The sequence below is a fragment of the Sporosarcina sp. G11-34 genome (genome assembly GCF_026931025.1).
The window spans coordinates 115344-230686 of sequence record NZ_JAHNZW010000004.1; the positions used below are offsets into that span (position 1 = coordinate 115344).

Genomic DNA, 115343 nt, shown 5'->3' on the forward strand with positions numbered 1-115343 from the left:
AACATATGAAATCCCCCACCTCACCAAAAGTTCGTTACATTACGCACTTTATTTTATAAGTACCGCTAGCTCTTGGCCCGCATCAACCATGTCTTCATTAGCTATCAAAAAGCTTTCAAGCACACCATCTGTTTCTGCTTTTACTTCAAAGAAGGTTTTCATTACTTCGATTATGCCGATTGTATCCCCGCTTTTCACCTCGTCACCCTCATTCACATAGACATCCTCATCCGGTGAAGGTTTACGATAAAAAATTCCAGGTAAAGCAGATAATACTTTGGTATTTTCACTCATGTATAATTCCTCCTAGTTAATCAAGTTGTTTTTTAATTTCTTCTATTTGACCCTTTAGCTCTTTTCGCGCTGACAGGGCTTCTTCTATACTGACGGAAATAAATCGAACAGATTCATTTGTTTTAACCTGACCCATTTTATTTAAATCGGTACTAATAATTGTGGCAATTGTAGCGTATCCTCCGCCCGTTACAGCATCATTTAATAATGCAATCGGCTCAACCCCGTCTGGTACTTGAATTGAACCAATCGGATAACCTAAATCGACAACATTTGACGGGTTACTACCAGCGCCAAATGGCTGTTCTCTTTCGACAAAATTCAAACGTTCCCCTTTAAACCGATAACCAACACGGTTCGCTTCAGGTGTAACAGTCCAATCCATCGAGAAAAAACGTTCTTTACTTTCTTCTGTTAAGCGATAACTACATAATCCCAATACGACACGAATTTCATGTTTTTTTGAAAATGTCGGAATAAATTCACCTGTGACCCGAGCTCCAACCTTTGCTGGCCGTGCACTATCCGTACCTATTACAAGTTTATCATTTGTTTGAAGCGATCTTCCTTCAAATCCACCTATCCCACATAATGTATACGTAGAACGTGAGCCCATTATTTGCGGTACATCTATACCTCCAGCTACGGCAAGATAGACTCTCGCACCTTGTTTTACAAAATCAAATGCAAGTTGATCGCCTGCTTTTACTGCTAAAGCTTCCCACATCGGAACCAACTCTCCATTTATCTTAGGGGGGATTTCTCCTCCAGTGAGCGCAATTACTGCATCTACTTGAAATTCAAGAACAGGCCCTAAATAAGTAATTTCCAATGTGGCAGCGCTTTCATTGTTTCCAACGAGTAAATTGGCTACCGTGTATGAGTACTTGTCCATTGCACCTGAAGGCGGCATGCCCACTTCGTAATAACCAATACGTCCACCATCTTGCACGGTTGTTTGTAATCCAGGATTAATGACGTTTATCACGAATACAACCTCCTTAACACATCTTCAGAAAACCCTTTTGGATTATTAAGGACTGTTTTCGGTGAAAATGTAATATCTTTTGTTAAATAGCGGAAAGTTCCTTCTTCAACTGTTTTACGTATTTCCTCATATTCTTTCATTTCTATACTTCTATATCTAAAGATGTCCCCTTGTCTAGGAAATGTTAAAGACTCTTTAAAATCATAAGAGCGTTGATCTTTATCAAAAATTGGCGTAGCCGATATTCCAAATAATTGATAGCCACCAGCACCTTGTACCGGATAAATAACGGCAAATGCCCCCCCAAAACCGAATGCCCTTTCTGGGGTAAATGTACGTGGACGAACATATTTCGGTACTTCTATTTGCTGCTCCCTTGGCACCATCTGATAACACCATGGCAATCCTGGAACAAAACCAATCATTGAAACAAGATAAGGTGAATCCGTTATTGCTTTTATTAATTCTTCTTTAGATTCGAATCCATTTATGCGTGCCGCATACTCTAAATCAGTCGCTGTTGGATCCTGATGCCGGTCCCTAAAGCGCATTAACGCTTCATGCGTCCATGGATCGTCAAATAAAATCGGAATGTCTACAATCCGTGAAGAAATTTCAAAGTCGTCTAAAGAAACGGTATTCTCTAGTTCTTTCAGTTTTTCTATTAATGAATTTGGGTGAACCGTATCCGGATCAAAACGAACCATATAAGAGGCGTTAGAAGGACAAATATCTACAATTCCCGCTAGACTTTCCTCTCTTAATCTTTTAGTAATAGCCATAGCTTGAAAATTTACTTCTAAACTCATTTCCTCTGACAATTCGACAAATATAAACTCATCTCCACCATATTCATATCGGGCCATATTCCAGTCACCTCTCGCTTCCCAGGTTTTCAAGCGTTTCAGATTGTTCAATAACTTCAGTTTACTAGTAACAACCAAAGTAGTCAAAGAAACTTAAAAATTAAGATAATTAATAGCGTAATCTACTAGATTACTTTTGTACAACTTCATATATATATGTTGAACTAGTGATTACAACTATAATCTAGCTAAGCGTGCGTAGTAGGATTCTTTATTTCAACATATATAGCGGTTTTCTCTCACAAATGATAATCACACTTAATTATCCCAATAGTATGTCTCCTTTTGAAGTACCAGAATTCATTTTTTCAAGGTACCAGATTGGAGCTGATATGAATGTAAATAACCCCCAAAAAAGTGGTCGTTTGCTTAACTTTTTTGGGGGTTACTATGACTTTTTTATGAATAAACAACTTCCTTTTTAGAGGTATTACTTTCAAGTAACTCGCTCTAGTGATTACCAAAAGACGGTCTATACGTAATAATGAATCAGATGGTGCTAGGTTTAAACTATTTTTCATTATTAAAGAAGATAAAACCCAATCCCCATAATGATATACGCTGCAAAAAGCGTCAATCCTTCGAACCAGTTTGACTCCCCATCATTGGAAAGATTGATGACAAGCAGTGTAGCGGTAATCATTGCAACCAATTCGGGCAATGTGAAAATGAGTGCCATCGGTTCCGGCATAAACAGTGAAATAAGAACAAGTACGGGTGCCACAAACATAGCGACCTGCAATGTTGAGCCGACTGCAATCTCCACAGATACATCCATCTTATTTTTAACAGCCATCGTAACAGCGGAGACATGCTCAGCGGCATTCCCTACAATCGCTACGATAATGACACCGATGAACAACTCAGTCCAACCAAATTTCTCTCCAAGCATTTCAAATGTATGAACGAGTTGCTCCGATACAAATGCAACCGCTAAAGTTGCTAGTAGAAGAGTCAAAATCGACTTGCGTTTTGTCCACTCTGGCTCCTCCTCTTCTACATCCGATTGATCAGAAGAAGTTAAAATGCCCCGATGCGTAACAAATTTAAAGAAAAGCCCAGCCAAATAAAGAATTATCAAAATGACCGAAATGCCGATGCTTAAGTTCAATGTCTTTTGACTGTCCATCGACATCGAAAAAACTTCTGGTATAACAAATGCAACAATAACGGCGAAAATCAATAAGCCTGAATTGTACCTGGCATCGTGTACATTGAATTTCTGGCGCTTGAATTTGATGCCACCTGCAAAAAAGGAAAGCCCAAGTACAAGTAGTAAATTTCCAAGGACCGACCCCGTAAGCGAAGCTAGTACAATTCCTAACATTCCAGCTTTCAATGTGTAGATGGAAATAATCAGTTCTACGGCATTTCCAAACGTAGCGTTCAACAAACCGCCAATTCTTGGTCCACTCACGATGGCCAGGCTTTCTGTCGCCCGTCCAATATATCCCGAAAGCCCGATAATACTCACACAGCAAAGAATGAACATCGCCAAATCTGACCAATCAAAAAATGCACCGGCAAGTACGAGTGGAACACCTGCAAAAACAAGTACGGCAAATACTCGATTCAATTAAAGCACCTCATTCTATAAATAAGATTCCCTTCTATCTTCCCCTTAATAAAGGATTGAAAACCAAAATCACTTTTCATAATAGACGGTAGCCATAACGGCCTTCATGTTCCTCATAAATCGCTTTAATTTCTGCGTTTAAATCGGCATCCAGATCTGGTAAATCCATTTTTTCAATGTTGTAAAATGTACTCCGTGGAATCCCCGCAAATGCCACCAGCGCCTTCACCGAATATTTATGCCTTAACTCACAGATGACTCTTACTTTGTCTTCTTTGGTGATTTTTCCTTGTTTTGAACTAAGGCATTCAACTTTTTTAAGTACTCATTTTCCATTTCAAGTTGTTTGATACGCGCTTCTAGTGATTCTACAGAGTAATTAGCCGTATTGGATTTTATCTTGAATAAGGCAGCCGTGTCCATTAATGATGCACCTGATTGAACCATATAATTTAGTACATCTAGTTTAAAGGCTGAGGGATAATTTGTATAGGTTGTATTAAATCCTTCTTCTTCGTGCAACTTATATAATTTTAGCCAATGTTGGAATTGGGCCTTTGTAACACAGACCTTTTTGGCATATTCAGTTTGCGAGATTTTTTCAGTGTTATATTCTTGAACAATTGCTAATTTCATTTCCTCGGTAAATTTAGTCATAAAAAACTGCACCTCCAATTGTTAGATGTATCTAACAATTGGAGGTGCAGTTCAATACCGGCTTTTTCCTTTTCCCTTTTATAGCGCAAAGCTTTATAAATAAATCTCCCGCCATTTTTTTCGTTCTTTTTCATTTAATTGCGTTTCAAGTGTTTCATCCCAGTGGTCTGTCAGCGTATTCCAAACTCGCGCATAAAATAAATCTTCGGCCACGTTATATAGATGAAATTCAATGCAAGGAACCAAATCTGTTTGAATGTCAGCTCTAGAAACAATTTAAAAGCATTGTGTACAACCGTTTAGGAAAGAAGGTTAGACTTCCTAAGCCGAGAACATAGATTTATCTAGACTTTAAGGGTTGTAGAAATTAATAGTGGTTACACAGAATAGTTTACGAACAAAAATATTCAGCCATGTAAATGAATGGCTGAATAAAAGTTGTCTATTGTTTTAAGTTGTGGGAATTCCCACTATTACTTAAGTTAGTAGTGCTATTTCATCGAGTCATTCCATATTTTACGGCATGACTATCTAAAGGTCTATTTAACTTTTCTTGAATAAATTGTGCTGCAGAATTTAGTTTGTAGGAGTCTATATTTGTTTGTATACCCATGCTTGTTAGCATATAGTTTAAGTCATCAGTCGCTAAGTTTCCTGAAGCACCTGGGGCATAGGGACAACCTCCAAGACCGCCTAAAGAGCTATCAAATTTCGTAATACCCATATCTAAAGAAGCTAGGACATTTGCCATAGCAGTTCCGCGTGTATTGTGAAAATGCATGGCTAGATTAGAAGTCGGATAGCGTTTAAGAAGTGTTTCCAAAAGTAGAGTCACTTGTAACGGATTGGCAATGCCGATGGTATCCCCTAATGACAACTCTTCAATACCCATCTCGAAAAGAGAATCAGACAATCGGATCACTTTGTCAATTTCGATATTCCCTTCATAAGGACAGCCGAATACGGTCGATATATAGCCTCTAACAGTTTTTTTATTTGTAATACTCTCACGTACAACTTCTGACAAGACTGCTTTTGTTTCAGTAATTGTTTTGTTAATATTTTTTTTATTATGCGTTTCGCTTGCTGAAATAAAAACGGAAACCTCGTCAATTTGACCTTCCAAAAAACGGCTTAATCCTCTCATGTTTGGTACAAGCGCCGCATAAGTCACTTCAGGTGATATTTTAATATGCTTGGCGATAATATCCGCATCAGACAATGCAGGAATCCACTCCGAATTGACAAAGGAGGTCACTTCTATATAATTCAGTCCAGACAATGAAAGCTGATCTATCCACTCTATTTTATCTTTTGTTGGGATAAATGTACTTTCATTCTGTAATCCGTCTCTCGGCCCAACTTCTCTAATATACACTCTTTCAGGAAATTTATGCTTTTGCATTTAGTCATTCTCCTTCTTCTTATATACCGAATAGGGTCATCATTATCCATGTAGAAGCATAAAACACCATAAATTGTACGCCTGCTCCAATACCTAGAATCCGATTTAAAAGACCTCCAACAGCCGCAACCGTAAATGTCAGAACAACGCCTACTAATTGTGCCTCGTGAAAAGCAAGTAGACAAGCCAACCCAATGAACATTGCAACAATAGCTTCTTGGCTAATTAGTTTCATGACAAGAACAGAGGCTTTTCTTGCGTAGTTCATTGAGAAAGGGTAAGCAATCAGAGAAGCTACAATCAGACCAATTGCACCGTAAAGAAAAAATTCCCATGACGTTAAATAAGTGTGTAGATTATTAATAGGATCTACAGTGAAAACTGGTGGTGCATTAAACAGTGGAGAAGCAGGCCCCAATGCAACAGGACTTAAGGGAATTCCAAATGCAATCAGTGGTATTATAGCTTCGGCAATATATGTTGACTCTGTAACACCATTCATCACAGTTAAACTTGTTGTTGATTTTTTATAAGCTCCTTTAGTACGTGATCCAACAATCTCCCCCATAAGAGATGTCATTCCAACCGGACTAAATACAAAAGTTAGTGAAGAAATAAAAGTGGTAATAGCAGTCCATAACGATTGTCTACTGGTGAGTATTTTGAATGGATTTGGAAAATATCCTTTCCAAGATTTAGTTTCGGGAGCCAAATGATATTCCTTGGGCTTTTCTCTCTCAATCGTTCGTTTAGCACTTGCAGAAGTGGCAAATAAAACATCGGAAAACATAGGACCAACTGCAATACCTAAGAAGAAGGCAATTGATAAATGCTTGTCCAATATACTAAAGCTCATTAAGTCTAGACTTTTAATAAAAAACGCAAAAGGAATTATCATCAAAACACTTACCCATTTACCTTTTGAAAAATAAGCTATTAATATAGCGGCAAGTGTGAAGATTATTCCTGTAGATGCTTTAAAGAAATCTGCGAATTGCCCAAGAAACTGTCCTAACAACACTGCAGTTGGTAAAGCGATAAAAGCTCCAATAATTCCTCCGGATATCATCTTTCTAAGTGCAATGTGGGGCATACCCATTCTTCTTAATGTTGTTGCATGATCTAGTAATGGAACGGCAGTCGTATCGCCTGGAATACCCATTAGTGCAGTTGGAACAGCATGTGTAAGATGTTTTGCTAGGACGGCAGCTATAAAAAATGAAAAAACTGCCGCTGGTGGAGCACCTAGTAAGATTACCAATAAGGTAAGTGGAACCATTATCGCTGTTTCATCTGTCCCAGAAATTAATCCAATTAAAGAGAAGACCACCGCGGCGAGTAAAGCAAATAAGATGGATGTAATGATTAAACTCATTTCTTTTGCTCACCTCCAAGTGCCCTAAAACTATTTAACATCCCCAGTTCTTCCAACTCTTTTTTTGTAACGGGATCATTTTCAATTAGCGCTAATTCTTCGAGAGGATCTAACTGTAAATCCTCAAAAACTTGCCTCATATTTTCTGCAGAAGTTTCTTCTTCTATCAATATTCTATGTGGTTTAAAAAGAATAGAACAAATTATGAGAGATAATACACTTCCTGTAATACCAAGAAGTAATGAATAAGAAGCAACCATATTTTCACTTGCGATAGATGGGAAAAGCCATAGGCCAATATTATAACAACCTAGACTGGTACCAGCACTTAAAAGTATTGCTAGGAGTAATGAATTTGGTTTAATTGTATCTCCTAAAATTTCTAAATATGGTTTATTTCCTTTGTTATTTTCTACTGTCAGTTTTTCAGAAGTTTCATCCACCTTCATTTGATTTTGCGTCACCTTAGCCACCTCTTTGAACAGCTTTGGTAATTTCCAAAATACGATCATATCGAAGATCTTTTTCTCCTACGGCTTGCGCTACTATTTTATCAATCTCCGATGTTTTCGCACCTGCCATCAAAGCTAAATTTCTCGCATGAAGAGACATATGACCACTTTGGATACCTTCCGCAGACAGAGCACGTAAGCCAGCAGCATTTTGTGCAAGTCCTGTTGCAGCAATACAACCCGCTAATTCCTCAGCAGAATTGATCCCCATAATTTTTAATGAAGCCTGTGCAACTGGATGGGTTTTCGTTGCCCCTCCCACGATTCCAACCGCCATGGGAAGCTCAATAGAACCAGATAAATTACCATCTGCATTTATTTCCCACTTCGTTAGGGATTTATAATGACCTGAAACAGATGCATATGCATGTGCACCGGCTTCTACCGCCCGTGTATCATTCCCAGTCGCCAAAACGACTGCCGAAATTCCATTCATAATCCCTTTATTATGTGTAGCTGCACGGTACGGATCAAAGTCAGCAAATTCGAAAGCGCTTACAATGTTTTCTACCACTTCTTTACCACCAAAGGCTTCAGTAGAGAATACTGCCCTTGCACGAACGAGTCTACGATCCGCTAAATTGGAAATAATTTTTAGAACTACTCTTCCACCGGTAATTGATTCAATAATAGGCGCAACAGATTCAGCCATTGTATTCACAGCATTTGCACCCATTGCATCTTTAGTGTCAACGATTAAATGGAGGATCAGCATGGTATGATTAGTTGTTTGGATAATATTTACTTCTAATTCTATTGCTCCACCGCCTAAAGAAACCAGTGTGGGATCTTTTTCATTACAATGATGTAAAATTTCATCTTTATGCTCAAAAATCTTTGCCCTTGCTGCATAGGGATCTGCAACATCAAGAACTTGAATTTGCCCACGCATAATTGTTCCACTTATTGATGTGAAAAATCCACCATGATCGTATGTAGCTTTTGCTGCATTACTTGCTGCCGCAATAACAGAAGGCTCTTCAGTCGCCATTGGAATAAAAGTATCTTTTCCATTTACTTTAAAGTTGGCTGCAATACCTATCGGAATACCTATCTGTCCAATAACGTTTTCAATCATAGAATCTGCTAAATCCATTGACAAAGCATGTTCGCCAGAAAGATATTTTACTTCGTCTTCTGATAAACCGCGACCTTCAGTAACAATATTAAACCTCTCTTTACTTGATAAACGATAAAAACCTGGAATTCTACTCGACATTATAGACACCCCTTAAATTTGTGTAATAGCATTCAACTTAGTTGAATGCTATTACACAAAGGATACATTATATATAACTAAATGTAAACACAGAATACTTTTCTTTTTCGAAAAACACTTTCTTTCAGAATTTCTGTTTTAAAATTTAGTTATTACAATATAGAGGTGGCTTCTTTATTTAATTAGATTTTTAAGGAGTATGTTTGTAAGACTTTTTGCATATGCAATCAGGGTGCATTCGTCTGTATGAACATAGATAATACTTTAGATTCGAGCTTATCAGTTGCTAGAAAAATATGAGGGATTCTCCCTTCAAAGTAGGCACTGTCACCTTCTTCTAAAAAGTACAATTCACCATTATAATATAGATTGATGGACCCGGAAATAATATAGATGAACTCATCTTCCAAATGCGTAAAGGGCTCTACTAGACCGGCTTCGGGTAAAACAGTAACGATTACTGGTTCCACTTTGCTGAAATGCGGGCGATTTGCCAGTACTTCGTACATATAACCGAGTTCTTTATTTCCGACTTTTACTGTTCGTTCTTTAGTCCTTACAATTGATAGTTTATTTTGTACATTTGATTCTAAAAACCACGATAAGGGTGCGTTTAATGCTTGAGCTATTTTTGATAAAGTTGCTACTGCAGGCGCGGCTTGTCCATTTTCGATTTTTGAAATATGGCTCTTTGTTAAATTACATTTTTCGGCCAATTCCTGTTGAGTATAAGACTTGTTTAGTCTAGCTTCTTTTATTCTATTACTCATTTGCTGTAGATAAATTGTACTCTCCTCCTATTTTCGAATCTTCACATCTAAAATTAGATTATATTTTTACTTACCACCACTAGTGTTACATAAACAGATACATAAAACCAACAGATAATAACCAGGCATAATAAATAGTGTCTTTTCTTTTCCATAGAATTGTATACACATAGCTAATTAGACGATTTTCCTGATTAATGATGACTGCATTTATGAGTTCTTGAAAAGTATTCACGAGTAGACCTTCCGGAAATTATATGAAAAAAAGAGACGTTATAACCAATAACTAGGTCATATCGTCTCTAAAAAAAAATAAATCACAGCAAATAATTGATAAGGTCTCGAATACAACAATTATTGCTAATAATCCCGAAGATTGGAATCCCGTGTTGATGGCTTTACTTTACTGAATAGCTACTCTCCTTACGGAAGTTGAATATTTATTTTGCAGGATAATTATAAGCACTATAGGATTGAGTGCTCATAAGCATGCAACTTAACAACCAAAACTGGTTTACAAATAAAGTTTCCGCCACTTTTTTCGTTCTTTTTCATTTAATTGCGTTTCAAGTGTTTCATCCCAGTGGTCTGTCAGCGTATTCCAAACTCGCGCATAAAATAAATCTTCGGCCACATTATATAGATGAAATTCAATGCAAGGGACTAAGTCTGTTTGAATGTCAGCTACCGACACAATTTCTGAGACAACAATTTGCACGTTTCCTTCATCTGATTCTACACCTATCTTTTTAAGCGCATTGAGTAAAGCCGTTTCTTCAAGAGACGCTTCTGACTTAGCGTCAAATGCACTTTTAAAGCGATACAATTCGTTCTCTTGATGGGTAATGTTCTTTACTTCACCCTTTAAAAAAGACTGATGGCTCGGACTATATATCGCCAGTTTAGAGCCACTTTCCGGTTCATGTACAAAGATTCCAGTTTCCAACTGCTTGAATCCTGCATCCGTCAAAGTGAAAGAACTTCCCTTTTTTTCGATTAAGCCCGTTCTCGTCATTTTGTTGATCAAATCATTAATGAAAAGTTGTTCAACTAGAAGAATCTCACTTAGCTCTTCTGCCGTCTCAATTTCTGCCTTCCCGAAAGCGATTAACATCATTTTCATGAGAATATCCATTTTTGTTCGCTTAACTGTTTGATATTCAATCTGGATGGAATGGACGGGTAAACTCCAAGACATAGATTCCATAATTTTGACATTGAAATCCTGTTGAAGTTCCTTTGTTAACCGTTTCTTTAACTCATTCATTAACAGAGGCCCCCCTAGTCAATTACAATTTAATCTTTCCTTCGTGATCCCTAAATCCATTTTTCAATTTGATATTTTCCAATAGACGACCATACATCTCTTTCGTGCTCGGATGTTTCGTCCGCATTGTGAACATTTCCGAACTTCCCACAATAATAAGTAGCTCGCGTGCTCGCGACAAAGCGACATTTAAACGTCTGTAGTCTCTCGCAAAACCAATGTCGCCGCCTTTATCTTTGTGATTTCGCACGAAACTCAAAATAATAACGTCCATTTCCATTCCTTGAAACTTATCGACTGAACCTGTTCGGCAATTCAAATGTTCAGGAACTAATTCATGTTGAATCAATCGGTCGATTCGCTTCACCTGTTCCCCGTAAAAACTAATGACACCAACACTTTTCTTGTCTTCTTGTTTCATTCTTCCATCTTTTTTTGCTTTTTCAGTAGCTGCATCTAAATCTAAAAGTATTTTTTTCGTCATGTCAAGTTCAGCTTGATTGAATCGACTTGTTCCGCCTTTCACTTTATCCTCAAAATAGTTCGGTTCATTTGGCATATCAAACCAGAGCAGATGATCTTTTCTTTGCACATAACGGGATTCTATTAAGTGGTCCCGTACGGAATCGGAATCGGTTAAACCGCATTGAAGACTGTAATTCCCTTCTTCATAAAACGGCGTAATTGTTTCCATAATACTTTCATGCATGCGGTACTGAATGCCAAGCATCGTCTTATTTTGTTTGGGTAGCGTTCTGAAAAGACGTTCGAATAACGATTCTTCCAACAGTTTTTTAAGTTCGTTTTTAACTTCACGATTATCACTTTCTTCCAGTAGTTCCTCAAGTGTTTCTTGGCCCATAAGTGGTGGTAACTGATGATGATCTCCAACTAAAATGATCTTTTTCCCTTTTAGCATCGGAAGTAGCAGTTCAGGTGGTGTCGCTTTTGAGACTTCATCGATAATAACTACATCGAATGTTGGATACTCTTCCATGAAATCACGTCTTGCTGACGCGACGCAAGTTGTCCCGATGACATTCGCATGCTTTACATAAAGCTTTCGAATCTCATCAAGGTCATAGTCACTGGCCTCGGTTAGATGTGAGAACCACTCTTTTTGAAGTGCATGCGTTATAGGTAATCTCTCTTTATCGATTTGAAGTTGCTCAAGTTCTTTTGATAGCTCATAAAATGAAGCGAGCTTTTGTTCTCTTTGCTCTTCGGGATTTTCTTTTAAAAGTTCCGCCAAAGAAGCTATTGTGCTTTCTATTTCTAAATACTCTATATTTAAAGGCTCACATTCCTCATTTAAAAGCTGAAGTGTTTTTGCGTTTTCTTCCAATCGTTTAGCAGAAACTTCTGCCGCTCTTTTTTTACGGTCCAACTCGTTCGCAATGTTTTCAAGTACGATCCTTTTTTCAACATAATTAGAACGGACTTTCTCGAGCTTTTGCACTTCTTCTTTTACTAGGTCAATGGATGCTTTTTCCTCAATCGTTTCAAACAGTTCACGTAATGCAGAACTTGTTTCTAGGAGGCGAGTAAGCTCGTTTTTCCGTTCTTCTGTATCCTCAGTCAAAGCATTTTTTTCTTTTTCAATTGCTAAGATGGATTCGGTTACATATTCAATTATCTCAGTTTTGATAATTACAAACATTTTCTTCGATTCCAGAATCATTAAGCTTTGTTTTTGCGCATTTGCACCTTGGGTCTGTGCATATTTTTTCCGTTCAACTAGCAGTTCTAACGCAATGCCTATTTTTTCAAGATTATCATATTTTTCTGGGGAATAGCTTCTTGTTTCCATGCTTTTTTTAGTAGCTGGGTCAATTAGAAATCGCCCTACACGGTCAATAAGCTCGTTAATGCCCTTTATAGAGTTATGATTTGGATTTACATTTATATTGACGGGTCGTTTAATAAATCCATTCTCCTTTAATAGAAGTTCGATTTTTTCAATAGCGATTAAAAGTCGCTCATTTAGTTTTCTCCACTCCTCATAATCTTCTACAGATATGTTGGATTTAATCGTATCGATCAACTTACTCAATTCCGTCATTTTCCAATCCGTAGCGAAGGGCGAAACAATCCCGGTAGTAGCCATATGATTTTTCAATGCTTCCAATTTCGTTATCGATTGGATGTTCTCTAAAAATTGTTGGAGGCTACCAATCATGCCTTTTTTGATGTCGATTTCATTTTGATTGAGCGTTAAGTATTTTTTCGTCTCCTCAATCTGTTTCAAACATTCAAGATAATGAATGTTTTTACGTAATAGTTCAACTTGCTCCTCTAACTTCTCCATTTGCTCAATAGTTTCTAGGCTTATGCTTTCGGATTCAAAAAGTTGTTCCATACGAATGATTTCCACTTTTAATTCATCTGCAGATTGTTTTAACGCTGCCTGATTTTGTATCAATTCGTCACGTTCTTCTTTTATATCACTTATTTTTTTCCGCAATTTCGCACTTTTTTTAGATTGTAAAAGATGTTCTGCCTGAGCTTCATTTCGCAATTGTATTTTTCCATCTAATACAACCAACTCATTTTGAAATTCTTGTAATAGATTTTCGCAATGTACAATTTCTTCTTTCAGCTCAATTTCTCTTTTCGAATGGGATTCAAGTTGTTCATTAATAGCGTGTACTGTTTGTTCTTTCCAATTTAGTGCTACGTTTTCTTCAATGAACTTTTTACCTTCTTCTTCAATACTTTCTGTTCGCCCATATCTTAAAATTCGAATGTCTTGATGCGAAAGCAATCTGCCAAGTGCATTATCCACTGCTAAATTTGCCTGTGAAGCAACGAGCGTACGCAGACCGGCTTTTACGTTTTGATGGCAAATTTCAGAGATTACCGTTGTTTTCCCTGTTCCTGGAGGCCCTTGAATGACATAAAGATCATTCGAGGTCATTGCCCCTGTTACTGCTTCTTTTTGGAATTTGTTTAATTTATTATGAAAAACAAATTTTTCTTGTTTTTTTGAAATACGTACAACAGGACGTTCTTCAAATAGAACTTTCTCCAAATTCGCATTGGCCGCAAGACCATCTTGAAGATCCTTGAATCCTTTTCGAAGTCTTCTTACTTGGCTAAGCGCAGCGAAATTACTGAATACAACTTCTTTGAACGACTTAGGTTGCCATTCGTTTCGTCTGGCCATTCCTTTATATTTTTGATTAAGTTCGATTTCGACTAAGCTTTTGGAACGATTCACATTGACGACGTTGCCGATATCGTTTTGAGAATCTTTTATTTTTGCACTAAAGCCTTTAATCGCATTCCAATCTTTGCCGTTCAAACTACTGCAAATAAGGCTTAACTTGCTAAAATCTTCATTTAAACTAGCCATCGAATAAACGGACGTCACGTCTGCGACATCCGCATTTCGTTCTTCTATTTGTAAATAGCCTTCCCAACTAGCAATTCGTTTTTCGACGTACTCGGATCGTTCCTCTGCAATCGGAAGTTCACGAATACTCGTGTACAGCTCAATGGGCATTGCCGCGCCAGTACTTCGACCGACGTTAAATTTCAAACGGACGGGGAGACGTCGATTCGTGCGAACAAGTTCCCTTCTTCCTCTAACTTGAAAACCAGTTACTAGAAAACCATCATTTTTATACACACAGTCCATAACAGCTACTCTGTCATCTAGCTGTTTCGATAAGACATGATTTGTTTCATTGTCAAAGAAAATTGAATACGGCATGTTGCCATGTCGATTCGTTGGACGTTTTTCAATATGCACGTTAAAGGCATCTTGCATCGAGAAAAAAGCCCGCTCATCCTTTGACCATTTCATAATTCCTTTGCGTGCACTTGTCGTAATTTCAAGGCTGCACGCAAGCGTTTCCTGTACGGTTGATTGATAACTCACTAGCATGCCTACCTTCTTTAAAATCGTACAATTTTACATAGTTAAGAAAGTTCCAAGTTTGCGGAACCATTATATTTTCAACGGAATCCGGGATGTTTTTCATTCCTTCATTGTACCACATTTGGAATGCACGTTCTTGATTTATGAAGTACTAAGTGCCTAAATAACAAACAACAAAAAACTGATTGCTCCAAATTCGGAATCAATCAGTTTTTTCAATGCTTATTTAGTTCGCAAAAATAATTCCCCTTCTGGTCCAAGTGGAATCCCAAGTAAATACCAACCTGCAAACAAAACAATCCACATAATCGCAAAGCCTATGGAATATGGCAACAACGAAGTCATAAGTGTACCAATTCCCATTTTCGGATCATACTTTTTCGCAAAAGTTAAGACGATAGCAAAGTAGGCAAGCATTGGCGTAATCGGGTTTGTAATGGAATCTCCAATCCGATAGGCCATTTGTGTCAATGCCGGACTATAGCCCATAATCATAAACATTGGTACAAACACTGGCGCTAGAATAGCCCATTTGGCCGAAGAACTTGCAATTAGGAAGTTAATAAGTGCCGCCACAATAATAAAGCCAATTAATAGTGGCAGTCCCGTCAATCCAATTGCCTCTAACGTTTCCGCTCCTTTGATAGCAACAACTGGACCTAGGTTACTCCAGTTAAAGTAGGCAATCATCTGTGCTGCGACGAATGCGATGACAATGTACATACCCATACCAGACATCGATTTGGCTAAATGATCCGCAAAATCTTTCGAGTCTTTAATGACATTAACAATTTTCCCGTAAATAATTGACGGAACGAGAAACAAAATCATCATTAATGGTACAAGACTGTCCATTAATGGAGAAACCGTTAATGAGCCTGTTTCTGGATGCCTAAACAGTCCGTTTTCTGGAATTGATAAAGCAAGGACGATAATTGCTATTATCGCAACAGATATTCCCGCCCACAGTACCCCTTTCTTTTCTTCACTCGTTACCTCATCTAGCGTCTCTACTTTTCCTTCATATTTTCCAAGACGTGGTTCTACGATTTTAGTTGTGATGAAAACTGCGGTCGGAACTAACACGAACGTAGAAGCAATTAAGAAATAATAGTTCATCGCTGGATTCGCGATGAAATCCGGATCAATCATTTGAGCACCCGTTTGAGTAAAGCCCGCAACTAACGGATCCAAAACACTCAATATTAAGTTTGCACTAAATGCGCCTGCAACGGAGGCATATGCAGCAGCCAAACCAGCAATAGGATGACGCCCTAACGCGATAAAAATCATTGCAACAATTGGAGGTAAAACAACCATTGCCGCGTCTGCAGCTGCGTTCCCAACAATGGCTACTAAAACAACCGTTGGAAGAATTAGTTTTTTAGGTGCGTTTAAAATGGTCATTTTCATAACAGTCCCGATTAGGCCCGTTGATTCCGCAATTCCAACCCCTAGCATAACTACAAGTACGAGTCCGAGCGGGGGAAAACTTGTAAAGTTCGTTACAAGATTTGTTAGTATCTTAATAACCCCTTCACCATTAAGCAAATTAACAACTGTAATTACTTCGCCATTCCCCGGGTTTACTGCTGTTGTTCCAAGCATTGAAAAAATTGTAGAACAAATTAGAATAAGGCCCGCGATATAGACAAACAACATAACCGGATCGGGTAATTTATTTCCATACCTTTCAATAAAGTCCAAAAATTTATTGAAAAATCCACGCTTCTTCCCATTTTGTTCTTCTTTAACTTTAGGTGAACCCATTTACATCCCCCTTTAATCTTTATTTTTCGAATATAAAATAGACTATGTCTATTTTAGTAGACTACTATAAATTCAATAATTGTCAAACTATTTCAAGTAATTAGTTACTTTGTTTCCAACGTAAATTAGCTAACTATCCCCTATATCTTAAGCTTTACAGAAGTTGAACAGTTTGATACTTTAATAACAGACAGTTCTGGTTACTCTAAAAGTGGAGGTGTTTAAATGGCGACTTACCCAATTAATCAAATACGCAATCAATTTCCAGCACTTAATAGAACTTATAACGGATTACCTGCTGTCTATTTCGATGGACCAGGTGGTTCACAAGTTGTTCAAGAGTCTATCGATGCCATCGTAACGTATATGTCCAATGGTGGTGCAAACCTTCAAGGTCAATTTCCAACTAGTCGAGAAACCGAAAACTATATTCTCGAAGCAAGAGAAATCGTTGCGGATCTATTAGGAACCCGACCTGAAGAGGTCGCTTTTGGACAAAATGCAACTTCTTTAGCTTTCTCGATTGCCCGTGCAGTTAGTAATACTTGGAACCGTGGCGATGAAATTGTCTTAACTGAAATGGATCACCCAGCTAATATTGATTCTTGGTTAACTGTGGCTAAAGAAAAAGGAGTTAACGTCCGCTGGATTAAAGTAGATTCAAAAACATGCACATTAGATTTATCAAATTTAAATTCCATAATTAACGAAAAAACCCGCTTAGTCGCAGTTACTTTGGCTTCTAATGCAATCGGAACCATTTCAAATATTGAAAGTATTTCACCACATGTAAAAAAAGTAAATGCACTCTTAGCCCTTGATGCAGTTCATGCTGTTCCACATTTTGCTATTGATCGTAAAAAACTAGGAGCAGACATTATTCTATGTTCAGCTTATAAGTTTTTCGGACCGCATGTCGGTATAGCCGTCATCCGTAAAGAGTTGTTTGAAGGCCTTAACACATATAAGGTCGGGCCATCCCCTGCTAAAATACCAGACAAACTCGAAACAGGAACTCAAAACTTTTCTGGAATCTCAGCAATTAAACCCGCTATTGAATTTATTGAAAAACTGGGAACTGGTTCGTCACGAAGAGAAAGAATTATAAGCGGCTACGAAAGAATAGAAAAACATGAAAACCAATTGGCCCATTTGATGCGGAATGGATTGACTAGCATAGAGGGAGTAAAAATGTTTCAATCAACAAATCTTATTGCTTCAACACCTACCATTGCCTTTTGTATCGAAGGAATATCGCCGACCGATTTTTGTAGGAAATTAGCCGAAGAATACGCTATTTTTGCCGCCGATGGCCATTTTTATGCGACTAGGTTAGCTGATCGATTAGGTGTACTCGATAAAGGTGGATGGATCCGAGCAGGAATCGCCCCGTATAATACAGTTGAAGAGGTTGAAAGGTTTGTTTCAGCTGTTCGACAAATCACTTTCAATGCAGTAATGGAACCCCAGAACAACTAAACCTTATTCTAGAAGCAATCTAAGTATTTACTGAACACAATAGTTTTCTGGAGGTAGTTGCAATGCATACAATACAAAAAGAAAGTTTGCCACAAATGATAAATGAAATTCAAGATGAGGTTATTCAATGGAGAAGATACTTACACGCAAGACCAGAATTGTCATTTCAAGAAGTTCAAACTTCTCAATATATATATGACACTTTAAAGAGCTTCGGTGGCTTGAAACTATCCCGACCTACTGAAACGAGTGTAATGGCTCGATTAATTGGTTCGGAACCTGGAAAAGTTCTAGCAATTCGTGCGGATATAGATGCCTTACCAATCGAAGAAGAAAATGATTTTGACTATGTTTCGACTAATATAGGAGTGATGCATGCATGCGGACACGATGGCCATACAGCGATTCTTTTGGGCACTGCAAAAATCCTATCGCGCTTTAAAGATCAAATTGAAGGCGAAGTTCGCTTTTTGTTCCAACACGGAGAGGAACAACTACCGGGTGGCGCCCAGGAAATGATTGATGCTGGCGTAATGGAAAATGTAGATTTCGTAATTGGAGCACATTTGTGGTCACCAATCGAAGTAGGTAAAGTTTTCACAACTAGCGGGCCTTTAATGGCAGCTGCGGATATTTTCAACATTAAAGCATTCGGTAAAGGTGGCCATTCGGCACTACCTCATCACACAATCGATTCCCTTGCAGTTGGAATGCAAGTAGTAAACAATTTGCAACATATTGTTTCTCGTAATACGGATCCATTTGAGAATTTAGTTTTATCGGTAACTAAATTCACCGCTGGTACTTCCCACAGCATCATACCAGAAACGGCGACTATCGTTGGCTCAGTTCGTTCGTTTAATAAAGAAGTCCGTGAATCTGTACCCGAATATATGGAACAAATCGTAAAAGGAGTTACAGAGGCTCACGGAGCTACTTATACACTCGACTATCAATGGGGTTATGGACCTGTTATCAATGATGAAAAAGCTACTCGTGTAATTCAAGAAACAATTACCGATATTTTTGGGGAAAAGGCACTTTTAATACAGAATCCTATGATGATCAGCGAGGACTTTTCTGCCTATCAACAAAAAGCCCCAGGTTGCTTCTTTTTTATTGGTGCGGGAAATCAAGAAAAAGGAATAACGTACCCGCATCATCATCCAAAATTCTCGTTGGATGAAAAGTCTTTGGATATAGGTGTTAAAATTTTCGTTCATGCGGCATTCCGTTTTTTAAATATTCAATAAAGACATGATGCAAAGAGAAGCATCTGCCCAGCTGTTTTTATCCTGGACGGATGCTTCCCTTTTTTTTTGCTACATACCGCTTTTAATTTCTTGGCTCGAATGTGCTACAATCTGTTTCTTTACTATCCGAGGCCGTCATTCCCTTTTGACTGACAACAAAAATTGTTTTCGCACTACATTTGTTTCCGGAACTCCAAAACTTACAGTTATTCACATCACACAAAATGACTTGAGACATTTGATCAAACCTCCTTTTGATTAGAATGAACAGAAAAAAGAAATTCATACTTTTTCCTTTAAATAATCATCCCTCACCAAAGTGAATCTTCCGAATCTCCGAGAGGTTAAAAAAACCGAGATTTCCTTTGAGTTGTATACCAATATAGTATAAACTATTCAAGTTGGTATGTATTTACTAGCTAAAATTCCACACCAAATTGACGGAGGGCAAAAAATGAAAAAACTATTGGCAGCTTTACTTGTGGTTACACTTTTAGTATCGCCGATTGGAAACTACGTTTTCAACGATCATACGACAGCTGAGGCAAAAAGGTACAAATCGGGGAAGAAAAATTTTAATACGAATAATGATAGCAAAATTAACAACTCTAATATCCAAAAGAAAAAAGAAGATTCTACTCCAAACAAATCGAATGTAGCGCCAAATAAAAAAGGCGGTTTTACTTCTGGTGGACTTATGAAAGGACTTTTCATTGGTGGTCTAGCCGGACTTTTATTCGGTAGTCTTTTTGCCAATATGGGGATTTTAGGATCTATTTTAGGTTTTGCAATCAACGCCTTGGCAATCATCTTTTTAGTAGTCATCATCCGTAAAATCTTTGAACTATTGAAAAAGAGAAAAGAAAAAGAAGAGATAAACCCATGGAGAAGTTAATTATTTCAGAGCAAGATATCGTTAATGCTATTTGTATCTATCTTTCACGCAAATATCAAGCAAGACCTGAAGAGATTGAGGTTGAACTCATATTTGACGACGAAGAAGAAGACGGATTTTCTGCCGAAGCATTTGTCGGCGGTCAAAAACAAAAACTCCTTACGATACACATCATTGAAGCATTACGTCTGTGGATTGATGAAGTTTTGAACAAAGATCCTCTTGCCGCAGGTATCAAACTTTTGTTTGACGAAGACGAAGGAATTATCGCAGCTATTCATTAAGCGTAAATTTCAATACAAAAAATAGAGCAGGTGCATGGGTTCAATTATGCGCCTGCTCTATTTTTTTCACCTATAAATGAATGATTGCTCGTTTGTCTAACCCATTTTCCATTTCAATAAATACTACTTTTCGCAATATACATTAGTTCATCTAACGCTTGGACTAAATGATCCGCTAGTCTCTTCGCATATTCTTTGTCTTGAGCGTTGCACGAGACGTTAATGGAAATCGACTGATCCAATAAAATATAAGCTAATCCATAACCGCCTTCAACTACAGGTCCGAAAATCCGGTATTTCACATTGTCATATGCCATTCCACTCGTCGAAATAAAATCATGACGCATTGTCAAATAACCTTCGTCAGTAAAAATTTCTGGTAAGTCTTTTATTCCAAGACTTGCCCCATTTAAATAGTACATTTGTTCAAGGCCATACATATGCCTTTCAACGCCAAATCCTTTGCGGCAACTGATTATTCGGTTTGTATGGGCAGCACCTGCCTTTTGCATTAAGGAATAAAGAATTTCATTATTTTCTTCCCCCGCTTCAAGTGCAGTTACCAATTTTAATTTTTCCATACTTGTGGCTCTCGCACACTCTGTCCTTCCTTCATGAAAGACTCGGACGGATACAGGTTCGTAAACACTTCTCAACATACCAAACGTTCTGTACTGCGCAATTTGTAAAGCCATATGTAAAAATGCATCGGGGCTAATATTTACTTTCTTTATTTCATCAGAACCGAAATTGGTAAAAGTTCTAGATTTCACATCATAAGTTTTTTTAGTTTGCACATAATCACTTTTAAATTTAGTTAAGGATTCACTGATTTCTTCTGAAATTTCCCATTCTAGTTTTTCAATTACAGGTTTCTCCGTTGTATAAATAATTTCAGAAGCTTCCTTACAAAGTCCTTCATTCACATAACTAATAACTGTAAATATTGTCGTTCCATCTACAGCTGAATGTTCAATGCTATATCCTAATTCCCCACTTTTAGTAATGACAACTTGGATTGTCTTATCGAAATATTTATTTGTCCCATTTAACATAAGATTTTCAATCGCTTCTTCAGAACTATTGCTTTCTTCGTCCACTGAAATAACAATAAGGGAATCGGCAATCACTTGAAGATTATTGGCGTTGATCTTTGAAACAATCAGTTCATTGTACACTTTTGCAGCGCTGTCTCTTTTCGCTGTCGTAAATATACCTACATCCAGCCCTTCACTATCCTCTGCTTGGAAAGCTTTTTCAACGGCTCTTGCAATCTTTTTACTTTGATAAATAGCCCCTTCGCTATTCGTTACCTTCACTTTATACATATTACTTTTATATATAATTACGATATGATTGTTCTTTTTATCAAATTCTGCAACATAATGATCATCTCTTTCCAGCATTGGAATTCGAACAGATCGGAAGAATTTTTTATATTGACTCATATCAAGTGGTATTTCATTAATTGTTACAGGCTCAAATTTCCCATCAATAATTGAATGGTATAATTCCGTTACAAAATAGCTTACTTTACCCGCTAATTCAGGCATTGAATACTGTTTTTTATATTTTTGGTTGTCCAATAAAATATTGAAATGCATACCTGTTGGCAATGGTTTTCTATACTTTAAATATTGGTCATCCCAAAATGGCTTGAGCCAACTTCCTTCAATACTGTCCTTCCATTCGTGTAACTTTTTTTGTAGTTTCTGTGCTTCGCCATTTTCACCGAAAAAACGATGGGCTACTTCCGACGTTTCTTGAAATTGCTCTACACTTAACAGAGGCTCGACCCATTCAAGGAGTTTAGATTCCGTACTTGTTAGTGGTGGAATGGGTAACGATGGCAATACGTTTTCATAAGCAAATGTGTTTTTTATAATAATTCTTCCCTTCTTACGTCTTTTCCCGTTTCCCGGATTTATTTTCACGATAAAAAGGAGACTGGATTCACCAATCTCTTTTTTTAAAGTTATTTTTTGGTCACAGTGAGTCGAACAAAAAACAAACGACTGTCTTCCCTTCATAAGGTATGACAATCATTTGTTGACACGACAAGACCAATCGCACTTTCAGCGATTTATTATTGTAAGATTGCAATCATAGTGCATCGGACATTTTACTTTGTATATCTATAGCTTAATTATATACAATTGGCCGATTAAACTCAAACTTCATGTACGTTCAATAACCTTTCTCCCCTGAAAAAATACTTTCTTCACTTTTTCAATTTGGGTAATTTCCAGGCCTGGAATTCCTTCTGACACCAAAAAGTTAGCTTCTAGCCCTTTTTCCAATCGACCATACCGGTTTCCTTTTCCTAATATAGTCGCGGGATTAGCCGTAAGCAATGCAAGTATTTCGTTTTCATCGTAATTATAACGTTTTAAAAGTTGCATAGCGGGCTGGGCAATTAGCATTAAGACGTCAGGTCCTCTTAACTCTTGATTTTGAAATGGTAACCAAGAAGTACCTTTATAGGGCGGCAGATAGGCGTCTGTAGAAATTGAAACGGGTATATTCAATTGAATCATTTTAAGAATTTCTTCCGGAGAATTGGGTTTTAAATGTGTTCCACCCATAGGGGTAGCGACGATTTCCACCCCTTTTTGGACTGCTTTTACTAACAGCTCATCAGTGATTCCATGTGCGTGGTGCAAAACATCTACACCTGCTTCCAACGCTCGATCGATTCCAACTTCACCAGCTACATGAGCACCGATTTTCTTATCCAATTTATGATAGGTTTTTACAATCTGTTTTAATACTTCCAGCGTATAGATCATTTCTCCTGCTTTTGGAACATCGTTTTCTTTAAAATTTGCGGGTGTCGCGTTGATGAAGATATTCTCACCCGGATAGTCACTTTCCTCGGCAATCATTCGCACTAATTCTAGGTCATTCAAACTAGTTTTATCGACGCTACTTGATTGTGTAATCGAAGTAAAATGAGCCATTTTTTCGAAACCTATCGATATGCTTGCTGTTGCAAAAGAAATATCGATAGGTAAATCCAACACAGCTTTCCGATATGCTTCAATCGGAATGTCACAAACCGGATGTCCACAAATTTGTTCTCCTAGCGCAGTAATTCCTGAAGATAATGCGTGAAAAAGAATTGCCTTTGCCGCCCAAAAGTGGGTTTCAATGGTTACAGGATAAAGGCTAGTTGGAGCATATTCCAGTAAGTGCGTATGGCAATCTACTAAAGACGGCGTTATAACGTAATTGGAATAATCCATCACATGTACATCAGAAGACTCTTTTCGGAGTCTTTCCCATGTTCCAATGTCAGCAACTTTTCCATTTTCAATCCGCATCGCACCATTTTCAATCGTTCCCCTACTACTTACAGTTACAATCTTTTTTCCCCGAACTATATAAGGACTCGTCATCATTTAGCCCACCAAAAATGGCGTTAAATAGTACGCCAAAACACAGGCTGTCATGAACCGAATAATCATTCCAATAATTGCAGCCTCTAGAACTTCTTTTTCGTTAAGACTAGATATTCCTGACCAAGTTAATGGAACTTGACCAAAAATAACCGACAAAGGGAGTCCGGAATTGGCGAGAATAAACGAACCAACGACTAATCGCGGATCAACCGTACTCGCTAGTTCAGCAAGTTGAGCAACCGCCAACGTAGGAGCCGCAAGAATTGAGATAATTCCTGTAGATGGTTCAATCCCCATTAACGTCAAGACGGTTGACAGGCTCGTTTCAATCCCTCCCCAAACACCAAAAAACTTTAAGGCACCGATAAAAAAGAATACAGCTGCAACAGCCGGAATGATTGTCAAAAAAAGAAGTTCCGCACCTTCTTTTGCCGAATAAAATATCGTATGAAGAAGTTTTGTGTTCGGTGTAAAACGGGGTAACTCCTCTAATTCAACCCTCTTTGTATCTCTATAAAGTGTGATTGATAAAATAAATGGTACGACGACAATAGGAAGAAAAATTGAAAGAACAATTAACGGAAATGCATGGATATTGAAAACCGATAGCGCGATTAAACCCAACACTAAAGTTGCAAAAGATTGTGGAGATTGAACCATTGTCGCAACAGCTATTTTCTGTTCCGATTTAGTCGCTTTTGCTTTGACTAGTATTGGTGCCGAAATTTTACCCGCCGCATTAATATCACCGAGAATATTATAAGCACTTGGAATGATGACTGAAGGATTAATCTTAAACCATTTCATAATAGGTACAAAAATTCGAATCAAGCCGTCCGTAAATCCTAATCGTTCCAAAAGACGACCAAAAATTACACTTACAATAATCGCAATCCCTACTTCACCTGTTAAAAATATATCGACAACGATTGGTTTTACTTCTTGGATTATCGTGTTAAAGAATCTTGAAAGTGAATTGGGATAGAAAAAAAGAATCAAAAGCGATATGAAAACCAACAACATACCTAGTACTTCAAAAAAGGACCATTTGGACCTAGACGACTTAGTCTTTAAGACAGGTACTTGTTTTTTCTTCAATAAACGACTTCCTTCCGCTTTTTAATACCTTATGTTTGCGGGACGAAATATGTGTTTGCCTAGCGGACAGTAATACTCTACATCTATTCACTACATATGCTATTATTAACTCTGTCCCAAAAAGAGGTTCGCAAACTTCCCTCTCTAAAAAACTAAGGAGATGTTTATTTTGAAAGACGAAAAAGCAGTAGTTGTTTTTAGTGGTGGCCAAGACAGTACGACATGCCTATTTTGGGCATTGAAAAATTTCCGTGAAGTGGCAACAGTCACATTTGACTATGGTCAGCGACACTCAGAAGAAATCGAGTGTGCTCGACAAATTGCGAAGGAGCTCGGGGTATCATTCAAAGTACTCGATATGAATTTAATAAATCAGCTGTCGGCGAATGCCTTAACGAGAGATGATATCGAAGTGAAAGAAGTTGAAGGCGAATTACCTTCGACTTTTGTTCCTGGTAGAAATCATCTGTTCTTTTCATTTGCTGCGGTCTATGCCGATGCAATCGGAGCTCGGCACTTAATCACAGGTGTGAGTGAAACCGATTTTAGCGGGTATCCCGATTGCCGTGATAATTTTATAAAATCATTGAATGTGACACTGAATTTAGCAATGGACGGACGATTTGTTATCCATACGCCTTTAATGTGGCTCGACAAGTCTGAAGTGTGGGCATTAGCTGATGAACTAAATGTGCTCGACTTTGTTCAGAAGAAAACACTTACTTGTTATAACGGAGTTCCAAGTTCTGGTTGTGGCGAGTGCCCTGCTTGTATATTACGGAACGAAGGACTTACAACTTATTTAGCTACAAAATCGGTAGGTGTTTCCAAATGATACAGCAATTTTATCCGCAAGTTCAACATGCGTACCGTTTTGAATTAAACAAAGATATGCATTTTTCCGCAGCACATTTCATTCCGAACGAAAATGCTGGAAAATGCCAAGTCATGCATGGTCATACGTATCATATAAATATAACTATCGGAGGTAATGAGCTTGACACACTCGGTTTTCTAATCGACTTCAAGCAACTTAAAAACCTCATACACGATAAATACGACCATTCTGTGTTGAATGATCATCCTGAATTCAAAGAATACTTTCCAACAACCGAACGATTGGCCGAACAAATTGGAAAATCAATTCAAAATGAGCTTCGCACAAGAAGCAACAAACCAATCTGCCTTCAAGTCATTGTCCGAGAAACACCAACAAGCTACGTCATCTATCGTCCTGAACAGGAGGAAGTCCTATGAAAGTTCCTGTAATGGAGGTATTCGGTCCAACGATTCAAGGCGAAGGAATGGTTATGGGGCAGAAAACGATGTTTGTCCGAACGGCTGGTTGTGATTATTCTTGCTCGTGGTGTGATTCGAAATTTACATGGGATGGCACGGGACGTAGTACGTTGAAATACCCTAGTGAAATCATAGAAGAACTTCAAGAAATCGGGGGACAGTCTTTTTCACATGTAACGATTTCAGGTGGAAACCCTGCGCTTCACAAAAGTATCGATGGTCTTGTCGATCAATGCCATGAAAAAGGATGGCAAGTCGCGGTTGAAACGCAAGCTTCATTCTGGCAAGACTGGTTGTTGAAAATCGACGACATCACATTATCCCCGAAACCACCAAGTTCGGGAATGACTACCGATTTCAACAAACTAGATTTATTTATAGAAAAACTGGTTCATTCGAATACGAGCTTAAAAATCGTCATTTTCGATGAAGAGGACTTCAAATTTGCTGAAACAGTTCATCTTCGTTATCCTCGCGTTCCCTTCTTTCTTCAAACAGGAAACAGCGATACGACAACAACTGATGACGCAGAACTTGTGTCTACATTACTACATCGATATGAATGGCTCATCGAACAAACTGTTCAATCGCCAATTATGAACGATGCCAAAGTTTTACCGCAATTGCATACGCTTATTTGGGGAAACAAACGTGGCGTCTGATTAGATTGAAATAAAAAAGCCAGTATCTCTTTTGAGATTGCTGGCTTTTCGTTTTGGCTCATATAATCGAATTACTAATAGCGGATGTGATTATTTTTTCTTGTTTTCTTTGTTTTTCACAGCATTGTCTGCTTTTTTAAATTCTTCATTATACAGTACTTCTTGTGCGGAGGTCAGACCATTATTTTTGTCGGTCATTCTTTCATGTGGGGGTCTTTCTTTCGCCATACATAACTGCTCCTTTCCGAACTTCTGTGTTGATTTGTTAGTATTTCCAATTCCTTTGACAGTATACATCCAAATCTAAAATGGTGATGTTGGCTCTTCGTCCTATTAACTAACTTTTGTATTTCAAGTAGTACCGCTGATTCGATTTGATAATTGATGAGAATGCTTTAGTAAAATAATCATAGTTATAGTAACCGTTATCAATATGAAAATTGCCAGAACTCCGTATTGAAATCGAATAGATGGGTTGGAACTTATCCCTCCAATGCCATCAAGTACAATTGGCGATAAAAACTGTCCAATAAATATACAGCTACTTGTTATAGCGACTGCACGATCACCTTGATAAGGTCCCGCACGGTCCAATGCTTTTAATATTAGTAAAGGAAAAAGAACTCCTTGACCAAATCCAATTAAACAAGCGCTCACTATTATTAAAGAAAGAGCACTTGTAAACAAACGTCGAGACCCAATCTTTTTTTATTATTCGGGTGTGTCGCAAAAACTAAATAAAGGCGTTAATATACATGGAACTAAGTATTGTGATTCAATCAATCGCAATTATTTACTTAATGATACTAATCGGTGCAGCCCTTTCAAAAACATTCAGTTTTAATGAAGATACACGGGGGGTTTTCATCAGTTTAATTGTCAATATAGCGATGCCAAGCATTATTTTATCTAGTATTTTCAATGTAAAAATGGATGACGATACATTTAGTACGATTATTCTTGTATTTCTCTTATCCATCTTAATTAATGTTGTCGGGATTGGCGTAGGCTGGTTACTTTCATTTACTTTTTATAATAAATCGAATAAACATGTAGAATTAGCTTTACTGGCCGGTCTTGGTAATACAGGATTTATTGGCATTCCATTATGTGCGGTCCTAATTGGACCAGAAGGTGCATTGTACGCAGCAATTTTCGATGCTGGTGTGGATTTTACAATCTGGACTGTAGGTGTCCTAATGTTACAAAAGGGTAAATCTATTGGGCTTCAAACATTTAAATCAATGATTAATATTCCACTTGTTTCGATTTTCGTTGGACTTATTATCTCTTACTTTCATTATAGACCTCCAGCTTTAATCATAAATCTAGTCGATCAATTATCTGCATTAGCTGCGCCATTAGCAATGTTTTACATAGGTATTCTTGTAATGACATTAAAGTTTTCAAAAGTAAAAGAGAGTGGGTTAAAGGTATGGATACCTATCTCTGTTAAACTTATGATGCTGCCAGCATTGGTGGCATTATTGATCGGTTATTTTCACTTAAATATGACAATCGTTCAGACAGTGCTTATACAATCGATGATGCCCACACTCACATTGGCATCCATACTATTCGCAAAATACTCTGCCGACAAGGATATGGGTGCAATTACAACTGTATTAGCTACCGTCCTTGCATTATTAACAATTCCTGTCATCATTTATATTTTAACTTACTTTAGCTTATTTACTTAATCGAAAACCATTCAAACGACAAAAAACAACGCCTCTTGCCGAAGCGTTGTTTTTTTGCGTATTTAGCTATGCCAATCAATTTATTCTTGCATTTTGCAAACAATAATAAAGGCGGTTGCATTTTACAACTAATCATTCTCGCAGTCACTTGCAACATGCAATCATCAATCGAAACAACTTGCATAGTACAAGCATCAACACATATGCTTAGTTGAGTTATGCAACTATCTCGACAAAGCGGTCTAAAGCTCTTTTAAGCGCCTTGTTAACATTTGCATTGACCTTATTACCGTTTCTTGTTCAAAGTCGCTCATGGACGTAAAGGCTTTTTTTACTTCCAAAGAAATTTCGTTATTAATTAATTCCACTATACTTTTTCCTTGTTCTGTTAAGGAAAGGATGAATATTCTACGATCATCAGCGAATGGAGTTTTCAGAAGAAGCTCTTTCTTTTCTAGCGTTCTGATTTGCCTAGAGAAAGTAGTTATATCCATATCCACAGCTTCTGCAACTGTTTGCATAGACGGACTTTTCATTAATGAAAGTTCATATAAAATCGAACTTTGCACAATTGAAATTTCCCCACTACTTTTCCTTTGTATAGTACGCAGGCTCTTTGATAACGAATGAAAAACAGGTATGATTCTTTCCATTGTATTCCTCCTCGAATTCTTTCCTTAATTGTACACTAAGGCCTTAGTGTACAATTAAAAAACGCACCCGTCGAACAGGGTACGCTAAACCTTACTTATAAGTGATTGAATCTTGCCCTTGTACATTGACTCCATTTTTAAGATACATAGTCGTTCGTAAACTAAGTGACTCGTTATCTGCTTCCATTTCCCATCGTTCATCAGGAACCAATTCAAATGAAATCATCCATGTTTCTTTTGACTTTTCTGCACTCACTATTTCAAACGCGAGTTTTGCAATGACTTGATCCTTTGTTTCGGAATGCTTCAGCAACTCCATTACAACCTCATCAATTAGTTCTTCACTTTCTTCGCCTTCGATATAAACCTTTCCCGAAAGTGTTTCTCCGAAAGCGATATTTGGTCCATCAACAATTGTGTCCAAAGTTATTTTTCCATATACGATGGATGAAGAAAAGTCTTTCAACATAGTATCCCCCTACCCTTTCACTTTTTGAATATCTGTATTTTCATAATAGTATTCGGGATTTGATTCATATTTATTATAGCGTAGTTTTAACAATTTGAATAAATGCGTAACGACAACTTTTAATAAAGCGTAACCTGGAATTCCTAAAACGACACCCGGTACACCAAAAAGAGACCCAGCAGTTAGTAATACAAAAATAATTGTAATGGGATGTATTTGTAGTGATTTTCCCATAATTTGCGGTGAAATCAACTTTCCATCAATCAACTGCACAATTGTCCAAACAGCCGCCAGTTTAAGAAGCATCCAAGGAGATGAAACAATCGCAATAATTACCGCCGGCGTAATTGCAATTAGCGGACCCAAATATGGAACTACGCTCGTAAACATCGCAAGCACTCCGAGTAAAAGCGCATAATCCATCCCGATTATAAAAAATCCAATCGAAACCATTATGCCAATGCATATCGCAACTAGAATTTGTCCCAGTATATAGGAACTAATCTGGTTGTCCGCATCGCGTAAAATAATTTTAGCATCCATACGTATACGTGGTGGCAAAATCCTCACAAAAAATCGAGGAAGCTTCTCCCCATCTTTCAACAAATAAAACAAAATAAATGGAACTGTAACAATCGCTAATACAAACCCCGTCAACGCGGAAACAAATGAAGTTACGCCAACTGCAATTCCACCAATCATATCCGTGAAAAACTTCCCGATATTCGCGGGGGCCGTATCCACTAATGTTTTCGCGTTAATATCAAGTCCTTCATAATAAGGAGCGAAAAAAGAGGTTCGGAAAAATGTATCCATTGTTAACATTAATTCTTTAAAGTAGGTTGGAAACTCTTCAACGAGATTATGAAATTGAAATTTTAAAAATGGTAGCACGAGAAAAACAAGTAAAGTAATTAGGCCAATCGCTCCAACGAAAATGATTAAAATTCCCCATATACGCGGAATTCGAATTCTTTCCAATCCACGTAAAATAGGTCTTAGTAAATAATAAGCGATTGTTGCAAGTATAACCGGTAAAACAACTGTTGAAAAAAATACTGTTAAAGGGTAAAATACGAACGAAATTTTGTTGAATATCAAAATGATTAATCCGATTAATAAAATTGAGGTTAAAACAAATAATGTATTTCGTCCTCCGAGAAAACGTATCACATTAGTCGCAACTTTATCTTTTCTTAGTTGTTGCTGATTGCCTTCAATGTCCAAATGCCTCCCCTTCTTTCATAAGTGTTTACTATATATGTTGAACTTGTAAATACAAACATGAACTTAGTGAAGGCATCCCCTAGCGAATCGAGTAGAATTCTTTTTTTAAACGTATATAGTTATTCGAGCGGGATTTCAAGAAAGTTCGAGATTTCTTCTTTGTTTTTTTCAATGTCTACTTCAATAACAGAACCCGCATGAGAGTAAGAGTTAAAAGAATACGTCCCTTCAACCGGCACCGTCATTGTTTCTACTTTCGCACCTCTTTTTAAAACTAAAGAAATCGCACGGGAAATTTCATCCTTTGAAGATAGATCTGTTTGAACAAAACTAGATACCGCACCTGCAAGTTTCGGGGCTGCCATAATCATTCCCGGTTGTAAAGCTTCATCTTTCATTGCAGAAATTACTTCTTGTTGACGTGTAACACGTCCGAAGTCCCCTTCACGGTCAGCGCGAAAACGAGCATAACCAAGTAGCTCTTTCCCGTTTAGTTTCTTTTTCCCAGGTGTCAGTGTCACTCCGATTTTTTCCGACATTTCTTTTTTGACATCAATTTCTACGCCTTTTGGAAAAGCAATATCCACGATGGATTCGAAGTTTTCAAAATCGACAATTGCGTAATGATGAATCGGAATGCCAAACATTCCAGTGATCGTATCTTTAACGGTTTGCACTCCCGCAAGATAGTACGCCGTATTTAGTTTGTACGATTTGTATCCAGGAATTTCCGCGTAAATATCTCTCATAAATGAAATAACATTCATTGTGCCAGTACTTTTATTCCAAGAAAGTACCATCATTGTATCCGTTCGCGATTTCCCACTTCCATCATCATCGACGCCCAGAAGCAAATAATTTTCAATCGTTGCGTATTTCGGGTGAATCGCATCCCCTTTAAACGAACCGGGATCGATGGCATTTCCTTTGCCAATCGCTTTTCCCGCATTGTATTGAACGAAAGAATAAAGTCCAGCAGCAATAAAGACAAGCATTGAACATGTTAAAATAACCCTACCTAGACGAAGTTTTCTTTTTTTCTTTCTTTTCAGTATCGGTTCTTCATAATTTTCATCCATTACTATTCCTCCAAAAAACAATCTTACAATTAGGACGAACGACAATCGTCTTGGTTGCTACCTTTGTACTTATTATATCAGATAGACCGCTACGAATAGCATATACTCTACCTAGAACTTTTTTATCACTTTTTCAAATTAAGTTTGTGTCTATTTCAATAACTTATGTACGAAGATATCCAAACACGAAACTTGTTGACGTATTCAAATAGATTGCGATATAATAAATGAGTAAACCTGGCAAGTTTAATGGTTAACCTAAAACAGGAGGAATTATACGTAATGACGGAATCTAGCTTTAAACTAAGAATGATGATCATTTCTGCACTATTTGCCGCCATTATTGGCATCTTGGCACAAATTACTGTGCCGTTACCACTTGTTCCGATTACTGGACAAACACTGGCAATAGGACTTGCCGCAACGATATTAGGTTCTAGGTATGGGACACTTTCGGTTTTACTTTATTTATGTATGGGTGCAATCGGCATGCCAGTCTTCGCACAAATGTCTGGTGGTTTAGGAATCTTGGTCGGCCCTACCGGAGGATATTTAGTCGGATTTATCCCAACTGCATTTATTATAGGGTATTTTCTTGAAAAGACGAGCTTTACAATTAGAAATGCAGTACTTGCGAACATTCTTGGCACCTTTATCGCATTGATATTCGGAACTGTTTGGTTAATGTTCAGTGCCAACCTTTCATGGACAGCTGCATTTGCTAGTGGCTTTGTACCTTTCATCATTGTTGGATTCATGAAAGCGGGACTAGCGGCCTGGGCTGGCATTCTCGTTAGAGACAGATTAAAATCAACCAATCTACTAACTTCATTGAATGCACAGGCACGATAAATTATGGCGTCATAAACGAAGTGTTTCGTTTATGACGCTTTTTTATTCAGGCATTTCCCCATCTCCTTTCTATAAAGATACATATGCTAGATATAGATCCTCTAAGAAAGGCGGTGTTAATTATGGGCTACGAACAACAAGGTGGCACGGGTTCTTTTGCATTGATTGTGGTGCTTTTCATACTACTAATTATCATTGGTGCGAGCTTCATTTACTAATATCCACAGATCCATCCATTAGCCGCTCACGGGCACCTCTTATATGGAAAGAGCACTTAATAGGTGCTCTTTTTCATTTTGTAATCATCTGTTATGATATGATGTTTCTATGAATATATAATGGAAGGAAGTTGTTACTAATGATTGGAAAAACCTTTGAAAAAGCCTCGTTTGCCGGCGGATGTTTTTGGTGTATGGTGAAACCATTTAAAGATTGGGACGGTATACACGATATTGTGTCTGGTTATATGGGTGGACATGTCACAGATCCTACATATGAAGATGTAAAAAAAGGTGACTCGGGCCATTTAGAAGTCGTTGAAATTACATATGATCCTACAAAGTTTCCATATGACAAACTGTTGGAGCTATTTTGGCAACAGATTGATCCAACCGATGCGGAAGGCCAATTCCAAGATCGCGGACACTCCTATACAACAGCGATATTCTATTACACGGATAAACAACGTGAACTTGCAGAAATTTCTAAAGAAAAGCTCGGTGCAAGTGGGATTTTCAATAAACCAATCGTGACGCCAATTCGCCCCGCCGAAACATTTTACCGTGCGGAAGAATATCATCAAGATTACTACAAAAAAGAAAAAGTACATTACGAAGAAGACCGCGCCCGCTCCGGAAGGGATACATTTATCGAAAATCACTGGACTTGAACTGAAACCGGTTTAGAGGGGACAATCTATGTGGAAAATAATTATAGTGTTCAAACAGTTGCTTGAAATTCTCGCACTTGTTTCCACTCTTTTCTTTTTGGCAATCGACTACTAAAGCACGTATTCGATTGCTTCAATAATTGGATTGTTTTCTTTAGCAATTCTTGGATTGGTTCGCAGTAGAACACCCATACAAAACGTCGAAATATTTTTGGATGATGGTCGTATGCAAGTTCTTATCTACTTTTTAATGTTCTTCCTAGCTAGTGTCTTATATATAACCTTCCAAGAAGATCTAAGTAGTTCTTATTTATTCGGATTTGGATTCGTCTTTTCACAAAATATTCGACTAGGCTACCAAAGACACAAAGCTAGTAAAATGGCACAAATTCAAACTGACTAAAAACGATAAATGACCACCTACCCATTAAGCGGGTAAGGTGGTCATTTATCGTTGTAGGCTATTCAAATTAAACATCCATCGAATTCGCGTTAATGTCATTTATTCGGCCTATTTAGAAGTAAAATTTTATCATTATATGTTCAAATTATGTCGCCTTATTCGAAACTTCTTCTATATATGACGACTATCACTAGTACTTTATTACCCTGTAGTGTAAATTAGCGATAATAGATAGCTGATTCTAAAGCATAAAATATGCATCACAGAGGAGAATTTTGGATGACTAAGAAAATTGCTTGGATTACGGATACAGCTGCACAGCTAGATGAATCTTTCATCCATAAATATAACGTACATATTTTACCCTTAAGTGTCGTATTTGGAGATAGTACCTTTAGGGAAACTGTAGATTTGACACAGGAAGAGTTTTACGACAAATTGCGCGTGACAAAGGTTCCCCCAAAAACCTCCCAACCCGCGATTGGCGAGATGGTTGCTCTTTATGAAAAATTGCAAAAAGAAGGTTATGATTCTGCCATTGCTTTGCATGTTTCTAGTGGCTTATCCGGTACATTTGAAAGCTCGCAGACAGCTGCAAAAATGACGGACTTCAAGGTCTATCCGATTGACTCGAAAATCGGCTCTTATCCAATGATCAAAATGATTGAAATCGGCAACGAACTACTTGAAAAGGGGCAAGACGTTGCAGATGTTTTTACAGCTATCAAGAAAATAACAGAAAACTCCAAGCTATCCTTCATACCTGCTAATTTAAATCAGCTACATAAAAGCGGTCGTGTTTCTGGAACGCAAGCATTTTTAAGTAATTTGCTAAATATTAAAGTTGTAATTACATTCGAGAACGGAAAGCCCGTAATGAAAGAAAAAGTGCGTGCGAATAAACGCGCAAAGAAACATGTGACGGCTTTACTTCAGAGCGACATGGAGACAGGCTTTGTTCCAGAAGTCGCAGTGATCAACTGCAACAATACGAAAGATGCCGAAAGCTGGAAAAATGAACTATTGCAAGAATTCCCAAAGTTAAAAGTTCAAGTTGTCTCCCTCAGCGTCTGCGTTGGCGTACACGCCGGTGAAGGTACAACTGGTTTGAGTTGGGTTAAATACTAACCCTCTCCTTTCTATAAACGCGCCGAGAACACCATTGTCTTCGATTTTGGGTGGTCTTAGCCTTATCTTCCATAGTAAGCACAACTCCCTGTTTCTTTTTAACAAAGGTGTTAATTGAAGACAAGGTACAACTTATTTTCCTTAGCTATGAGGAAATAAGCCAGTCACTGCATCGGGCTGGATTTACTAAAGTTCAGGCATATAAAGATGATTTTAAGGGTTTATGGCCACTCATTTAAAGAATTAGAAATAAAGTCGATAAAAGGATTCAATGACGCGATAAATTATTAAGTTTGAGAGATGTTCCGGTGAGAACCCTGAATTTTATCCCTTCTAAACCCTGACACTAAAAGCTTTGTTGCTATTAAGTTTTGTTACGTGGTATACTAGGAGCATTGTGAATTTAGGAGGATTTTTTTATGATAGCAGTAAGTAATGTAAGCCTTCAGTTTGGCGATCGCAAGCTATTTGAAGATGTGAATATACAGTTCAACCCGGGTCATTGTTATGGACTTATCGGTGCGAACGGTGCGGGAAAATCAACATTCCTAAAAATATTATCAGGCGAACTTGATCCACAGTCTGGAAATGTTATTATGGCCCAAGACGAACGCCTTGCAGTTTTGAAACAAAACCATTTTGAATATGAAGAAAACCCTGTCCTGGACACGGTCATTATGGGCCATAAACGCTTGTATGACATCATGACAGAAAAAAATGCGATTTATATGAAAGAAGATTTTTCCGACGAAGACGGCATGCGCGCAGCTGAACTTGAAGGAGAATTCGGTGATTTAAACGGTTGGGAAGCAGAATCTGAAGCTGCGATTCTTCTTCAAGGATTAGGTCTTCCGGAAGAACTACACCAAGTAAGAATGGCTGAACTATCGGGTTCTGATAAAGTTAAAGTGCTACTTGCACAGGCATTGTTTGGCAAACCGGATGTTCTACTTTTGGATGAGCCGACAAACCACCTTGACTTGAAAGCAATTCAATGGCTTGAAGAGTTTCTTATTAACTTTAACAATACAGTCATCGTTGTTTCCCATGACCGCCACTTTATTAATAAAGTATGTACGCAAATTGCGGATCTTGACTTTAGCAAAATTCAAATCTATCCTGGGAACTATGATTTCTGGTATGAGTCAAGTCAACTTGCATTGAAAATGTCACTTGATCAAAACAAGAAAAAAGAAGAGAAAATTAAAGAACTTGAAGCATTTGTTGCACGCTTCAGTGCTAACGCTTCAAAATCCAAACAAGCAACATCACGTAAAAAGACACTTGAAAAAATCGAATTGGATGATATTAAACCATCATCACGCCGTTACCCGTTCATTAACTTCCAAATTGGTCGTGAAATCGGAAACGACGTTCTTAGTGTTAAAGATGTAAACAAAACTCAAGATGGTAAAGTAATGCTCAAAGACGCGTCATTTACAATTGGAAGAGAAGACAAAGTAATTCTTCTTGGTAATCCACTTGCAAAAACAGCGCTTCTTCAAATGCTTGCTGAAGAAAATGAACCCGAATCTGGAACGATCAAATGGGGTGTTACAACGTCACGTGCATACCTACCTCTTGACAACAGTAAGTTCTTCGAAGGTTCTGAGCAATCGCTTGTTGAATGGTTGCGTCAATATTCACCGGACGATCAAACTGAAACATTCCTACGTGGTTTCCTTGGACGTATGCTATTCTCAGGTGAAGAAGTAAACAAAAAACCATCTGTTCTATCTGGTGGAGAAAAAGTTCGCTGTATGTTATCGAAAATGATGTTAAACAGTGCAAACGTTCTTCTTCTTGATGAGCCGATGAACCACTTGGACCTAGAATCGATCCAAGCATTGAACGATGGACTTATCGCTTTCAAAGGCGCAATGATTTTCACGTCGCATGACCAACAGTTTATACAAACAGTTGCAAATCGTGTAATTGAAATCCGTGATGATGGCACAGTTGTCGATAAACTTGCATCATATGATGAATATCTTGAGTGGAAAGAGAAAAACTAAAAACGAACCGCCTATCCAATTTGGATGGCGGTTTTTTATTTTCCAACACCTGAAACATTATACTTTTTATAACGTCTAATAGAGTAAAACTGAGTAAAGGAGTGGTTTAAATTGAGAAAGTCTACCTTCCTCACTTTCATACTAATAACAATAGTAGTGCTTGCTGCTTGCATGAGCACCCAAACCCCTACAGAAAAACCAGTTGAGAAGGAGAATAACGGGACAGTAAACGGTCATATTCCCGAAATACCAGAAGTAATCCCCGATGAACAGCCCTCGGAAAAACCTGCTAAAACCGGAGTTCAACTATCCGATTTCTTTTTTACTGATGGAACAAAAGCACATTATAAAGGCGAAGGAAATGAATTTGCGGAACTCGATATTGAAGTTGTACAAGTAAATAAGCACTATTTTGTAGTCTACGAAAATAATGGCGGATCTTATCTACGCAAAATTTACAAAGTCGAAGAGCATAAGATAATAACACTTGAAGAACAACCTGTAGATTTTGAACAACCTCTCCCCACTTTAAATGAAATCGTAGCTATGCAACCGATTGGCGTATATCTAGAAGAACCTTTCACCGAAGGAGCTAAATTTGGCGATTGGACAATCGTACAAACTGAAGATGCCGTGGAAACGCCGTACAAAACATTTGAAAAAGCAATTGTCGTCGAAATGAAAGAGGAAAACTTTGTGAACCGAAAATACTTTGTGCAAGGATACGGTGAAGTTAAACGTGAATCCATTATGAATATGGGTGAAGGAGAATTCGTCGTCACTTCATCATTAGAATCCATTGCAAAATAATTAGAAAAAATGTCCGAAATTTGGACATTTTTTTGTTCATTCAATTGTCAATGTATGATTACCTCCAAATTGGGCAAAACCAATAAAGAGGAGTGGGTTTTGATGAAGTTATGGAAAATTTTTACTTTACTACTTGTGACAATACTACTTGTTTCTGCCTGTGGAAAAGACCGAACACCTACTGACAATCCCGCGGGTGCTGCTGGTGGTAAGGACGCTAAGAAAGAAGTAGAGTCCGTCATTTCAATGCATGATTATTTTCCGCCGGATGGATCAAAAGGACATTTTAAAGGTGAGGAAAATGAGTTAGCCGATTTTGAATATGAAGTTTCGCAAGTAGGTGAAAATTACTTTATCGTCTTCGAAAACAGTAATGGCACCCTTCTTCGACGCATTTTTGAAATTCAAGGAGATCGAATCGATATGTTGGATTCAAAAACAGTTGATATTAGAAAAGATTTTCCATCACTCGAAGAATTAGAAAAAATGGACCCAATTAGTGTCTATTTGCAACAACCTTTTTCTGAGGGTACTGTATTTGGAGATTGGACAATTGTTCAAACAGGTGTTAAAGTCGATACCCCCTATCAGGCATTTGACAATGCAATTGTGATTGAAAGCAAAGAAAAAGATGTGATCATTCGAAAATATTTTGTCTCGGGTTTTGGTGAAGTTAAGCGTGAATCGGCAATGGAAACTGGTAACGGTAATATCATCGCTGCGACTTCCGCCTTAAGTTCTCTCGGTAAATAATTGTTATGGAAAAAGAGGCGCCCCACTTTTCGGGGCGCCTCTTTCGGTTTGTTATCAGATTAAAGTTTAATTACGTTTGCTGCTTGTGGTCCACGGTTGCCTTCTACAACTTCGAACTCAACAGATTGGCCTTCATCCAATGACTTGAATCCATCTCCCTCAATTGCTGAGAAATGTACAAATACATCATCTTCGCCTTCAATTTCGATAAAACCGAAACCTTTTTCAGCGTTAAACCATTTTACTGTGCCTTGTTTCATGTTAAAACCTCCAAATCATTAATAATAATAATATGGAACTTTTCAAGAAAATAAAAATTCACATATTACAAAAAGCATTGACAGGGCCAATTACTTTTTGTAATGTGTGAATCCGTCAATTTCTCATTTTATCTATCTAAAACTATATCATATATTAAAAGATTGTCAATAGTACTATTAGACAGTTTAAGTTGTTTAATAGTTCTATAATTTCAACGGCTCCCCTTCTTTCATCAAAATAACCCCGTGATAAATTTGCAAATTCTCGTCGCACGCCTCGCAAAACTCTTTTTCATTTGTAGACCAAAATGCAAAAAAACAATCTTTTTTCATTGCCTCATTTGGATGAACTTTTCGTAGATTATCGAGTAATTCTTTAAGATACATATTACTTTCAACGATATTTGCAAACGACTGTCGTGATATAATAGATTCTTCCCAATCGTCAAACATCCACCACGGCTCAAATTCCGCTTTCATATAAATTACTTCAAACAATTTATGTTACCTCCAGTGTGAATCAACGCTGATTATTTATATAATCTTAACAAACAAAAAACAATTGTCCACTCAAATGCTTTGCATACAGTTCAAAAGGAATGTGTCTTCAACGATTATCGGGTATAATTAATCTAATGGAATGAAACTTTATATACTTTCAAACGTATTACTAGTATAGGGTTTAAGGAGGTCTAACCATGCATGGAATACAACAGTTTTTTATACGACATTTGATAACTGCCCCCGTTACTTTTGGTTCGATGATTTATTTTATCGTCGGTACGGGTATGAATATATTCGCAATAGCAGGTTTATCAGCATTGATTTATTTTGGAGGAACATTTGCGATAAAACAAGTACAAATTTCATCTAACTTAAAAACACTCAGTATGACTCGTTCTGAATATAATCACATTCAGGGTCAGCTTTCTAGTGCTCGCACAAAAGTCAAACAGCTAAATGGTTATTACGGGAAAGTAAGATCTGTCCAAGCGTTTCGACAACTTCATGAGATGAATACCCTTTCGCGAAAGATTTTAAGCATCGTTAAAACAAATCCAAAAAAATTTTACCATGTAGAAAAGTTCTTTTATGCGCATCTTGATTCCGCCGTTGAACTTACTTCGAAGTACGCTTTGCTTGTAAATCAACCACTTAAAGATAAAGATGTAAGGATTGCCTTACAAAATACACGGGAAACACTTAGTGATGTAAATATGCAATTAGAGCAAGATATGCGCAACGTACTTTCCTCAGATTTAGAAAAGCTTCAAATGGAAATCGATTTTGTTGATGTGACAATGAATCGAAAAAAACCGCTATTAGAAATGAAAGGGGATCACCCTGATGACAGAAAATAAAGGTGCTACAAACGAAATAATAACAGTTGATAATCTACTTGATAACCCATTTGAAATAAAAGAACCACTTCTTTCAAATGAGATGCAAACAAAAGGTGCAGAAGTCGGAAAGGCCGTCCAATTAGTTGATCGGTTAACCCCTGAAGAGCGGGAAAAAGCCGTTCAACTTGCGAGCCAGATCCCTGTAGGAAACTATGAAGCAATCATTACGTACGGTGCAAATGCACAGGGAGAATTATCCCGATTCTCACACAAAATGCTCGATCACGTGCAAAGCCAAGATATTGGACCCGTTGGCGATGTTTTAAAAGATCTGATGGACAAACTATCAGAAATTGACCCTGACGACTTATCCTCTAAAAAGAAAACTGGTTTGAGCAGGCTATTTGGTAAAGTTTCAAAATCACTTCAAGAAATGATGACAAAGTATCAGAAATTAAGCACTCAAATCGATCGGATTGGTATTCAACTAGAACATTCTAAAAAAGGTCTAATTGATGATGTGAAGATGCTTGATAAATTGTATGACCAAAACAAAACGTATTTCCAAGCACTTAATGTTTACATAGCCGCTGCAGAAATAAAGCGCGATGAAATTTCAAATGTACTTATCCCTGAAATGCGTCGAGCAGCTGAGTTATCAAACGACCAAATGGCATTCCAAGAAGTAAATGATATGGCGCAGTTTCTTGATCGTCTTGAAAAGCGTCTATATGACTTACAGTTATCCCGTCAAATTACAATTCAAAGTGCACCGCAAATTCGAATGATTCAACAGACCAACCAAACGCTTGCGGAGAAGATCCAGTCATCGATTATGACTTCTATTCCCCTTTGGAAAAACCAAATTGCAATCGCACTTACATTAAATAGGCAAATGAAAGCAGTTGAATCACAAAAGCTTGTTACAAAAACAACAAACGATTTACTGTTGAAAAACTCGGAAATGCTAAAAATAAATTCAATTGAAACAGCCAAAGAAAATGAACGCGGTATTATCGAAATTGAAACACTGAAAACAACACAAGAAAACCTGATTCAAACAATTGAAGAAACATTGCTTATTCAAGCAGATGGACGCGCAAAACGAAAAGCAGCTGAAATCGAAATCGGACAAATGGAAGAAGAACTTAAACAACGACTTCTTGCCGTTCACGACAGAACACAAAACCGCCCTCAATAAGGCGGTTTTTTCACTTATGGATAAGGCTATTAAAAAGGTCCACTACTATAGGCTAGATAAAGAATTATCCAAAGCCTGCGCTTATCTTGGCATCTAGACTACAGGCACTTTTCTTACTATGTGTTACGGATAACAATTGAGAGCAATTTCCTTAAAATCCGGAGTGTTTGGTCCGCAAAACTTTCAACTGAATTGGAAGATGCTGTTTTATTGCCAAACATCATTGTGAATAATGCTTTTTGGTCTTCAGATGGTTCTTCGGCAGAAAGAAATAAATGAAGAACCGATATCCCCTTCTTTTCCGACTCCATTACCGCTTCGGCTGTATCTAGAATTCCATTGCGATCATATCCGAATGCGGACGGTTCCCCATCCGAAAAAACAAGCAAAAACTTATGCTTTTCTTGTCTAGCCGCAAGCCGCTCTGCCATCCACCGAATCGCAAAGCCATCACGATTATCTTCATTAGCATCAAACGACAAAATAGACATGCCATTATCTTGGTCACGATCTGTAAATGTGTGCATACGCTCGAAAACGTTCGGTTGCATTTCCGCCGAAGCGTTATAAGCATCTTCATAATAGGATGATATTTCATGACTAACACGTAATTGACGCAGTACATCATGAAACAGTAAAACCGCATGTTTCGTTTCATCTAATTTATCGAGCATCGATGCAGATCCGTCGACAAGAAGACCGAAAACAGCATCAAGATTTACAGAAGGTGCATTTTTTCGATAAAATGGTTTTGGTCGTTCATCCAAAACAAGTGTCGTTAATTTATTTGAAAGTCTTCCTTTCATAAGCCCTTCTCGCTTCGAATCCACTTTCAAATCAATTCTCTTTTTCATTTCCTCTACAAAAGAACGGACATATGGTTTTTGTTCCTCACGCCAAATCGCCAGTTTTTGTCGATTCGCATACTCATCAACGATTTCGATACGTTGTTCTTCATAGACTACATTCAGGTGCTCTTTACCGAACACCTTTCCCGCTTTCTTTTTCCTGTCTTGTTTTTCATGCTTTTCATTTTCTTCATCGGATGACTGTTTACTGTCATCGCCCTCGGAACTGCCAAATCCTACTTCCTCAACTTCGGCTTCATCATTACCCGGAGTCGCGTCATTGCCATCTGTTTGACCCGAGCGACCATGTTCGAGTTCAAATTCCAAATGGACGCCTGATTCGTTTTCATTCTCCTCGTGCCAAGAACGAAAAACTTCCTCTATTGTTTCTTTCGAATCCTCTTCACCCTTTTCGGCATTTTCCATGCCGTCATGGTAATTAAACGTTGTGTTTTCCGTTATTAATGACTCCCCTACCGAATAGTATTGATTGACTAAATCGTTGTTGACTAAGTCGTCTATAATATCCATAATGCGGGTAGCAATATACGTATTGTCTTTTGTACTTTTTGCGTCGTATGCATTTTGAAGGACTGACTTGATGAGTTCGAAATTGATTGGGCCCCATTCAATCGACGAATCGCTGTACATTCCTTCATGAAGTGCAATGAAAATTTCATTCATTAGGGCATCAGCAAGAAAACCTTTTTTCATATTTGCGGAAACTGCGTTCCGATGAAAAGCAACATACGCTGTTTTTCTACTAGCAAACGCCGTCTCGGTCCCAGGTCGTTGCTTTACGACTGTATCGATTAGACGAAACTCCTCAAGCAGAAGAAAAAGTTCCGTTGCAAACTTTCGAAAAGGGTGCAGCTTATACTCTTCTTGAAATCGTCTCCAGGAACCCAAACTAAACTGTTTCCAATAACCCGCTGTTAACAAGTATATATCAGATAATCGACCGTTATGCATAATTTCCTCTGATCGATGGCGCCAAAAGACACTCATTGAAACAATGCCCTCTGATGGTTGAAATTCAAGAAGTTTGCGCTCCGTTAACTCAAGGAATGGCGTATCCGCTAGTGCCCGACCAAGTCGTTCATATAATAAAAGTGTTGTTGTATCAACGGTTTCATCATTAAATTGAATGAATCGATTCATCTTCACCACTACATTCGCCTCACTTCACCCACGTACTGACAAGTTCCATAACGAGTCTTCGCTCAATTTTATCGTCTAACTTCTCCGCAATCGCATATTGAATTGCCCGCTTTACAGGGATATGTTCCGCAAGCCCCGTAGCATCTAAAAGGCTCCTGACCGAGGCTGCATCATCTGATAAGAGCCCGCTCATTACTTGTTTCTTTAAATCATCCCCAATATTAAGTATTGTTTCAACGAGCTGTGAAGAAATAGCGGGAAATTCATTCATTACTACTTTTTTTAATTCTTCTCCCGATAAATATGGTACCGAAAAAGAAACAAATCGATTTTTTAGGGCCTCATTCATTGGAGATGTACCAACGTACCCTTCATTGATTGCTGAAATGACCGTGAAGTCTTCGTGTGCAAAAATGACCTCACCCGTAAATGGGTTAGTTAAAACTCTTCTGTGATCAAGTACACTATGAAGAATTGGCAAAGTTTCGGGTCTTGCCATATTGATTTCATCGATATAAAGAATATGCCCTTTTTTCATCGCTTGTACGACGGGCCCCTCAACAAATTCGATAACGGTTTCACCATTTTTTAGAATGATTGTTTTAAATCCAAGAAGCGACTCCGCATCAAGATCTACTGAACAATTCACACTTTGCATCGGTTGTTTAAAGTATTCTGAAACAGATTGTGCCAATTTTGTTTTACCTGAACCGGTTGGCCCTTTGAGTAAGACTGGTTTTTTCAATACAACGCTCAGTAGGACATCTTCCCATAAATAAGCATCCGGTGAAATATACCCACCTTGTTGAATAAGCATTTGTTCAGTTTGGTTATAGCTTCGTTCGGATCGCAGCAATTGTTCTCGCTCGACAAATGATTTCATCATTAAACTATTCCCCTCCCAATCAATCGCTCCTCAGTATGACATCTACCGAGGGCTGAATAAAGTTAAAAAAACCTGATGCACCGCTGTGCGGGAATCAGGCAATCAATTATTCGAAATATGTTTTGTAATAGCCACCAATTTTACCCGTATTATCGACAATGAAAATGAATTCTTCCGTTTCATTTTTCACGTCATATTCTTTACCTGGTGTCAAAACATTATTTACAACATATTTTTGTGCATCTGAATGCTTACAAATAACAGTACGCTTAGAGGGCGATGTAGCCCATTCTTTGAAATTCAATAGATGTCACACCTTCCAAGTAGAAAATCGGCCCGGATATATAGCGGGCCGATTTATTAGTTTACTTATGATCCAAGAAGTAGGTCCTCTGGATTTTCGATTAATTCTTTTACCATTTTCAAGAAACCAACAGAATCTTTTCCGTCAATCACACGGTGGTCATAAGAAAGAGCGACATACATCATTGGACGAATTTCAACGTTGTCTCCAACTGCAATTGGACGTTTTTGAATTGTGTGCATTCCAAGAATACCAACTTGTGTACCATTCATAATCGGTGTTGACATCAATGAACCGAATACGCCACCGTTTGTAATTGTGAATGATCCACCTGTCATATCCGCGATTGTAAGTTTGTTATCACGTGCTTTTTTCGCAAGTTCCACGATAGATCCTTCAATTTCAGCGAAGTTTTTACGGTCAGCGTCAATAACGTTTGGTACAACAAGGCCACCATCTGTAGAAATAGCTACACCAATATCATAGAAATTCTTCAGTAAGATTTCATCTCCACTGATTTCAGAATTGACATATGGGTATTTCTTAAGTGCAGCTACAACTGCTTTCGTGAAGAATGACATGAATCCAAGACGTACGTCGTTTTTATCGAAAAACTCGTCTTTTTTACGTGAACGAAGTGCCATAACGTTTGTCATGTCAATTTCGTTAAATGTAGTTAGCATTGCTGTAGACTGTCTAACTTCTAGTAAACGTTTTGCAATTGTTTGACGACGACGCGTCATTTTTTCACGTGTGATTCGGCCATCATCTTGTGCTGCTTCTACTGGAGCTGCTGCTTTCGCTGCTGGTTGTGCTTTAGGAGCTGAAGCGTGTGCCTCAACATCTTGAACACGAACGCGGCCCATTGGATCAACCGGTGAAATTGCTGCAAGGTCAATTCCTTTTTCACGAGCAAGTTTACGAGCTGCCGGACTTGCAATTGTACGTTCTGAATCCGTTGACTCTTCTACTACTGGAGCCTCAGTTACAGCAGGTGCCGCTTCAGTTGCTACTGGTGCAGCAGGTGCCGCCGCTGGTGAGCCAGATCCTTCGCCTACAATAGCAATTACTTGACCAACTTCAACTGTATCTCCTTCAGCTGCAAGATGTTCTTGAATAATTCCTGCTTCTTCAGAAATAATTTCTACGTTTACTTTGTCTGTTTCAAGTTCTACGATAAACTCTCCACGCTCGACGCTTTCACCTGGTTGTTTAAGCCATTGTGAAATCGTCCCTTCTGTAATTGATTCTGCTAGTTCTGGTACTATGATTTCTGCCACAATAAATTCCTCCTCTTAGTCATACCGTTTAACGGTTTAAAGCTTCAGCAATGATACGTTTTTGTTCGATTGTATGTGACTCTCCATCGCCTTCTGACGGGCTTGAGCGGTGAATTCTTCCTGCGTAAGATACTTTCTTATCGCCTGCAATTTCACGGATATATGGATCCGCAAATGACCATGACCCCATGTTTTTCGGCTCTTCTTGTACCCATACAAGTTCTTTTGCGTTCGGGTAACGTGAAACGATTTTACTGATTTTTTCGGATGGGAACGGGTACAGCTGCTCGACACGAATAATATGCAAGTGCTCGAAGCCTTCACCATCTTTTACTTGCTCAGCAAGGTCAATTGCCATCTTACCACTTGCAAACAAAATTCGCTCAACTTTTCCAGTTTCTTTACCTGTTCCTGGTTGCTCAAGAACTGTTTGGAATGAACCTTCCGTTAAATCACTTAAGTCCGCTCCTACAAGTGGATGACGTAGAAGTGATTTTGGAGATACGATTACAAGTGGACGCATTGAATCTTCCCCAAGCATTTTAGCTTGCCTACGTAAAATGTGGAAGTAGTTCGCTGCGCTTGATAGATTGGCAACAGTCCAGTTGTTTTCCCCACAAAGTTGTAAATAACGTTCTAGTCTAGCGCTTGAGTGTTCAGGTCCCTGTCCTTCATATGCGTGTGGTAACAGCATAACAAGACCGGATTTCTGACCCCATTTTGCTCTACTTGAAGAAACGAACTGGTCAAACATTACTTGTGCCATGTTTGAAAAGTCACCGTACTGCGCTTCCCAAATCGATAGCGCTTCCTGGTCTTCAAGATTATAACCGAATTCATACCCGACGATTGCCGCCTCAGTTAATGGGCTATTATGTGCGGAGAATGATGCTTTTGATCCGCTAATATGATGCAATGGTACAAGCGTGTCACCTGATTTTTCATCATGAAGTACAAGGTGGCGGTGTGCAAACGTTCCACGTTGAACATCTTGACCAGTCAGTCTAATTGGATTACCGTCTTGTAAAATTGTACCGAATGCAAGCGTTTCAGCATGCGCCCAGTCGATTTTACCTTTTCCGTTGAAAGGTTCTTCACGTCTTTTCAAAATACGGACAAGTCGGCCAAACACATTGAAGTCTTCAGGGAAGTCAAGTAGTTCCGCATTCATTTGTTGAAGAATTTCTTCGTCCACACCTGTTTGTACTTCAGGATAACCTGCTAAAACAACAGCCGGAACACTATTATCTAGTGGTTGTTTGTCTTTTGAAGACGGATGCTCCCTAACTACGTCGTGCGCAGCTTGCATCATTTTGAAGACATCAGAATCTAGTTGAACTACTTCTTCGTCGTTCATAATTTTTTCAGAAACAAGTGCTGAACCATAAAGTTCACGTACTGTTTGATGTTCATGAACATTATGATACATCATTGGGTTTGTCACTAACGGCTCATCCATTTCGTTATGTCCGTATCTACGGTAGCCGAGTAAGTCAATGACAATGTCTTTACCAAACTTTTTACGATATTCAAATGCGAATGCCGCCGTCGCAATTACCGATTCTGGGCAATCTGCATTCACGTGAATAATTGGAACTTCGTATCCTTTTGCAGGATCTGATGAATAGTGAGTTGACCTTGAATCATAATGCTCGGTTGTGAAACCAATCATATTATTGGCAATCAGGTGAATGGAACCGCCTGTTTTAAATCCAGGTACTCGACTATAGTTAAATGTTTCCGGGACAATTCCTTGTCCAGGAAATGCAGCATCTCCGTGAATAAGTACTGCGTAAGCTGCATCCATATCCTGAACCGGTAGTCCGGCCTCATTTGTCAATTCTTGAGCTGCTCTCGTCTGTCCAGTAACAACTGCATTGACAACTTCTAAGTGAGAAGGGTTGTATGCTAAGAAACGCTTCGTTCCAGATTCAGCATTATAAGTAGCTCCCATATGATATTTCACATCACCAAACCAGCCACGTGATGTCTCAATTGAACCGTCAGCCGGTAGGAATGGATCATCATCAACGTTTGCAAATTGAGCAAACATCATTTCATACGGTTTATTTAAAATATGAGTGAGTACGTTCAATCGGCCACGGTGTGCCATACCGATAAGAACCTTTTTCGTTTTTTCCTCTTCAGAACGTCGAACAAGTTCATCTAGGAATACTACGAGTGTATCGAGACCCTCAATAGAGAATCGTTTAGCACCGACAAATGTACGGTGTATATATTTTTCAAATCCTTCAATTTTCGTTAGTCTTTCAAGAAGCGCTTTTTTATCGTCCACTGAAAGAGTTACTTTGATGTCATCATTTTCAATTTTAGATTGAATCCAGTTTCGTTCTTCTTCGTCGATTACATGAGAAAATTCATAAGCCATTTTCCCTGTATATAGCGTTTTCAAGTAATTAACAGCGCTTAGACCATCAGTTACTCCCGCTGGTACATTTGTGAAGAAGAGTTTAGCAGGCATACTTTTCAAATCGTTGTCTGTCAACCCATAATATCCAAGTTCTAGGCGAGTTGATTCTTTCGGACGATCGTTCAACGGATAAATATCAGCCGCCAAATGTCCATATGTACGTATAGCATCTAGTAACCGATAAGCAGATAATACTTTACCAAACTCGACCGGTGTGGCACCCGTAGTTACAGTTGCCGTTGCTTGTTCTTCGTTGTCCATTTCAGGCGCACCAAATTCCCCGAACATTGCAGCTAATTCAGGTTCTACCAATTCTGGTGACGTTCTAAACAGTTCATACATTTCTATTACATACCCAAGGTTAGGTCCAGAAAATGAAGCATAAGGGGACCGGTGAGTATCTAAACTTTTCGACATGTCCAATGACCTCCACATTTGCCTTTCAGCATATTGTGTTTATATTTTTTATCCTTGTTAATTTTACCACGCAAACACTAGAACTTAAAGGGTTTAGCCCGAACAATCGAATATTTATGCATTAAGAATGTTTTAACACTTTAAATTTGGTGAATGTTGCCTCTTTAGTACAAGGTTATTCTACTATCTATATAGCATGATTAGTTCAACCATTTGCTCGGGTGTTTTTGGCAATGCCGTGTTTGACATACTTGTAATCAATTGTTCTTTATGTTTTTGAAACAAAGCAAGTTCCTTGGATAAAGGATTTAACGGGACATCTTCCTCTTTCAGTACATCCGCCAAACCGAGTGATTTAAAATGAGAGGCGTTCAAAATCTGATCCCCCCTACTTTTCGCTGCCGATAACGGAATGAGTAACATCGGTTTCCTAAGTGCCAGTAATTCAAATATAGCATTGGAGCCTGCACGAGATATTGCAAAATCAGAAGCCGCAAGTAAGTGCGGAAGACCTTCTGTTACATATTCAAATTGCGTATAGCCTGGAATGCTCTCCAAAGCTTCGTCAATATTGCCTATACCGCAAAGGTGAATTACATCGAATGTCGACATAATGGCTTCCATGTCTTCCCTTATCGCATCATTTAAAACAGCGGACCCTTGACTTCCCCCCATTACAATAAGTACTGGTTTGCCACCTGATAACCCAGAGATACGCAATCCATCCTCGGCTACGCCTTCAAACAATTCGGGACGAATAATTGGTCCGGAACAAGTTGCCTTCCCCTCCGGAACATAAGATAACGTTTGTTCGAACACTGTAAAAATATGATTCGAAAAAGGAAGGGCTAGCTTATTCGCTAAACCCGGAGTTACATCCGATTCATGAATGACGACGGGGACTTTCGTCATTTTCGCCGCTAATACAACAGGGACTGACACAAAGCCCCCTTTTGAAAATATAATTTCAGGTTTAACTTTTCGAATAATCGAAAGAGCTTGTAGAACACCCGCCCCTACCCGAAAAGGGTCTGTAAAGTTTTTCATAGAAAAATAACGTCTAAACTTTCCACTTTGAATGGCATGATATTTCACTTCCGGATGACCTTCACCGATAAGTTTTTTCTCTATTCCATTATGAGATCCTATATAATGGATTTCATATCCACGTTCTTCGAAAACGGGTATAAGCGCCTCATTGACAGACACGTGTCCAGCAGTCCCGCCTCCTGTTAATAATATAACTGGCCGTTTCATATGGCCATCACCTCTTCTATTTTTAAAAAATGGTTTGCTAGATTCTATTATAGCAAACGAACCATGTTACAATAGTATTTAATTGTGAAACAAAGGATGATTTATTTGGATACTACACTTCCGCTTAAGAAAAAACCGTTCAGATTAGCAACAATCGTTATGCCAATACTCATTACGCAAGTCGCCCTGTACATGATGACGTTCTTTGATATTTTGATGACAGGACGATACGATACACACCATTTGGCGGGTGTGACAATTGGTTCTTCATTTTGGATGCCCGTTTATACGGGGCTGGCTGGAATTCTAATGGGTCTTACCCCTATTATTGCTCAGTACGTAGGAGCACGTAGGAGCGAGGAAGTCCGCCCCTCAGTACAACAAGGATTATATATCGCAGTCGTCCTTGCTGCAATTGTTTATACTCTTATTCTTTTTGCAGTCTCACCTATACTGGAAGCGATGCCGCTTGAAAACGAAGTTCGTATTGTTGCTGCGGCTTATTTAAAAGGAATGAGCCTCGGTCTTCTCCCGCTCTTTGCTTATACGGTGCTTCGTTCGTTTTTTGATGCACTAGGTGCAACACGGGTGTCGATGTTTATCATACTACTTTCCGCGCCTATTAATATCTTTATTAACTATTTACTCATTTTTGGTAAATGGGGGTTCCCTGAACTCGGGGGTGCCGGGGCTGGATATGCTTCCGGAATAACGTATTGGATTGTATTCATCATCGCTTGTGCTATGGCTTGGGTAGGTAAACCGTTCAACAAATTCAAAGTGTTTACGGGCTGGCAAAAGGTTTCATTCAAAAAGTGGAAAATGATTCTTTTAATCGGCGTACCAATTGGAATTTCAATTTTTGTGGAGACAAGTATTTTCTCCGCGGTGACACTAATGATGAGTAACTATTCAACTGCAGTTATATCTGCACACCAGATTGCACTTAACTTCACATCACTTCTATATATGTTACCACTCAGTATCTCAATGGGTGCAACGATACTAGTCGGACAAGCTGTCGGCGCGGGTCAAATGCGCGATGCTAAACATTATAGTTTTCTCGGTGTCGGGTTAGCTGTTGGGTTTAGCTTCGTTTCGATTGCGATTCTTCTTGTGTTTAGGGAACCGATTGCTTCTCTTTATACGACAGATGGACAGATTATTGGACTTGCAACGCAGTTTTTCATCTATGCTGCGCTGTTCCAATTGTCGGACGCGATACAAGCCCCTGTCCAAGGTGCATTACGGGGCTATAAGGACGTGAACATGACCTTCATCATGGCGATTGTCTCCTATTGGGTGCTCGGTTTACCGATCGGGTATGTGATGGCAACGTACACCAATCTCGGTCCGTATGGTTACTGGGTCGGACTCATTGCCGGGTTGACCGTGGGTGCTATCACGTTGACAATAAGACTTATCTATATACAAAAAAAGAAATTCAGTTAAACATGAAAACCCGCGTTGCGTATAAGCTTCGCGGGTTTTTTGATGTTCAATTCAATATACCGGTACGGGTAATTTCCGCCTCCACTTTTACATTTATGTCGAGCTCTGAGAACGTATCATTCCATTTCCCCTTATTCCATAATTGAGGATGGAATGCGCGGACATTTCTTCCGAAACCAACGACGTCACTTTTAGCTTCTTGCAATTTCTTGATCACCTTGTTGAAATCCTTTGTCAGTTCTTTCGAGAGGAATTTCTCTAATTCTTTCCTTGTTTTATCTTCATCCAGGTGATCGGAAGGAAATTCTTCAACACCGAATTTCATTTTATAAGTTGCATCAATCTTGCTGTCCCGAATGTCCCATTTCTTTTTATAGGTGGCCAGTTCAACAGTGATTGGATAGGATTTATCTTCTTTTTCCCACGTATAGGTGAACAACGTATGCTTTCCAGGCTTCTTCCGAAGAACCTGAACGATTGTGGATTCCTGCTTGTCCAATGTGTGATCCGTAAAAACTTTGCCACTGAACAAAGCCACCCCCCACACTTCGGGTGTACCGGTCATTTCGGACATTTTAACGAAAGGCAATGCAAGGTCAATTGCGTCGTCAAATAGGAGTCCAGCAGTTTGCTGAATGTCGATGTCCGGAATAATAGAGAACGATATGGCAGCTTCCAACATGTCAATATAGTAATTAGGTAGCTCTACCGACACCTTTTCTGGCTTCTTCATATATGGAGCCATTTTCCCTTCTACAACGACAAATTTACTACTCAACGGGTTAGTTGGCGCTCTGAAGAGGACATCGAAAGTCTTTATTACATCCGACTTCACAGTCTCCCCGGCAAGGAGCATTACTTGCAATTGTGTAACACTAAGCGTTTCACCTGTCTTTCGATTTGCATCGAGCCGGGTTTCCCTTGGGGAGACACCACTTCCTTCAACAGTCGAATAACTGGCGGTGCCATTAGTTACTTCGAGCTTTGTGTAGTATCCCTTCAATTCTCCGGGTTCCCCCTCATAACCAATAAGCGGGACGATGGTAAGATCCTTGTACAATTGTTCATCCCAACATCCTCCCAATAGGAAAGAACATGCGATGGAAATAAGTGCGATTTTTTTCATTTCCCTTTCCTCCTATTCGTAATGATGACGATGGCCGGAATAAGGATGGTAAATAGTAGGTGGACATAAATGATAAGATCAGCCAGTTTGTCTACATACTGTTTTGACACAAAGAGTAAAGGCAACAAAACGAGCAGTACATGCCAAATAATCGTATCCCTTTTGTGATGCTCTTTTACATGAAGCCGGTGAACATACATTGCGGAAAAGGAGAGAATTGTAACGGTAATGATGCTCCAAATCATCCAAATGTAAAGGAAAAACAAGTCGAGCCGCTGGACAAAAGTAACTTCCTGGGATTTCAAAATAAAAAGAAGCGGTTCCGGGACGTGTTGCAACCCAGTGAGCGTGAAATATAAAATTGTAACAATGACGGAGAAAAAAAAGAACAAAAACCACACCATTTGATAGACGAATAACGGAAAGCCTTTTATTTTCTGCTTTACATCGACGTACCTTCTGAAAAATAAATATAATTCAATGCCTACGAAAGCAATTTGTGCCTTTAAGAGACCTTTAAACCATTCCGTTCCAGTCGATTCCCCTATTGGGAAAATGTTCGTCCATATGAGATCATCCCAAGCGAACTGTAATATTATAAGAAAAAAAAAGATGAGGGGGATAAGAATGACAGTTAAATTGATGACCGTTTCCGCTCTACTTAAATTTGCATATAGCGATACACTAACTAGCGCCGCGAGGACGATAATTTGAGGAGTTTCCGGGAACCCCCATACCGCTAATGTATAGTCGATGTATGCAAGAAAGGACACTGTAACAAAAAGCCAGTACCCTTTATACAACCACCCGACGAAAGGACCAAAAGTAAATCGCATATAATACCGTTCATAAAAGAGTAGCAGCATGTAGTGTAGGACGCCAGCAACGAGAAATACAAGCCATGCATCCCTGCCAACTGCACCGATGAACGGTGTTGGAAAGGAGAAGAATGCCGACCCTGTCTGTGTAATGAAAAGAAGTAGGAAAAACTGGGTTCTTGATAATTTGAAATTCAAGTTTCTCCCCCGTCCTTCTGCTTGTCCCCTCCGTGTGTAAATGTTTGTTGTTGCTTATGATTTTTATAATAAGGGACCCTGAAGAAAATATTTTTAAAACGGGAAGGATCAAATGGCACGACCGGTGACAAATAGGGTTGTTTCAGTGAAGACTGATTCATCAAATGGATAAATAGGATGAGTGTCGCGATAGCGATGCCGAAAAAACCAAAAAGTGACGCTGCAAGCATGAACGGAAATCTGATGATTCGTATTGTCATGTTCATTTCGAAAGATGGCACGACAAAACTTGCAATTGCGGTCATCGCCACGACGATGACCATCAAATTCGACACCAGTCCTGCATTGACAATCGCATCTCCGATAACAAGACCGCCCACAATGCCGATTGTCGGACCAATTGGTGCCGGTAACCGGATTGCTGCTTCCCGGATAATTTCAATAAAAACTTCAACAATAAGCGCTTCAACAAGCGGACGGTACGGGATATCTTGCACTGCAACTTTCACTTTTTGACTTATTTCAAACGGCAAAATCTCCGAGTGGAAACCGACCACCGCAATATAAAATGCAGGCAGGAAAATTGCAATCATGAAACTAAACAGCCTAAGAATACGATAGAATGTTCCGACCAAGACTCGTCCGTTAAAATCGTCGGTTGACTCATAAAACGAAAAAAATGTAATCGGTGCAATGAGCGCTGTGGGGGATTGGTCAGTGAATATAACGATTTTCCCTTCCAGTAAATTCGCGACGACACGGTCCGGCCTTTCCGTGTTAAGGAACTGCGGGAAAGGGGAAAAAACCGAATCCTCCAAATAATCTTCAATTTGTCCAGCGCTGTATATTTTAGGTGCATCGATATTTTCAAGTCGATTATTAACGTCCTCAACAACTTCTTTATTAGCGATTGACTCAATATAGATATACGTAACTTTCGTATTCGTGTCTTTCCCGAGCCGTATATCCTTTACGACTAAATCCGGGATTGTAAGATGCTTTCGAATGAGCGAAATATTTTTGTCGATGCTTTCCACGAAGCCTTCATGGGCACCGCGAATGACGATTTCACTGTTTGGCTCAGCAGTTGAACGCACTTCATAAGATGGGATCGTAATTGTCATTATTAGATTCGGTACAGGGAAATAGACTACGACAAAACCGCTTGAGACACTTTCGACCAATTTCGGTACCGAAAATGCTTCCACGGTCGATGCGGCGGTCCCACCCCAATCTGGGAGTTCAATCGCGCGTTTCCGTATAATATCGATTTGTTTGTTCACTTCTCCACTTTCCGTCATCGTATTAAAAAAGCAAACGATGCCGACTCCATCTTTCCAACTGACTTCCCGTACGATAAGATCCGCCGAATCATGGAATAAATTTTTGATATATAAAATCAAACTGTCATTCGACTTCACTTGATCCATTACATTCACCTCTTTGAAGAGTATGCGCAATGGAAAAACGTTTTAAACTTTATATGGAAGTGCGTGTTGGTTGCAAAACTATTTATAGTTTACATAATAGTATTATTAACACCATGGTATTAAAAGGTTATCTATAACTGAAAAAATATAAAAAAAGAGTCATCCCCTGTACCGGAACGATTCCGGTGCAAAGAACAACTCGTCAATCATATTATTTTTGAATGAACTGCTGTGTCCAGTAGTTGCCATTTTTGTCATAGCCGATGCCGATGTGAGTGAATCCAGGCGTTAAGATATTTTGTCTATGCCCTGGTGATTCCATCCATCCTTTAACGACTTCCGCTGCTGTACGTTGACCCATTGCAATATTTTCAGCGGCTGATTTATACGTTACACCATTTGCTTTCATTTGATCAAACGGTGATCCGTATGTCGGGCTCGTATGTGAAAAGTATCCTTTTGAAGCCATATCCGTAGATTTTTGGCGCGCTGAGTTCATCAATTTGCTATCTGTCTGTAACGGTTTAAGTCCTGCTTTTTGTCTTTCTGCATTCGTTAAATCAAGGACAGCTTTTTCAATTGCTGAAATTGAAGCGTCTTGTGGTGTTTCAACAGGTTTTTCTGCTGGCACTGTTGGTGTCGGGTTTTCCACCGGCACTGTTGGTGCGGGTTGTGTTATTGGCTCCGTTGGTGTCGGCTTTTCCGCCGGCTTGGATGGTTCTGGTTTTGTCACTGGTTCAGTCGGTGTCGGTTTTTCTACCGGCTCAGATGGTACAGGTTTCGTCACCGGTTTAGCCGGATTTTCTAACTTCTGTTGTTGATAACGATCCTTGTTCCATTTGTAATGATACCCTTTAAAATCATTCTTTTCTGGGTGTAACTTGTAGAAGTTAAATTGCTCACTTTCCCATCCTATGTATTGAATACACTGTGCCTTTGACACCTGTACCTCATTATTTGCATAAGAAGCTTCTACATTATTGCCATTCGGCAGTAAAAGTGCCGAACCGAGTAAGATTACTGCGATTGATTTTTTCATATCTTATCTCTCCCTTCGCAAACTATCATAACGCGCGAGAGAGTTCAAATTATGGACGTTCTTTCCAACTAGTCCAGTATATTCACAAATACGAGTCTAGCGTACATTCTATTAAGCAAAAATGGATACTTCTGGACGAATATGTTTAACTTTCATTTAAATAGGGGTTGACGCCATATTGATTTGATGAGCTTTCATACGTTATAAAGTCTATTCCTTCCCCTATAACGACGAGTCGGGGATCCATTTTCACGTATTCAGGTAGCCAACTTACCATGCCATATGCATATTGGAAAAGATAAGGATTTTTTGCCCCAATGAGAGGAACGTATCCCTTCATGCGATACACAGTGTCGGGAAGCGATTTCACCCAGTCCTCGAATTCCTCGCGATTGACACTTTCTTTAAATGTAATCAATTTGGATGAAAGCGGTAACCCTTTCCCTGAAATAATCGGTTCATTTGTCTTTTGTTTTGGTTGATTAAGTATTTTTTCAATGAATGAAAACGCAATTTTCGCCCCCGTTGTTTGGATAATTGGTGCCACACTGTTGAAATTAGCCATTTCCAACGTAACCGTTGCCATTTCGCCTTCTGTTAGAAGATCCGATTTGTTTGCAAGAAGAAGATGCGCATGGCGGATTTGTTCCATATATAGTGCTCTAATTTGTGGCGACAATTTGTCACGGTCTAACCAAAGTTTACTATCTGCAACTGTAACGATTCCTTTCACATTCAAACGGTCCGCAAAAAGTGGTGAGTACACAGCATCCAAAGCTTCAACGGGATGTGCGGCACCTGTCGTTTCAATTAAAATAACATCTATGTCCTCATTCTCTTCAAGTAGGCCTTGCAGCTGTGCTTCCGTCTGTTCCGATCCCGTACAGCAGATACACCCGTCAAGAAGCTCTTTAAGCGGTACATCGCCTTCAACCGCATCCGAGTCAAACGGCAATTTCCCTAGCTCATTCATAAAGACAGCCGGTTTCTTTCCCGCTTCTTTTAATTGGCCAATAACATTCATTAGCAATGACGTTTTCCCACTTCCAAGAAAACCGCTAAATAAATAAACATCTATCATTTTTACATCCCAACCTTTTAATTGAAAAAAGCGCCCTTCCCATAGGACGGACGCTTTTCACTTATTTTCCTATCTTTTCACGCAATACATCTTTAGCTTTCAATAACTGTGGGTCATCCTTTTGGATTTTCTCGCGCAACTTTTCCATAAGACCAAATGTCGTATCGCCGGACAAAATCCCTGTTGTTTCAAGTGAAAGATCATCTTGAAGATTTTTCACAGCTACAACCGTATCTTCATCAAATAAACCATCTATTTCACCCGGTTTATAACCGATTGCTTCAAGCATTTCTTCAGCAGATTTAATGATCGTAGATTGCATACCATCTTTCATTTCGGCAGTCGGATCCAAATATGGCAACATTGCATACGGTGGATAAGGAACTTCAAAATCGGGTTTAATCCCCACTTTGTGGATCCAGTTTCCATTTGGTGTTAACCATTTTGCCGTTGTAATTTTTAAGTTCGATCCGTCCGGAAGGTCTTTCGGCGTTTGAACTGTCCCTTTACCGAATGTATTCACACCAATTAACGGAATATCAGCAGATTCCTTTAATGCCGCCGCCAGTATTTCAGAAGCAGAAGCACTTCCTTCATCCATTACAAGAGTTACTGGTACAGTTACTTTCCGACCACCTTTTGCAGGATAAATATCGGGTTTACCACTTTTCTCTTCGTATTGGAATAAGTTCTTACCGCTTTCTACAAATAAATCTGAAATTTCCATTGCGATATCTAATCTACCGCCGGGATTTTGACGCACATCTACAATCATGCCCTTCATCCCTTGTGCTTCCATATCGTCGAGCGCCAGTAAAAGTTCATCGTACGTACCTGTTGAAAAGCTCGTAATACGAATATGTGCAATGTTATCTCCAAGCATTTCTGAATAGACCGTTTCAAGTGGAATAACGTCACGAGTTATTTTAATATCTACAGGATCGACCGCTTCACCACGCATAATCGATAAAACGACTGTCGTTCCTTTTTCGCCCCGTATAAGAAGGACGGCTTCGGACGAAGACAACCCTTGTATACTCTTACCATCAACGGCAATAATCTTATCGTGTGGCAATAGTCCAGCGCGTTCAGCCGGCGAATTTTTAATCGGTGAAACGATCGCTATGTATCCGTCACTTTCTTGGATTTCCGCACCAATTCCTTCAAAACTTGATGAAATACTTTCATTTAACTGCCTCGCTTCATCTTCGTTCAAATAATCGGAGTACGGATCACCAAGTGCCTCGATCATCCCATTAATGGCTCCATTAATGACAGCTGTTTCATCGATTGTTTCATAGTAACTTTTTTTCATTTCATCATAAGCGTTATAAAGCTTTTCAAATTCTTTCCGATCCACCTTTTGTATAGGGGAACCGACATCAACAACTTTATCGTCTCCTGCCATCAGTACAATAAATGTAATTCCTGCAGTAACAAGAACTACGCTTATTAGTAGCATGACGAAGGAGAATGGTTTTAATCTTATCTGTTTTTTTGCCGGCTGTTCTGAACCTTGTTCAAGTTCGGCTTTTCCATCTTCCTTCATACTTTTCCCTACTTTCCGCCCATCTTATCTTTGCAGAAAAAAGAACCGCTACAGGGCGGGCGGTTCTTTCTTAAAATCACTCCATAATTGCGGCTTCAAGCGCAACTTCAATCATGTCATTAAATGTAAGTTGGCGTTCTTCTGCTGTAGTAGCCTCACCTGTTAAAATATGATCGCTCACCGTCAAAATAGCTAGTGCTTGGCGACCAAACTTTGCTGCTAATGTATACAATGCCGCTGCTTCCATTTCTACCGCCAGAACACCATATTGTGCCCATTTTTCGTGCTGTGCAAATTCATTATAGAATAAATCTTCAGTATAAACGTTTCCAACTTTTAGCTCTAAACCTTTTTCAAGTCCAACATTGTACGCTTTTAACAGAAGATCGAAATCAGCTGTCGGAGCAAAATCATTACCGTCAAAAATAATTTGATTCATCCTTGAATTTGTTGAAGCACTTTGAGCGATAATTACATCACGCACATGTACATCTTTCTGGATTGCGCCACATGTCCCTACACGAATTAGTTTTTTCACGTTATATTCCTGCATAAGTTCAGTTACGTAAATTGAAATCGAAGGAACTCCCATTCCAGTACCTTGAACCGAAATACGTTTCCCTTTATAAGTTCCTGTATATCCGAACATATTCCGAACATCGTTGTACTGTTTTACATCTTCCAAAAATGTTTCGGCGATGTATTTAGCGCGTAACGGGTCTCCTGGAAGCAAAATCGTTTCAGCAATCTCACCTGGTTGTGCATTAATATGTATACTCATAAAATATCTTCCTCGCTTTCAAATTTTCTTTCATAATCATACATGGAAAAAAGCGGTTATGCAATAAAGTTGTCGCTCTTAACGCTTTCCGCGCTCTTCATACAGCTTGTACAAGTCATCAAAGACAACAGAACGCATCCCTGCATCCGCCTTTTCTTCTACATACCGTGAAATTAAATCAAACTCGGTTTCCTCTTTTGGAAAACTAAGGTCATTGAACATACTTTCTGCAAACTGTGCTTGCAAATCATCTTTTCGCCCCCCGCGAAAAGAAAGAGCGAACTGATAAAATGATTTATTCATCTACCCAACACCTCATCTCAAACTTTCAACATCAATCATGCCCTGGTGTAATTACGTTCCGGATTTTGAACCCTACTTGCAGGGTTAATACCCTGCAAGATCCATAACATCCGCCGAAGGTTGAATGAAGTTAAAATAATCGTGCATACATACTATACCCTTCATTTTCAAGCTCATTGACGGGTATGAAACGAAGTGCGGCCGAATTAATGCAGTAACGGAGCCCGTCCGCACCGGGACCATCCGGAAAAACGTGACCGAGATGTGAATCCGCTTCCTTAGACCTTACTTCCGTTCGGCGCATGCCATGACTATCATCAAAATGCTCAATTACTTCTTCCGATTCAATTGGCTTCGTAAAACTTGGCCAGCCGCATCCAGCGTCATATTTATCTTTCGAGCTAAATAATGGTTTTCCCGAAATAATATCTACATAGATTCCATCTTCGTAGTGACTGTCATATTCGTTTTGAAATGGCGGTTCTGTTCCATTCTCCTGGGTTACGTGAAACTGCATATCCGTTAGTTTATTTCTTAAGTCTTCTTTCATACGTTATTCCCCCCACTTATTTAATTTAAATTGAACTCGTCCTGAACCCGTTGCGTATCGATTATAATGTGTAGGATTTTTCAAATAATAATTTTGATGGCCCTCTTCAGCTTCGTAAAACAGTTTTGCCGGTAGAATTTCTGTAGCAATCGGTTTATCAAACTTCTCTGAAGCTTCTAGTGCTACTTTCGACTTTTCAGCAAGAAGCCTCTGTTCTTCGGTATGATAGTATATTGCCGTTTCGTAAGATTCTCCTCGGTCAAAAAATTGTCCCCCAGAATCCGTTGGATCAATTTGACGCCAAAAAACATCGAGTAATTCACTATACGAAATTTCACTTTCGTCATATGAAATTTGCACCGCTTCGCGATGACCTGTTGTATTTGTGCAAACGAGTTCATAAGACGGGTTTTCTACGTCACCACCCGTATATCCAGAAACAACGGATGTCACCCCATCATAACGATCAAACGGCTTGACCATACACCAAAAACAACCACCTGCAAATGTTGCTAAGTTTTTAGCCATTGTTTTTTCCTCCTTAGTCTTTTGGAATAACAATTTCAAGTATAATTTCATCTTTCGCAAGGTTGAATTCTTTCGCTTTTATTTCTAAATCGCCGGAAACAGGTATTGCGGAAAGATTGATAAATAACTCTTCTTCTTTCGGCCGCACAATCATCCATGGAGGTAGTTTAACAGAATCCTTCAATATTTTTAACACAGTTGATGGCGGTATGTTCAACTTTCCTATTTCAACTGACGTTTGTTTTAAGATTAGATTACCGTCTTCTCGAACGATTGGATCAAAAAATAAAGTAACGGGTAGTGTATACGCAAAAACCGTCAGTTCAGATGTTAAAACAATATTATCTTTAACTTCCAACGTGACAGGCAAAGGTTCGCCATCCATCGCTTTACGAATATACGTATTCGCAATCCCCTCAAAGTCTTCTTTCGTTGCACGCACCGTCAACAGATGATTTGGAGCGGTACTTACTCCTGCATTCGGAACGTCAACAGACTCTGGAGAACTACTAATAAAAACAACTAATGCAACTACTGCTGCAGCTATGAGGCCAAACAGTACGAAAAAACCGACTTTCCAAAAATTCATGTAACCCACTCCCTACATATCCAGCTGCCCATCAGACTTAGTTTTCAAATCGCATTGTGCAAATTTTTCTTGAAACCGTTTTGTCATCGAATCATATCCTTTGGCATTCGGATGAAAAAAATCGGTATGGTATACCATCATCGCGTTCGAATTAAATAGGTCGGTTACAGGTACAAAGCAAGATTTTTGATCCAAGACGGTTCGAACTTCAATCGCTTCGTTCCAGTCCTCTATAATATTCTCAAAATCATTTGCTTCATCCGTTACAATTGTAAAAGGATTATATAATCCTGACAAACCAATAATTGCATCCCCATTCAAATCCCTAATAACTCCATATAGTTCATCCAACCGGTTTTCAAATTTTTTAAGTTCATCATAAAATAGCCCCACCCGTAAATCAAAAAGATTTTTCTTTACAATCCGCATTATATCGTTCCCGCCGATTGTTATTAATATTACATCGGCACTTTTCACAACAGCCTGAATCTCAGCATCTTCTAACTGCTTAATTAGTTGATCACTTCGACGTCCTCTTTTGGCCAAGTTATCTGCTTTTACATCCTTAACACCTTTCCACTCATTCATCTCGTTCGTTAATCGTCCAAAATAACCTTCCCACTTTAATTCATCCCCAACGCCTTGTGTAAGCGAATCCCCAAGACCGACAACACGAAGTCGCTTCGGTATGAAATAATTTGGTATCGACCATTCCTCGAATGCTATAAACTCTCGTTTCGTAACCGTATCCGCGGATCTAACAAAAGGTGAATTACAACCAGACAATAAGAATGAGAAGGTGAAAATAATTATAAGTACTCTTCTCATACACATAGTTCCCCTTTTCCTTAGTTAAGAATCATTTAGATTAATCGGTGTAGTACATAAAACCAATTGCACCTTCACCTGTATGTGTACTAATGATAGGTGTTGTAAACGTCACCTTTACATCTTTTATCCCTGATTCTTCAATTAACTTTTTCAATGGTTCACCCATTTTCAAACCATTCGCGTGGGATATTCCAACACCTTTAACTATTTTCCCTGCTGTCTCTTCTGTAAATGCTTTGAAAAGGTGGGACACAACTTGTTTATGGCTGCGTGCTTTTGCGACTGGTGTATACACGCCGTCTTGTAATGTAGCAATAGGTTTAATGTTTAGTAGTGAACCAATCATTGCACGGCCTTTGCCGATACGACCGCCTTTCACAAGATTATCGAGCGCGTCAACAACAACAAAAAGCGATGTTTGTTTTCGCACCAAATTCAATTGGTCAACAATTTCTCCAACGGCTTTACCCTCGTTCGCCATTTTTGCAGCTTCAAGTACTTGGAATGTTAGTGCATGGGAAATGTACATTGAATCGACAACCGTTACTTTTGCATCGGTCATTTCAGCTGCGGCTTGTGCGGATTTTACAGTCCCACTCATACCACCCGTCATATGTATTGATATGATTTCACTGCCATCTTCACCCAACCGATCATAAAGTTCCTTAAATACTCCAGCGGCAGGCTGTGAACTTTTAGGCAGTTCAGGAGCAGCGGCCATCATCTCCAAAAAATTCTCAGGTGACAAATCAATTCCATCTATAAAAGATTCACCCGAGATTTGGATTGTTAATGGTACAACGTGGAGGTCGTATTTCTTAATATCTTCTTCGCTCAAATCTGCTGTTGAATCCGTAACGATATGAATCTTTTTCACAGAAAACGCTCCCCTCTTAAAATTGAAATTGAATGAATACTTTGATCCAGTGAAACTATACATGCCGAAATAAAGAATTCCTTTAAACACCCTTCGGCGCTTGGGGCCTTCGCCATAAGCCAAGTTAGCTTCGCTACCAGTCTTATGGCTTCGGCAACCCTTTGTAAGAAGCCTACGCTAGCTATTCCTAGGCACTTGAGCATAAACACCTGTATATCAGTCCGTTATTTCCTTTCATAAACGAGAAATGAAAAAGGAATGCCGTCTTCTGTCATTTTTTCTTCAGAAGTCGATGTAAGTTCCCATTCATTGCTATAGGATGGGAAAAATGTATCTCCCTCGAATGTTTTTTGAATCAGCGTAATATATAACCGATCCGCCATTTCCAAAGTAAGTCGGAATATCTCCGCACCACCGATAATCATTATTTCCTCATTATGAACTTTCGCTTTTTCAATAGCTTCATTTAATTCGTGAACAACGATAACACCTTCTGCCGAAAAGTCCTTATTCCTTGTCACGACTATATTGAGTCTTCCGGGCAATGGTCTGCCTATGGATTCGTACGTCTTGCGCCCCATCACCATCGCCTTGCCCATAGTCATCTTTTTAAAGTAAGCAAGGTCTTCGGGAATATGCCAAGGCAAATCGTTGTTCGCCCCGATTACTCGGTTTTGATCATGTGCAACTAATAATGAAATCATTCATATCTCCCTTTCTTAGACAGCTATTGGCGCTTTAATTCTTGGATGTGGATTATAATTTTCAAGCTCTATATCGGATAAGTCCATATCAAAAATGGATTTTCCATTTGAATTTAATTTTAATGATGGCAATTCTTTCGGCGTACGTGAAAGTTGTTCGTTCACTTGGTCAATATGATTCGAATAAATATGTGCATCTCCTAGTGTATGAACAAATTCGCCCACTTCTAGCCCACACTCGTATGCTATTAAATGAACGAGAAGCGCATACGATGCAATATTAAACGGTACACCGAGGAAAATATCTGCGCTACGCTGATAAAGCTGGCAAGACAATTTCCCATCTGAAACGTAAAATTGGAACAACGCATGACACGGCGGCAATGCCATATCTTCTACTTCAGAAGGATTCCAAGCTGTCACAATATGGCGACGTGAATCCGGATTTTTTTTAATCCCTTCGATAAGGTTTGCAATCTGATCGATAGACCCTTCACCTGTCGTCCAAGAGCGCCATTGTTTTCCATATACTGGACCGAGATCCGCGTATTTTCCCGCAAATTCCTCATCTGATACGACACGTTGTTTAAACAAATCCATCTCTTCTTTATAAACTTCTGCAAACTTAGGGTCTTTCGTCGCTCGAAGTCCGAAATCCGTCATATCTGGACCTGCATACTCGTCGCTCTTCACCCATTGTTCAAATGCCCATTCGTCCCATATTGGATTTCGATCTTGAATAAGCGTTCGAACATTCGTATCTCCTTTTAAAAACCACAACAATTCCGAAGCAATAAGCCTAAACGCGGTTTTTTTAGTCGTCATAAGTGGAAATCCTTCATTCAAATCGAATCTCATCTGGTACCCAAACACACTTACTGTTCCAGTACCCGTTCGGTCTTCCTTCTTCGTTCCAGTTGCAAGTACATGATTACATAATTCTAAATACTGTTTCATTTTAAAAGCCTCCTAGTGAATACCTTTAGTATAACAAATACATAACAAAAACACCGCCACAAAGGTTACGATTAAGTTAACCATTGCGGTGGTGTGTTTTTTGACCAAAATCCAATGCTGTTTATATAGCTGCATATTTTGTAGTCGCAACACTTGCAGAATCAGCGTTTGAAACGTATCATGTTTTTGCACTTCACGAAATTTAGTATATTTAAAAGTATTATTTTGGGGTACCATTGGGGTACCGTTAAGTATACTTATTTAGTTGCGAAAAGTAACCGAAAATAAAGCCACCTTCTCAATTGAGTCGCTGGCTGTTGTTGCTATTATTCACTTTACCGCCACTATAAGTTTAATATCATTTATGCTTTTTGTACAGCCACACTCTTTACTAATGAAAAAAAGACGGGACATTAAGCTAACGGGTTCGGTTGATGGGGAGAAAACATTAAAAAACACAGCATTAGGGGACACAATTCACGTATGAATTGGTGTCCCTATTTTTATTGTTATAACGGTGTTTGGATGCCTTATATGGACAAACTGGCACCACAATTAGCACAGTAATTAACAGCATCGCATAAATTTATGTTCCTTAGTTAATTACCAGGTTAAAATGCTTGCTAATTAGTTGAATATAACAACGACCGCAAAAGATACTCACCTAGAATTAATTGATAATTTCGGAGGAAATAAGAGAGCTTGTGTTAAAGTAAATTAAAGGATTCTGTATATAGATTCAAGAGTAATCTTTATTCAACAAATGGAGCCCACTTATTAAATGATATAAATAACTAAGGCGGGGGTAGAATGAGAAAAAAATTATTAATTAGTGGACTTGCCTTGTTTGTTCTTTCAGCGATACCTTTATTTCAAATGGTCAGAGAAGTAGTAACTGATTGGAATCTAAATATTCGTTATAAAGTCGAACAGACTTATGCCGAACAGGGATTTCCTACAACAATCAATGTGCAGGAAATTGAAGTTAAAGGACACCTCATTGAAATAGTTGAAGAACAAACTGGAAAAAAGGGAAGTTTAACCTTATGGGATAGAGAAGAAGGTGTAGAGGCTGGAGATATTGTAAGAATTCATATATTGGTTGATGGCAAAGAAGTAACGCAAGCAGACGAAATTTGGCTCTCGAATCGGGATAGAGGAAGTCGTTATTACTCTTGGCTTGATATTTTAACGGTTAATGATAAGGTAGCCATCGTACAACGTCTTACAGATGACGATGAAGCAATGAACGACCGTAGATGGAAAATTATTTGGATTGATAAACAAGGCGATATTACAGATGAAAAAACTTCTTATCAAAAGCGAAATGAAAATCCTCTTGCTGTTCGTTTAATAAACGTTGCTGGCACATCATTAATGAGTATGGGTTATTATTCAGACATACTAAAGGGATACCATCAATTTTCTTTCCTTTGTTATATCCAGCGGGAACTGGGGTAATAGGTATTTTGTTAAGTGCTATTGCAATTCTTCCACGAGAAAAATCATATTAGACGAATAACCAGTATTAGCATATAAGTTTTTTAAAATTCTGTCTGTCTATCCATCAAAACAATCCTTTTGTCTATGCAAGAAACGGATGCGTTTGTGGAACAGACTATACGCACCTACTGTCAGTAAAATATTTCATCGAAAAACGCTTGTCTGAGCGTTTTTACTTGCTATTTATATTGCTGAATTAATACTGAAACATTTGCCAATGGAATTGTTATTTACATTTTTTTAGCGTTTTTCTCCCCGTCAACCGAATCCGTTAACATTAAGCGCCCTCTTTTTCATTTCTTATTTTTAAGTTTTCAAGCAGATGCATCGAATGCAAATAACGCTTAAATTGTACTCAAAGAAAAATACGGAAAAGTAAGCTTCTTGCTCACAGGAGATGCGGAGTCTGCGGTTGAAAACATATAACAGTAACAACAAATGGTTCAACGTATTCGGTATCTGCTAAAGCATGGACGCCACCACAAGTTAAACCAGAGCCAACCGAATCCTGGTTCCGGAACGAATGTGTTTCCCTGTAGATAAAGCTCTTTTAGCTATTCCTGATCAACTTTTATGGTAATCATTTTTCTTCGCCCACCCATTCATTCAGCCACTCGATTTCCTCCTGTGATAAGCCCTGTTCTTCTGTTTCTCTTTCTATTACATGGTGCCAATTCGCCTCTTCCCATTCTAAGTGGGTTTCCCACTCACGCATAACTTTAACTGCCTTTTCTGGTTCAAATATCTGTCTAGTTTTGAATGGTATTATTTTCGCCATTTTCACCACCTCTTCCGACTTGTTCTGTTTCTTCTATAATAATGGTTTTAATCGAAAGAATCAAAAAAGCCCAAACTATTCTAGTCTGGACAATCTTGATATAACTCATTATTTTCTTTTCTTATCTTTCTATTTCTTCTTCTAGTAACGCACCCGTTAGTGTAAGTAAATATAGTGATTTATTTATGTTTCACTCTTCCACTTAGAATGGGTATAGACTAATTGAAAAAGCAAAGCAACTACTATTGACGAGGTTGATATTATTTTAAAAGGAATGGATAACTCTGAATAAGTGAACAGCATTATAATTGCAACGACACTGAATGGTATCATCCATAGCGTCCTAATAAACTTTTTCTATAATTCAGATTCCAGTAAATAATTCCACTAGTACGACCATTTTTCAATGTAAACACCCTCTCTTTCAATATTTTACCACAAAAGTATTTCTTTACTATTCTACGTGATTTCCCTAGATCATATACTAGATTTTTTTGAGCAAAACATCTATAGAGGTAGCGTATTGAAAATGTGCTTAACGTTGTAAATCTACATTTCCCCTGTCGCTATCCCATACAGATGAAATTTTTAATAAATTAAGGACACTTTAAAAAATTCAACTTAATAGCTACACTAGAAAATTGTATCAGCTATTTCGGTCTCGTTTTGCTACATGGACTTCCACTTCCGGGTAGATATACAGCTTATCTATAGGTTTTAGTTTTGAAAATCACTCTGCGGATTCTCACTTACGAAAAAACCAACCCGTTTCATTCAATGGCGGAATGAAACCGGTCGGTTACTACGAGCAATTCGCACCAACGTGTGTCCTGGAGTATCCCTATCGTTACGATAGCTTCGATCCGAAATACAAGACACTGAAATATACACGCCCGAAAGAATATGCGACCTGTCCATTACAACATGACTCCCTTTGTCAAAAGACCTATAAAATCGGGCAATCCACGGATCTCCGGCCAATTTATTAAGCAGGCAATTTGCCTTTTCCCTCATGTCTTCGGTTTCTTCACTTACACTAGGATCAATCTTTAGTATTTTTCAATAGTAAGACAAGAGCCAATCGCCCCTCATTCCATTTTTTACACGCATAGTATATTACAAAAGGAGGTGAATAGATGGATTTTAATAACCACAACTCTAATCGTAGACGTTGCAAATGTAATATCAATCCATGCTCTTGCAAAAAAGTATGCAGAGTACCAAGTGCTTTCATAGGACCGTTCAGAACTACCGAACGGCCTGAATCTCCCATTATCGGAGCCACATGTGGGTTATGCGAATACGGGTATATTTACAACCTAACTCCTCAAGTGGTAGCTGTAGAAGCTGATATCTTGTTTGATTCAAATGGAGTGATGACACCTGGAATTGTGCATACCCCTGGAACCACTCAAATTATAGTTAACGTTCCGGGAGACTACCAGGTTCAATTCGTTGTGTTAGGTACAGAACCTAACCAATTTGCCCTGTTTTTAAATGGCTCGGTGGTTCCGGGTGCAATCTACGCTTCAGGTGCAGGCACTCAGATAGACGGCGGTCAGGGTATATTCACCATAGCAGCAGGCGATGTTCTTACCATTCGAAATCATTCTTCTGCTGCAGCAATTGGCCTTGCGTCCCCTATAGGCGGCACACAAGCAAACGTAAACGCTTCTATTGTCATTAAATTGTTGAGTCCCATTGGATAGAGAGGAAATACCCGGTACAAATCATCTTGGTTTCACTGGATTTTAATAGTACTTTGATAGACAGTAATTTTACCGAGTTCTTCATCTATAACCACCGTAAAAAAACGCATACTTAATGAAGTTTCCATCTGTTACGGGTGCGTTAGTAAAAAGGACCATGAATAGGTCCTTTTTTCCTTTTCAATAGATTATCAACAATCTTATTCAACAGAGCCTAATTTTAAGTAAGGACAGATAAAAAATCTTCAAGGTCGCCAGATTATTCTTAGATATATCCATGTTGTTGCGATGCAGTTCTTGAAGCAGTTTCGTAACGTTACGTGCCGATAGTTCCTGAACGGTTGCGAAGAAAGCATCCTGTTTTCCAATCAATCCTTTTAATACAACGACCGTTGCTTCCACCACTGTATCCGTGTCACCTTCCATTGGATTAAAGCCCGCAGAATTGGGTTTGTCAGGGTCAACGTGAATACATGGAATATCCATTTCTAAACACATTTCATATACCATTGCCGCCACATCCCCTTTTGATTCGACAACGGAAATACCTAATGGCACCCCTCGTTTCTTCTGTAGCAGAAGTTGATAAATCATCGGCTTCAATATCGTTGCCGTCTTGCCGCAACGGGTTGGTCCCACTGCAAGCATATGAGTGAAGCAATCACTCCCTTGCCATACGATGGGCACTCCCATCTACCTCACCTCCTTTTAGTAACATTTCTTTAACCAATCCCGCTTACCGAAGTACTCATGTATCTGATCCATTTTGAACGGTGCAGGATGATCTTCCTCAAAACTGAACAACGTCTAAATGGTGCTCGATATTTTATATCTGAGTAATTCCAGGTGCTCTTTGTTCTGATTTCTAATCAACAATTGATTTGATTGTTCACCTTCCTTCCATAATAAATTGGGTAGCGCTTTGGCATTGTGAGATATACGTTTCGCCCAAAATCGCATATCCTTTTTGTGGTTTCGGGTATCCATCATCCTCAATAGTAAGAGGGGTGTTTCAAGTACAAGAAAACCCAACTCGATTAATTCGGCTGGGCTTTTTTTCGCTACATGAACTTCCACTTCTGAGTAGATATTCAGCTTATTTTTACAGATTTTAGTCTTGAAAAACAATTTCGACTTCCTCCTTTTCGTAAAAATAAAAACAAAAATAACACGCATCATTCAATTGCTGAACGTAATGTGTTTTGTGTAAGTAAACGATTTATAGATTGTATCATCTGAGAAGATAATACAATTCTTTTGAAACCTTATCAATGTGTCACAATCGCACCCAATTGTTAAAAAACTACAAACATAAATCGCCCTTTAAGTATCAGTACTTATTTACTTTGAAATGACTTCACCATTATCATTAAAAGTCCATTTTTCTAAATCTTGATCAAAAATAATCTTATCTAATTCCTCATCAAGAACTTTAAATACCAATAAGTCTATTTTACTTCCTTGGTCAATAATGCTTTCAATTAAACTTTGACCACTTGTAAATTCATAGTCAAATCCTTTAATACCTAACAACATCTCTGACATTTTAATATATTTAATTGTATCAAACTCATAATATCCAGCAGTCGGAATATCAGGGTTCCTTGGTAGACTGTTCATTAGCTAGTTTTCAAGATAATGTGGGATGATTCATATAAGTTACTTTAGTATTTATATTTATATTGATAACTTATATTTTACCTTCACAATCCTGTTCTTTGAATCCTCTAAGCATAGCTAACTTTATACCCTCGTCTTCCGCAAAAGATCTAGCTCCTTTTGTATATCCTTTGGTCGTAACAACGAAGGCTTCATCAGGATTAATTTGTGAAACAGCACCAAAGAAATCTCCTACTATACTTATACCAACTTTTGAATCATTGTCCTTCCATTCGATTAAAATCCCCTTAGAAACGTTTGAACCTAAGCTGTGAACTACAACATCTATTTGATGTCCTGTTTTCTTGCTGTCTCCTCGAAGAGTTAAATCATGGATAACAACATCATTTTTGTTTAGTGTTTTAATTACTACTGATGCTAGTTTTCCGTACTTTGTACCTTGCTTTAATTTTTCCTCAGCAATATGTTCATCGTAAATATTTCTGCACTCATTTTAACTCACCCCTTTTTTCACCGTAATATTAATTAACGGGTAACTGTGCTTTATAAGAAAGTTAGACCAAAATCGAACTAAATCTGTTGTTTGAGAGCAAATAAAAAAATGATTCGAGTTTATAAAAAAATGACTATTTTCAGCTCATAACCATTTCGTAATGTATCCTAGTAGTTTTTAACATGTCATTCCTTTATTTAAAGCGCAATAAGACATCTTAGATATATAATTTAGGATGAAAGTTCTTTACTTCCTTTCTGCCATTCACACCTAGCATTAATAGAAACTTTAGATATCGTCATAAAAAGTAACACAGTAACCGGGGCTATAAAAGTAGCTGACAACCCAACTTTTGAACCTATAATTCCTGAAATACTCGAGACTATCAAAGTCTTGTTATCCTTTGATTTAATAATTCCGCTTAATTCTATCCTTTCTTCATCATATTCTGGATTTCCACACAATAATTTATAGAGTTCATTTTTTATCGAGTCGAAGTAACTACTTGTGTCCTCTTTTTTAGCACTAAATGGGGAAGTATTCTCTGTTGTGGCTGTTAACCAGGCAATAGCTGCATCCTCTGGTTCTTTAGTCTCCAACAAGCTTTTTAGAGTATCTTGTTGATATTTTGGTAATGATATTAGCCATTCCTCACTTTTATAATCAACTACACTTACTATTTCATTCCATTTCCAATCATCCTTTGTAGGTATTCAGTAGAAACTACATGTTTTGTTTGATGTAATGTTTGATGATCTATCGCACCTAAACTTATGCCACCTGTTAAAGTTGGTACTTAAGGACCAACTAAAATCCCCACCAAAGTTCTATCTTCCAAACTAATTACAGGACTTCCCGATCGTCCGGGTCTTGCTTGTATATTCAGTACTAGATGCTTGGTCTTCACACTATTATTGCTAAGCAAAATTATTGCCCCTACTTCTGTTGTTTGTTGAGTTAATACAACTCTTCCTAAATCTGAATGTGGAAATCCAATAATAGCCACTCTTTCGCCGATCCTTAAACTATCTGTATTACTTATTCTAAGATTTGATTTTGCTCCCGATGGTATATTTATTTTTAATACACAGATATCTTTAATAGGATCAATCATATAAATTTAATATTACAATCAACATGGTGTACGACATGAAAAGACCAAGCAAGGCTTCGATTCAATTGAAAAGGCCGAACGGTCACTAATCGAGGTTAAGGCTGCCGTACTGGATGGAAATACAAGTTTCGTAGAAAACGATAACTTAACTGTCCAGCAATTAAACGAAATATATGTCTATTCGAATATTACGAACTGGAAGCCTACCACTGAAAATAATCATTCGTACATTATGAAAAACTATGTACTAAATGCAATTGGACTCCGTAAAATTAAAAATGTAAATAATCTCGTCGTGCAAAAGAATTTAATAGATCCGTTGATAAAAAGAGGATTTAAGCAAGGTACGCTAATGTCAATCTACAGGCGCTTGAATGCTATTTTCATGTTCGCAATCAAACATGAAATGTTGGACAGGAAAAGGTTTTCGACCCCAAATTTAAAAGGCGCGACCGAAAGTATTAAACGAAATGCACTATCTGTTAGCGAAGTGACAAAAATACTAGATGTTGCACGAACGAAATATAAAATTACTCACTATACCGCTTTAAGTTTATTGTTTTTAACGGGAATGCGCGCTGGCGAATTACGAGCTTTGCGTTGGGAAAGTGATATAGATTTTGAAAACGAGGTAATTCGCATTAGGAGAACCAAGGATCGTTACGGTCCGAGGTCCCCAAAAACAAAAAACAGTTACAGGACGTTCCCTATAAATCAAAACATTAAGAATCTGTTGCTCGCCTACAAGGAGTGGTACGAGCACGCTATGGCGCCTTACCAGTTTCGGAATCCTCTTGGATATGTATTCGTCACATACGCTGGAGAACCGCTTGGGGAGCGGTACATGAAGCGTATTATCGACCTGCTATGCGAAAGAGAAGAAATCCCCCACTTCACACCGCACTATTTAAGACATACATTTGTTACAATCCAGTTATCTAATAAGATTCCAATTTCTACCGTTGCCGCTTTAGTAGGAGATACCTCAGAGACAATCTATAAAGTTTATGCACACTCCTTTGAAAAAGATGAAATCCAAGCATCAAGTTTAATGGATGAACTCGTCAGTTTAGAATCATTTGAAAAAGAAAAACAGTGAATTTGGGGTACAAATTGGGGTACATGAGATATTACTTGCCTTTCGAAATAAATTCGTTTGATGACTATGTAATTGCAAAACCATATAAACGTTGACAGATAAACCTTCCTAAAGAAAAAACACTCGTTATTTCAACGAGTGTTTTAACATTTTTAAGACAACCATTTTGGCGGTGTGTTTTTTGACCAATAAATATCACCAATCGTATGGTGAGCTACAAAGTTATCTTCAGATAGATGATAGTGGAAATTAAAGAAAAAGCCGTCTTGTGGGCGCTTATCTGTTCGTACATGAAAACGAATTGCGTCTTTTCCATTCGCCATATCATAGACGTTAAAAATTTTTTCAGAATACTTACCTGCTGGTTTTTCGCTAATCACTAGTCGACGTTTTTGTAATTCATCCATATTTTTTACTGTCATACGGATAGCTTTATCAATTTCCGGGAAAATAATATCATCAAATTCACTGGAAATAACCGGCCCGATTTTAGTTCCGAACTTCATATACGCTTGTTCTTGCGCAAATGCAATAAGCTTGTCTTCAATTGAATCTAATTCATATTCAATTATCGGGTCTTCTAAAGCCAACTCGTAATTGTGGTTATCTTCCAGTGCGTTCGCTTGTTTTGTACTATCTTTATCCTGTAAAAAGGTCCATATTTCATGTCCAGGAGTAATGACGCCAAATGTTAACAGTGCCACGGCGATAATGAAGGATTTCTGCAACCATTTTTTCAACAATGCTCACCTGCAATTGTGTATGATTTTTTAACAACACTAGTTACTCAGACGATAACCTTGGGAAAAGGTTTCATCTTTCCTAATTTCATTGTACAATAAACAGGAAGATAAATCTTCGTTCTTTTGAAGGAGGTTTTTACTGATGAATCCGGAATTGTTTATCGGTCTTGGAATGCTAGCTTTACTTGTTTATTTAAGCTCTTTAAGTTTCACGGACTAATCCAAAGAAACGCCGGAACTTCCCCATGTGGAAAGCTCCGGCGTTTCTTATTTTTCTATGAAACCAAAATGGAATTTTGTATTCGGTCGTACAATTCGTTTAAATCCAAAGTGTTCAAATACCGGTGAATCAAACCGATCCTTCACGACAACTCGGTGTTTGCACACGCGACGTGCATGCTTAAGCCATTCTTCAGTAAGCAAGCTAGATGCCCCGACTTGCCTAAGCGGCGTGAAATTGGCCGATTCATCAATCGGCGCACTAAACATCGGATCAATGTAAACAATGTCCCAACTCGCATCGTTTTGCGTTTCTAGAAATGCGACCGCGTCCGAATGAATAACGTTTATACGCCCCATCGCATCGGTCAGCTCTTCTGAATTAGACGGAAACGAACGTAGACCCCGTTCTGTTATGAACGCAACATCGGGGTCCATCTCAACACCTGTAACTTTCCCGCTTTCGCCTGTCACAAATGACGCAATAATACTGTCAGATGCAAGTCCTAGCGTACAATCAAGAAATGTCATACCCGCTTGCAGCTGGGCAGTTGCCATCAACGGATCTGTTTCACCACTAACTAATCGCTTTAAACGAAATGCTGCTGAATTGGGATGAAAGAAAAAAGGCTTGTCCATTCCAATCCGGTACAATTCAAACCGTTCTTTTCCCGAAATTAAACAATTAGCCTCATACGCGTCCTGAATTCTAGTTACTGACCGTTTATTTCGTTCAATAATAGGGTAGCCAAGAACTTCTGAAGCTTCCTTTGCCAGTTCCCTAGATAGATCATCAGGTCTACCGCCGGTCGTAATTATAGTAGTCACTTTGCACAAACTTGGTCTAACGCACCAGCTAGATGGTCTTTAATTTGCTCCATCGAATAATTTTCAATTTGTTCTCTTGGAATAAAGTACGCAAGCGCACCGTCTTTCCATAGCGCAATTGAAGGTGAACTTGGTGGCACTTCGGAGAAATAATCTCTAAACATTGCAGTCGCTTCCTTGTCTTGTCCCGCGAATACTGTAAACAAATGATCTGGTGCATTTTCAGTATCTTTTAACGCCTCTTTCACTGCTGGACGTGCAAGACCTGCTGCACATCCACATACCGAGTTAATAACGACAAGCGCAGTCCCCTCAAGTTTGTCCATCGTTTCTTGAACCTCTTCACCTGTAGTTAACTCTGTAAATCCAGTTTGAACAAGTTCCTCGCGCATCGGTGTAACGATGCCTTTCATATACTCATCGTATGCATTCATGTTTTCGTCCCCTTTCATATGTGTTCGAAATAGCTTGTATATCAAGTTCCACGAGTTCTATTCTACCTCGACTTTCATACATTTTCACGGTTTGTCGCTTTAAATGTTAGTTTTGGTGATTTATTAAGTTAATTGATTGGAAAAATCACACCGTTTGCAAGGTTTTTAATGGCAGACGAACACTCGAAATAGTTGAATGGTATTTATGACTAATTAACAAAGTATCAATTAGCTCCATTTATTTATGAAATATTGAAAACAAAAAGAACGCCCGCATTTGGACGTTCCTTTGTTAATCACTTAATACAGTTATTTGTTTTTTATATAGTCTATACCTTGCGTTGTTATCGCTAAAACTAGATTATCTGTCCCTTGCCCGCTATCTGTGGCATATTCCTTTTCGATAAGGTATTCAATAGCTAGTTTGCTATTTACGTCGGCATTTACCATTGCTTTAGGTAAATTATAACTCCCGCCATTATTAGCAAGATGATATTCATAAAGACTTTGTAAGAGTACATCCGATAATTTATTTATTTCTTCATTAATCATGAATAACCCCTCCCTCTTTTCACCATCATACGACAAACGAGGGTGTAATCCTATCTTTTTTATTATTCGAAACTCCTCTTCCCGAACCTACGTTCCGAAAATTTATAATCAATAAACGCTCCAATGACTCCAACAGGTAATCCCCCTGCGGACACTGAAAGTAAAATAATAAATAGATTTACTTTCCCTACTTTTTGATACAAAATATAAAAAACTAAGGCGATTCCAATCGCCATAAATACTGCTGTGAAATAATAAGTTATTTGAATATCTTCTTTTATCACCGGTTCTTTTCTCTCCATATCAAGCCCTCATTTCACAAAACGATAATTCATTCTTATTATTTACTTATATTTATCGTTTCAATCAATTTTGACTCGATATCTGAATTTCCCTTTTCTATATTTTTATTATTTAAGCAACATGAACAGGTTAGTAATACGAATTAGCTGATGTCTGGACTTCAAATTGATTTTTCGTCTGTCGCTCCTGGTTCTCAAAAACCCATTGGGTCATTGCTCAATAAATCCTCGTTTCGCTTGGTCCATTAATGAATCTCCCACCCCTTAAAACTTACCGTTTTTGAAATAATAAAAAAGCGACCAACCATTAAAACTTGTGGAAGGTTCGCTTTTACTTTTATTTTATTTTTTTCTTACTTTATCAAGAGCCACCCTCGTCTTCGGCCCGTAAATACCGTCGACTTCTGCTGGCGTATGGACAGATTGGAATCGTCGTACTGCATCGCGTGTTTTCGTTCCATACAATCCGTCAATACCATTGTCTTTTGCCCCCTTATCGGGATAAAAATAAACAGATGCTAATGCTTGCTGCATCGCCTTCACATCTGCCCCGCTATCGCCATAACGCAATACCTTTGAAGATGTAGGTTGTGGCGATGGCTTATCCGCAGTTTTGCCCTGCAGCTTATCCAATAACTCGTTATTTTGTGCCGCTGTACCACTATACTCTGTAATCCCATATTGTTTTGCGAGTTTCGCGCGATTCGCAAAACTCGAATCCATTTTGTTCGTATTCATCCAGTCTACAATAGACGTAGATGTCGATGATTTTCCCTGTTCCGGTTTTGATGGCGGTGACTGGGGTTTACTTGGCACTGGGTCACCAGCCTCCACAAGATGCTTAAACCCTGCCCAATCGATGCCTTTTTTACCGCTTCGTAAATTGAAAGGACAATTCTTTCCGCTCCACTTATTGTGCTGAACTACCCGATCCATCGTTATCCGCGGATATGTAGCTAAAAGTTGTCGAACGAGCCATGCAGCGTTCTGGACAGCTTTTTTAAAATCACTATCGCTATTCACACAAATTTCTATTCCAATAGATTCGTAATTCCCCCTGCCCTTCCCATCACCCGCATGCCAACATCGAATAGTGTCCGGAAAAGATTGAACCACTTCCTTATCGTCCACCTGGTAATGCCATGATGCCGAATAGCCATTTGACTGCAAGTTTGCGTGAGTTTGAGCTCCCGTCCCTTTATCATAATTGGCTGTTTCATGAATTGTAATATAGTTACAAAGATTTCCCGAACCGTATGTCGACTTTCGACTAGATACTAATTGTTGTTTCATTTCCATCTCATTTCCTCCTCTTTACTGTATATGTTTTTTCTGACGATTTGTACAGGCTCTAAACCTACTAGTGTGGATAAAATCTACTTAGTGTTAGCCCTTATGTATCAATCCCCCGGCATTCCAGTTTTAAAGCCATTTCATCATGAAAAAACACCACCAACGACACCCATAATAAGGGATGTAATTAGTAGTGTTTTTTAAGAATGAACTTAAACTGTTGATTATATTACAATAGAGGCTTTTTTTATTTAAAAATCAAAGTTATCCGGGTCTGGACCAACTCGGTGATTCTCATTCAAACTATCGATCCGTTTCATATCATCTGCCATTAATTCAAAATCAAATACGGATGCATTTTCTGCTATACGATGTTCTTTAGTTGATTTCGGAATTGTAATGACGCCATTTTGCAGGTCCCAGCGTAAAATTACTTGGGCAACAGATTTACCATATTTATCGGCGATTTCTTGGAGATCTGTGTTATCCAACAACTGGCCCTGCATAAGTGGGGACCACGCCTCCAACTGAATATCATGTTGTTGGCAAAATGCTTGCAGTTCTTTTTGTGTCAAACGTGGATGGTATTCCACTTGGTTTACCATTGGTTTAATTTCAGCATCCTTCATCAAATCTTCAAGATGATGAATTTGGAAATTACTTACGCCTATTGCTTTAACACGTCCTTCTTTATAAAGTGTTTCTAGTGCTCTCCATGCCTCTTTATATTTACCTGTTACTGGCCAGTGAATAAGGTATAGATCTAAATAGTCTAAACCTAGTTTCGTTAAGCTCTCTTCATAAGCTGCAATTGTTGATTCGTAACCTAACTCCGAATTCCAAACTTTAGATGTAACAAATAGTTCTTTTCTCGTAATACTTATTTCTTTAAGCGCTTCACGAATACCTTGACCTACGCCAACTTCATTGCCATAAATCGCAGCTGTATCGACACTTCGATAGCCATGTGTAATTGCAGTCTTTACCGCATTTACTAATTCTGGACCTTCCTCAACTTTAAATACGCCGAGACCTAACCAAGGCATTTCCACGCCGTTTTGTAACGTTGTTGTAGATTGTAAGTTTTTCATAATTTAATATCCCCCTATTTTTTAATTAAAGTTGTGTTGCGGATTATTCGGCTCCAATCACCTCCTTTAGGATAGGTTAATTCTTTGCTGATCTTTTCTTTCTAGCGAACGACTGACGCTTGTTAATATGGCCGCAATCAGTACCATTACCCCACCAATCCAAGCCGTGTGAATGAGTCCAATCGAAGAAGTCACTACTCCGCCTACATAAGCCCCCACCGCAATGCCGGCATTAAATGCAGCTATGTTCATTGCAGAAGCAACGTCTACTGCACTTGGGACAAAACGTTCGGCTAACATGACGACATACACTTGAAGTCCCGAAACGTTCATAAATGCAAACAAGCCCATGAAAAGGATTGTGACTAAACCAGCGACTTGAAACGGCGCTGTAAATGTTAAAACGAAGAGCACAATCGCCTGTGCAACAAACATATAGAACAGCGAACCTATCGGGTTTTTATTCGCAAGCTTTCCACCAATCATATTGCCGATTGCAATCGCAATTCCGTAAACAAGTAAGATAATTACAATCGTTCCTTGTTTAAACCCTGTTATTGTCTGAAGCAACGGAGATAAGTAAGTGAATACAACAAATGTTCCTCCGTAACCCAATGCTGTAATGGCTAAAACAAGCAAGATTCGACCATTTGTTACGAGCTTAACTTGGTCCCGAATCGTTGTCGGTGGGCTTTGGCGTAAATTAGAGGGGACAAGAATACTATTCGCGATAAACCCGACAATCCCTATAACCACAATGGCTACAAAAGCAAAGCGCCAGCCAAACTGTTGTCCAATAAACGTACCGAACGGAACCCCTGTAATCGTAGCAACAGTGAGTCCCGTAAACATAATTGAAATTGCACTTGCCCTGCGATTTTCTGGAACTAAATCAGCTGCTATTGTCGACCCAATCGACATAAATATCCCATGTGAAAATGCGGAAATAACACGGGCCGTTAGTAAGATGCTAACACTTGTTGCGCCCGCCGCAATACCGTTCCCGATTATAAAGACAACCATAATCCATAATAATAATGTTTTCCGTGGCATTCTTGAGGTAAGAGATGTTAATATCGGTGCACCTACCATCACGCCTAATGCGTACAGCGAAACAGTCAGCCCCGCCGTAGTAACTGATATATCCAAGTCTTGGGCGATCAATGGTAAAAGCCCCACACTAATAAACTCTGTTGTACCTATAGCAAATGCACTAATAGCCAATGCAAGCAGTGCAAATACACTTCTCTTTTTTTCTAAAGTCATTTCTGCTCATCCCCTCTTTGCCGATGGTGTATGATTGAATTTATGAAGAATATATAATGTAATACACCGGCAAATGCTATTATGAATCATAGGGATTAAAAATAATAGTACGCACTTTAAAGTAATGTAGGCACCATTAAGTGCTATAGGTACTTTTAGGTTCCTATAGAAGTGGAGGATAAGAATGACAAAAAAGAAGTATAATATATCCGTCGAAGCAACATTGGAAGTAATCGGTGGGAAGTGGAAATGCGTAATTCTTTGCCACTTAACACATGGTAAAAAACGAACAAATGAACTCAAACGTCTTATGCCTGACATCACACAAAAAATGTTAACCCAACAATTACGCGAGCTAGAAGCAGATGGCGTGATTAACCGAATTGCTTACAACCAAGTTCCACCAAAAGTAGAATATGAATTAAGTGAATATGGCTTAAGTCTAGAGAGCATATTAGATTCTTTATGTGCATGGGGTGAGGTGCATATTACCAAAGTATACGGTGATAAGTTTTCCGTCCTGGAGGAAGGCATTTTAAACGAGAAACTAAAATAACCGCCGAATTCAGTAAAAAAATACGCCTTCCGCATATTTCATTGCGGAAGGCGTTTCTATTCGATTCGGACAAGTACTTTTCACGATACAGCTTTTTAAATCCACTTATACCCGCTTCAAACTTATTGTCGTACTTTCTCAATATACGTTCCATTTCTTCGATTCTTCATAATAAATAACTTTAAAATCATCATCGATATACTGGACGACAAAAACATCATCAAATTCAGTAAAGGTTTCCAATCCCTATGTCATCCTTGACATAGAAAATTTTCTTCACAAACACCCCCTACATTTATTGATTGGTTCAGTTATTTAATTCTTGATAAGCTAGCACCTTTAATGCTAATATTTCTTCATCCGTCAGCTTTCCTTCAATTTCATTTAAGAGGTTTAACATTTCATTCTCTGTCATTCCACTTGTTGCTTTGGACTGAATAGCTAGTAGCTCGCTAAGCCCGACTTTTTTAATTAAAACCCGGGTTGCTTGTTCCTTTGTTGTAAAGGGAAGCTTATTTTTATCAACATTTGCACCTTCTTCAATATAACTTTGTAGTTCCGGGTCATTTGCAACAAATTGCTTAATTTCATCCAAATAGCCACTATTTTCTAGTTCAACAGAAACATCATTCATTATTTTTTCAGATGCTAAATTAGTTCCAAAATAATATATCCCGTAGCCAATTCCGACTAAAATGATAATTGTAACGAATAATTTTTTCACAAACCTCATTAGATCTCCCCATTCTTCACCATGAACCTATTACAAAATAATTTTAACAAAAAAATTAAAAAAACGTTAGCAAAGTGTTTGATCCAACATTTTGCTAACGCTTTTATTTATTGTCTGAATTTCAGCGCCCAGTCCCCCGAGTCGCTTCGGTCATTTGTTTCCAAACTGACCCTTTAGCATCTTCACCCTCAGCAATACGCGCAATTGCCATCCGAATTTGAAGCTTTACTTCAAACTCCCGATCATTTTCCGCTTCTTGCAATGCTGGAAGTGAATTTTCAGTTCCTGTTTCGTATAAGAACATGGCTGCTCTCCAGCGAACTAATTTATTGCGATCTTTCAGTAGTTCAATTGCAGCATTTTCAAATCCTTCAAAACCAAGGTCGCTTAGGCAATCCCCTGCTGTACGTCGAACCGCCCAACTTTTATCCTTTAACGCTTTTTCAACGTATGGAATGACGGCCTGGTCTTCAATCATGCCGAGGTAAACCGTCGCGAGTCTTCGAATAGACATTTTCTCATCGTCCAATGCCCGGTCCAATAGCGGTGCATCCGACATATCGGGATCTGGCATTTGATCGAGAAGTTGGAATCTTTTTTCCCACTCATCTACAGAAAATTCTTCAAGCGTTATTTTTCTACCACGCTGAACTACTTCATTATGGCCTTCTTTCGATTGTCGAATAATTTCTTGAAGACGTTCTTCGGGATAGGCAGCTTCAACTTCTTGAATAACTATTTCACCAATTTCGGTCTTTTCCCCATATCGAATGCCGTAATCTGCCCATTTACGGAGTAAAATATAGTTTTCAACTTCAGCCCCGTGCACTTCATCCATCGCTTTGACAAATCGTTCACTTAAGCCAAAACGTTCTTCGGATAAGCTATCGAACACCTTCACTTGTAACGGAATGTCTTTATACGTCTGAACGTGGACATACACTTCCCCGTAGTTATCGTCTGCTTCCACAACCGGCTCAGTCTCTTCACCTTGTTCTTCATTGAATACCGCTTGAACATCCGCAAGAATCGCTTCCCATGCTACGTTTCCGGCACGTTCAACGGCCATAAAATTCATCACATGATAAATTCCACGAATTCCATTTATGTTTAACAAGGCGGACATTGGATGTGGAGCTGTTTCCGCATCCGCTTTTTTGTAGTTATAGCTCGTTCCTGCTGGTAATTCTGTATCCAATATAATTTTCATGGAATTCGGGCTCGGAGTTGGTTCAACTGTTTTAATTTGCAATTGGATTATCTCCTTACTTTTTTGGAATAATTGATTCGATGTTCGCTAAAATATCTTCCCACTCAACGTCTCCGCTTCGTTCTACCGCCATAAAGTTCATAACATGATAGATTCCTTTAATACCATCGATGTTCAGTAAAGAAGCAGCTGGTTCACTCGCAGTCTCTGCATCCTTTTTCATGTAGTTATGACTTGTTCCAGACGGTAGTTCTGTATCCAATACAATTCTCATTGAATTTGGATTCGGTGTTTGTTCAATTGATATAATTTTCATGTAGATTTCCCCCTGTTAGTTGTATTGTCTAGTAGCGCTTTTCTTATGCATCTAATTCTTGTAAGTACGTCCATCTTTCAATCAACTCTTCGTATCTTTCGTTCAATCCATCAAGTTTCTCGGTTAGAACTTTTAGCTTATCGTAATCGGAACCGTTAGACGCCATTTCAGCCTCTGTAGATTGGATACCGTCCTCAACTTTTTCGATGTCTGCTTCGATTGTATTCCATTCTTGCTTTTCAGCATAAGTCATTTTCTTTTTTAGTTCTTTCGGTTCCGACTTTGCAATTTCCACTGTCGGCTCAGTGATTACTTCTACCGGTGGCACATAGCTTTCAAGAAACTCTGTATAACTTCCGAACCATGTATCTATTTTGCCAGAGCCATCAAGTACCCATAACTTTTTAGACGTTCTGTCCAGGAAAAATCGATCATGGGAAATTGTAATCACTACGCCTGGAAACGTGTCAATAAAGCCCTCTAAAACGGATAACGTCTCAAGATCCAGATCATTTGTAGGTTCATCTAATAACAAAACGTTTGGTTGTTCCATAAGCAATTTCAATAAATGAAGTCGTTTACGCTCGCCGCCCGACAATTTACCGATTGGCGTTCCGTGCGCTTTAGTTGGAAACAAAAATCGTTCCAGCATTTGCGAAGCGGAAATCCGCACCCCTGAGCCGTCTTCAATATCGTTGGACGTTTCTCGAATATATTCAATAATACGTTTGTCAGGATCTATCGTTGGAATATGTTGATGGAAATAGGCAATTCGGACCGTTGTTCCTTTATCGATTTCACCTGAGTCCGGCGTACTTTCTTCTGAAAACATATTGAGCAGTGTTGTTTTCCCCGCTCCGTTCGGTCCCACGACGGCAATACGGTCACCCGATTGAAGAAGACATGAAAAATCATCGATCACCTTTTTCTCACCAAATGATTTAGATATACCGATTGCCTCAATGACTTTACGACCAAGACGCGTTGTTTTCAGTGCAACGTCCATTTCACCAGCTGTTTCTTCTTTCTTCACTTGCTCCGCAAGATCATCAAAACGACCAATTCGTGCCTTCTGTTTCGTCGTTCTTGCTTTCGCCCCACGTTTTATCCATTTTAGTTCCGTACGATAGCGGTTTCTAAGTTTATCATCCGAAGCTGCATTCATTTCTTCGCGTAGTGCTTTCGTTTCTATATAATCACCATAATTACCTGTATGTGAATATAAGGTTTTATCTGCAAGTTCGTAAATATGAGTCGCTATACCATCCAGGAAATATCGATCATGCGTAACGAATATAACTGCACCTTGCTCATTCTTCATATAATCTTGTAGCCATGTAATTGAACCTACGTCAAGATGGTTTGTTGGCTCGTCCAACAGCAATAAATCCGATGGCTCAATGAGTACTTTCGCAAGAGATACTCGCTTTTGTTGGCCACCCGATAACTCGGACATTTTCTTATCGAACGTTTCAATACCAAGTTTCGAAAGTATTGTGCGGGCCTTTGCGTTTAAATCCCAGCCATTTTGTGCATCCATATTATTTTGTGCCTCTGCATAGCGATCCTGATTAGCGGTCGATTCAGAGTTCTCCGAAAGTGCATCGAGTGCATTTTCATATTCCAAGTTAATGCGAATAATTGGTGCATCGCTATTGAACACGGTTTCCATTACAGTAAGTTCAGGATCCTCGTTAGGTTCTTGTGGCAAATACGTAATCCGATATTTATTCGGGTGCTCTTTGGAAATTGAATCCGCATCTCCAACACCTGCGATAATCGATAATAATGTAGACTTACCCGTACCATTAATACCGATTAGACCGACTTTCTCTCCGCTCAAAATTGTGAACGCGATATTATTGAACAACGTTTTTTCCCCAACCGTTTTCGTCAGGTTTTCAACGATTAATTGACTCATGACAACACATCCATTTCTACTCACTCATATATACAGTATAACTGATTATGGATACGTATTGAAAGAGTACGGCCTTTAACAGATTTATTCCCAACCAAAAAACTCCGATTCTGGGCACTTTTTTCAAAGTGTCTAGGTGTCGGAGTTTGCGTTCGTTCATCTATTTTTCATTTTTTATTATAACTAAATCCGAGACCTTCTTGCGCATCTTGCTGGATTCCATATTGGGCAATTGGATACCGTAGGCCGTTCTTCGAAAGTTTTTTCATCCCCTCAATGGCTTTCACTAAATGGCTTGGCGGAATCGCCATAAGCATTTCTTCGTCCAAGACTCCGCCGTACCGCCTTTCCGCATAACAAGGAATGGAAAGACTCGGTTCTTTCGTCTTCAATGCCCTGCCCCAAGAATCGGCACACGAAGATTCACCCACAACGCCCCAGTTGAGGTTTTTGTAACCAGACCATTGCAACCCATTAATCAGAATCATAATTTGTCCGGGTGTCCCGTAAATTAGACAAATGTCCGGATTGTCAATTCTACCCGAAACAAGTGGCGAAACTGCCATTGCTTCATATTGACCGTAGGGTACGACGTGCATCGCTTCTTGATGTGCCCGCGCATCCTCTTTTGTTTCAAACCATACACCAGCCATCGGTTCACCATCTAACCATTCTTCATCTTGTTTGTGTAATCCAATTACTGCTCCACATTGCGGCATTACTAAATCTTCCGCCGTAATACCAACTGTCCAACCTAACCGAGCCCCTTGTGCGACAATTTGATCTGTTGTATGCACTTTAGTGGGCCGACGAATTTTCGCAATCGCTTCCATGTCTTCTTTTGATTCATACATCTTCATACCAATCGGAATCGTTTTTATCCGCAGCAACTGAAATAAATCATCTACAACATTCTTCCATTCGATTACTTCCACTTGTTTTACCATTGTGAAACACCCCTTTTATCATTTTGAATGAATAGAACCCCAAATGCTCCCCAAGCACCCGGAATTATCTATCTATTCCTAATAGTATATACTTCAATAGGTTGCCAATCAAGATTGAATATTTTCAGTGACTATTATCACCTGTGTAATTCCTCTTGCCAGTCGCATTTCTCGAATATAATTGATAACTCTCATATGAAATCCTCTCCTTGAACTGTAAAGAATTCTTTACAGTTATAATGCATGAATCGCCTCTATGTGTAAAGATAACTTTACACTCTCCAGAAAAAAATGCACCTTATCAATCAGTAAATGCAACTTGCTTTGGGAAGCATTGTCCCTTGTTCAATCCAATGGTACGATGCAGTCAATAGAAATACAGTAAAAGGGTGTGAGGATCATTCGGATAACAATCGACGAATCTGAGAAACACGACGAGGTGGAAATCATCATTAAATGCCCTCGAATTGACGAGCGGCTTGCTCGCCTGATTAAGCAAATTAAACACTATGAAATTACTTTAACAGGAAAAAGGGAGGCACAAACATACCTTCTTGCGTCGGGGGAGTTATATTACTTCGAATCTGTTGATAACAAATCATTTCTTTACAATCAAAAAGAAGTATATGAAAGTGACTTGAAATTGTACGAACTTGAGCAGTTAGTAGAAGGAACGCACTTTATCCGCATTAGTAAAAACTTGATTGTCAATACAACATATATCGAAAGTGTTCGTGCTTTATTCAACGGCAAATTTGAAGCTACGTTAACAAATAAAGAAAAAGTGATTGTCAACAGACACTATGTCAAAGCATTTAAAGAGAAGTTTCTAACGTGAGGGGGAAAATCGCATGAAAGAATTTATGCAATATATTGCAACAGGTTGTGTTTCGTTCACATTCAGCTGTATTTTTTATCTTTTCTTTAGTCTATTAACTATTTTTCCTCCTTTTAATGAACAACTAGCCGTCACTATGCTATTCATTTCAATCGGCATTATGTTGTTGATTTACTTGACCCATTTATTACCTATCCAAAATCCATTTATTTCTCGATTATTGGAGGTTTTCATTGTTCTTATCGTTCTGCTTGTTGCAATCGTATTTTTCAATATGGTTCCATTCAAAAGTGTATATACTTTTTATGTTCTAGCGATGGGATTATTGACATATGCCATCGTAATTATTGTCTTATTTACCGGAGACCAAGCGGATGCGCAAAAAATAAATTCCGCAATACGTACGCATAAAAAGGAGAAATCCGATGAAGAAAATAATTGAAGTAGATAGCTTATCCAAATCGTTCGGAAAAGTTCGAGCGGTGAACAACGTTAGCTTTTATGTCGAGGAAGGTACCCTCTTTTCCTTTTTAGGAACGAATGGTGCGGGTAAATCAACAACCATCTCTATTCTTTTGACGCTTTTACAACAAGACAAAGGCAACGTCAAAGTGAATGGGTACACCGTTGGAAAAGAAGATCACGCCATTCGTAAAGAAATCGGCGTCGTCTTTCAAGATAGCGTAATGGACGCTTTACTTACTGTGGAAGAGAATTTACAAATTCGAAGCTCATTTTATGGGCTATCTAAAAAAGAAAGAGCCAAAGCGATTGAAAGAGTCGTTGCCATCGCCGACTTGAATTTATTTCTGAAGCGACCTTATGGCAAATTATCGGGCGGTGAAAGGCGGAGAGCGGATATTGCGAGGGCACTTATTCACAACCCTTCTATTTTGGTATTGGATGAGCCGACGACAGGTCTTGATTCACAAAGTAGAAAAAACATTTGGGAAACCATTATCCAACTTCAAAACGAAACAAAAATGACCGTTTTTTTGACAACGCATTATATTGAAGAAGCAGCGGGCTCGGATTATGTAGTCGTCATGAAAGAGGGACGTATTATTGCGAAAGGTACCCCCGAACAATTAAAAAATACGTATTCTTCTCATAAACTGACTTGTACGTCAAATGACGAGGAAGCGATGAGTGAAAGACTACGAATCGAAAAATACGACTTCAAAGTCGAGAAATCACTCTTTCACATTCCCCTTGAGGAAACAACAGATGCGATACCGATTTTAATCGCATTCACCGACTTAATCACATCTTTTGAAGTACGTAAATCCAGTTTGGATGATGTGTTCATTACAATTAATGGAAAGGCAGTGACAAGCGATGATGGCATTCACTAAACGTAATATTCTTCTTTATTTTAGAGATAAAACATCGGTCTTTTTTTCACTGCTTGCCGTACTTATTCTCATTGCGCTATACGTCTTATTTTTAGGGGATATGACTTTAAAAAGTCTACCTGACTTTCCATCCAAAAAAGCACTGCTAATGTCCTGGTTCATTGCGGGAATTTTATCCGTCACATCGGTGACAACAACGTTAGGTTCTTTCGGTAATCTTGTTGAGGATCAGGCGAATAAGACGTATATGGACTTTTATTCCTCCCCTATTTCGCGAGTGAAGTTAGTTGGCGGCTATATTCTTAGTGCGTTATTCATCGGTTTTATCATGTGTTTATTCACATTTATTACGGCAGAAATTTTTCTTTTCATAACTGGAGAAGCTCTGTTGCCTTTTAATAAAATGCTTGCAGTCGTTGGGGTCATCCTTTTAGCTGTTTTAGCGAGCGCCTCAATGGTTCTTTTGTTAGTTTCTTTCTTTAAAACATCAAATTCGTTTGCCGCAGCTAGCACAGTGATTGGAACACTTCTGGGTTTTGTAGCGGGCATTTATATTCCGATTGGCAGTTTGCCTGATTACTTACAAACCATCGTGAAATTATTTCCCGTTTCCCATTCAGCCGCATTGTTTCGCCAACTTTTAATGGAAGCACCCCTGGTAGATGCGTTTGCAAATGCCCCCGCTGAAATGAAAGAAGCATTTCAATTTGACATGGGCGTTTTCTATACAATTAATGGAGACAAAACGTCTATGTTGTTTAGTGTTTTCTACCTTGCCGGCACAGCTATTCTCTTTTTCCTTCTATCTCTGCTCGTTATGAAGAAGAAAAGTAAATGAATTTCACCGAAAATTTATCTCTCAAAATAATTTTCTAATTAACCAAGGGGTTTGGGTAACATTATGCCATCAACACATCTTCAAACCCCCTATTCGCGCTAGAACGAATGCCTATTAAAAAAGTGTACATACTTACAAATCAAAAATGTATGGTGTATCATTTTTTCAAATGAGGACTTAGAATTTGAAAGAGGAGTGATTTTTGTTGGCAAGTAAAATAGTTTTAAACGGCAGAGTAATTCATTTATACAATTACGAAGAAGAACTTGTAAATGGATTATATAAAGTTTCTGTTGATTTTAACGTCACAAGTGAAGATTATCATGACATTACGACTTTACTTTACAGCGGAACATTTGACGTGAAGGTTCCTGAGAAAGACTTAACATTTATAGGAACCATTCATAATTATTCCACTTCCATTACTAATTTGTATGTAAAGAATCAAATAGGACAGTTTAAATTGACTTTGCTAGAAGTGAGTCATAAAGAAAAGGACTGAAGTGTAATGAGATTAAGCATATTGGATCAATCCCCTATTTCTTCAAATCAAACTCCCTATGACGCATTGAATGGGTCGATGAAGTTAGCACAAGCTGGAGAAGCACTAGGATATACAAGATACTGGATTGCCGAACACCATGATTTACCTGGACTCGCATGCTCCGCGCCTGAAGTGATGTTAAGCTATATTGGAGCGAACACGAATCGAATTCGGATTGGCTCAGGGGCTGTTTTATTGCCCCATTATCGGCCCTATAAAGTGGCAGAAGTATTTAATATACTAGCAACATTATTTCCAAATCGAATTGATATAGGGATAGGGCGAGCGCCAGGTGGATCGGCTGAAGCGACGAACGCTTTATCTGAAAACTTTTTACAGAAGGTTTGGGATTTCCCTGTATTAGTAAACGAATTACTTCATTTTTTAGACGATGATTTTCCAACAGATCACGAATACTCAAAGATTTCTGCGTCTCCAATACCCGAAAATGCGCCTGTACCTTGGCTTCTTGGTACAAGTAAAAAAAGTGCTTTACTAGCAGCAGAAAATGGTATGCCATATACTTTCGGTCATTTTATGAGCGACAATGATGGAGCAGCTATAATCAAAGAATATATGGATGCCTTTAAACCGAGAAAAGAAGAACAAATCCCACAAGTCATCGTAACTGTTTCGGCTATTTGTGGAGAAACAACGGAACAAGCGGAAGAGGTCGCAGTAAGCTTACTCATCTGGTCTTTACAAAAAGTAAAAGAGGAAGGACATCAAGGCGTTCCTTCTATTAAAGAAGCCAAGCAATATAAACTAACCAAGAAAGAAAAAGAATCGTTTGAAAAAATGAAACAGAATATGATCATTGGCAATCCTTATGAAGTGAAACAGAAATTAGTTGAGTTACAAACTAAATATCAAGCAGACGAAATCATGATTAACACAATCACATACTCTCCAGAAGATCGAATTCAATCTTATAAACTAATTGCAAAAGAAGTATTTTCGAAAGAAAAAGTCTAAGAACCTACTGTATTCCTAAGCAACCTCAAATGGACATTCCCCTATATAGAAGATACCAACAAATATCCCCTAACAGGCATAAGTCCTGATCTGGGGATATTTGTTGGTATGGAACTACCTCAATTGTTTTTTAGTTATTAAGCCGAAAATCAGAAGAAGAGCAGTGGGTAGAAACCACACGAACATCAACATTGTCAAATGTGATTTGAACGACAATTCTTTCTCCACACCTCCCCTACTTGGTTCCTACCGTCCATAAACAAAATTACTTGGTTGAGAAAAAACGATATTGCATCTAATATTGGTACCGACCAAATCATTATCACAATAACCCTAACTACAACAATCACCCGCAAAATAATTTTCAATCGTCTGTTTCGTTTTCAAACGCAAATATCGATATGCCTGTTTCATCGAATCTTCTGCCGAAACCGTTTCATCCGCAATGGCATGAAGCTCAGTGAAAAAAGGTGCCAATTGCACGCGGCTTTTTTCATCCAAAGCACCTGAAATAAGGATGACTTTCTTCCCTTCCCTTTTCGCCACTTGTGCAATGCCAAACGGTGTTTTACCGGACAATGTTTGTACATCTGTTTTACCTTCCCCGGTCAAAACTAAATCGGCTTTTTGAAGATGTTCATCAAAAGAAATGGCTTTCAAAACGACACTGATTCCTTGTTTCATTTCACACGGAAAGAAAGCTTGAAATGTCCCACCAGCACCACCCGCCGCACCAGCACCTTTTTTCGCGTGCAACGAATTTCCATTCAATTTCTCAACTACATTCGCAAACTTCGTTAAATTTGCATCTAGCAATTCAATCATTTCTGCGGTCGCACCTTTTTGTGGACCAAAAACAGCCGATGCACCTTTTGGACCGACAAATGGATTTTCCACATCGCAAGCGATGATAAAACTACTTTCCGATACACGTTTATCGAAACCGGTACTATCGATTGCTTGTAGATTACCAAGTGAACCGCCTCCGGGTGATAACTCCACGCCATTCTGGTCGAGTAACTTCATACCCAAAGCTTTCAACATACCAGCCCCGCCGTCATTCGTCGCGCTCCCACCTAGTCCGATAATGAATTTCCGATACCCTGCTTCTAATGCATGAAAGATTAACTCTCCGGTACCAAAAGACGATGCTTGAAGCGGATTCAGTTCATTTTCGTTCAGCAACATCAATCCCGATGCTTCTGCAATTTCAATGACGCACGTTTCTTCATCCCCCAGAATCCCATAACTTGCCTCAATCTGTCGTCCAAGTGGATCTTGCACAAAGACTGTAACTAGCCTGCCGTCCGTGGCACCGACTAAACTGCTCATTGTTCCTTCTCCACCATCAGCCGCTGGTAGCAATACAGTTTCAATCGTTGAATCATAATCTTTAATCCCTGCTTCCATTGCCTTTGCCGCCTCGACTGCTGTTAAACTTCCCTTGAATGAATCGGGCGCCACAATGATTTTCATATAATTCACCTCCCAAATCCGCTGGACACCTTCATTTTATTCAGCATAAAGTAACGCCTGTTGAATAAAGTGAAAACGCTCACACTAAAGTATAGTCGTAGTATTCTTTTTTTTAACTTATACAAGCATTTGATATGTACTGCAAATGCCATAAATTCAACATTTCTTGAATTTGAAGCCACCTCTAAGTGATTGTATAAAGTCGTATCAACCCGTGGATTTTGGGGACGTCTGGGGGACATTAAAAATGCTGACGGGCGCACATTCACAAATTGAAGTTCATTATTTCTCGAATGATACTTATTATACAGAAGATAATCAAAAAACAAAACGACCTTTCCTTTATAGGATCGGTCGTTTTATAATCACTTGATGCCCACTATGGACATGATATTAATTTTCATACTATTAAATGCGTCTGTAAATAATGTGAGTTGGCCAACCTGTGCATCTGCTTCTCTGATTACCCCGGTAAAGCTTTCGTGTTTTTTCTCGAAGAATATCGTGATTTCAACCTCGGTTCCGTATTCCAGTGACTCGGCAATCTTTTCACCAATCTCGACAAAATCATGTTCTTCTAATTTTGGAGGTGCGACATAACTTTTAGTTACTTTCGGCTTTGGTACTGCTCTCATTTAGACTACCCTCTCTTTTTGTATAACGGGAACAAGTGCCAGCACGTTATCAATTCTAAAAGTGCGTTTGGATCCTCTCAAATGACAATATGCACGGAATGATACCTCGCCGACTTGCAGCACCTTGATTCTTCGTTTGCTGACTTCCCCATTTTTCGCCATGTACATCATATCCATTGACTCGTTACGCTTGACTGATTTAACTAATTGATTACGCACGCTCGTTCCCTCCTTTTATTTTATTGTACAGAATAAACGTTCGTATGTAAAGTAGGGAATCTAAATTAACTGATAAGCATAATTAACAGTGGATTAAAATCCTTTTCTGGTTTTTTGTTATAACACGAAAAAAGACAGTCTCTACCGTGTAACGGGTTCGGTTATTGGGGAGAAAGCATTAAATAACAATCTATTCGGGGATACAATTCACATATGAATTCGTGTCTATTTTTTATTGCTACATCAACACTTCAATGGATTTAACACATTAAATAGCACACCGATTCGCATACAAATTGGAGATACCGCATAAATTTATGCGGTGTTGTTAAAATACGTGCTAAAACTGAGGTAGTTTGGTTACTAATAAGTGAACTTATTTTCGAAGGAAGTTGGATACTTATAGTAAAATAAATTTAAATGATGTGAAAGTATTTACTTAAAATAACGAGGCAGGGTAATTTGATAAACAGGAGTGTGAATAATGAAAGCAATATCTAGTTTGATCATGTTCTGTGTAATGATTTTGTTCTTATTGGGTGGATGCAGCAATGATACAACACTAGAAGTAGCAATAGAAAAAAATACGGAATGGAAGGATGTCTTTTACATTACCCAAACAAACGATGAATTGGCTTTAGCATTCATGGAAGAAATGAAAGGAATGATTGAAGCTGGGTTAGTCGTTAATCGGAAAAATGGGTGGGAAACTAGTGATAAAACAGGTGGCTTAGGTATCGATGACCATTCAATAGGTTTTAGCGGTATGTCAGGACCTTTATATATAAATGAAGATGAATTTTTAGTTTTAACTTGGGGTTTGATAGTCGATGAAGAAATAGAAAAAATCGAGGTGGTGGATAACAAAGAAAAGGGAGTGAACATAATCGAGTCAAAATATGGAACAAGAATATATTATATTGTTGATACAAATCTGAAAGATGTTTCGGCAGAATACAAACTCGTTGCTCTTTCGAAGGATGGCAAGATTTTGTATGAGCGCCCTTAAGCTTGTTCTACTAACGGGCGCTTTAGTAAAATAAGGTTTCTAAATATACGTCAAAAAACTCTCAGATATTTGAGCGTTTTTCTCCCCATCATTACAAGTAATCCGGACAAACTAAAAGAAATTGCTACACTTGTCCAACTAACAACTGAAATGATGGTGCATCACTCACTCATCACTTCTCGTGCCGAATGGACTCGTAAATTAAAGGAGCTTATTTCCAAAGAATTGACGGGTAGTTACTTATCGCTCTCCGGTTGCTCAATCAACGCCTTCCCCCCAGAATACATGCCACTTGCCGACAATCCCATCATCACCCCTACAAGTATACCCCCTTTTAAATCGCCTGGGTACACGTAAAAAACACCTGCTAGAACTCCGAAAAGTAACGAGACGACGGGCAATAACTTTTTTCTTAACCCCGTAAACTTTAGTAATTCTACTATTCCTATAATAAGTGGAATTAACGCGACATCGTATATTTCCAATACGTAGTCCCCCTTTACTTGGCGATTAGATAACCGCTTAAAAATGTGAATGCATACGCCAATTTCTTTGCAAAATTAAGCGGCGTTTCCACCGAGTGGATGTGTATATATCCCATTGAAGGATTCATAGACAATCAATGCACTTCACCGCTACTTTATTCTATGGGAAACGGGATGATAACATGAGTAGATAACCTATCAAAGGTGAAAAATACGCTACCTTCATACTTACCTCTTTTTTCATATAAACTTGTGAAACTATCATATTAAAATAGTAAATTAATTATTATAATACCGTAAATTCAACAGATTACTAATTTAATTGATAAAAATTATTATTTTTGACAAATGAAAACCTTTAGTTGTATCATTGAAAAACAACAAAGGGAGGCTGTACAATGTCGAATTTGACTAAGCAACAAATTGTTGAAAGCGTCCCACAAAAAGGATTTTTTGGACATCCTAAAGGGTTATTCACACTGTTCTTCACAGAATTTTGGGAGCGCTTTTCGTACTATGGAATGAGAGCTATCCTTGTTTATTATATGTACTATGAAGTTTCACAAGGCGGACTCGGGTTAGATAAGACAGTCGCACTGTCGATCATGTCTATTTATGGTTCACTTGTCTATATGTCAGGAATTATCGGGGGTTGGCTTGCCGACCGCATTTTCGGTACGTCAAAAGCCGTCTTCTATGGTGGAATTTTGATTATGTTCGGTCATATAGCGCTGGCGATTCCCGGAAATATTACGACATTCTTCGTTTCGATGGTACTTATTGTGCTCGGAACAGGGTTATTGAAACCGAACGTCTCAAGCGTCGTCGGCGACATTTATGCGGAAAATGACAATCGACGTGACGCAGGCTTTAGTATTTTTTATATGGGCATTAATATGGGTGCGTTCATCTCCCCACTTATTGTAGGCAGTTTAATGAAAACAAGTTTCCACCTCGGATTTGCCGTTGCTGCTGTTGGAATGTTTATTGGATTGATCATCTTTGTTATGACGAAGAAGAAAAATCTAGGGCTTGCAGGCACGCAAGTCGCAAACCCGTTAGAGTCAATCGAGAAGAAAAAAGTTTTCAAAAGCTTTACTATTACTGCCGGATTAATTGCTATACTGATTGCAATCGCTATCCCAAGAGGTTGGCTCACATTTGAATCGTTTATAGCGATTGTAGGGATACTAGGGCTACTCATTCCGACGATTTATTTTGTTGCCATGTACAGAAGCCCGAAAACGACCGAAGTGGAACAGTCACGAATTATTGCGTACATCCCACTCTTCCTGGCGTCTGTTATGTTCTGGGCGATTGCTGAACAAGGGTCAACAATCCTTGCGTTATATGCGGACACACGAACGAATCTTAATATTTTCGGATACCAAATTTCACCGGCGTTTTTCCAATCCTTCAACCCACTTTTCATCATCACGCTGGCACCCGTTTTTGCCTGGTTGTGGATGAAGCTTGGTAATCGACAGCCAAATATCCCACAGAAGTTCTCATTAGGTCTTCTGTTTGCCGGTTTATCATTCATCGTTATTTTGTTGCCTGGTTATCTTGGGGGCATCGATACACTTGTGAACCCGCTATGGCTCATTCTTAGCATCCTTCTCGTCGTCTTGGGGGAACTTTGTTTGTCTCCAGTCGGCTTGTCTGCTACTACGAAATTGGCACCCGCGGCTTTCTCCGCCCAGACGATGAGCCTTTGGTTCCTATCGAACGCCGCCGCCCAAGCACTTAATGCGCAACTCGTCAAATTGTATTCACCCAAAAATGAAATGATTTACTTTGGTGGTATTGGAGGCATTGCAATTATTCTCGCGATTATTCTCTTTCTCCTTTCACCTATCATCCAAAAGTTCATGAAAGGTATCCGCTAATAACGGATCGAGTTTCCTATTTAATGAACCTCCCACGACTGAAGTCACGGGCTTCAGGGTTGGTGCTATCGCACATTGACCACTTGAGGCTGGGAGCACACAGCCGCTATGCCGTTAGCAAATGCTTTCGGCACTACTTTTCTTACAATATTTGCTGCTGCGTTAATGTCCGCGTTTAGCAATGTTTTTTTCGTACGGTAAAGTCCACGCTTGATTCGAGTTCCGCTAAAAGTATGCTTACTATTATTCCCCTGTTTGTAGGTCGGAATATAATCAAACTGATATTCAAATATATTATGGTTTGCTAGCCATCCGTGTAAAAATACAATAGTTTTCTTAGCGCTTGGATTGATATCTTCTACAAATACACTTACATCATCTTCAACTCGAATGAAATATCCGACTCCTACTCCTTCTTTCCAAAACCCCATCAACATGCTTCTCTATTGTATCGTCTTGCAGTTACGCTTATTCGAACTACATAAATCTACTCAAATTTCCATAATTCAAAGAAACTGAAAAGGTTTCTCAAACATTGTTTAGTTGTAACCAAATAGTGGTATTATCTATATAAGAAGCTATTTTTAATTATGCGGAAATGGAGGTGAGCACTTTATGGAAATCCTTTTATATGTAAGTGCTATCATAGCAGCTCTATCTTTATTGCTTATCGCAATTTTTGTCATTCTAACACTGAAAAGTGCTAAAAAAACGATGGGTGAAGTTTCAGAAACACTCAAACGCGTCGAAACAAAAATTAGTGGCATTACGGAGAAAACAGAAAGTTTAATGACGAAAACAAATCAGATTGCTGAAGATGCAGAGAAGAAACTACAATCACTTGATACACTATCTAAATCGGCAGAAAATCTAGGGAGTACAACTAGCTATATAAATAAGTCCATCCAAGACGTTTCGGACAAAGTATCAAATCCCCCTGAAAAGTATACGAAAATCATGGAACAAGCAAATCTAGTAACAGAAACAATTGCTCGTATGTACTATACGTTCAAGCGTGAAAAAGAAAATCAAAAACCACGCACCGTACAAACAAGAAAAAAACAATTACCCGCCCCACAAAAACGAATTGAATTTCTCAAATAAACTATTGAAACGAGGCGTATCGAATGGATTGGTTAGGTATCGGAGTCCTCATTATAGGAATTGCATTACTTATTCTTACTATCATTCTCATCAAACCACTTATCAAATTATCCGCTGTCCTTGAAAGTTTAAGGATAACGACGAACCGACTGCCAACGATGTTGGATGAAGTAACGGGGCAAGCTACCGAAGTCTTTGAAAAAGGGAATGAAACATTTTGTAATGTGAACAATCAAGTAAAAGAATTTAACCCATTACTCCATATTTTACAAGAAGTAGGAGAAGCATCACAACAACTTTCTTCACTTGCTCTTGATAAGACAATGGCCTTAAAAAAGAATACAAGCGAAGCAAAAGAGTTTTCACAGCGTCAGGAGTTCCAAGGATTTTATCGTTTTTTGTCTTTAGTCTTCTACCTTTCACAAAAAAGAAAAGATCTTAAAAATGCACTTCCGAACTCAAAATAAAATGCGTGTAAAGAAGGATTGCCTTCTTTACACGCATTTTTTATTTTTTTGACCCTTCTATTGCTTCTTCTTTGATCTGCTTAATCTCAAGCGATTTCTTCTTGCCTTCTAAAAAAAGCTTACCCTTTTTTATATCCTTACGCCGGCCAAATAAATAATAACCGAGAGCAGTCGAACCGTAAATGCCACCTAGTCTCTTATTTTGAATCTCTTCATTGGCATTATCCATTTTCTTTGTTGCTGAAGTACTTATATCAACAAGTGCTGAAGATAATTTACGGGTAGATTCCCCTACATCTCCTACAATATGAAATAAGGGCGTTAACGTTCCAAGTTTTTCATTGACATCAGCCAGTGTGTCATTACTATTATGAATTAAATTCCCTGTCTCGTTTAAAATGCCATCCAATTGTTTTGGCAATTGCTCGACTGTTTTGTCCACCCCATTTAAAACGGATGCAATATTATTTAAGACACGCGCGAAAAATATCGCAAGTAGGAAAAATGAAATACCGATTAACAATAAACCGATTCCTGTTAGATCCACAACAATCCCTCATTTCATAGTATATATTTTTTTACGACGAAACCCTTTTTCCCCGTTTCCACGAAGTAAATAAAGTAGTAGCAAATTCACTGTACTGAATCATTCGAACAAAAGGTTTCGTTCCCGGAAGCAATCCATCTTTCGCATATTTTTCTGTCCTAGCACGTAAATTCCTGCTCACGATTGAAGTAGCATCTCCAACATTACCTAATGATAAGAACAAACCATCTGTAGCTAGCAGTTTCTCTTCCACATCTACTGCGGTTTTTTCAGTTTCAGCAATAAATTGTTCCAACTCAATAACCGTTCTGTCCAGTTCTTGTTCTACATTATTTACGGTTTGGCCGAGTGTCGTAATAAGTCCCGAAACGCGTATCAATATTTTGGCAATATAAATGGAAATAAGTGCAAAAGCAAAAGCAATAAGTAATATTGCTATATAAACCAAATTCATCAGAATTCCACCTCCTTCTTAATCATATACCACTTAAGTGTCTTTTCTAAAACATTTTACTGTAATCGGACTTAATAGACTACACTGAACATTGTAATTTTAACACAAAGTTTATGATATACTGAAAAACGGAGGTGAGGAAACAATACTAGGTCTAACAATAATATTGATTCTTGTATTATTTATGCCGTTCACAATAAAAGTTGTTGAACGAAATTTGGAAGTTTTTTTGTTTATTATGGGCGTTTCCGCTGTAATTATCAGTCAGGTACTTGATAAAGAACTGATTTCAAAAGCCCTAGTGGATCCCGTAAACATTACGTTAGCAGTAATTGTTGCGGGTCTAATTTTCCGTTGGTTACAAAATCCCATGGAAAAAGGAATTCGCGGAATGAGTAAAGCGATGCCATTTCGCTTGTTCCTGGCACTCGTCGTAATCGTTCTAGGACTCATTTCTAGTGTTATTACGGCCATTATTGCAGCAATTGTTCTTGTCGCAATAGTAAGTGTGCTACGACTCGACCGAAAATCGGAAATTCGTCTTGTCATCTTAGCTTGTTTTTCAATCGGACTTGGTGCTGCACTTACACCAATTGGTGAACCACTTTCGACAATTGCAACAAGTAAACTAAACGAAGACTTTTTCTACTTGTTTCATTTAATTGGTCCGGATGTCATTCCTGGAGTAATTATATTTGGAATCCTTGCTGCGGTTATGATTAAACCAGTCAATGAAACAAACAGAATGAGTATCGACCAAGATACGGAATCCTACACAGAGATTATTATTAGAGGTTTTAAAGTATACTTATTCGTAATGGCCTTAACTTTACTCGGTGCAGGGTTTGAACCGTTTATCGAAAATTATCTACTCGACCTTGACCATCTTGTACTGTTTTGGATCAATATGATCTCGGCTGTATTGGATAACGCAACATTAGCGGCTGCGGAAATCAGTCCTGCAATGGCTGATGACCCAGCGAAAATCAAAGCAATTTTACTTGGACTTCTCATTAGTGGCGGTATGTTAATTCCAGGAAATATTCCGAACATTATTGCTGCTGGTAAACTTAAAATTACAAGCCTTGAATGGGCACGTTTTGGCGTTCCTGTTGGTTTAGTTGCAATGATTGCCTACTTCATTGTAATCATCCTTGTCGGCTAACCTGAATGAAGCATGTTCCCCCTGTGGATCATGCTTTTTTTATGCTTTTGCGCTAGAATATGAGTAGAGGTGATTCAATTGGACATGAAAAAGTATTTAGAAAGATTCAATGCTTCATCATTAACGGAAGTCTCTTTTACTAACCTAACAAAGCTTCAAGATTTACATATGCAATCTATTCCTTTTGAAAATCTAGACGTTATTCGCAGAGTTCCCATCTATCTTAATTTGCAAACCATTTATGAAAAAATCGTGGACAATAATCGTGGAGGCTATTGCTATGAACTTAATGGTTTGTTTCACTGGCTTTTAAACGAACTTGGCTACAATACACATTTAATCCCCGCAACAGTTAAAAGACCTAATGGAGTGTGGGCAAAAGCAGATACACACGCAGCTCTATTAGTTCAATTAGATAAGCCCTATCTCGTTGATGTTGGCTTTGGCGCGGCAACACCACGTTTACCCATTGCCTTAGATAGCAGTGAAGGTTCGGATATCAGTAGCACGTACCTCATTCATAAACAGGCTGACAATACATTTAATTTAGTGCAAAGAAGCGCTTCAGAAGAAAGAACTTTATATCGATTTAACTTGAATAAGAAAAACCTTGTCGATTTTCATGAAGGTTGTGTGTTCAACCAAGTTTCAGCAAGCTCTTCATTTACACATACGGATATCATTACGCAAGCCACTCCCACGGGACAGATCACTTTATCGGATCATACTTTTTCCATGACGGAAGACGGTGTACGAACTAGTTTTGAACTTTCGGCAGATGAAAAAGTACGTGTGCTGCAAGATAAGTTTAAGGTTTTCTTATGAACAAGTCATAAAAATAGGTCTTTATAATCAATTCGGTAGTAATCTAAATAATTAGTTTACTTATGTACGAAATGAGGTATAATGTTAGTACAAGGTAAAACTATCGGAGGAAGGGAAATCGTAGACGAGTAACCTACTTTCATCTTCTAACGACGAACTGCACAACCTTGGCGGAAAATTTGCTTTACTGGCGAAAGACACTCTCGTCGGGAATCGTACAAATAGATTCCAACAAGCACGTGTATCAACTAGCAGTAAACGGTAAGTTTTTTGTATAAGTGCAACTTGAAGACTGACAGGTTCCACACAGTCAGGCCGATCAAACCGCACTGACGGGATGTTCAGAACAATCGTCGGAAAGAACAGTTTGTGAAAAGAACGTAGAAACTAACAAATTTTCCGTATAAGAAATGGAAAAAAGCATGATCCAAGTGGATCATGCTTTTTTCATTCCGTAGAACACGTAACTATAATCATCGAAATGATTAAGATATTTTCATTATATATCATTACTAGAAGATTAATCAAAAAACTCCACCACAAAGCTTGCCGCTAATAAACTTATCCCCTATCCCCTATTATCTTTATCTTCACTTTTTCTTCCTTTTCTTTTTCACAAAAAAATAAGTCCCGGCCCCAACGAGTACTAACAGAATGGTTATAGGTAAATTGCCAATAACGAAGACAACCAATCCCGATCCAGTAGCGAGTAGAGAATTTGTACTCGAAGCTAGTTGTTTTTTTGTTTTCGCCCATGTATCCAACTTTTTACCGTCTACTCCAGGAACAATTACTTGGTTTTCGTACATAGTGATTTCAATAGTAGAATAAGAAGTTTGGTTTTTAAGATAGTTCATCTGTCCTACAATGATTTCAATTTCTTCTTGAACTCCAGCTAAATCAGATGATATTTTTAATAAATCCTCTGTTTTCTCTGCATTTCCCATGAACTCTAGTAATCTTTCCTCTACCACCCGTTTGGATTTCATTCTTGACTCTAAATCGACATATTGTTCGGTAATATCCTCACCAGTTACAATGCGTTCCAAAATATCAGCCGCTTCCCCTTCAGCATCCGTTAAAAACGATTGGAAATACTCCTCTGGAATTCGAACTGTCATCCTACCATTCACACTTTTTTCATTTTCTCGGTACACATTCGATTCGACGATATATCCACCATACTTACTCACCTTTTTTTCTATAGAAAGCCGAGCCTTTTCAAAGCTTTTCACGTTTAACTGCAATTGTGCCTTATGAATGATCATTCTATTCGTTGCAATCATTTCAGAACCTTCATCGGCTGACCCCTCAACCATGGAGTTATCCAGTTCTTTCTTCACTCCCACCTCATCTGATCTGACCGTGGAATCCATCTTGGCATTTCCTATTGAATCGTTTGAACTACAAGCTGTCATTAAACCAATAAAGAAGGATAATAGTAAGATAAAAATTGCCTTTCTTTTCATAGTGTGCCCCCTTCCTTTCAAACAAGTTAGACTATTTAATCAACGAAAAGGTTACACTTTTTTAATTAATTGATTTTAAATATGTATAACGACCAAGCAGATATACGCACACCACTTTGTAAAATCCCGTATCTACTTCCTTTCCATTGAAGTTTACTTTCTTCGGAAAATCTTTCATAACCTGATAAAATAGCAATAGAATAACATTAAAATAAAACTCATATAATTTAAAGAGGTGTTTACTATGTGGATTTGGCTATTGGCTTTACTCATTGGAGGATACTTTCTTGGTTGCTTACATGGGTCCGTTCTCGCGCAAAAACTGTCGGGAGTGAATTTGAAGGAGACTGGTACGAAAAATGCCGGTGCTTCAAACGTCACGATTGTGCTTGGAAAGAAGTTCGGCGCGCTCGTTGCAGCAATTGACATCGGAAAAGGTACCCTTGCAGTTTTGCTTTCGCGTTATATTTTGGAACGCGTAGGATTACCAGAAGATATTGCTTGGTTGTTACTTTTTGTTGTAGGTGCCGCTGTCGTCCTTGGCCATGTTTTTCCTTTTCATATGAAGTTTAACGGCGGTAAAGGGACAGCGACGATAATTGGCATGCTTCTTGCCATTGATTGGCGGTTCGGATTAATCGGGCTTGGCTTATTTATTGTTGTTGCAATTGTGACAGACTTCCTCGTATTCGGTGTACTAATGCTCTATATAACGCTAATTGCGATCGCAATATGGATAGCTCCCGGCATATGGCCGCCAATCATCGCACTAGGATTGTTTATAATAGCTATAGTGAAACACGTGGAAAATATCAAGCATATAAAAAACGGAGAAGAAAAACTCGTATCTTCTGTGTTCGGCAAAAAAAAATAGTATTCATAATTCTTCTGTATTCAATTTTAAAAATGGCCCTGTCTCATAAAGAGTTTGGGCCATTTTTGATATCCATATCGCATATTAAGCATTATGTTAAAATTATAGGGTAGAAGAAATGGGGTTGTATGATGTACATTTTTATTATTAATCCAACAGCAGGGAGTGGAAATGCATTACCTCTTTGGAACGAATCGGCCAATTCCGGTAGTCGTTGATGGGGAAATTATGAAGACTACTCCAATTGAAATTGAAATTTATAAAAAAGCACTAAAAATAATTTTAACAACATAGCAAAATAAGAGATTGCAACCTATTGGCATTCAACAAGTATTTCCACTATAACTTACAAGCCATTCGCCGTGAATGTATCACCTTCCCCTAAATTGCCGGATTGGAATCCTTTATAAAACCAATATTTTCTTTGCTCAGAAGTCCCGTGTGTAAAACTTTCAGGTACAACATATCCTTGAGCTTCTTTTTGAATCCGATCATCACCGACAGCACTGGCAGCATTTAACGCTTCTTCCAAATCCCCTTCTTCAAGCAAATCCATACCTTGTGCATGATGTGCCCAAACGCCGGATAAATAGTCTGCCTGTAATTCGAAGCTCACAAGGTATTCATTAAACTCCGCTTTACCAAGTTTCTGCCGAAGTGGCATCACTTGTTCAGTCGTGCCCAAAAGAGTCTGTACATGGTGCCCTACTTCATGAGCAATAACGTAAGCCATCGCAAAATCCCCAGGCGCTTTAAATTTATCTTGTAACTCCTCGTAAAAACTCAAATCGATATAAAGCTTATAGTCACCCGGACAATAAAACGGCCCAACAGCTGATCCAGCTGTACCACATGCAGAATCTACGCTTCCTGTATACAAGACAAGTGTCGGATTTGTATATTTCAATCCTTCCGCATTAAATATTTCTGACCAAACATCTTCCGTATCTGCTAGAACGACAGCAACAAACTCCGATAATTCTTTTTCTTGCGTTGTTTCTTCATAAGTAATATCACTCTTTGAACCGTTTGGTTGAATCTTGTCTATAAGTTCGTCCGGATTTCCGCCAAGCAGTGTAATAATGAGAACAATTACTAAACCAATACCGCCTCCTGCGATTGCTATTCCACCTCTGCCCCTACCTCTTCGGTCATCTACATTCGAACTCGTTCTTCTTCCTTTATACTTCATTAAATATCCCTCCTCCAATAAAAATTAAAAGAATAAACTTAATTGAATCCACATTCTTTTATTTTGTTATACCCCAAATCAATAAAAATAGTATATAAATAAATTTAAACAATGGAAAAAGACGTTATCCACTTTTATTGGATAACGTCTTTCGGTCATATATGTACCTCGTTCCTGAGATTATAGCTCCTGATAATCTCTTTGGAGGAGTCCGCCATCTTTTACTTCTGAATGGTACAAAGCTTTTAATGCATAGCTTTTTTCCAAATCAAGTTCTTTCATTACTTTTTTTAGACGTGCGGATAGCTCTGGATTATTCTTCACTAGCTTTTCCATCTTTGATTTTGTATATTGCATTATTCATTACCCCCCGACACTAATTTTATATTTTCATTATAACACGAAATGATTCCATCCATCTGATTCGGATTTGCTATACTAAATACAACAGTAAAAACTGGGGTGGTACTATGTATAAAACAATCGGAATTCTTGCCCATGTAGATGCGGGCAAAACAACTTTTTCTGAACAGCTTCTTTATCATACAAAAAGTATCAAGGAACGAGGACGTGTAGACCATAAAGACGCCTTCCTCGATAGTCATGCAATCGAGAAAGAAAGAGGTATTACCGTTTTTGCGGATCAGGCAGTCATTTCTTATAATGATTCAACCTATTATATTATTGATACACCGGGACATGTCGATTTTTCACCCGAAATGGAACGCGCGATACAAGTGATGGACTATGCAATCATTCTCATTAGCGCTGTCGATGGTATAGAAGGACATACCGACACCGTTTGGCAATTACTTCGGAAACATAATGTACCAACGTTTTTCTTTATTAATAAAATTGATCGCGATGGAACAAACATTAAAAATACACTTCATGAAATAAAGACGAATTTTTCTTCAAATGTAATCGACCTTACAACTTCATTTAATGAAGGTATCATGCAGGATAATCTTATTGAATTTATCGCAGAGCGTGATGAAACGCTTCTCGAAACATATTTAGATACGGGTTATGACAAGGAATTGTGGTTAAAAGTATTTAAATCATTGATAAGTGAAAACAAAGTGTTTCCGTGTTCTATTGGCTCCGCGTTAAAAGATTTGGGTGTCTTTGAGTTCTTCAAAAAACTCGATTTACTAACCGAAACTTCTTATAATACGGACGGTCCATTTGCTGCTAAGGTATACAAAATCCGCCATGATGAAAGTCGTAATCGCGTTACTTACCTTAAATTATTAAGTGGTCAACTAAGCGTTCGTGAGGAAGTAAATTATGAGGGGAACACGGAGAAGATCACCCAGATTAGAGTGTATAACGGAACGACGTTTAAACCAGTCACTCACGTATATGCCGGAGAATTATTTGCAGTGACGGGACTGACAAGCGCTTCTATTGGTGATGGTCTCGGCGCTCTCAAAGAAAAGGCGATATTTGATTTGGTTCCAACGCTGAGATCGAAAGTTATTTTCGATACGTCAATTCACGTAAAAGAAGTATTGCGATGCTTTAACCAACTCGATGCGGAAGATCCTTCTTTATATGTTGTGTGGGATGAATTCGTGCAAGAAGTCCATGTTCACGTTATGGGGGTTATCCAACTCGAAGTACTTGAACGAATTGTAAAAGAACGTTTTCTTTTTGACGTCTCTTTTGGCGAGCCGAAGATTCTTTACAAAGAAACAATCGAAACGACCGTAATTGGCTACGGACATTTTGAGCCGTTAAGGCATTATGCTGAAGTGCACCTTAAAATTGAACCGGCAGAAAGAAATAGCGGTATTTCTTTTGAAAATGCAAGCCATGCAAATCATCTATCAATCGGCAACCAAAATTCAGTACGACATCATTTGTTTGAACGGGATCATCACGGATTATTGACTGGTTCAACCCTTACTGATGTCAAAATAACGCTCCTCACAGGACGGGGCCATAACGAACATACCTCGGGTGGCGATTTTAGGGAGGCCACCTACCGCGCTTTGAGGCAGGGACTTGAACAAGCCCAAAATATTCTACTTGAACCGTACTACGACTATAAAATAAAAGTGGATTTAGACCATATGGGACGGGTGTTGGCGGATATTCAGCAAGCCCACGGTAGCTTTAGCGCTCCCGAAACGATTAGTAACAAGGTAATTATAAAAGGTACTGTACCTGTTTCTACCTTCATGAATTACAGCGCTACTTTGGCTTCATTCACACATGGAAAAGGCATAATTAGTCTTCTATTTAGTGGCTATAATCGTTGCCACAATGAAAAAGAAATCATTAATAGCATCAACTACAATAAAAATGCAGACCCTGAATACACGTCAACTTCTATTTTTTGTGCCAAAGGTAAAGGATATACAGTCCCTTGGGATGAAGTGAAACAAGCGATGCATTGTCTAGACTAGACGAAGAAATGCCACGTTTTCAAATGAAGCTAAACGTGGCACGATTTCCCCTTTATAATGGTTCATATCGAAAAATTAAGAACCGCTCATTATCATTAACTTCATAGAATCTTGGTACTTTTACTTCCTCAAACAATTCAAAAGAAGTGTTTGTTTCCAGAAACTCTATGTATTCGATCGTAGGATAATATAAGATTAAGTCAACTGTTCTATTGTCTTTTTCAACTGAAAGAAGAATATTATTAATAACCTTCATAAAAATTTGAACAGAAAAAGGATTAAAGAAGTAAAAACGATTATTTGTAGATTTCACTTCATATTCTTCTGCAAAACATCTTTCAAATTGAATCGAACCGCTTGGCATCTTCGTTTTCCGCATATAGCTTGCTTGGTTTTCAACAGCTTCTTGATAAAGTTGGCCACTCATTTCAATCCCTGTTCCCGAGACTTGAAAATGATGATGGGCGTAAAAAGTGAACCTACCCTTTCCACAACCAAAATCCACAACATCATCTGATTTCGTTAGCTCATACTCGGAGAATAGCGCATCCAATGCTGTATAGGGCGTTGCCTCATACCGATTATAATGGATAGATCCATTCAGCCACTCCCGCATACCAGTTGTTTTAATTTGAAGCTTTTGATCCATTACATGATCATTCATATACCCACCTTCTTTCTTATTCAATTATAGAACAAAATTAGACAAATGTTCTATATAGTTTATCGTAAAATTAATTAGGAGTCTTTATTAGCAGAATTATAGCTAGTTTGTTATAGTTATCATGTAAGCACGATTACTATCTAAGGAGTGAACGTTAATGAGTGAAAATGAGAACGTAAACAAAAACAAATTGACTACGGCTGCTGGTGCACCTGTAGTAGATAACCAAAACTCAATGACAGCAGGACCAAGGGGCCCAATGCTCTTACAAGATGTATGGTTTTTAGAAAAGATGGCACATTTCGATCGCGAAGTAATTCCTGAGCGACGGATGCACGCAAAAGGATCTGGTGCATATGGCACATTTACCGTAACACATGACATTACACAATACACAAAAGCAAAAATGTTCTCTGAAATTGGAAAACAAACAGAAATGTTCGTACGTTATTCAACGGTTGCGGGCGAACGCGGCGCAGCTGACGCAGAACGCGATATTCGTGGATTCTCAATGCGTTACTACACGGAAGAAGGAAACTGGGATCTTGTTGGTAACAATACACCTGTATTCTTTTTCAGAGATCCAATGCAATTCCCTGACTTGAATCACGCAGTAAAACGTGATCCACGTACGAATATGCGTAGTCCAAACAACAACTGGGATTTCTGGTCTTCCCTACCCGAAGCACTTCACCAAGTAACAATTTTAATGAGTGAACGCGGTATTCCAAAATCTTATCGTACAATGCACGGTTTTGGAAGTCATACATTCAGTATGATTAATGCTGAAAATGAGCGCGTATGGGTTAAATTCCACCTTCGTTCACAACAAGGTATCGAAAACTTGACTGACCAAGAAGCTGGAACTCTTGTAGGACAAGATAGAGAGAGCCATCAAAAGGATCTCTATGAAAATATCGAAAAGGGTAATTTCCCGAAATGGAAAATGTATATCCAAGTAATGACGGAAGAACAAGCAAATAATAGTAAGGATAATCCATTCGATGTTACAAAAGTTTGGTACAAAGGTGACTATCCTCTTATTGAAGTCGGAGAATATGAACTAAACCGTAATCCTGAAAACTATTTTGCTGAAGTAGAACAAGCAGCATTTACACCTGCAAACGTTGTACCGGGTATTAGTTTCTCACCAGATAGAATGTTACAAGGTCGCCTATTCTCATACGGAGATGCGCAACGTTACCGCTTAGGTGTAAACCACCACCAAATTCCAGTCAATCAACCGAGATGCCCAGTTAATAGCTTTCACCGTGACGGCGGTATGAGAGTCGACGGAAACCATGGCGGTAAAGTTCACTATGAGCCAAACAGTCAAGGTGCATGGCAAGAACAGCCATCATACAAAGATCCTGCACTTGATCTCTTTGGTGCAGCAGACCATTGGAACCTTAGGGAAGACGATAATAATTACTTTGAGCAGCCAGGTAAACTCTTTAACCTAATGAGTCCTGAACAACAACAATTATTATTCGAAAATACAGCACGTAACATCGACGGTGTCGATAAACATATCCAACTTCGCCATATCGCACACTGCTATAAAGCAGACCCTGCTTATGGACAAGGTGTAGCAGATGCAATCGGTATCGCTTGGAGTGAAGTCGAAGCAGCAGCAACGTTTGAACCGAAATAATTATTATATTTTAAACAAGAGAGTCGCATCCTTTGCTTAAAGGATTCTCTTCATAGGTGAAAAACATTAAAAAACATATAAAAAGGGACCAAAACCGCAATGGTTTTGGTCCCTTTTTTATTGTATGTTTGAACACGGATAAGGATACAAGAATACCTAGTGCCGGTGAATTCATCACTGAATAGCAAGGCAGATTCCAACTAAAAATTACTTTGATCTTGACATTCATAATTATGAACCGCCGTTTTCAATAATAAGTCCGATAAGCATTCCAAATACCGTAACTCCTGGGCCGTCGTCGCTTGGTTTAGATATCTTATCGCTTCTGTATAAAGATATAGTTCGTCATCATTTAAATAATTCATGGGAATAAAACCGTTGCTTAACTTGTTCGATTGATTGACTTGTAGGCTTGGCAATACAACCATTCCTCCCTATTAAAATATCTACTAATCACACCCTTTCCAGTTTTGGTCAATTTTATACATCCCCCAAATCCTCATAATAAGGGGAAACCTAGATAAAGAACCTGCAAATGAAAATCAAGGATGATGTTTGCTCTGGTTACCCTAGGCAACTCTTTTTTCACTTTCTTTGGGAACTAGGTGCTTGCGCTTTTCTTTTACATACTGACTTTTCCGTCATTTACAGATAGAATGGATGTAGTAATCGAAAATAGTTAATTGGGGGAATATAGATGTCCATTACTTTTACAAAAAAAGAAGAGTTTTTTACGTTTCACGACCCGATGCAAAATGGTCAATTGATCGACCGAAAAACTGAAATTCGTTTGGATCCACTAACTGGTGAAACGTCTCGCATCATTTTCGATCCGGGGACACCTTTCACACCTTCTGATTATTCTGAGCTAGCCAAAGAAACAGAAGGTAAGAAATGCCCCTTCTGTCCCGAAAACATATTATCTTTTACACCGACTTTCCCAGAAGACTTAATCGAAGACGGACGGCTAATTCAAGACGAAGCTGTTGTCTTTCCGAATTTGTTTCCGTATAGCAAGCACAATGCTGTCGTTCGAATGTGTGAGCAGCATTACGTTAAACTCGCTGAATTTACACCATCGATAATTAGCAATTCTTTTTCGGCGGCACATGAATATTTGAAAAAAGTGATTGCCAAAGACCCTTCAACAACTTATGCATCAATTAATTGGAACTACTTACCCCCTTCAGGTGGAAGTATTTTGCATCCACATATACATGTGCTTGCTTCTGAATACCCAACAAACTATCAAGCAACAACGACTAAAGCTGCACAAGATTTTTACAAGCTTAATGGAGCGAACTATTATGACAGTTTGAAAACACATGAGAAAGAACTTGCTGAACGCTTTATCGGTACTGAAGGTTCAATTGATTGGATTCACGCATTTGCTCCAAAAAGCCATACCGACTTTTTCGGAATAAGCAAAGCATCTTCTTTTGAAGAATTGACTGAAGACTTTTGGCAAGATTTAAGCGAAAGTGTCTTGCGATTCTTCCGTTACTTTGAGCATATCGGTATCTCTAGCTTCAATCTAGGTCTATTTATACCTTTAACAAATAATGTCGATGAACGCGTTCATATTCGTCTCCTCCCCCGTTTAACAATCGGTGCCCTTGAAACGAGTGATATGAACGTCTTTAACTATTTACACAGTGAACCGTTATGTATGAAAGAGCCCGAAAAAACAACAAAAGAAGCTTCTACTTATTTTTAACTAAAAAAAACGGGTCATGAAGCGATTAAATCGCTTCATGACCCGCTTTCCATTTTTCAAACTGCTGTCGATACTTTTTCAAACGCTTGTTTTACTTGTTCGGCAACAACTTCAATCTTCTCGTATCCTTCATTACGAACTTCCTTCTGCTTTTCGACTACCTCTTTGCCTTTTCCCTCTAATCCTTCTTGTAAATCCAAGAAAAAATCTAGCATAGCATAGTTTGAATTCCACGAAAACGTTTGTACCTTATCACTTATTTCCTCAATGCTTTTCTCCCAATTAGTAATCGGCTCAGGATTTTCTTGTGTTGTAATTTGATTTTTCCATTTATCCATCTGTTGTTTAGAAACTTTCTCTAAACTACTAAACGATTCCTTTGTAGAAGCGAGTAGCTTTTTTTGATTTTCAAAAACTTGTAACGATTTTTCCTCGATTTCATTTTGAAGACCTTGAAACGCTTTAAAACTGTTTAACCAACCATCCCATATTAAATCTACCCCACTTGCTAATTGTTCAACTTTCTTAACTTCTGTTTTTTTCTTCGTCATTAATAATTCCCCCTTTTTAATAAATCAATAAACATTAAATTTATATTCCATGCAAAATTTTGCATTGTTACCATAAGTCATTCGTTATCCTTATCTGTTTCCTTTGAAGCCAATTGAAAAGGATTAAAAAACGGATTATATAAATTGAAAAACTGATCTAACATTTTCTGATAATGACCAAGTGAACCCGCCCATAGCTCCAAATACTCTTCTCCGACACCCGTAATTGAATAAACCCTCTTCGCTGGCCCACCTGATGAAGTATCCCAATTCGATGTAACCAGCTCATCTTTTTCTAGCTGCCTAAGAAGCCTATAAAAGTTTCCCTGATCGACTGATTGAATTCCGAACTCAGTGATCTTTTCCATTAATTCATAGCCGTGGGAATTCCAATCGCGAAGATGTAAAAGCATAATTGGTATTAAAAAATTTTTTGGAGCCCCCAAATTGACACTCTTGATCTTATCTGTTTCTTTAGAACTCATAATATATCACCTACCTTGCTTATGAATTACTTATACCTGTAATTTACACCTATGTGTTCAATTTGTCAAGCGAAGGAAAAAAGCACACTTTTGAATATCATGGAACTTTCAGCGAACTTATGTTGGAACTTGTCGAAACAAGTCGAAATGTTAGTCCTTTTCATGCATTCAGAAAGTAGAGAATAATTGTTATGCTTATACATGTAGCGTTCAGAAATACACTAAGGGGATGAAATCGTATGCCACACACAAAACTTATGGATCCATTTACAATGTGGAAAGATGTTTATGAAAAGACAGAAGCAACGTGGAGTGAAGCGATCCAAGAAACGATGAAAAAAGAATCTTTCTCGGAAGGCATGGGTCAGACATTGAATAGTCATTTGCAATCCCAAGAACTTATCTCCAAAATGACTGAAGCTTATTTAAAGCAAGTTAACATGCCAACAAGAGGTGAAGTTGCTAGCGTTGCTTCCCTTGTTATAAATCTAGAAGAAAAAGTGGATGATCTTCAAGATAGTTTCGAAGATGATACACTTAAAAACGAAATCGGCCAATTAAAAAGGGCTGTTGCAAATTTAGATAAAAAAATAGACAGCGTCATTGATTTAGTCGGAAAAATAACTGATCAAAAACCTGTTCCTGTAGGGAAAGGTAAGTAATCAGAACAATTCATGAGTTAAACAGATGCATACATGGACAAATCTGGCGAAGGTGCCTTTCCAATGGTAGCCGGTACGAATTTAATAAGATTCTTTAATTTCAAACAATAATAGTCATCAAACAAATGATAACTAACATCTTAGATTGGGAGTGGATGAATAATGACAATCAATTCTATCGAAGTTTCGGAAAACAAGGTAAACTTAAAACCGCTTGAAGGAAAAGTAGCTATTGTTACAGGTGGCTCACGTGGTATTGGTGCAGCAATCGCAAAAGAATTAGCTAGAAATGGTGCACGAGTTGCCTTTAACTACCAATCTAGAATTGATAGTGCTGAAGCGCTTGTAAAAGAAATTGAAGATGAAGGCGGCACTTCTTTTGCTGTAAAAGCAGACGTAGCGGATATTAAGGGTGTCCAAAACTTTTTAGATGAAGTTGTTTCCCGTTATGGACAGGTTGATATACTTGTCAATAATGCCGGAATTACGAGGGATCGCTCATTCCGAAACCTATCCCAAGAGGACTGGAATGAAGTTATCAATGTAAATTTAAACAGTGTTTTCAATACGACTTCGGCCGTTATTAATCAGATGCTAGAAAATAAATCTGGAAGAATTATTAATATTAGTTCAATTATTGGACAGTCTGGTGGTTTCGGACAATCCAATTATGCTGCTGCAAAAGCAGGAATGGTTGGTTTTACAAAATCACTCGCTTTGGAAACGGCTAAAAATGGGATAACAGTCAACGCTATTTGTCCTGGTTTTATTGAAACAGAAATGGTTGCGGCAATGCCCGATAATGTAAAAGAACAAATGATTTCCAATATCCCTATGAAACGTTTGGGACAGTCCCAGGAAATTGCGGAAGCAGTTTTGTTCTTAGCACAAGCTAATTATATAACTGGACAGTCCATAAACGTAAATGGTGGCTTATACATGTAAGACGTTCAAGTTTCCTAATATTCACATAGGAGCTTCCGTTTTGGAGGCTCTCTTTCAATGATTGAGGAGGAGTAAAATGATCTATTCAAGCGTAAAAGAACTCGACAACTTAGTAGAAGCAATGCCCGATGAACTCAAAGACAGTTATAACCGCATTAAACGAATGGCAGCGGTACTTACAACGGAAGCTGAGCCACAAGTTGGCCAAACTCCAAAAGAAGTTATATGGACAAAAAATAAAACAAAATTATACCGTTACCAAACAGCAGTAAAGAAAACAAATAAAGTACCGATTTTAATGATTTATGCATTGATTAATAAGCCGTATATACTTGACTTGACTCCTGGCAACAGCTTAATTGAACATCTTACGAATCAGGGACATGACGTCTATCTATTAGATTGGGGTACTCCTGGATACGAAGACAGGCATATGAAGTTAGATGATTATATAATGGATTACATGCCACGTGCCGTAAAAAAGGTATTGCAAACATCAAACGCGAAAGAAATTACCTTATTTGGCTATTGCATGGGTGGAACGATGACTTCAATATTCGCTGCCCTAAATCCACATTTACCGATTCGCAATTTGGTATTTATGACAAGCCCAGTTGATTTTTCTGATACGGGTTTATATGGAAACTTCCTAGATAAACGCCATTTCAACTTAAATAAATTGGTTGATACACTTGGAAATGTTCCATATGATTTGATCGACACTGGAAATAAGTTATTGAATCCGATTGCGAATATATACGGACCTTATGTCAGTCTTGCAGATCGTGCAGATAATGAAGAGTTCGTTGAAAACTGGAAGCTTATGCAAAAATGGCTAAACGATGGTATCCCCTTCCCTGGCGAAGCATATCGACAGTGGATTGGCGAATTCTACCAAGATAATAAACTCATTAATGATGAACTATTTATAAGAGGACATAAAGTAGAATTAAGCAAAATTACTGCAAACTTGTTAAATATTGCTGGAAGTCGCGATAATATCGCAAGTCCACAACAAGTGGAGCCTCTTAACGATAAAGTATCTAGTATAAATAAGACGTTTCATCTGTTAGAAACAGGACATGTTTCAGTAGTTGTAGGCCGTAAAGCAATTAATGAAACCTATCCACTTATCGACACTTGGTTAACTAAAAACTCAAATTAATTCACTTTAAAAAAACAGACTCTCAATCGAATTCGATTGAGAGTCTGTTTTTTTCCTTAGCCACCGCGCCCGGATTATAACTAACTTTCTTATTCTTTTAAATAGTTTAGAGATTTATTAAATGAATACATTGAATTTTATAGTTTTTACAGTATAATTATCCATGTAGGTATCCAACTATACTGAGTACGAGGGTAATAAAAGAAAGGGTGTGTATATTGAATTATTTAAATGAATTATTGTCTTTCCTACCAAAAGACCAAGTATCAACAAACATCAACGTATTAGAACATCATAGTAAAGACGAGTCATACCATCCACCGAGTCTTCCAGATGTCGTTGTTTTTCCAAGGAATGCTGAAGAAGTCAGTCAAGTCATGAAAATTGCAACTAAACATCACATCCCAGTTGTTCCTTACGGATTAGGGACAAGTTTGGAAGGACATATTATTCCATACGCTGGTGGCATTACACTCGACTTTTCATTAATGGATAAAATACTTGATGTATTACCAGGAGATTTTTTAGTGAAGGTTCAGCCTGGTGTAACAAGATCCCAACTAAATAACGAATTAAAAAAACATGGATTGTTTTTCTCGGTCGATCCGGGTGCCGATGCAACGCTTGGCGGTATGGCGGCTACCAATGCAAGTGGAACAACTTCTGTACGCTATGGAATTATGCGTGACCAAGTTAGGGATTTGGAAGTCGTTTTGGCGGATGGAACGATTATACATACTGGAAATATGGCAGTCAAATCATCGTCGGGTTATAACTTGAATGGGTTATTTGTTGGATCTGAAGGAACATTGGGGTGTTTCACAAAGCTTACATTAAAAGTTTACGGAATCCCCGAGGCAACGGTTG

At 38.5% G+C, this 115343-nt stretch carries 122 protein-coding genes, 2 pseudogenes and 1 riboswitch (2 of these 125 cut by a window edge); of the genes and pseudogenes, 44 read left to right on the forward strand and 80 right to left on the reverse strand.

From position 1 onward, the window contains the following. The 15 genes and pseudogenes from KSU66_RS06810 to KSU66_RS06880 all read right to left on the reverse strand — a co-directional run. Positions 1 to 5, reverse strand: the 5' end (the start) of a protein-coding gene (locus KSU66_RS06810) for a LamB/YcsF family protein (protein ID WP_269050677.1). 760 nt of this gene lie to the left of the window's left edge; only the first 5 of its 765 coding nucleotides appear in the window; its start codon is at positions 3 to 5; the stop codon falls past the left edge of the window. A gap of 43 nt (positions 6 to 48) precedes the next feature. Further along, positions 49 to 294 carry an acetyl-CoA carboxylase gene (locus KSU66_RS06815; RefSeq protein ID WP_269050678.1) on the reverse strand — a complete coding sequence of 82 codons (246 nt, stop codon included), beginning with the start codon at positions 292 to 294 and terminating at the stop codon, positions 49 to 51. A 16-nt stretch (positions 295 to 310) separates the two neighbouring features. Continuing rightward, on the reverse strand, positions 311 to 1282 hold the full coding sequence (locus KSU66_RS06820) for a biotin-dependent carboxyltransferase family protein (protein WP_269050679.1): 972 nt from the start codon (positions 1280 to 1282) through the stop codon (positions 311 to 313). Next, positions 1279 to 2148, reverse strand: a complete 870-nt coding sequence (locus tag KSU66_RS06825; RefSeq protein WP_269050680.1) for a 5-oxoprolinase subunit B family protein — start codon at positions 2146 to 2148, stop codon at positions 1279 to 1281. The genes KSU66_RS06820 and KSU66_RS06825 overlap by 4 nt, the downstream gene beginning before the upstream one ends. 523 nt (positions 2149 to 2671) lie before the next feature. Beyond that, complete coding sequence (cax, locus tag KSU66_RS06830) at positions 2672 to 3724, reverse strand: calcium/proton exchanger (protein ID WP_269050681.1); 1053 nt, start codon at positions 3722 to 3724, stop codon at positions 2672 to 2674. A gap of 85 nt (positions 3725 to 3809) precedes the next feature. Continuing rightward, positions 3810 to 4381, reverse strand: a pseudogene (locus KSU66_RS06835) (IS3 family transposase); the annotation flags it as partial. Between the two features lie 496 nt (positions 4382 to 4877). After that, entirely contained in the window at positions 4878 to 5786 is a 909-nt protein-coding gene (locus KSU66_RS06840) for a hydroxymethylglutaryl-CoA lyase (RefSeq protein ID WP_269050682.1), read from the reverse strand. A gap of 19 nt (positions 5787 to 5805) precedes the next feature. Then, complete coding sequence (locus KSU66_RS06845) at positions 5806 to 7161, reverse strand: tripartite tricarboxylate transporter permease (protein WP_269050683.1); 1356 nt, start codon at positions 7159 to 7161, stop codon at positions 5806 to 5808. After that, on the reverse strand, positions 7158 to 7625 hold the full coding sequence (locus tag KSU66_RS06850; RefSeq protein ID WP_269050684.1) for a hypothetical protein: 468 nt from the start codon (positions 7623 to 7625) through the stop codon (positions 7158 to 7160). Before KSU66_RS06850 ends, KSU66_RS06845 begins: the two co-directional genes overlap by 4 nt. Position 7626: 1 nt before the next feature. After that, positions 7627 to 8892: a hydroxymethylglutaryl-CoA reductase, degradative gene (locus tag KSU66_RS06855; RefSeq protein ID WP_269050685.1), complete on the reverse strand. Its 1266-nt coding sequence runs from the start codon at positions 8890 to 8892 to the stop codon at positions 7627 to 7629. 227 nt (positions 8893 to 9119) lie between these two features. Then, entirely contained in the window at positions 9120 to 9662 is a 543-nt protein-coding gene (locus tag KSU66_RS06860) for a helix-turn-helix domain-containing protein (RefSeq protein ID WP_269050686.1), read from the reverse strand. Positions 9663 to 9747: 85 nt separating this feature from the next. Further along, positions 9748 to 9897: a hypothetical protein gene (locus KSU66_RS06865; RefSeq protein ID WP_269050687.1), complete on the reverse strand. Its 150-nt coding sequence runs from the start codon at positions 9895 to 9897 to the stop codon at positions 9748 to 9750. A gap of 279 nt (positions 9898 to 10176) precedes the next feature. Then, complete coding sequence (locus tag KSU66_RS06870; RefSeq protein ID WP_269050688.1) at positions 10177 to 10929, reverse strand: hypothetical protein; 753 nt, start codon at positions 10927 to 10929, stop codon at positions 10177 to 10179. A 22-nt stretch (positions 10930 to 10951) separates the two neighbouring features. Next, positions 10952 to 14812 carry a DEAD/DEAH box helicase gene (locus KSU66_RS06875; protein WP_269050689.1) on the reverse strand — a complete coding sequence of 1287 codons (3861 nt, stop codon included), beginning with the start codon at positions 14810 to 14812 and terminating at the stop codon, positions 10952 to 10954. Between the two features lie 222 nt (positions 14813 to 15034). Continuing rightward, positions 15035 to 16582 (reverse strand): AbgT family transporter, encoded by a 1548-nt coding sequence (locus KSU66_RS06880; RefSeq protein WP_269050690.1) that lies wholly within the window; start codon positions 16580 to 16582, stop codon positions 15035 to 15037. 225 nt (positions 16583 to 16807) lie between these two features. Between KSU66_RS06880 and KSU66_RS06885 the strand changes: the two genes are divergently transcribed. Together KSU66_RS06885 and KSU66_RS06890 are read left to right on the forward strand one after the other, a co-directional pair. After that, a complete protein-coding gene (locus KSU66_RS06885; RefSeq protein WP_269050691.1) occupies positions 16808 to 18061 on the forward strand; it encodes a cysteine desulfurase-like protein in 1254 nt (417 codons plus the stop codon). 62 nt (positions 18062 to 18123) lie between these two features. Continuing rightward, positions 18124 to 19314, forward strand: a complete 1191-nt coding sequence (locus tag KSU66_RS06890) for a M20 family metallopeptidase (protein WP_269050692.1) — start codon at positions 18124 to 18126, stop codon at positions 19312 to 19314. 82 nt (positions 19315 to 19396) lie between these two features. Here KSU66_RS06890 and KSU66_RS06895 read toward each other — a convergent pair whose 3' ends face one another. Further along, the gene (locus KSU66_RS06895) at positions 19397 to 19552 is read right to left on the reverse strand and encodes a DUF1540 domain-containing protein (RefSeq protein WP_269050693.1); all 156 of its coding nucleotides are present in this window, start codon (positions 19550 to 19552) and stop codon (positions 19397 to 19399) included. 216 nt (positions 19553 to 19768) lie between these two features. Here KSU66_RS06895 and KSU66_RS06900 point away from each other — a divergent pair, with 216 nt between their 5' ends. Further along, entirely contained in the window at positions 19769 to 20209 is a 441-nt protein-coding gene (locus tag KSU66_RS06900; protein WP_269050694.1) for a hypothetical protein, read from the forward strand. After that, positions 20197 to 20493, forward strand: a complete 297-nt coding sequence (locus KSU66_RS06905) for a DUF2653 family protein (protein WP_269050695.1) — start codon at positions 20197 to 20199, stop codon at positions 20491 to 20493. The genes KSU66_RS06900 and KSU66_RS06905 overlap by 13 nt, the downstream gene beginning before the upstream one ends. Before the next feature lie 113 nt (positions 20494 to 20606). Here KSU66_RS06905 and KSU66_RS06910 read toward each other — a convergent pair whose 3' ends face one another. From KSU66_RS06910 to KSU66_RS06920, 3 genes are all read right to left on the reverse strand, one after another. Further along, a complete protein-coding gene (locus KSU66_RS06910) occupies positions 20607 to 22523 on the reverse strand; it encodes a choline/carnitine O-acyltransferase (RefSeq protein ID WP_269050696.1) in 1917 nt (638 codons plus the stop codon). A 147-nt stretch (positions 22524 to 22670) separates the two neighbouring features. Further along, positions 22671 to 23891, reverse strand: a complete 1221-nt coding sequence (locus KSU66_RS06915; protein WP_269050697.1) for an amidohydrolase family protein — start codon at positions 23889 to 23891, stop codon at positions 22671 to 22673. Positions 23892 to 23894: 3 nt separating this feature from the next. Then, the gene (locus KSU66_RS06920) at positions 23895 to 24992 is read right to left on the reverse strand and encodes a hypothetical protein (protein WP_269050698.1); all 1098 of its coding nucleotides are present in this window, start codon (positions 24990 to 24992) and stop codon (positions 23895 to 23897) included. A gap of 117 nt (positions 24993 to 25109) precedes the next feature. Next, positions 25110 to 25154, forward strand: a riboswitch (PreQ1 riboswitch). Positions 25155 to 25161: 7 nt separating this feature from the next. Between KSU66_RS06920 and queC the strand changes: the two genes are divergently transcribed. Genes queC through queE form a run of 3 tightly spaced genes read left to right on the forward strand, consistent with a single transcriptional unit; the run spans position 25162 to position 26953 of the window. Continuing rightward, entirely contained in the window at positions 25162 to 25827 is a 666-nt protein-coding gene (queC, locus tag KSU66_RS06925; RefSeq protein ID WP_269050699.1) for a 7-cyano-7-deazaguanine synthase QueC, read from the forward strand. After that, a complete protein-coding gene (gene queD / locus KSU66_RS06930; protein WP_269050700.1) occupies positions 25824 to 26249 on the forward strand; it encodes a 6-carboxytetrahydropterin synthase QueD in 426 nt (141 codons plus the stop codon). Before queC ends, queD begins: the two co-directional genes overlap by 4 nt. Continuing rightward, positions 26246 to 26953, forward strand: coding sequence for a 7-carboxy-7-deazaguanine synthase QueE (gene queE / locus KSU66_RS06935; RefSeq protein ID WP_269050701.1), 708 nt, complete (start codon positions 26246 to 26248; stop codon positions 26951 to 26953). The genes queD and queE overlap by 4 nt, the downstream gene beginning before the upstream one ends. Before the next feature lie 90 nt (positions 26954 to 27043). Here queE and KSU66_RS06940 read toward each other — a convergent pair whose 3' ends face one another. Next, a complete protein-coding gene (locus KSU66_RS06940) occupies positions 27044 to 27181 on the reverse strand; it encodes a YfhE family protein (protein WP_269050702.1) in 138 nt (45 codons plus the stop codon). Between the two features lie 123 nt (positions 27182 to 27304). Then, positions 27305 to 27610: a hypothetical protein gene (locus tag KSU66_RS06945; RefSeq protein WP_269050703.1), complete on the reverse strand. Its 306-nt coding sequence runs from the start codon at positions 27608 to 27610 to the stop codon at positions 27305 to 27307. Between the two features lie 98 nt (positions 27611 to 27708). Here KSU66_RS06945 and KSU66_RS06950 point away from each other — a divergent pair, with 98 nt between their 5' ends. Further along, positions 27709 to 28653: an AEC family transporter gene (locus KSU66_RS06950; RefSeq protein ID WP_269050704.1), complete on the forward strand. Its 945-nt coding sequence runs from the start codon at positions 27709 to 27711 to the stop codon at positions 28651 to 28653. Between the two features lie 242 nt (positions 28654 to 28895). Here the strand turns inward: KSU66_RS06950 and KSU66_RS06955 are convergent, their stop codons facing one another. From KSU66_RS06955 to KSU66_RS06970, 4 genes are all read right to left on the reverse strand, one after another. Next, positions 28896 to 29306, reverse strand: a complete 411-nt coding sequence (locus KSU66_RS06955; protein ID WP_269050705.1) for a MarR family winged helix-turn-helix transcriptional regulator — start codon at positions 29304 to 29306, stop codon at positions 28896 to 28898. Between the two features lie 91 nt (positions 29307 to 29397). Then, positions 29398 to 29775: a sporulation protein gene (locus tag KSU66_RS06960; RefSeq protein ID WP_269050706.1), complete on the reverse strand. Its 378-nt coding sequence runs from the start codon at positions 29773 to 29775 to the stop codon at positions 29398 to 29400. Positions 29776 to 29784: 9 nt separating this feature from the next. Continuing rightward, complete coding sequence (locus tag KSU66_RS06965; RefSeq protein ID WP_269050933.1) at positions 29785 to 30996, reverse strand: AI-2E family transporter; 1212 nt, start codon at positions 30994 to 30996, stop codon at positions 29785 to 29787. Positions 30997 to 31121: 125 nt separating this feature from the next. Further along, entirely contained in the window at positions 31122 to 32081 is a 960-nt protein-coding gene (locus KSU66_RS06970; RefSeq protein ID WP_269050707.1) for an LCP family protein, read from the reverse strand. 282 nt (positions 32082 to 32363) lie between these two features. Between KSU66_RS06970 and KSU66_RS06975 the strand changes: the two genes are divergently transcribed. The 8 genes from KSU66_RS06975 (at position 32364) to KSU66_RS07010 (ending at position 38931) form a co-directional block, all read left to right on the forward strand. Next, on the forward strand, positions 32364 to 32933 hold the full coding sequence (locus tag KSU66_RS06975; protein ID WP_269050708.1) for a biotin transporter BioY: 570 nt from the start codon (positions 32364 to 32366) through the stop codon (positions 32931 to 32933). Between the two features lie 122 nt (positions 32934 to 33055). Continuing rightward, entirely contained in the window at positions 33056 to 33151 is a 96-nt protein-coding gene (locus KSU66_RS06980) for a YjcZ family sporulation protein (RefSeq protein WP_269050709.1), read from the forward strand. Between the two features lie 140 nt (positions 33152 to 33291). Beyond that, entirely contained in the window at positions 33292 to 33822 is a 531-nt protein-coding gene (gene msrA, locus KSU66_RS06985) for a peptide-methionine (S)-S-oxide reductase MsrA (RefSeq protein ID WP_269050710.1), read from the forward strand. A gap of 169 nt (positions 33823 to 33991) precedes the next feature. Further along, positions 33992 to 34225: a hypothetical protein gene (locus KSU66_RS06990; RefSeq protein ID WP_269050711.1), complete on the forward strand. Its 234-nt coding sequence runs from the start codon at positions 33992 to 33994 to the stop codon at positions 34223 to 34225. Positions 34226 to 34504: 279 nt separating this feature from the next. Beyond that, on the forward strand, positions 34505 to 35353 hold the full coding sequence (locus KSU66_RS06995) for a DegV family protein (RefSeq protein WP_269050712.1): 849 nt from the start codon (positions 34505 to 34507) through the stop codon (positions 35351 to 35353). Between the two features lie 419 nt (positions 35354 to 35772). Further along, on the forward strand, positions 35773 to 37368 hold the full coding sequence (locus tag KSU66_RS07000) for an ABC-F family ATP-binding cassette domain-containing protein (RefSeq protein WP_269050713.1): 1596 nt from the start codon (positions 35773 to 35775) through the stop codon (positions 37366 to 37368). 171 nt (positions 37369 to 37539) lie between these two features. Beyond that, on the forward strand, positions 37540 to 38178 hold the full coding sequence (locus KSU66_RS07005; RefSeq protein ID WP_269050714.1) for a hypothetical protein: 639 nt from the start codon (positions 37540 to 37542) through the stop codon (positions 38176 to 38178). A 102-nt stretch (positions 38179 to 38280) separates the two neighbouring features. Next, positions 38281 to 38931, forward strand: coding sequence for a hypothetical protein (locus tag KSU66_RS07010; protein WP_269050715.1), 651 nt, complete (start codon positions 38281 to 38283; stop codon positions 38929 to 38931). A 59-nt stretch (positions 38932 to 38990) separates the two neighbouring features. On the opposite strand, the gene KSU66_RS07015 is transcribed toward KSU66_RS07010, so the two are convergent. Both KSU66_RS07015 and KSU66_RS07020 read right to left on the reverse strand, forming a co-directional pair. After that, positions 38991 to 39191, reverse strand: a complete 201-nt coding sequence (locus tag KSU66_RS07015; RefSeq protein ID WP_269050716.1) for a cold-shock protein — start codon at positions 39189 to 39191, stop codon at positions 38991 to 38993. A gap of 204 nt (positions 39192 to 39395) precedes the next feature. Continuing rightward, positions 39396 to 39689, reverse strand: a complete 294-nt coding sequence (locus KSU66_RS07020; protein ID WP_269050717.1) for a DUF1033 family protein — start codon at positions 39687 to 39689, stop codon at positions 39396 to 39398. Positions 39690 to 39889: 200 nt separating this feature from the next. On the opposite strand from KSU66_RS07020, the gene KSU66_RS07025 reads away from it, so the two are divergent. After that, a complete protein-coding gene (locus KSU66_RS07025; RefSeq protein WP_269050718.1) occupies positions 39890 to 40552 on the forward strand; it encodes a 5-bromo-4-chloroindolyl phosphate hydrolysis family protein in 663 nt (220 codons plus the stop codon). Next, positions 40539 to 41735, forward strand: coding sequence for a toxic anion resistance protein (locus tag KSU66_RS07030; protein WP_269050719.1), 1197 nt, complete (start codon positions 40539 to 40541; stop codon positions 41733 to 41735). The genes KSU66_RS07025 and KSU66_RS07030 overlap by 14 nt, the downstream gene beginning before the upstream one ends. A 116-nt stretch (positions 41736 to 41851) precedes the next feature. On the opposite strand, the gene KSU66_RS07035 is transcribed toward KSU66_RS07030, so the two are convergent. The 6 genes from KSU66_RS07035 to KSU66_RS07060 all read right to left on the reverse strand — a co-directional run bounded on the left by KSU66_RS07035 (position 41852) and on the right by KSU66_RS07060 (position 50319). After that, complete coding sequence (locus tag KSU66_RS07035; RefSeq protein ID WP_269050934.1) at positions 41852 to 43744, reverse strand: vWA domain-containing protein; 1893 nt, start codon at positions 43742 to 43744, stop codon at positions 41852 to 41854. 19 nt (positions 43745 to 43763) lie between these two features. Beyond that, positions 43764 to 44627 (reverse strand): ATP-binding protein, encoded by an 864-nt coding sequence (locus KSU66_RS07040; RefSeq protein ID WP_269050935.1) that lies wholly within the window; start codon positions 44625 to 44627, stop codon positions 43764 to 43766. Between the two features lie 109 nt (positions 44628 to 44736). Further along, positions 44737 to 44934, reverse strand: a complete 198-nt coding sequence (locus KSU66_RS07045; RefSeq protein WP_269050720.1) for a DUF6501 family protein — start codon at positions 44932 to 44934, stop codon at positions 44737 to 44739. Positions 44935 to 44999: 65 nt separating this feature from the next. Further along, on the reverse strand, positions 45000 to 46214 hold the full coding sequence (gene odhB / locus KSU66_RS07050) for a 2-oxoglutarate dehydrogenase complex dihydrolipoyllysine-residue succinyltransferase (RefSeq protein WP_269050721.1): 1215 nt from the start codon (positions 46212 to 46214) through the stop codon (positions 45000 to 45002). Positions 46215 to 46242: 28 nt separating this feature from the next. After that, positions 46243 to 49062: a 2-oxoglutarate dehydrogenase E1 component gene (locus KSU66_RS07055; RefSeq protein ID WP_269050722.1), complete on the reverse strand. Its 2820-nt coding sequence runs from the start codon at positions 49060 to 49062 to the stop codon at positions 46243 to 46245. 183 nt (positions 49063 to 49245) lie between these two features. Then, positions 49246 to 50319: an undecaprenyldiphospho-muramoylpentapeptide beta-N-acetylglucosaminyltransferase gene (locus KSU66_RS07060; protein ID WP_269050723.1), complete on the reverse strand. Its 1074-nt coding sequence runs from the start codon at positions 50317 to 50319 to the stop codon at positions 49246 to 49248. 105 nt (positions 50320 to 50424) lie between these two features. On the opposite strand from KSU66_RS07060, the gene KSU66_RS07065 reads away from it, so the two are divergent. Then, complete coding sequence (locus KSU66_RS07065) at positions 50425 to 51771, forward strand: MATE family efflux transporter (RefSeq protein ID WP_443028947.1); 1347 nt, start codon at positions 50425 to 50427, stop codon at positions 51769 to 51771. A 46-nt stretch (positions 51772 to 51817) separates the two neighbouring features. On the opposite strand, the gene KSU66_RS07070 is transcribed toward KSU66_RS07065, so the two are convergent. From KSU66_RS07070 to KSU66_RS07140, 15 genes are all read right to left on the reverse strand, one after another. Continuing rightward, positions 51818 to 52897 carry a Ger(x)C family spore germination protein gene (locus tag KSU66_RS07070; protein ID WP_269050725.1) on the reverse strand — a complete coding sequence of 360 codons (1080 nt, stop codon included), beginning with the start codon at positions 52895 to 52897 and terminating at the stop codon, positions 51818 to 51820. Beyond that, entirely contained in the window at positions 52894 to 53913 is a 1020-nt protein-coding gene (locus tag KSU66_RS07075) for a GerAB/ArcD/ProY family transporter (protein WP_269050726.1), read from the reverse strand. Before KSU66_RS07075 ends, KSU66_RS07070 begins: the two co-directional genes overlap by 4 nt. Then, positions 53910 to 55343, reverse strand: a complete 1434-nt coding sequence (locus KSU66_RS07080; RefSeq protein WP_269050727.1) for a spore germination protein — start codon at positions 55341 to 55343, stop codon at positions 53910 to 53912. Before KSU66_RS07080 ends, KSU66_RS07075 begins: the two co-directional genes overlap by 4 nt. A gap of 211 nt (positions 55344 to 55554) precedes the next feature. Beyond that, positions 55555 to 56382 (reverse strand): CAP domain-containing protein, encoded by an 828-nt coding sequence (locus KSU66_RS07085; RefSeq protein ID WP_269050728.1) that lies wholly within the window; start codon positions 56380 to 56382, stop codon positions 55555 to 55557. 145 nt (positions 56383 to 56527) lie between these two features. Then, positions 56528 to 57463: a CobW family GTP-binding protein gene (locus KSU66_RS07090; protein ID WP_269050729.1), complete on the reverse strand. Its 936-nt coding sequence runs from the start codon at positions 57461 to 57463 to the stop codon at positions 56528 to 56530. Between the two features lie 61 nt (positions 57464 to 57524). Further along, positions 57525 to 59012 (reverse strand): S41 family peptidase, encoded by a 1488-nt coding sequence (locus KSU66_RS07095; protein WP_269050730.1) that lies wholly within the window; start codon positions 59010 to 59012, stop codon positions 57525 to 57527. Between the two features lie 76 nt (positions 59013 to 59088). After that, a complete protein-coding gene (gene deoD / locus KSU66_RS07100; RefSeq protein WP_269050731.1) occupies positions 59089 to 59793 on the reverse strand; it encodes a purine-nucleoside phosphorylase in 705 nt (234 codons plus the stop codon). A 78-nt stretch (positions 59794 to 59871) separates the two neighbouring features. Beyond that, positions 59872 to 60096 carry a YozE family protein gene (locus tag KSU66_RS07105; protein WP_269050732.1) on the reverse strand — a complete coding sequence of 75 codons (225 nt, stop codon included), beginning with the start codon at positions 60094 to 60096 and terminating at the stop codon, positions 59872 to 59874. 130 nt (positions 60097 to 60226) lie between these two features. Continuing rightward, entirely contained in the window at positions 60227 to 60646 is a 420-nt protein-coding gene (msrB, locus tag KSU66_RS07110) for a peptide-methionine (R)-S-oxide reductase MsrB (RefSeq protein WP_269050733.1), read from the reverse strand. Positions 60647 to 60649: 3 nt separating this feature from the next. Next, entirely contained in the window at positions 60650 to 61174 is a 525-nt protein-coding gene (gene msrA, locus KSU66_RS07115; protein WP_269050734.1) for a peptide-methionine (S)-S-oxide reductase MsrA, read from the reverse strand. 13 nt (positions 61175 to 61187) lie between these two features. Further along, a complete protein-coding gene (locus KSU66_RS07120) occupies positions 61188 to 61763 on the reverse strand; it encodes a YpmS family protein (protein ID WP_269050735.1) in 576 nt (191 codons plus the stop codon). Positions 61764 to 61775: 12 nt separating this feature from the next. Then, positions 61776 to 62591 (reverse strand): GDSL-type esterase/lipase family protein, encoded by an 816-nt coding sequence (locus KSU66_RS07125; RefSeq protein WP_269050736.1) that lies wholly within the window; start codon positions 62589 to 62591, stop codon positions 61776 to 61778. Between the two features lie 40 nt (positions 62592 to 62631). Beyond that, positions 62632 to 63471, reverse strand: a complete 840-nt coding sequence (locus KSU66_RS07130; protein ID WP_269050737.1) for a DegV family protein — start codon at positions 63469 to 63471, stop codon at positions 62632 to 62634. A 224-nt stretch (positions 63472 to 63695) separates the two neighbouring features. After that, on the reverse strand, positions 63696 to 64175 hold the full coding sequence (locus KSU66_RS07135; protein WP_269050738.1) for a dihydrofolate reductase: 480 nt from the start codon (positions 64173 to 64175) through the stop codon (positions 63696 to 63698). Positions 64176 to 64190: 15 nt separating this feature from the next. Then, positions 64191 to 65132, reverse strand: coding sequence for a thymidylate synthase (locus KSU66_RS07140; RefSeq protein ID WP_269050739.1), 942 nt, complete (start codon positions 65130 to 65132; stop codon positions 64191 to 64193). Positions 65133 to 65942: 810 nt separating this feature from the next. On the opposite strand from KSU66_RS07140, the gene KSU66_RS07145 reads away from it, so the two are divergent. Next, positions 65943 to 66593 carry a hypothetical protein gene (locus KSU66_RS07145; RefSeq protein WP_269050740.1) on the forward strand — a complete coding sequence of 217 codons (651 nt, stop codon included), beginning with the start codon at positions 65943 to 65945 and terminating at the stop codon, positions 66591 to 66593. 622 nt (positions 66594 to 67215) lie between these two features. Here KSU66_RS07145 and KSU66_RS07150 read toward each other — a convergent pair. After that, positions 67216 to 67413, reverse strand: a complete 198-nt coding sequence (locus KSU66_RS07150) for a hypothetical protein (RefSeq protein ID WP_269050741.1) — start codon at positions 67411 to 67413, stop codon at positions 67216 to 67218. A gap of 797 nt (positions 67414 to 68210) precedes the next feature. Here KSU66_RS07150 and KSU66_RS21420 point away from each other — a divergent pair. Together KSU66_RS21420 and KSU66_RS07155 are read left to right on the forward strand one after the other, a co-directional pair. Beyond that, positions 68211 to 68390, forward strand: a pseudogene (locus KSU66_RS21420) (IS5/IS1182 family transposase); the annotation flags it as partial. 159 nt (positions 68391 to 68549) lie between these two features. Then, entirely contained in the window at positions 68550 to 69122 is a 573-nt protein-coding gene (locus tag KSU66_RS07155) for a BclA C-terminal domain-containing protein (RefSeq protein ID WP_269050742.1), read from the forward strand. Between the two features lie 204 nt (positions 69123 to 69326). Here the strand turns inward: KSU66_RS07155 and KSU66_RS07160 are convergent, their stop codons facing one another. From KSU66_RS07160 to KSU66_RS07175, 5 genes are all read right to left on the reverse strand, one after another. Then, positions 69327 to 69815, reverse strand: coding sequence for a hypothetical protein (locus tag KSU66_RS07160; protein ID WP_269050743.1), 489 nt, complete (start codon positions 69813 to 69815; stop codon positions 69327 to 69329). 648 nt (positions 69816 to 70463) lie between these two features. Further along, a complete protein-coding gene (locus KSU66_RS07165) occupies positions 70464 to 70742 on the reverse strand; it encodes a hypothetical protein (RefSeq protein ID WP_269050744.1) in 279 nt (92 codons plus the stop codon). Positions 70743 to 70812: 70 nt separating this feature from the next. After that, positions 70813 to 71220, reverse strand: coding sequence for a restriction endonuclease (locus KSU66_RS21425; RefSeq protein WP_443028953.1), 408 nt, complete (start codon positions 71218 to 71220; stop codon positions 70813 to 70815). Between the two features lie 245 nt (positions 71221 to 71465). Then, complete coding sequence (locus KSU66_RS07170) at positions 71466 to 71834, reverse strand: hypothetical protein (protein WP_269050745.1); 369 nt, start codon at positions 71832 to 71834, stop codon at positions 71466 to 71468. Positions 71835 to 72031: 197 nt separating this feature from the next. Next, positions 72032 to 72349, reverse strand: coding sequence for a S1 family peptidase (locus tag KSU66_RS07175; RefSeq protein WP_269050746.1), 318 nt, complete (start codon positions 72347 to 72349; stop codon positions 72032 to 72034). 232 nt (positions 72350 to 72581) lie between these two features. On the opposite strand from KSU66_RS07175, the gene KSU66_RS07180 reads away from it, so the two are divergent. Continuing rightward, a complete protein-coding gene (locus KSU66_RS07180) occupies positions 72582 to 73448 on the forward strand; it encodes a tyrosine-type recombinase/integrase (RefSeq protein WP_269050747.1) in 867 nt (288 codons plus the stop codon). Between the two features lie 152 nt (positions 73449 to 73600). On the opposite strand, the gene KSU66_RS07185 is transcribed toward KSU66_RS07180, so the two are convergent. The 8 genes from KSU66_RS07185 to KSU66_RS07220 form a co-directional block, all read right to left on the reverse strand. Further along, positions 73601 to 74188: a YpjP family protein gene (locus KSU66_RS07185; protein ID WP_269050748.1), complete on the reverse strand. Its 588-nt coding sequence runs from the start codon at positions 74186 to 74188 to the stop codon at positions 73601 to 73603. Positions 74189 to 74458: 270 nt separating this feature from the next. Then, positions 74459 to 75238, reverse strand: coding sequence for a class I SAM-dependent methyltransferase (locus tag KSU66_RS07190; RefSeq protein WP_269050749.1), 780 nt, complete (start codon positions 75236 to 75238; stop codon positions 74459 to 74461). Beyond that, positions 75235 to 75672, reverse strand: a complete 438-nt coding sequence (locus tag KSU66_RS07195) for a BrxA/BrxB family bacilliredoxin (RefSeq protein ID WP_269050750.1) — start codon at positions 75670 to 75672, stop codon at positions 75235 to 75237. The genes KSU66_RS07190 and KSU66_RS07195 overlap by 4 nt, the downstream gene beginning before the upstream one ends. 309 nt (positions 75673 to 75981) lie before the next feature. Then, a complete protein-coding gene (locus tag KSU66_RS07200) occupies positions 75982 to 76224 on the reverse strand; it encodes a hypothetical protein (protein ID WP_269050751.1) in 243 nt (80 codons plus the stop codon). A gap of 62 nt (positions 76225 to 76286) precedes the next feature. Next, a complete protein-coding gene (locus tag KSU66_RS07205; RefSeq protein ID WP_269050752.1) occupies positions 76287 to 76526 on the reverse strand; it encodes a hypothetical protein in 240 nt (79 codons plus the stop codon). A gap of 342 nt (positions 76527 to 76868) precedes the next feature. Next, on the reverse strand, positions 76869 to 77825 hold the full coding sequence (locus KSU66_RS07210) for an N-acetylmuramoyl-L-alanine amidase (RefSeq protein WP_269050753.1): 957 nt from the start codon (positions 77823 to 77825) through the stop codon (positions 76869 to 76871). Between the two features lie 245 nt (positions 77826 to 78070). Next, positions 78071 to 78910, reverse strand: a complete 840-nt coding sequence (locus KSU66_RS07215) for an aldo/keto reductase (RefSeq protein ID WP_443028948.1) — start codon at positions 78908 to 78910, stop codon at positions 78071 to 78073. A 66-nt stretch (positions 78911 to 78976) separates the two neighbouring features. Then, positions 78977 to 80176: an MFS transporter gene (locus KSU66_RS07220; protein WP_269050754.1), complete on the reverse strand. Its 1200-nt coding sequence runs from the start codon at positions 80174 to 80176 to the stop codon at positions 78977 to 78979. 184 nt (positions 80177 to 80360) lie between these two features. Between KSU66_RS07220 and KSU66_RS07225 the strand changes: the two genes are divergently transcribed. After that, positions 80361 to 80732 carry a winged helix-turn-helix transcriptional regulator gene (locus tag KSU66_RS07225; RefSeq protein WP_269050755.1) on the forward strand — a complete coding sequence of 124 codons (372 nt, stop codon included), beginning with the start codon at positions 80361 to 80363 and terminating at the stop codon, positions 80730 to 80732. A gap of 307 nt (positions 80733 to 81039) precedes the next feature. Here KSU66_RS07225 and KSU66_RS07230 read toward each other — a convergent pair whose 3' ends face one another. The 5 genes from KSU66_RS07230 to KSU66_RS07250 form a co-directional block, all read right to left on the reverse strand. Further along, on the reverse strand, positions 81040 to 81465 hold the full coding sequence (locus KSU66_RS07230; protein WP_269050756.1) for a hypothetical protein: 426 nt from the start codon (positions 81463 to 81465) through the stop codon (positions 81040 to 81042). 121 nt (positions 81466 to 81586) lie between these two features. Further along, positions 81587 to 82717, reverse strand: a complete 1131-nt coding sequence (locus KSU66_RS07235; RefSeq protein WP_269050757.1) for a conserved virulence factor C family protein — start codon at positions 82715 to 82717, stop codon at positions 81587 to 81589. A 13-nt stretch (positions 82718 to 82730) separates the two neighbouring features. Continuing rightward, positions 82731 to 82991 carry a NifU N-terminal domain-containing protein gene (locus KSU66_RS07240; RefSeq protein WP_269050758.1) on the reverse strand — a complete coding sequence of 87 codons (261 nt, stop codon included), beginning with the start codon at positions 82989 to 82991 and terminating at the stop codon, positions 82731 to 82733. 43 nt (positions 82992 to 83034) lie between these two features. Continuing rightward, on the reverse strand, positions 83035 to 84912 hold the full coding sequence (locus KSU66_RS07245) for an ABC-F family ATP-binding cassette domain-containing protein (protein ID WP_269050759.1): 1878 nt from the start codon (positions 84910 to 84912) through the stop codon (positions 83035 to 83037). A gap of 167 nt (positions 84913 to 85079) precedes the next feature. After that, on the reverse strand, positions 85080 to 85859 hold the full coding sequence (locus tag KSU66_RS07250; protein ID WP_269050760.1) for a DUF169 domain-containing protein: 780 nt from the start codon (positions 85857 to 85859) through the stop codon (positions 85080 to 85082). Between the two features lie 391 nt (positions 85860 to 86250). Here KSU66_RS07250 and KSU66_RS07255 point away from each other — a divergent pair, with 391 nt between their 5' ends. The 6 genes from KSU66_RS07255 to KSU66_RS07280 all read left to right on the forward strand — a co-directional run bounded on the left by KSU66_RS07255 (position 86251) and on the right by KSU66_RS07280 (position 90409). Beyond that, positions 86251 to 86697, forward strand: coding sequence for a LytTR family DNA-binding domain-containing protein (locus tag KSU66_RS07255; RefSeq protein ID WP_269050761.1), 447 nt, complete (start codon positions 86251 to 86253; stop codon positions 86695 to 86697). 13 nt (positions 86698 to 86710) lie between these two features. Next, positions 86711 to 87139, forward strand: a complete 429-nt coding sequence (locus tag KSU66_RS07260; RefSeq protein ID WP_269050762.1) for a hypothetical protein — start codon at positions 86711 to 86713, stop codon at positions 87137 to 87139. After that, positions 87123 to 88052: an ABC transporter ATP-binding protein gene (locus KSU66_RS07265; protein WP_269050763.1), complete on the forward strand. Its 930-nt coding sequence runs from the start codon at positions 87123 to 87125 to the stop codon at positions 88050 to 88052. Before KSU66_RS07260 ends, KSU66_RS07265 begins: the two co-directional genes overlap by 17 nt. Continuing rightward, positions 88036 to 88890 (forward strand): ABC transporter permease, encoded by an 855-nt coding sequence (locus KSU66_RS07270; RefSeq protein WP_269050764.1) that lies wholly within the window; start codon positions 88036 to 88038, stop codon positions 88888 to 88890. Before KSU66_RS07265 ends, KSU66_RS07270 begins: the two co-directional genes overlap by 17 nt. A gap of 205 nt (positions 88891 to 89095) precedes the next feature. Then, positions 89096 to 89392, forward strand: coding sequence for a DUF3219 family protein (locus tag KSU66_RS07275; RefSeq protein WP_269050765.1), 297 nt, complete (start codon positions 89096 to 89098; stop codon positions 89390 to 89392). 6 nt (positions 89393 to 89398) lie between these two features. After that, positions 89399 to 90409: an LLM class flavin-dependent oxidoreductase gene (locus tag KSU66_RS07280; protein WP_269050766.1), complete on the forward strand. Its 1011-nt coding sequence runs from the start codon at positions 89399 to 89401 to the stop codon at positions 90407 to 90409. A gap of 333 nt (positions 90410 to 90742) precedes the next feature. Here KSU66_RS07280 and KSU66_RS07285 read toward each other — a convergent pair whose 3' ends face one another. From KSU66_RS07285 to KSU66_RS07295, 3 genes are all read right to left on the reverse strand, one after another. Continuing rightward, entirely contained in the window at positions 90743 to 91885 is a 1143-nt protein-coding gene (locus tag KSU66_RS07285) for a glycerate kinase (protein ID WP_269050767.1), read from the reverse strand. Between the two features lie 365 nt (positions 91886 to 92250). Then, the gene (locus KSU66_RS07290; protein ID WP_269050768.1) at positions 92251 to 92520 is read right to left on the reverse strand and encodes a YolD-like family protein; all 270 of its coding nucleotides are present in this window, start codon (positions 92518 to 92520) and stop codon (positions 92251 to 92253) included. Then, positions 92521 to 92739, reverse strand: a complete 219-nt coding sequence (locus KSU66_RS07295) for a transcriptional regulator (protein ID WP_269050769.1) — start codon at positions 92737 to 92739, stop codon at positions 92521 to 92523. A 484-nt stretch (positions 92740 to 93223) separates the two neighbouring features. Here KSU66_RS07295 and KSU66_RS07300 point away from each other — a divergent pair, with 484 nt between their 5' ends. Beyond that, positions 93224 to 93748 carry a hypothetical protein gene (locus KSU66_RS07300; protein WP_269050770.1) on the forward strand — a complete coding sequence of 175 codons (525 nt, stop codon included), beginning with the start codon at positions 93224 to 93226 and terminating at the stop codon, positions 93746 to 93748. Between the two features lie 236 nt (positions 93749 to 93984). On the opposite strand, the gene KSU66_RS07305 is transcribed toward KSU66_RS07300, so the two are convergent. After that, positions 93985 to 94233, reverse strand: coding sequence for a hypothetical protein (locus KSU66_RS07305; protein WP_269050771.1), 249 nt, complete (start codon positions 94231 to 94233; stop codon positions 93985 to 93987). 398 nt (positions 94234 to 94631) lie between these two features. On the opposite strand from KSU66_RS07305, the gene KSU66_RS07315 reads away from it, so the two are divergent. Further along, positions 94632 to 96122 carry a peptide MFS transporter gene (locus tag KSU66_RS07315; protein ID WP_269050772.1) on the forward strand — a complete coding sequence of 497 codons (1491 nt, stop codon included), beginning with the start codon at positions 94632 to 94634 and terminating at the stop codon, positions 96120 to 96122. Between the two features lie 65 nt (positions 96123 to 96187). Here the strand turns inward: KSU66_RS07315 and KSU66_RS21430 are convergent, their stop codons facing one another. Further along, positions 96188 to 96553 carry a hypothetical protein gene (locus KSU66_RS21430; RefSeq protein ID WP_443028949.1) on the reverse strand — a complete coding sequence of 122 codons (366 nt, stop codon included), beginning with the start codon at positions 96551 to 96553 and terminating at the stop codon, positions 96188 to 96190. Between the two features lie 184 nt (positions 96554 to 96737). Here KSU66_RS21430 and KSU66_RS07325 point away from each other — a divergent pair, with 184 nt between their 5' ends. After that, positions 96738 to 97226, forward strand: a complete 489-nt coding sequence (locus KSU66_RS07325; RefSeq protein WP_269050773.1) for a DUF948 domain-containing protein — start codon at positions 96738 to 96740, stop codon at positions 97224 to 97226. A gap of 23 nt (positions 97227 to 97249) precedes the next feature. Next, positions 97250 to 97693, forward strand: a complete 444-nt coding sequence (locus tag KSU66_RS07330) for a DUF948 domain-containing protein (RefSeq protein ID WP_269050774.1) — start codon at positions 97250 to 97252, stop codon at positions 97691 to 97693. Positions 97694 to 97733: 40 nt separating this feature from the next. Here the strand turns inward: KSU66_RS07330 and KSU66_RS07335 are convergent, their stop codons facing one another. Beyond that, positions 97734 to 98240, reverse strand: a complete 507-nt coding sequence (locus KSU66_RS07335; RefSeq protein WP_269050775.1) for a DUF948 domain-containing protein — start codon at positions 98238 to 98240, stop codon at positions 97734 to 97736. Between the two features lie 31 nt (positions 98241 to 98271). Beyond that, positions 98272 to 98694 (reverse strand): DUF948 domain-containing protein, encoded by a 423-nt coding sequence (locus tag KSU66_RS07340; RefSeq protein WP_269050776.1) that lies wholly within the window; start codon positions 98692 to 98694, stop codon positions 98272 to 98274. A 184-nt stretch (positions 98695 to 98878) separates the two neighbouring features. Here KSU66_RS07340 and KSU66_RS07345 point away from each other — a divergent pair, with 184 nt between their 5' ends. Further along, positions 98879 to 99859, forward strand: a complete 981-nt coding sequence (locus KSU66_RS07345) for a DUF1646 family protein (RefSeq protein WP_443028954.1) — start codon at positions 98879 to 98881, stop codon at positions 99857 to 99859. An 84-nt stretch (positions 99860 to 99943) separates the two neighbouring features. After that, positions 99944 to 100684, forward strand: coding sequence for an arylamine N-acetyltransferase family protein (locus KSU66_RS07350; RefSeq protein ID WP_269050777.1), 741 nt, complete (start codon positions 99944 to 99946; stop codon positions 100682 to 100684). 590 nt (positions 100685 to 101274) lie between these two features. Here KSU66_RS07350 and KSU66_RS07355 read toward each other — a convergent pair. Continuing rightward, positions 101275 to 102153, reverse strand: coding sequence for a DUF4349 domain-containing protein (locus KSU66_RS07355; RefSeq protein WP_269050778.1), 879 nt, complete (start codon positions 102151 to 102153; stop codon positions 101275 to 101277). Positions 102154 to 102397: 244 nt separating this feature from the next. Between KSU66_RS07355 and KSU66_RS07360 the strand changes: the two genes are divergently transcribed. Next, the gene (locus KSU66_RS07360; RefSeq protein WP_269050779.1) at positions 102398 to 103027 is read left to right on the forward strand and encodes a glycerol-3-phosphate acyltransferase; all 630 of its coding nucleotides are present in this window, start codon (positions 102398 to 102400) and stop codon (positions 103025 to 103027) included. A gap of 346 nt (positions 103028 to 103373) precedes the next feature. On the opposite strand, the gene ypfJ is transcribed toward KSU66_RS07360, so the two are convergent. Together ypfJ and KSU66_RS07370 are read right to left on the reverse strand one after the other, a co-directional pair. Continuing rightward, on the reverse strand, positions 103374 to 104219 hold the full coding sequence (gene ypfJ, locus KSU66_RS07365; protein WP_269050780.1) for a KPN_02809 family neutral zinc metallopeptidase: 846 nt from the start codon (positions 104217 to 104219) through the stop codon (positions 103374 to 103376). A 180-nt stretch (positions 104220 to 104399) separates the two neighbouring features. Next, positions 104400 to 104576, reverse strand: coding sequence for a hypothetical protein (locus KSU66_RS07370; protein WP_269050781.1), 177 nt, complete (start codon positions 104574 to 104576; stop codon positions 104400 to 104402). Between the two features lie 113 nt (positions 104577 to 104689). Between KSU66_RS07370 and KSU66_RS07375 the strand changes: the two genes are divergently transcribed. Continuing rightward, positions 104690 to 106633, forward strand: a complete 1944-nt coding sequence (locus tag KSU66_RS07375; protein WP_269050782.1) for a GTP-binding protein — start codon at positions 104690 to 104692, stop codon at positions 106631 to 106633. 52 nt (positions 106634 to 106685) lie between these two features. Here KSU66_RS07375 and KSU66_RS07380 read toward each other — a convergent pair whose 3' ends face one another. After that, positions 106686 to 107297 (reverse strand): SAM-dependent methyltransferase, encoded by a 612-nt coding sequence (locus KSU66_RS07380; RefSeq protein WP_269050938.1) that lies wholly within the window; start codon positions 107295 to 107297, stop codon positions 106686 to 106688. 157 nt (positions 107298 to 107454) lie between these two features. On the opposite strand from KSU66_RS07380, the gene KSU66_RS07385 reads away from it, so the two are divergent. Further along, positions 107455 to 108951 (forward strand): catalase, encoded by a 1497-nt coding sequence (locus tag KSU66_RS07385; RefSeq protein ID WP_269050783.1) that lies wholly within the window; start codon positions 107455 to 107457, stop codon positions 108949 to 108951. Positions 108952 to 109648: 697 nt separating this feature from the next. Then, positions 109649 to 110668 (forward strand): hypothetical protein, encoded by a 1020-nt coding sequence (locus tag KSU66_RS07390; RefSeq protein WP_269050784.1) that lies wholly within the window; start codon positions 109649 to 109651, stop codon positions 110666 to 110668. A gap of 56 nt (positions 110669 to 110724) precedes the next feature. Here KSU66_RS07390 and KSU66_RS07395 read toward each other — a convergent pair whose 3' ends face one another. Beyond that, positions 110725 to 111219 (reverse strand): hypothetical protein, encoded by a 495-nt coding sequence (locus tag KSU66_RS07395; protein WP_269050785.1) that lies wholly within the window; start codon positions 111217 to 111219, stop codon positions 110725 to 110727. A 77-nt stretch (positions 111220 to 111296) separates the two neighbouring features. Further along, positions 111297 to 111704 carry a poly-beta-hydroxybutyrate-responsive repressor gene (gene phaQ / locus KSU66_RS07400; protein WP_269050786.1) on the reverse strand — a complete coding sequence of 136 codons (408 nt, stop codon included), beginning with the start codon at positions 111702 to 111704 and terminating at the stop codon, positions 111297 to 111299. Between the two features lie 239 nt (positions 111705 to 111943). Between phaQ and KSU66_RS07405 the strand changes: the two genes are divergently transcribed. The 4 genes from KSU66_RS07405 to KSU66_RS07420 form a co-directional block, all read left to right on the forward strand. Continuing rightward, positions 111944 to 112366 carry a poly(R)-hydroxyalkanoic acid synthase subunit PhaE gene (locus tag KSU66_RS07405; protein ID WP_269050787.1) on the forward strand — a complete coding sequence of 141 codons (423 nt, stop codon included), beginning with the start codon at positions 111944 to 111946 and terminating at the stop codon, positions 112364 to 112366. Between the two features lie 162 nt (positions 112367 to 112528). Continuing rightward, complete coding sequence (fabG, locus tag KSU66_RS07410) at positions 112529 to 113311, forward strand: 3-oxoacyl-[acyl-carrier-protein] reductase (protein ID WP_269050788.1); 783 nt, start codon at positions 112529 to 112531, stop codon at positions 113309 to 113311. A 76-nt stretch (positions 113312 to 113387) separates the two neighbouring features. Then, on the forward strand, positions 113388 to 114476 hold the full coding sequence (gene phaC / locus KSU66_RS07415; protein WP_269050789.1) for a class III poly(R)-hydroxyalkanoic acid synthase subunit PhaC: 1089 nt from the start codon (positions 113388 to 113390) through the stop codon (positions 114474 to 114476). 209 nt (positions 114477 to 114685) lie between these two features. After that, positions 114686 to 115343, forward strand: partial view of an FAD-binding oxidoreductase gene (locus KSU66_RS07420; RefSeq protein ID WP_443028950.1) — the 5' portion only. 716 nt of this gene lie beyond the right edge of the window; 658 of the gene's 1374 nt are visible here — the first part of the coding sequence; the start codon lies at positions 114686 to 114688; its stop codon lies beyond the right edge, outside the window.

What these genes read in the sequence shown, in the direction of transcription:
- KSU66_RS06815 (WP_269050678.1), bottom strand. Translation starts at nt 294, where the DNA reads ATGAGTGAAAATACCAAAGTATTATCTGCTTTACCTGGAATTTTTTAT.
- KSU66_RS06825 (WP_269050680.1), bottom strand. Translation starts at nt 2,148, where the DNA reads ATGGCCCGATATGAATATGGTGGAGATGAGTTTATATTTGTCGAATTG.
- KSU66_RS06840 (WP_269050682.1), bottom strand. Translation starts at nt 5,786, where the DNA reads ATGCAAAAGCATAAATTTCCTGAAAGAGTGTATATTAGAGAAGTTGGG.
- KSU66_RS06845 (WP_269050683.1), bottom strand. Translation starts at nt 7,161, where the DNA reads ATGAGTTTAATCATTACATCCATCTTATTTGCTTTACTCGCCGCGGTG.
- KSU66_RS06855 (WP_269050685.1), bottom strand. Translation starts at nt 8,892, where the DNA reads ATGTCGAGTAGAATTCCAGGTTTTTATCGTTTATCAAGTAAAGAGAGG.
- KSU66_RS06860 (WP_269050686.1), bottom strand. Translation starts at nt 9,662, where the DNA reads ATGAGTAATAGAATAAAAGAAGCTAGACTAAACAAGTCTTATACTCAA.
- KSU66_RS06870 (WP_269050688.1), bottom strand. Translation starts at nt 10,929, where the DNA reads ATGAATGAGTTAAAGAAACGGTTAACAAAGGAACTTCAACAGGATTTC.
- KSU66_RS06880 (WP_269050690.1), bottom strand. Translation starts at nt 16,582, where the DNA reads ATGGGTTCACCTAAAGTTAAAGAAGAACAAAATGGGAAGAAGCGTGGA.
- KSU66_RS06885 (WP_269050691.1), top strand. Translation starts at nt 16,808, where the DNA reads ATGGCGACTTACCCAATTAATCAAATACGCAATCAATTTCCAGCACTT.
- KSU66_RS06890 (WP_269050692.1), top strand. Translation starts at nt 18,124, where the DNA reads ATGCATACAATACAAAAAGAAAGTTTGCCACAAATGATAAATGAAATT.
- KSU66_RS06895 (WP_269050693.1), bottom strand. Translation starts at nt 19,552, where the DNA reads ATGTCTCAAGTCATTTTGTGTGATGTGAATAACTGTAAGTTTTGGAGT.
- KSU66_RS06900 (WP_269050694.1), top strand. Translation starts at nt 19,769, where the DNA reads ATGAAAAAACTATTGGCAGCTTTACTTGTGGTTACACTTTTAGTATCG.
- KSU66_RS06905 (WP_269050695.1), top strand. Translation starts at nt 20,197, where the DNA reads ATGGAGAAGTTAATTATTTCAGAGCAAGATATCGTTAATGCTATTTGT.
- KSU66_RS06910 (WP_269050696.1), bottom strand. Translation starts at nt 22,523, where the DNA reads ATGAAGGGAAGACAGTCGTTTGTTTTTTGTTCGACTCACTGTGACCAA.
- KSU66_RS06915 (WP_269050697.1), bottom strand. Translation starts at nt 23,891, where the DNA reads ATGACGAGTCCTTATATAGTTCGGGGAAAAAAGATTGTAACTGTAAGT.
- queD (WP_269050700.1), top strand. Translation starts at nt 25,824, where the DNA reads ATGATACAGCAATTTTATCCGCAAGTTCAACATGCGTACCGTTTTGAA.
- queE (WP_269050701.1), top strand. Translation starts at nt 26,246, where the DNA reads ATGAAAGTTCCTGTAATGGAGGTATTCGGTCCAACGATTCAAGGCGAA.
- KSU66_RS06940 (WP_269050702.1), bottom strand. Translation starts at nt 27,181, where the DNA reads ATGGCGAAAGAAAGACCCCCACATGAAAGAATGACCGACAAAAATAAT.
- KSU66_RS06950 (WP_269050704.1), top strand. Translation starts at nt 27,709, where the DNA reads ATGGAACTAAGTATTGTGATTCAATCAATCGCAATTATTTACTTAATG.
- KSU66_RS06955 (WP_269050705.1), bottom strand. Translation starts at nt 29,306, where the DNA reads ATGGAAAGAATCATACCTGTTTTTCATTCGTTATCAAAGAGCCTGCGT.
- KSU66_RS06960 (WP_269050706.1), bottom strand. Translation starts at nt 29,775, where the DNA reads ATGTTGAAAGACTTTTCTTCATCCATCGTATATGGAAAAATAACTTTG.
- KSU66_RS06970 (WP_269050707.1), bottom strand. Translation starts at nt 32,081, where the DNA reads ATGGATGAAAATTATGAAGAACCGATACTGAAAAGAAAGAAAAAAAGA.
- KSU66_RS06975 (WP_269050708.1), top strand. Translation starts at nt 32,364, where the DNA reads ATGACGGAATCTAGCTTTAAACTAAGAATGATGATCATTTCTGCACTA.
- KSU66_RS06980 (WP_269050709.1), top strand. Translation starts at nt 33,056, where the DNA reads ATGGGCTACGAACAACAAGGTGGCACGGGTTCTTTTGCATTGATTGTG.
- msrA (WP_269050710.1), top strand. Translation starts at nt 33,292, where the DNA reads ATGATTGGAAAAACCTTTGAAAAAGCCTCGTTTGCCGGCGGATGTTTT.
- KSU66_RS06995 (WP_269050712.1), top strand. Translation starts at nt 34,505, where the DNA reads ATGACTAAGAAAATTGCTTGGATTACGGATACAGCTGCACAGCTAGAT.
- KSU66_RS07000 (WP_269050713.1), top strand. Translation starts at nt 35,773, where the DNA reads ATGATAGCAGTAAGTAATGTAAGCCTTCAGTTTGGCGATCGCAAGCTA.
- KSU66_RS07005 (WP_269050714.1), top strand. Translation starts at nt 37,540, where the DNA reads ATGAGCACCCAAACCCCTACAGAAAAACCAGTTGAGAAGGAGAATAAC.
- KSU66_RS07010 (WP_269050715.1), top strand. Translation starts at nt 38,281, where the DNA reads ATGAAGTTATGGAAAATTTTTACTTTACTACTTGTGACAATACTACTT.
- KSU66_RS07015 (WP_269050716.1), bottom strand. Translation starts at nt 39,191, where the DNA reads ATGAAACAAGGCACAGTAAAATGGTTTAACGCTGAAAAAGGTTTCGGT.
- KSU66_RS07025 (WP_269050718.1), top strand. Translation starts at nt 39,890, where the DNA reads ATGCATGGAATACAACAGTTTTTTATACGACATTTGATAACTGCCCCC.
- KSU66_RS07030 (WP_269050719.1), top strand. Translation starts at nt 40,539, where the DNA reads ATGACAGAAAATAAAGGTGCTACAAACGAAATAATAACAGTTGATAAT.
- KSU66_RS07035 (WP_269050934.1), bottom strand. Translation starts at nt 43,744, where the DNA reads ATGAATCGATTCATTCAATTTAATGATGAAACCGTTGATACAACAACA.
- KSU66_RS07040 (WP_269050935.1), bottom strand. Translation starts at nt 44,627, where the DNA reads ATGAAATCATTTGTCGAGCGAGAACAATTGCTGCGATCCGAACGAAGC.
- KSU66_RS07055 (WP_269050722.1), bottom strand. Translation starts at nt 49,062, where the DNA reads ATGTCGAAAAGTTTAGATACTCACCGGTCCCCTTATGCTTCATTTTCT.
- KSU66_RS07060 (WP_269050723.1), bottom strand. Translation starts at nt 50,319, where the DNA reads ATGAAACGGCCAGTTATATTATTAACAGGAGGCGGGACTGCTGGACAC.
- KSU66_RS07070 (WP_269050725.1), bottom strand. Translation starts at nt 52,897, where the DNA reads ATGAAAAAAATCGCACTTATTTCCATCGCATGTTCTTTCCTATTGGGA.
- KSU66_RS07080 (WP_269050727.1), bottom strand. Translation starts at nt 55,343, where the DNA reads ATGGATCAAGTGAAGTCGAATGACAGTTTGATTTTATATATCAAAAAT.
- KSU66_RS07085 (WP_269050728.1), bottom strand. Translation starts at nt 56,382, where the DNA reads ATGAAAAAATCAATCGCAGTAATCTTACTCGGTTCGGCACTTTTACTG.
- KSU66_RS07090 (WP_269050729.1), bottom strand. Translation starts at nt 57,463, where the DNA reads ATGATAGATGTTTATTTATTTAGCGGTTTTCTTGGAAGTGGGAAAACG.
- KSU66_RS07095 (WP_269050730.1), bottom strand. Translation starts at nt 59,012, where the DNA reads ATGAAGGAAGATGGAAAAGCCGAACTTGAACAAGGTTCAGAACAGCCG.
- deoD (WP_269050731.1), bottom strand. Translation starts at nt 59,793, where the DNA reads ATGAGTATACATATTAATGCACAACCAGGTGAGATTGCTGAAACGATT.
- KSU66_RS07105 (WP_269050732.1), bottom strand. Translation starts at nt 60,096, where the DNA reads ATGAATAAATCATTTTATCAGTTCGCTCTTTCTTTTCGCGGGGGGCGA.
- msrB (WP_269050733.1), bottom strand. Translation starts at nt 60,646, where the DNA reads ATGAAAGAAGACTTAAGAAATAAACTAACGGATATGCAGTTTCACGTA.
- msrA (WP_269050734.1), bottom strand. Translation starts at nt 61,174, where the DNA reads ATGGCTAAAAACTTAGCAACATTTGCAGGTGGTTGTTTTTGGTGTATG.
- KSU66_RS07120 (WP_269050735.1), bottom strand. Translation starts at nt 61,763, where the DNA reads ATGAATTTTTGGAAAGTCGGTTTTTTCGTACTGTTTGGCCTCATAGCT.
- KSU66_RS07125 (WP_269050736.1), bottom strand. Translation starts at nt 62,591, where the DNA reads ATGAGAAGAGTACTTATAATTATTTTCACCTTCTCATTCTTATTGTCT.
- KSU66_RS07135 (WP_269050738.1), bottom strand. Translation starts at nt 64,175, where the DNA reads ATGATTTCATTATTAGTTGCACATGATCAAAACCGAGTAATCGGGGCG.
- KSU66_RS07140 (WP_269050739.1), bottom strand. Translation starts at nt 65,132, where the DNA reads ATGAAACAGTATTTAGAATTATGTAATCATGTACTTGCAACTGGAACG.
- KSU66_RS07145 (WP_269050740.1), top strand. Translation starts at nt 65,943, where the DNA reads ATGAGAAAAAAATTATTAATTAGTGGACTTGCCTTGTTTGTTCTTTCA.
- KSU66_RS07150 (WP_269050741.1), bottom strand. Translation starts at nt 67,413, where the DNA reads ATGGCGAAAATAATACCATTCAAAACTAGACAGATATTTGAACCAGAA.
- KSU66_RS07155 (WP_269050742.1), top strand. Translation starts at nt 68,550, where the DNA reads ATGGATTTTAATAACCACAACTCTAATCGTAGACGTTGCAAATGTAAT.
- KSU66_RS07160 (WP_269050743.1), bottom strand. Translation starts at nt 69,815, where the DNA reads ATGGGAGTGCCCATCGTATGGCAAGGGAGTGATTGCTTCACTCATATG.
- KSU66_RS07165 (WP_269050744.1), bottom strand. Translation starts at nt 70,742, where the DNA reads ATGAACAGTCTACCAAGGAACCCTGATATTCCGACTGCTGGATATTAT.
- KSU66_RS07175 (WP_269050746.1), bottom strand. Translation starts at nt 72,349, where the DNA reads ATGATTGATCCTATTAAAGATATCTGTGTATTAAAAATAAATATACCA.
- KSU66_RS07180 (WP_269050747.1), top strand. Translation starts at nt 72,582, where the DNA reads ATGAAAAACTATGTACTAAATGCAATTGGACTCCGTAAAATTAAAAAT.
- KSU66_RS07195 (WP_269050750.1), bottom strand. Translation starts at nt 75,672, where the DNA reads ATGAATGCATACGATGAGTATATGAAAGGCATCGTTACACCGATGCGC.
- KSU66_RS07200 (WP_269050751.1), bottom strand. Translation starts at nt 76,224, where the DNA reads ATGATTAATGAAGAAATAAATAAATTATCGGATGTACTCTTACAAAGT.
- KSU66_RS07205 (WP_269050752.1), bottom strand. Translation starts at nt 76,526, where the DNA reads ATGGAGAGAAAAGAACCGGTGATAAAAGAAGATATTCAAATAACTTAT.
- KSU66_RS07210 (WP_269050753.1), bottom strand. Translation starts at nt 77,825, where the DNA reads ATGGAAATGAAACAACAATTAGTATCTAGTCGAAAGTCGACATACGGT.
- KSU66_RS07215 (WP_443028948.1), bottom strand. Translation starts at nt 78,910, where the DNA reads ATGAAAAACTTACAATCTACAACAACGTTACAAAACGGCGTGGAAATG.
- KSU66_RS07220 (WP_269050754.1), bottom strand. Translation starts at nt 80,176, where the DNA reads ATGACTTTAGAAAAAAAGAGAAGTGTATTTGCACTGCTTGCATTGGCT.
- KSU66_RS07225 (WP_269050755.1), top strand. Translation starts at nt 80,361, where the DNA reads ATGACAAAAAAGAAGTATAATATATCCGTCGAAGCAACATTGGAAGTA.
- KSU66_RS07230 (WP_269050756.1), bottom strand. Translation starts at nt 81,465, where the DNA reads ATGAGGTTTGTGAAAAAATTATTCGTTACAATTATCATTTTAGTCGGA.
- KSU66_RS07240 (WP_269050758.1), bottom strand. Translation starts at nt 82,991, where the DNA reads ATGAAAATTATATCAATTGAACAAACACCGAATCCAAATTCAATGAGA.
- KSU66_RS07245 (WP_269050759.1), bottom strand. Translation starts at nt 84,912, where the DNA reads ATGAGTCAATTAATCGTTGAAAACCTGACGAAAACGGTTGGGGAAAAA.
- KSU66_RS07250 (WP_269050760.1), bottom strand. Translation starts at nt 85,859, where the DNA reads ATGGTAAAACAAGTGGAAGTAATCGAATGGAAGAATGTTGTAGATGAT.
- KSU66_RS07260 (WP_269050762.1), top strand. Translation starts at nt 86,711, where the DNA reads ATGAAAGAATTTATGCAATATATTGCAACAGGTTGTGTTTCGTTCACA.
- KSU66_RS07265 (WP_269050763.1), top strand. Translation starts at nt 87,123, where the DNA reads ATGAAGAAAATAATTGAAGTAGATAGCTTATCCAAATCGTTCGGAAAA.
- KSU66_RS07270 (WP_269050764.1), top strand. Translation starts at nt 88,036, where the DNA reads ATGATGGCATTCACTAAACGTAATATTCTTCTTTATTTTAGAGATAAA.
- KSU66_RS07280 (WP_269050766.1), top strand. Translation starts at nt 89,399, where the DNA reads ATGAGATTAAGCATATTGGATCAATCCCCTATTTCTTCAAATCAAACT.
- KSU66_RS07285 (WP_269050767.1), bottom strand. Translation starts at nt 91,885, where the DNA reads ATGAAAATCATTGTGGCGCCCGATTCATTCAAGGGAAGTTTAACAGCA.
- KSU66_RS07290 (WP_269050768.1), bottom strand. Translation starts at nt 92,520, where the DNA reads ATGAGAGCAGTACCAAAGCCGAAAGTAACTAAAAGTTATGTCGCACCT.
- KSU66_RS07300 (WP_269050770.1), top strand. Translation starts at nt 93,224, where the DNA reads ATGAAAGCAATATCTAGTTTGATCATGTTCTGTGTAATGATTTTGTTC.
- KSU66_RS07315 (WP_269050772.1), top strand. Translation starts at nt 94,632, where the DNA reads ATGTCGAATTTGACTAAGCAACAAATTGTTGAAAGCGTCCCACAAAAA.
- KSU66_RS21430 (WP_443028949.1), bottom strand. Translation starts at nt 96,553, where the DNA reads ATGGGGTTTTGGAAAGAAGGAGTAGGAGTCGGATATTTCATTCGAGTT.
- KSU66_RS07325 (WP_269050773.1), top strand. Translation starts at nt 96,738, where the DNA reads ATGGAAATCCTTTTATATGTAAGTGCTATCATAGCAGCTCTATCTTTA.
- KSU66_RS07330 (WP_269050774.1), top strand. Translation starts at nt 97,250, where the DNA reads ATGGATTGGTTAGGTATCGGAGTCCTCATTATAGGAATTGCATTACTT.
- KSU66_RS07340 (WP_269050776.1), bottom strand. Translation starts at nt 98,694, where the DNA reads ATGAATTTGGTTTATATAGCAATATTACTTATTGCTTTTGCTTTTGCA.
- KSU66_RS07345 (WP_443028954.1), top strand. Translation starts at nt 98,879, where the DNA reads ATGCCGTTCACAATAAAAGTTGTTGAACGAAATTTGGAAGTTTTTTTG.
- KSU66_RS07350 (WP_269050777.1), top strand. Translation starts at nt 99,944, where the DNA reads ATGAAAAAGTATTTAGAAAGATTCAATGCTTCATCATTAACGGAAGTC.
- KSU66_RS07355 (WP_269050778.1), bottom strand. Translation starts at nt 102,153, where the DNA reads ATGAAAAGAAAGGCAATTTTTATCTTACTATTATCCTTCTTTATTGGT.
- KSU66_RS07360 (WP_269050779.1), top strand. Translation starts at nt 102,398, where the DNA reads ATGTGGATTTGGCTATTGGCTTTACTCATTGGAGGATACTTTCTTGGT.
- ypfJ (WP_269050780.1), bottom strand. Translation starts at nt 104,219, where the DNA reads ATGAAGTATAAAGGAAGAAGAACGAGTTCGAATGTAGATGACCGAAGA.
- KSU66_RS07370 (WP_269050781.1), bottom strand. Translation starts at nt 104,576, where the DNA reads ATGCAATATACAAAATCAAAGATGGAAAAGCTAGTGAAGAATAATCCA.
- KSU66_RS07375 (WP_269050782.1), top strand. Translation starts at nt 104,690, where the DNA reads ATGTATAAAACAATCGGAATTCTTGCCCATGTAGATGCGGGCAAAACA.
- KSU66_RS07380 (WP_269050938.1), bottom strand. Translation starts at nt 107,297, where the DNA reads ATGAATGATCATGTAATGGATCAAAAGCTTCAAATTAAAACAACTGGT.
- KSU66_RS07385 (WP_269050783.1), top strand. Translation starts at nt 107,455, where the DNA reads ATGAGTGAAAATGAGAACGTAAACAAAAACAAATTGACTACGGCTGCT.
- KSU66_RS07390 (WP_269050784.1), top strand. Translation starts at nt 109,649, where the DNA reads ATGTCCATTACTTTTACAAAAAAAGAAGAGTTTTTTACGTTTCACGAC.
- KSU66_RS07395 (WP_269050785.1), bottom strand. Translation starts at nt 111,219, where the DNA reads ATGACGAAGAAAAAAACAGAAGTTAAGAAAGTTGAACAATTAGCAAGT.
- phaQ (WP_269050786.1), bottom strand. Translation starts at nt 111,704, where the DNA reads ATGAGTTCTAAAGAAACAGATAAGATCAAGAGTGTCAATTTGGGGGCT.
- KSU66_RS07405 (WP_269050787.1), top strand. Translation starts at nt 111,944, where the DNA reads ATGCCACACACAAAACTTATGGATCCATTTACAATGTGGAAAGATGTT.
- fabG (WP_269050788.1), top strand. Translation starts at nt 112,529, where the DNA reads ATGACAATCAATTCTATCGAAGTTTCGGAAAACAAGGTAAACTTAAAA.
- phaC (WP_269050789.1), top strand. Translation starts at nt 113,388, where the DNA reads ATGATCTATTCAAGCGTAAAAGAACTCGACAACTTAGTAGAAGCAATG.